Source organism: Thermostichus sp. OS-CIW-30, assembly GCF_054060215.1.
On record NZ_JBSSCZ010000011.1, the window covers coordinates 1 to 90,628 of the forward strand.

Here is a 90,628-nt window from a genome sequence, read left to right on the forward strand (position 1 = left end):
TGGACTCCGTCCCGCTGACGCGAACAGAGATAGGCAGGATGCGATCGCTTCTTTCCTGAACCATGTTCAGGAGAGTTCAGCGTGAATGTATCAGTGTCCTAATCTAGCTTGAAATGACCGTGTTTTAGGTGGGGCTACTGTGTTTGAGTCGATCCAGCTCAAACAAAGCGGTGGGTAAATTCCTGCACCAAGTCCACACGTCCTTTGCGCAAAACCGCTCCCACGAGAGCAAGACCATGGCGGCCCAGCACTGTGGCCTCAGAAAGAGGGTAGGGCATGTATGTTAGCTTGCGTCCCTGGCCCAGAGACAATAGCCCCACCATTTTCTGGCGCCGGCCTCGAGGCCGCAAGATCCTGCTAGGAAAGCGTATCCAAGTTAAGTAGAGGGGGCTTCCAAATCGTTGCTGCCAGCTGCAGAGCTGGAATTGCCTTCCAGGGCTGCTTGGGCGTTGCGGCGCAGGCGGTGGGCCTTGAGCCGGCGCAAGGCAGAGGCGGGAAACTTCTGGTCGAATTCCCCATCTTCCATCTGGGCCAGTTCTTGGAGATCGGGGGCAACGTTCCAAGGGTAAGGCTGAAAATCCGGGATCCGGCTGGGTTGGGCAAAGCGTTGGTTCCAAGGGCAGACCTCCTGGCAGATGTCACAGCCGGCCACCCAGTTGTGCAGGTTCTGGGCAATCTTGGCAGGGATCCGCTCAGCGTGGCTTTCTAGGGTGTGATAGGCGATGCAGCGGCGGGAATCGACCACCCCCGGACTGACGATGGCCTGCGTGGGGCAAGCCTCTAGGCAGCGGGTACAGGTGCCGCAGTGAGCGGTGTGGGGCTGGTCAGGGAGCAACGGCAGGGTGGTCAGGATCACTCCCAGAAACACCCAGGAGCCGTACTCGCGGGTGAGCAACAGGCTGTTTTTGCCGATCCAACCCAAGCCCGCCTGCATGGCCCAGGGCTTTTCCGCCACCGGGCCGGTATCGACATAGCATCGACCGCGGTAGTTCGGAAATTGCGCTTGCATCCAGAGGTGGAGCTGCTTCAGCCGCCGTCCCAACACGCGGTGATAATCTCGACCCCAAGCGTAGCGGGAGATCTTGCCTTTGCCGGGATCCTGGCTGTGGCGGATGGGGGTGTAGTAATTCAAAGCCACACAGACCAACGACTGCACCCCCGGCAGCACCTGCTTTGGATCCATTCGCCTAGGATCCGCCATCCAGGCCATGTCGGCGGCCATGCCCGCAGCCAGCCAAGCTTGCAGGCCCCGCAAGTCGGGGGGATCCTCTATGCTGGCAATGCCGACTTTGTCAAAACCCAGGGCCAGGGCCTGTCGTTTCACCTGCTCTGTGATGCTGGCCCGGTCTGCTTCTTCTGGCCACACAGGGACATCCAACGCTACTTTGGCAAGCCCATCACCCGACGATAACGAGCTTCCAGATGCTCTGCCTGCTGGGATCGGCGGAAGGGATCCCAGGAGCTACAAGCAAACAACTCCTGTCGCAGATTAGCCACATCCACCGTCGTTACGGCTCCGCCGGACACCACCTGTTTTCCTCGCACCCAAACGCTATGCACTGCCTGGGTGGGCCGACCCAACACCAGCAGCCCAATGGGATCGGTACGGGGCAACAGCGACAGTTGGGTGAGATCGTACAGCACCAGATCCGCTTGCTTGCCCACTTCCAGGGATCCCAGCTCCTCCCCTAGCCCCAGGCCAATGGCCCCACCGCGGGAGGCCATCTCCACACTCTCGCGGGGCGAGATCCAGTGGCGGTAGTCGGGATCGGTGATGTTGTGCAGGATGGTGCCGATTTTGATGGCCTCCAGGAGATCCTGGGAATCGTTGCTGGCAGCCCCATCGCAGCCAAAGGCCACGTTCACCCCTGCCCGGCGGTATTTCAAGATGGGGGCAATGCCGCTGCCTAGGCGCAGGTTGCTCAGGGGGTTGTGAACAACCGTAGAGCCGGTACGGGCCAGGATTTCAATATCGGCATCGCTGAGCCAGACGCAGTGGGCCAAGGAAGTTTTCCGGTCTAGGTAGCCCAAGCGCTCCAGATGCTCCACAGCACTACAGCCGTACTTTTCCTGGGCCAACATCTGCTGGGCGCGGGTTTCCAACAGGTGGGCGTGGCGGGGTAGGTCATACTTCTGGCTCAACTCCGCACAGCCCTTGAACAGCTCGTCTGAGCACAGTTGGATCCCTGTGGGAGCCACCATGAGGGTAATGCCCTCTTCTGGCCGGTGAAAGCGCTGCACCGCCTCTTCCACAATGGCCAGCACCTCTGCTGTGGAGAGGGGATAGGTTTCCGGCTCCCGATCCCAAGAGGAGCTGCTGGGCAACCCCCGAGAGAGAGCCTGATCCTGGATCAAGGGGCCCACGAAGGCGCGGATCCCGACTTCTCGGTAGGCCCGTACCGCCGCCTCAATGGTGGCCAACTCTTGGCCTGGGATCAACACCAGATGATCCACCACCGAGGTGCCCCCCGTCAGCAGGGTTTCCACCGCCGTCCCCAGCGCGCTGAGATAGATTTTTTCCGGATCCGGCGGCGCATACTCGTGCAGTTGTGCCAGCCACAGCTCCAGCGGATAGGGCGGTATGATCCCTCGTTGCCACATTTCGGAAGAATGGGTGTGGGCATTGACAAAGCCCGGCAGCAAGAGTTGGTTACTGGCATCCAGTTCCAGGCTGTCTGCGCCCGTTGCGGGTAACCCTCTGCCTATGGCAGCAATCCGTTCCCCCTCGATTCGCACATCTGCGGTTTCGTAGCCGGTGGCGGTGGGAATTAACGCATTGCGCAAGATAAAACTCATGCCCGGGATCCAAAAAGGCCGTCTGCTACCCTAGCGTGCTGGAGTTAACCCTGCCAAGGCGGGAGGATCAAAACATTTGCATGCATAACCTAGCCTTTCCCCCAAGGGATACCCAAGCGTAGTGGTTATAGAACTGCCGACATAGAGGTGCCCACACTCTCCATAACGCAGTTTCAACGCCTCTGCACCGCCGACATGGCCCTACAGCTCAGCCTTGACCGGCTATTTCTTTTTCTTGGCGGAGCCTTTTTTGGCCGGCTTGCTCTCGGCAGCAGGGGCCGGTTCTGGGGCAGGTTCTTCAGGAGGAGCGGGTGGAGTCTCTTCCACTTTGGGGGCCTCTGCCGGCTTGAGACCGGCTTGAGCGGCAACCTCAGCAGCAAAATCCACTTCTTCTTTCTCGATCCCCTCTCCCAGGACAAAGCGCACAAACCGCCGCACCCGAATGTTTTCCCCCAGTTTGGCAATGTGCTGCTTGACCAATTCCTCCACCGTGATCGAGGAATCTTTAATAAAGGGTTGATCCAACAGGGATAACTCTTTCAGGCGCTTTTCGATGCGACCTTGCACGATCTTCTCGCGTATGTTCTCCGGCTTATTGGCCAGATCTTCTTTGCCCATTTCAATGGCTTTTTCCCGCTCCACCACTTCAGCAGGGATCTGGTCAACGCTGACGTATTCTACGTTTTGGCAGGCGGCAATCTGCTTGGCGATGTCTTGCACCAATTTCTTGAAATCTTCGTTGCGGGCCACGAAGTCCGTCTCGCAGTTCACTTCCACCAACACCCCAATTCGATTGCCGAAGTGGATGTAGCTGTCAACTGCCCCCTCTGCCGCGACGCGACTGGCCTTTTTGGCTGCCCCTGCCAACCCTTTCTGTCGCAGCCAGGTGATGGCTTTCTCCATATCGCCACCGGAATCTTCCAGGGCTTTTTTGCAGTCCATCATGCCTGCGCCCGTCTTTTCGCGCAGCTCTTTGACCAGTTTGGCATCAATGCTCATGAGGGCTCCTCGAATGAAAGAACGGGAAGAATGTGGCGGGATATGAGTGAGAATGAGCGGGCTTCGGTAGAATTGTAAACCTAGATTTCAAGAATACACGCCTCTGGATAGGGAACAGGCAGGGAAGTGCCCGGATTGCACGGGATCCCTGCCCTCGGTCTAGCCTTCCTCGGCTTCTCCTTCTTCTTCGTCCTCCATGTCTTCCAGAATGTCGTCGTCCAGATCCATGGCCCCTTCGTAGTCGTACTCATCCTCCTCAACGGTGTCGAGCTGCCCATGCCGCCCTTCGTAGATGGCATCCGCCAACTTGCCTACAATCAGCTTAATCGCTCGGATGGCATCGTCGTTAGAGGGAATGAAGATATCGCTGAGATCGGGGTCGCAGTTGGTGTCCAGCAGTGAGATGATCGGGATGTTCAGCTTGATACATTCCTGAACGGCGTTGGCCTCCCGCCGCTGATCGACGATGATCACCGCATCGGGGAGCTTGCGCATGGTTTTAATGCCGCCCAAGTACTTTTCCAACCTGGCCAACTCTCGCCGCAGACGGCTGGCCTCTTGTTTGGGCAGGCGATCCAGAAGACCACTGCTCTCCATCTCCTCAATTTCTTTGAGGCGGTCGATGCGGGTTTTGATGGTGGCCCAGTTGGTGAGCATACCCCCCAACCAGCGCTGGTTGACGTAGTAGCTGCCACAGCGACGAGCCTCTTGAGCGATGATCCCGGCAGCTTGCCGTTTGGTGCCCACAAACAGGAAGCGCCAACCCCTGTCAGCAGCATCCCGCACATACTCGTAGGCTTCGTTCAGATAGCGGGCCGTCTGCACCAAATCAATGATGTGGATGCCGTTCCGCTCGGTAAAGATGTAGGGCCGCATTTTCGGGTTCCAGCGGCTGGCCTTGTGGCCGAAGTGAACCCCCGCCTCCAACAGTTGAGGCAAACTGACTACGCTCATGAGTTTTTCCTCTCCTACGGGTTAGCCTCCGCCCGAACGGATCCCAGTTACGGCCTTCCCGCCGGTTACCTGCACAGAGCGCTCTACCCCCATTGGCAAGGAACTCAGGAGCTGTTGCAGCAAACCGCGAAAGGGCTGTAAGGACACCCGGTGGTTCAGGCGTGCGATTTCTTAACGGCTTAACTAAGCTAGCATGTTTTCCACGGGATCCCGCAGCTTGGGGTTAACTCTGGCCGCGATCCGATGCTAGACTAGCTAGGCACTTCATGGGCTTCTACCCGTAAGTGCGTCGGGGCGTAGCGCAGCTTGGTAGCGCACCACTTTGGGGTAGTGGGGGTCGTGGGTTCAAATCCCGCCGCTCCGATACTGAGTAATCAGGGGAGGGCTTGAGCCGGACAAAGCCCACTATGCCGGAAACTTTGAGGTACTTTGGCTCCGCTGTCAATCCCTTGCCATTGGCTCCGTTGATCGGCAGCCTTAAGAATCAGGTCACAAGCTTGGCCGGACAATATGGGATCCCGGTTTTACGGTGCTGGATCCCGATGCGGAGCCGACCTTGAACAACATGGGGTTTCGACGGATCTGGAGCGCTTAATCACGGCCCAGGATCCAGGCAATAAGGGGGGGATCCCTGTGGTCAAGATAATACCGAACGGCTTGGGTCAGGTCGATTTCCAGGTCGCGGTTTTGGATGTCGGTGATCATTCTGTACATCAGCTCCAGGTGAATGCGATCCTCTTTGGTGAGCAGCTCATACTTGCCATTAGGGCTGTTGTTGAGGGCAGCCAAGGCCGCTTGGGTGGCAGTAGCTGTTGGAGAAGGAGGCTTGAGGCGGGCGTCCCGCAGCAAGAGAAACTGAAGCCCAGGGTGAGCAATCACCAATTGGTTGAAGTTATTGACCTGCCAATACATGCTGCCAGCAGCCACTTGGATAAAGGCAATCACCCGCTTTTGGCTGGGGAAATAGAGGTGATCTGGAAGCTTGCGTTTGCCCAGCTTCAGGGCACTCATGGGGACAGGATGGATCCCTTGCAGGGCATTGACGATGGTGCGCAATTTGCCGATATCGGCTGTGCTGTCCATAATCGCCTCTTGGGGATAGCTGGCACGAAGCTGGGCCTCGGTATCACGGAGGTAGGGTTCCAAGACTTCGGCAAGATCCTCAGAGAGGCTGGGTGGCTGGAGAGGCGGAGCTACAGCAACAAGACTCTGGGCAGGAAGAAGGGGGATGAGCAGTTGTTTGAGGGTTTGCAGCTCAGTTTCGAGCCGCTGGACACGGGCGGCTAGATTGCTGGCAGTGGGTACAACTTGCACCTGGGGAGGGAGAGGGATCCCGTTGATGTAGTGGCGATAGTAGGCTGAGGCCCGGTTGAGAATGGCGCGGATGGAGGGTTGGCTGAGGATATCGCTGAGGTCATCGGCGGTAAAGAGAGCTTGGAGGTGGATCCCTGAAGGCAGGCGGCTCTGGAGAAGGGCTTGAAGCTGGGGAAGAGAGGGGAGATCTAGGGAGAGGACGGTTTGGGAGAGGCGATCGACGGTAGCCCGGTCAAATTGGGTTTGGAAATGTTGCCAACGGTCGGGGAACAGATTGAGGATAAACAGACTGTTGGGGATACGGGTAAAAAGCTCTTTCAGGGCATCGCCCAAGTTGAGGAGGATATCTCGATTTTCTTCTCGGCCCAGAGCCTCCAATTGGTCGAAGACAATGATCAGGGGCTGGTCGAGCAGCGAAAGCCTGCCGATGACTTTTATCCCTTCTAGGGCAAAGGTGTTGCGATCCAGATCTGCACTCCAAGGGGGCAACCCAATCAAGTTGGTTTCTTCAGGATCCAGGTCGGTACCGCTGAGCCAGCGGATGATCTGGTGACGGCGGTTGGGATCCCTGTAGCTGCAGTATTTGATGATGCCCTTGAGAATGTTTTCGGTGGAACCGGTAAGGAAGTTTTGCTCTGCCCACCAGCGCAGAACCAGTTTTTCAATGGCTTGCCATTGCTGACGACGACGCTCGGTGCCTTCTGCTCCCAGGCGATGAAAGAGGTTGAGGGGATCCGCCGTGAGAAGGGAGAGAAGCTCTTCAGTTTTTGAGGTTTGGGGGAAGGTTTTCAAGATTTCCACAAAGCTCTTGGCAATCAAGTAGTCGAGCTGGGTGTGGTGATGGGCATCTACCCGTTCGCGCAGGGATTCCAGGGTGTGGCTGTAGATGTGGTGGTAGATGTTGTCGGGATGGGTGGGCTGAGGGATAAACAGGAGACGGTTGTGGCGCAGGAGGTTTTGGGCCACCCGCATGATCAGGTGGGTCTTGCCGGATCCAGGTTCTCCCAGTAAGACAACCCCTCGGCTCTGGTGGTTGGGATCCCGTTGGATGTCCTGTAGGGTGGCAGTGAGCTGCTGGTACTGAGGCTGATAGATGGTGGTCTCGTCGGGATAATGCTGAAAGGGATTGTCAACTCTGCTGTTGGCGAAAGGATTGGGAACATTCTGGGCTTTGAGCTGAGCGTGGGTGAGGTGGCGGTAAAGGTGATAGGTAAAAAGGGCATCGTAGCTGGCGTCGTGGGCCAACTTGGAGTTGAAGTAACCGCTCTCCAGTTGGATCCCAAGATGTTTGCTCAGGTACTCGAGTCCGTAACCGGCGAGGTTGGGAAAACATTGCTTGGCGGCTGACCAAGTACAGAAGATGGGGTTAGGAAGCCAATCTTGGTTAACTTGGTCAAAGGCTTGTTTAAGAATTTTTAGGTCGTGATCTGCTTGGTGGAAAACAAGAGTCTTGCCTTGTGCCAAGCGCCGCAGGTCAGCAACGATTTGGGCCAAAGGTTTGGGCTGGGGGTGGTGGGGCGAGTATTCTTGGGTGTAGGCATGGTAAATAAGCTTGCCGCTGCTGTCGATAAGGGCGATTTCTTTGAGGTTGGGGTTGCCCTCGGTGTCGATAACCAAGTAGCTCATGGAGGGGCGGGATCCCGTGATGCTAATGTGCTCAATATCTCAGTGTAATTCTGGGTAGGCGGGTTCACCCGACACCAAGGGAACTAGAGATGAGTGAGCAGTGGTATTTTGCATACGGAAGTAACCTAGATGCCCAGCAGATGGGACACCGTGCTGTTGATTTCAAGGAAGCTAGGCGTGCTCGTTTGCAGGGATACCGCCTGACGTTCAACAAGCGCGGCAACGATGGAACCGGCAAGGCCAACATTGTCCGGGATCCCTCTGGGGTTGTGTGGGGAGTTGCCTATCTGTGCAGCTCGGACAGGCTGGAGAGGATGGATCGGTATGAAGGAATTCCGGGAGGTCATTACCGTCGCCAGCAGGTTCAGGTTCGAAGCGATGAGGGTGAAGTGATCGAAGCAATGACTTACGTGGCGGGAGATTCATTCATTGATGATTCATTGATCCCAAGCGAGGGATATCTTCAAGGAATCTTGAAGGGGGCACGAGAGCATGGGCTTCCCCCCGACTACATTCATCAAATTGAAGCGATGGGGTTGGGTGGCTGAGAGCACTCTGTCCAAGGGGATTGAGGCTGTTGGCAAACAGGTTCCTGCCCCTGACCTCAAGATGGAGCCTCAAACCAGGTGGGTTGATCCCGAACGGTTTTGGCAGCGTCCAGATCCAAGAGAGTGCGGCCTATCCGATAAAAGTGACGGCACATCCGTTGGCAATCCGAAAGGTCGGCGACTGTTATCTCAATCACCTACAACCATGCCAAACAGGCCACAGTAAAAGGCTGGCCATCGCAATGGTACTCCTCTTGCGTCTACAGATGCGGTGGGGCTAGTGTTGCCAGACTCTCATCTAACTCAGTAACTGTTCTTGCAACACGGAGTTTCTCAATAAAACGATGTAGTCTTGAATCTCTTGCGGAAGCATTTTAATGTCGCTATCCATTTGTCGATGAACAGAGAGAACCTCAACTCCAACCAGTTGATTTTCCTTGTCGAAATCCAAAACAACCCCAGGGGCAATCTCCTCTGAGCTTTGGACTTGAGCTGTTGTCAAACGAATATATCCAGCATCCACATCAGGATCAAACTCGATGAAAGGTCTCATGGCAGCTTTTTCCCCATTGTTCGATCAAAAAAGATAGTCACCACTGTCCAAGGATCCGTTGATTCATCGTAAACAATCTTCAGGAGGCGATTGCCGTACTCCGGAATTCGACCATAGGCTTGCTTGAGCTGAGGATCTTTGGGATCCACTTGTACGTAGTCAGGGCAGCTCAGAACTCTCTCGATCCACTGGCTTGCGATCTCTTGTCGCTGCTGCAGCCGTCTCAACGCATGCTCAGATAGCCGAAAGTGCTCAGACTCTAACACGAGCTACCCAAATGAGATAAGGAGCCGCTGGCGGGAGCTGACAACTCTTTTTTTCCTGCGGTTAAAGAGTAAACCTTGCCATATCATCTTCTCCACCGGATCTCGACCGTCAAACGGGGGGATCCCTGAGCAAGCTAGCTCTGAGATAGGCGCTTCACCTCAGCTCCAGAGAGCAGGCGATGGGCTTCTTGCAACAAAGCCGGGATCCGGTCGCGGTGGGGGCTGTGGATAAGATAAGGTCGCAGGGCTTCGGCATCCACTTTGTCTGCCCGCTGGCCGGGGAGCCAACTGCCGGCATTGCCCAACAGGTTGTAACGGCTCTTGGCATAGTCCACCAAGTCATAGGCCAAGACCAAATTGCGCAGCAGCAGAATGAACGGGATATTCACTTGTCCGGGGGTTTGGTCGTAGCGAGGCAGGCCCTGGTGCCAAGTTTTGGCGTAGTGTTCCCCCACCTTCTCGATCAAAGCTTGCTCTAGGCGGGCCAGGATCGGCGGCAACAGCTCATCAGCCCGATCCAACAGCTCCACCGCCCGCAGGTGCTCATCAAAATCGCTGGGTCGAGCTGCCCCAATGCTGAGGGTGTGAACCTGGGGATGGGACAGACAGAACAGGTCGTTGAAGACCATTGGGCTGAGAGGTTGGCACAGCTGCACCAGCTTGGCGGGCGGATCGTAAAGCTTGCCCCCCTTATCCGAGGGACTGATGATGAATACCCCCATATCCTGCTGAGCGGCGGCCTCAATGGCAGGCCAGTTGGTCTGGTTGACAAAATACCAGTGCAGGTTGACGTAATCGAAGCCCCCTGACCGTATGGCTTCCACGATCAACTCCGTCGGCCCATGGGTGGAGAAGCCGACAAAACGCACCCGCCCCTGCCGTACCAGGCGCTGACACACCTCCAGACACCCCCCTGGACGCAGGCTGTGTTCCAAGTCTTCCCAGGTGTTCAACCCGTGGATGGCCAGCAGATCCACATAATCGAGGTTCAAGTAGCTCATCGATTGCTCGAACTTGGCCAGGAACTGCTGCGGGTCGGCGCTGGGGCCAATTTTCGTCTGCACAATCAGATCTTGCCGGGGAAAGAGCGGCAAAATGCGGCCCAACTGCATTTCAGAAGTGCCATAGCCGCGGGCAGTTTCGATGTGGTTGATGCCCACCTCCAAGGCCCGGCGAATCGTCGCCTCCAGGTTCTGCTGGCTTGCCGCTGGGATCCCTGACCAAGGAGTATCTTGCCAACTGTGTTGATAGCGCATGCCACCACAGCTCAGCACAGGCATAGGCAGCTCGGTACGCCCAAATCTGCGATACTGCATGGTTTTTCCCCTGGACTAAGCCCCATTTTAGAGTGGCCCCACCGCCGAAGCTTAAACCCCAGGCCGACCGCGTTGCGCAGCAGTCTCCATCAGAAATCAGATCAGTCTGGAGATATGAGGCTGCAGGAGAGCGACTAAGCTAGAGTGTTCTCAAGAGTACGGGGCTGACGGGGCTCGAACCCGCAACTTCCGCCGTGACAGGGCGGTGCTCTAACCAATTGAACTACAGCCCCAATCGCTGCGAATATCTATTCTGGATGTGAATGAGGATTGTTGTCAATCATGGTGGTTAGTTTGGCAGCACAGGCCGCAACCCTTGTGGATACTGCTCCCCAAAATGGGATCCCGACGGCGGCAATGCAACAGGTGGCGGATGTGCTCACTCAGGTGGCTCAACACCTGGATCACCTGCAATACACCACCTTGCGCTACCCCGATGGCGGCTGGCTGACGGTGCGGGTGGTCGAGGATCCTGCTGCTGGCGACTCATCCTCAGAGGGATCCCAGCCGACGACCCATCTGTGGATCCCGGCCTTCGGCCACCTGGAAGATGCCCACACCACGCTGGCAGAGCTTAAGGATCGAGCGCCGGAGCTGGAGACCGCTTCTTTTGGGGTCTTGGAGCTGTTGTTCTTGGCGTTGGGCCTTTCTCGGGCCGATGGTATTGTCTTTTACGACCAAGCTGGGGATCGGCAACAGGGCAAAACCGTAGCCTGCCGAGCTCTGACGGAACAGGTCAACCGGTCTCTTCGCAGATGGGCTTCCCCACCCCCTTCAATGGCTTGAGCTCTTGAACTTTTCTCTTTTATTTTATGGTTTTGTGGTCATTTCGATTCAAACTAGGACAAAGCGTTGAATGCGGAGGGCCAGAAGGCTTTTCTAAGGACTCCGTCCCGCCGGCGCGATCAGTAGCCCAGACGTCTCATCCTAACCTGAAACAACTATAAAACTATTAAAGATCTATAAAGTTTAAAGATCGCAACGCAAAATTCCAGATCCGCCAGATCCGCAATCCGCCCTGCGTCAACTCAAGATGGCCCCCTGTCGGCGGGCAAACTTCCGTAGCTTCTCGTCCATCCGCGCCCCCCGTAGATCCGCTTTGCAAAAGTTGGTAAAGCGCTTGCTCTTTTCTTCTGGGTATCGAGCCAAACGAACCCCACCGCCCATCGACCAGATCACCGAGCTGGCCACCACCAAGGCGATCCCAGCCGCTCCTAACGCATAAACCAAATTGCCCGTGGTCAGGCGGACAAGCAAAAAGGCCAGGATCCCTGAGCCCAGCAGCCCCCCCAAGCCTGTCAGGATCCCTCCCAATGTTTTGGCCGATCCAGACAGTTGGCTCAAAACCCGTAGCCAATGGGGTTGAGGGGTGTTGAAGAGGATCCCGCGCAGATCCGCCCCCTGCAAGTTGGCCCCTGAGAAATCGGCCCCCCGCAGATCGGCCTGGCGCAAATCATAGCCGGCTAGGTTTTGGTTGGCAAAGGACTTGCCCCGTAGATCGGCCCCCGCCATGGAAGGGATCCGCGGTGGGGTGGCCGGCTTGATCCGTCCGCCGCCTGTGATGCTACTGGCTCGGCCCAGTTGGGTAAAACCGGTGGTGCTCCCCCACTCAGAGGGGATGGATAGCGGGCTGCTGGCTGTCATTCCCCCTGCGGTGAACTGAGGTAGGGGTGTGGGCGAGAAACCGCCTGAGCGGCGCTTGGCCCAGTAGCCGGAGATCACCGATGTGCTGGGATTGGCAGACAGGGGAGAGCTGGGCAACACAATCGGCTGAGAGATCGGGCCGCCTGCCTCTTCCACCGGGATCCCTTGCAACGCCCGCAAGACCTCGGTGGCGGTGGCAAAGCGCTGATTGATGGCCGGCTGCAACATGCGGTGCAAAATGGCGTCGAATTCAGGGCTAAGCTGCAGTTCATCCGACCAATCCCACTGCCCCGTTTCATGGTTATAAAACTTGGCCGGAGATTCCAACGTCATCAAGTTGATGCAGGTAGCCGCCAAAGCATAGAGATCGCTAGAGGGACCGACCGCCTGGCCGGCTACTTGCTCCGGGGGAGAAAAGCCCAGCGAGCGAATGGCCGTCGCCTCTTCTGCCGAATCCTGGCCCGGGCCGAGCTGCTTGACGGCCCCAAAGTCGATCAGCACCAATCGGCCATCTTCTTTGCGACGAATCAGGTTGGCGGGTTTAATGTCTCGGTGAACCGTGTTGTGGCTGTGGACATAGCTGAGGATCAGCAGCACCTCCTGCATCACCTGCCGGGTTTGTTCTTCGGAAAAGGGCCCATTGCGACGCATTTCTTGGGAGAGGGTGGTGCCCTGGATAAATTCCTGCACCAAGTAGAACTTGCCGCCTTCCTGAAAGTGGGCGTAGAGCTTGGGGATCTGCGAATGTTCCCCCAGGCGCTCCAACACTTGGGCCTCGCGATTGAAGAGCTCCTCCGCCAGCTTGGCCAGTTGCGGGGATCCCTCGACCGGGCGCAACTGCTTGATCACCCGCCAAGGTTTGGAGGGCATGTCCTCATCCCGCGCCAAAAAGGTAGAGCCAAATCCCCCCTGGCCGATGCGCTTGAAGGCCCGGTAGCGATTGCGCAGCAGGAGGGGATGGCCACAAGAGGCACAGGTAGAGGCATCCGCCGGGTTTTCCGGGTGCAAACAGGCAGGGTTAAGGCAGTAGCAAGTGGGCATACCAGTTTGGGGTTACCGGCTGGCGATCCGGACAACCGAGACGGAGCCAAGAAGTCGGCAGGCAAGTTGTGAGAGATACATACAGGTTAGACCAAGAAGAAACAAATCTTGCACAACTGCCTCAGATAGGCTGATCTTAGCGTCTGCCCGCCCTGAGGTTAATCGGACAAATCGCTTAGGTTTTCGGCGGATGGGGTTTGGTGGAACAGAGGAGAACAACAAGGGCTGGACTGCCCTGCAGAGGGAAAACTTAGAATTGATGAATACAGCCATCTTCGCCTGTCATGTTTCCAGCTCTTTCCGGTGCCGCCATTCGGCAAACTTTTCTGGACTTCTACGCCCAGCGGGGCCACCAGGTGTTGCCCAGCGCCTCCTTGGTGCCAGAAGATCCAACGGTGCTGCTGACCATTGCTGGCATGTTGCCCTTTAAGCCCATTTTCCTGGGGCAACGGGATCCGGAGTACCCACGGGTTACAACGGCCCAGAAATGTGTGCGCACCAACGACATCGAGAACGTGGGCCGAACGGCGCGCCACCACACCTTCTTCGAGATGCTGGGCAACTTCAGCTTTGGCGACTACTTCAAAAAAGAGGCCATTGCCTGGGCCTGGGAGCTGGTGACGGAGGTTTTCGGCCTGCCCCCGGAACGGCTGGTGGTGAGCGTCTTTCGCGAAGATGAGGAGGCTTTTGCCCTCTGGCGAGATGAGATAGGGATCCCGGCCCACCGCATCCAGCGCATGGGAGAGGCGGATAATTTCTGGGCTGCCGGCCCCACCGGCCCCTGTGGCCCTTGTTCTGAGATTTACTACGACTTCAAGCCGGAGCTGGGGGATGAGCGGATCGATTTGGAGGATGACTCCCGCTTTCTGGAGATCTACAACCTGGTGTTCATGGAGCTGAACCGGGATAGCGAAGGTCACCTGATGCCGCTGGCCAAGCAAAACATCGACACCGGCCTGGGGTTGGAGCGGTTGGCCCAAGTGTTGCAGGGGGTGCCCAACAACTACGAGACGGACTTGATCTTTCCCATCATTCAAACGGCGGCTGGGATCGCCGGGCTGAACTACTCCAAGGCCAACCCGGAGCAGCAGATCTCTCTGAAGGTGATCGGGGATCACGCGCGGGCAGTGATGCACTTGATTGCCGATGGGGTGCTTCCTTCCAATGTGGATCGGGGCTATGTGCTGCGGCGGCTGATCCGGCGGATGGTGCGCCACGGTCGGTTGCTGGGGATCGGCGAGCCTTTCACCATCCCGGTGATCGAGACCGCGATTCAGTTGGCCGAGGCTGCCTATCCTCAGGTGCGGGAGCGAGAAACCCTGATCAAGACCGAGCTGCAACGGGAGGAAGAGCAGTTTCTCAAAACCCTGGAGCGGGGGGAACGGCTACTGCTGGATTTGTTTACTGCTGTCGAATCTTCCCGCCGTGACAGCAGCTCGCCAAAGCAGATCTCCGGCGCCGACGCCTTCAAGCTCTTCGATACCTACGGTTTTCCGCTGGAGCTAACCCAAGAAATTGCCCAGGAACACGGCTTCAGCGTGGATCTGGAGGGCTTTGAACAAGAAATGGAGAAACAGCGGCAGCGGGCCCGCGCCGCCCACCAAACCATCGACCTCACAGCCCAGGGATCCCTGGACGAGTTGGCGGATTTCCTCAGCCAAACGGAGTTTTTGGGATACAGCCAATCTTCCGCCCGCGGCGTGGTCGAGGCCCTGTTGGTCGAGGGAAAATCGGTGCCCCAAGTGGAGGCAGGGCAGGCAGTGCAGGTCGTTTTGGATCGCACGCCCTTCTACGCCGAAGCCGGTGGACAAATTGGCGACCGGGGCTACCTTTCTGGGGACGGCCTGCTGGTGCGGATTGAAGATGTGCAAAAGCAAGGGGATCTGTTCGTTCACTTTGGCCGTGTGGAACGCGGGATCCTGCGGGTGGGGGATCCCGTCCAAGCCCAAATCGACCTGGCCTGTCGGCGGCGCGCCCAAGCCCACCACACCGCCACCCACCTGCTGCAGGCAGCCCTGAAAAGAATTGTCGATCCCTCGATTGGTCAGGCGGGATCCCTGGTGGCTTTTGACCGGCTGCGCTTTGATTTCACCCTATCCCGGCCAGTCACCCCTGAGGAGCTGGAACAGATCGAGAACTTGGTGAACACCTGGATTGCCGAGGCCCATGCTGCTCAAGTGGCGATCATGCCCCTGGCCGAAGCCAAAGCCAGAGGTGCCGTGGCCATGTTCGGGGAAAAATACGGCGCTGAGGTGCGGGTGATCGACTTTCCGGGGGTGTCGATGGAGCTGTGTGGCGGCACCCATGTCAACAACACCGCCGAGATCGGCCTGTTCAAGATCATCGCCGAGACGGGAGTGGCTGCTGGGATCCGCCGCATCGAGGCCGTGGCCGGGCCGGCTGTGCTGGAATACCTGAACGAACGGGACAGGGTGGTGCGGGAGCTGAGCGCTCAATTTAAAGCCAAGCCCCAGGAACTGCCGGAGCGGGTTGCCGCCCTACAGGCGGAGCTGAAAGCTGCCCAGAAGGAACTGGAAGAGGTGCGCAGCCAGTTGGCCTTGCTACAGGCCGAAGGTCTGCTGGCCCAGGCGGTTGCCGTCGCAGATCTCAAGGTGCTGGTGGCCGAGCTGGGATCCACCACCCCTGAGGCCCTCAAAACCGCTGCCGAGCATCTGCTCCACAAGCTGGGGGAAGGGGCAGTGGTGCTGGGATCGGTGCCGGAAGCCGGCAAGGTCAGCCTGGTGGCTGCCTTTAGCCCTGCTGTGCAGCAACTTGGCCTGAAGGCGGGATCCTTCATCGGCGAGATTGCCAAACTCACCGGAGGGGGCGGCGGCGGACGGCCCAACTTGGCCCAAGCTGGGGGCAAACAGCCGGAGAAATTGGCAGAGGCTTTGCAGGTGGCCCGGGAGCGGTTGCAAGCGGAGCTGATCTCGCGCTAGGGGAGCGAAGCCCTTTTGAGCACCAACAGGCCGTCCATCAGCCACTACAGTCTGTTCAGTTTAGGGTGAGACACTCGGGCTATAGAGAGAAGCCTTCTGGCCGCGTATGGGGTTATGGGTTTAGTGTCCTAGTTTGAATCGAAATGACTATAAATCTTCGGCCAGTGGGGTTTCCGACATGTCTTCCAGGCTCAGTTGCACCTGCCGCTGCAGCGCCTGAATCGCTTGGTATTCCTGCTGGATGCTGGCCTGGTACTGGGCGGCCAGGGCAGTGTTGCCTTCGGAAAAGGCTTGATCCCACAGTTGGGTCCAATAGCGGTAGCGCTTCTGGCGAATTTCCAGCTCCATGTTGGCAATGGCGGCCCGCACCACCATCCGTGGACGCATCAGGGCTACGCGGGTATTTTCGTCCAGCCAAAGCAGATGGCTGAGGCGCTCGTTGAGCTGCTCATCTTGGGCACAGAGGGTGCGCAAAGCCGTCAGCAACGTCTCTTCTTGCTCTTCCAGCTCCGGCTGAGCCGAGATCAGTTCCAAGATCCGCTGCCACAGCTCCCGGTGGGGGCGAAAACTAAATTGCAGCTCCCGCTCCAGCAAAGTTTGGCGAATTTCGTGGCGATACTCGCCAAAATGCAGAAAGATCTGCAAAAGATGGGACTCAGATTGCAAGAGTTTGGATCCCTTATTGAGGGAAGGTTGCTGGGGTTTGGCCCAGCGGTACTGCCGCACGGCTCGGCGCAGGTCTTCTTCCAAGTCTCGACTGAGGCGACCGTTGCCGCGGCTGAGCAATTCTGCCACTTTGTGCAAATACAAAGAGCGCCATTGTCCACCCAAACCGGCCAGCAGTTGCACAAGGGCTTGACGGGCCTGCTGAAAATCGGTGGCCCGGCTCAGATCCCGACCGGCCAACACCTGTTCAATTCGCCAATCCAGCCACAGGGGAGCTTGCTCGATCAGGGTTTGCAGTTCAGCAACCGCTCGCGTCGGCGGGGCCGAGCTCTTGTACTCCCGCAAAAACTCGTCGGCATCTTTGCCCTCAGGAAGGGTGAGAATGCGCAGCTCAATTTCTCCGCGCCGCGCTTGTTCTTCAATGGCTTCAATGGCCCGGCTGGCGGCGTTCAAACCGGCCCGATCCGCATCAAAATTGAGGATCAGCCGCTTCGACTGGGTGTAGCGCAGCAGGGTCTTCACCTGGTGGGGTGTCAAAGCAGTGCCCATGGCCGCTACAGCATAGGCAACTCCCGCCTGATGCAGGGCGATGACATCGAAGTAGCCTTCCACCACCAGGACTTGATCGGCTTTGGCAATGGCATCGCGGGCAAAGTTGAGGCCATAGACCACCTGGCTTTTGTTGAAAAGCTCTGTTTCTGGAGAGTTGAGGTACTTGGGCTGTCCTGACTCCCCCAAGGCTCTGCCGGCAAACCCGATCACCCGCCCCTGCACATCGAAAATGGGCAGCATGATCCGGTTGCGAAAGCGGTCGTAGTGGCCGGATCCCTGCTGGCGGGGAACCAGCAATCCAGCCTCTTCTAAAAGTTTGACCGGTTGGCGCTTGTGGTTGACCAAGTATTCGTAGAGAGATTGCCAGCCGGGGGGAGCAAAGCCGATTTGAAATTTTTGCAAAGTTTCTTCGCTCAGGTGGCGGCTGTGCAGGTACTGGCGGGCGGCGGATCCTAGCTGGGATCGGAGGGCATGCCGATAAAAATCGGCAGCCATGGCCAAAATCTCCAGCAGCTTTTCCCGGTGGGAGAGCTCCCGCTCATCAAGGGATCCCAAGGGCTGCGCCTCGGGATTGCGGGTGGGCAGAGGTATGTGGTATCGCCGCGCCAAGTGGCGCACGGCCTCAGCAAAGGAGAGATGCTCGGTCTGCATGACAAAGCGCAGCACATCTCCCCCTGCCCCGCAGGAGAAGCACTTGTAGATCTGCTTGCTGGGGCTGACCTGAAAACTGGGTTTGTGGTCGTTGTGGAAAGGGCAAAGCCCAACGAAGTTCTTTCCCTGCTTGCGCAGCACCACTTTTTCGGCCACCACTTCCACGAGGTCGGCCTTTTGGCGCACCAACTGAATGAAATCGGGGGGCAGACCGCTCATGGCTTCGGGGGATCCTGACCTTATGGTAGCCGGGGGAAGCTCGACAGGCCGTCTTTTGACCTGGCCCAACGGGCTTGGGATAATGGGCGGGCCTTAAAGGCTAGTTTTCGGTCAGTCCCTGAGATGAAAATGCGAATGATCAACCTTTTTATCGGGCTTTTGGTGGCAGTATTTGCCCTCTTTTTAGGCCCGCAAATGGCTTCTGCTGAGCCTGATTTGGCCTTGGGAGCCAAGGTCTTTCAGGCCAAATGTGTGGGTTGTCACTTGAACGGGCGCAACACTTTGGTGGCAGCGAAAAACCTTTCTCTGGCGGCTCTTCATGAGTACCACGTAGACACCCCTGAGCTGATCCAGGCCCAAGTGAGAAACGGCAAAGGGGCCATGCCGGCTTTTGCCAAGATTCTCAAGCCGGAGGAGATCGAGGCGGTGGCGGCCTACGTTTTGGATCGCGCTGAGCACAACTGGAGTAGAGGCTAGTGTCCAAAGAGAGGACTCAAGATCCAGCCCTGCTCCAGGGGAGACCAGTGGAGCGGCTGCCTCACGAGCAGGGATGTGAAGGACAGGGATCCCGCCGCCAGCTTCTCTCAGTGGGCATAGGGGCCCATGGGCTAGTGGCGGTGGGCATTTCTGCCCATGGGGTGGTAGCCATCGGCGTGGTCACCCACGGCATCCTCTCCATTGGCCTAGTAGCCATGGGCGCTCTCTCCTTTGGGCTGGTGTCCATGGGCTTGGCCAGCGCCGGCCTGGTGTCCATGGGTCTCTCCAGTTGGGGCCAGCACAGCATGAGCCTGATGGAATCCCACGGATCCCATCACCATCCCTAGGTTTTGACCAACAAACACTGCATTTTTCTCTTTCCCTACAGGTTTATAAGGAGCATCTGCGAATGTTCAGTCTGCAAAGTTACTTGACCCTGGCCAAGAAATCTCTGCTGGCCCTGGGAATGAGTTTTTTACCCCTTTCCTCTGCCTGGGCCCATGTTACCGTCCATCCCAAAGAGGCCCCGGCGGGCAGCTTTGCCAAGCTCACCTTTCGGGTGCCCCATGGCTGCGATGGATCCCCGACCGTGCGCCTGCGGGTGCAGATCCCGGAGGGATTCGTCTCTGTGAAGCCGATGGTGCATCCCCTGTGGAAAATCGAGACGGTCAAAAAGCCGCTGGAGACCCCCTATGAGTCGCATGGGAAGATGATTACCGAAACGGTTGCCGAGGTGATCTGGAGCGGCGGCTCGCTGCCCGATGAGTTCATGGATGAGTTCAGCATCCGCGCCAAGCTGCCGGATCGGCCCGGCGAGGTCATCCCCATCCCGGTGATCCAGGAGTGCGAAAAAGGCATGCACCGCTGGATTCAGGTGGCTCAGCCTGGCGAGGATCCCAACAGTTTGCCGGAGCCGGCTCCGCTGCTGAAGCTGACAGGTGGAGACAGTGGACATGGGCACGGCCACGGGCATGGACATGGGCATGGTCACGGTACCCGCTAAGCGGTCTGCTTAGGAGCATGTTTCATCCCAAAAGGGGTTTTGCTTGGATTTGGTCTGGGATCCTCTGCCTCTTGCTGTGGGTGGCCGGGATCCCGCCCGCTTTTGCCCATGCCAGCTTGCTCTCCACCTTCCCGGAGGATGGGGCAGTGTTGCAGGAAGCTCCGGCCCAGGTGCGGCTTGTTTTCAATGAGCCGGTGCAGATCACACAGCTCCAGGTTTTAGACAGCAACGGACGAGCTCTGCCCTTGGAAAATCGGGTGACCAGGGGTGAGGCACCGCAGGGGGATCTGCCCCAGGAGATCCCAGAGGGGGTTTACATCGTCAGTTGGCGGGCCATTTCTGCCGATTCCCATCCGGTGAGTGGATCGTTTGCCTTCCAGGTGGGGGCAGCCGATCCTGGGCAATTGCAGGCGGCGAGGACAGCTCACGCCCAAGGAAGGGATCCCTTGTACTGGCCGCTGGTGGGGGTGCGCTGGGGGATCTACTTGGGCAGCCTTTTTGTGGTGGGGGTGCTGGGCTGGTGGCGACTGTTGCGGGGGCAGCGGAGCAGTTTCGCCGATTCTGATCGCGTCAGCGGGGCGGAGCCCTTATCTTGGGCTTTTGCGACAGCTTGGATCACCCTCAGCTTGACCGTGGTGGCCTTCAGTCTGCATTTGGCCCAGCTATACCCTTACTTTAATGGGCGAGAGCTGCTGCGTGTGATGCTTTCTCCCTACGGTTGGGGTACAGGGCTGCGGCTGGTGGGGCTAGGGATCCTGATCTGGGCCTGTGAGGGAGGTGCCGTCTGGGCCAGCGGTATGGGGTCGGTGTTGGTGCTCGGCTCCTTTTTGCCCATCGGCCATGCCCTCACCAGCGAGTATCCCGCGGGGACGATGGCGCTGTTGGGGCTGCACCTGGCCGGCTCGGCTTTTTGGTTAGGGGGGCTGTGGGGGTTAGAGCGCCTGTTGAGCAGGGAATCTGCCCCCTACCCCTCTGTGGGCATCATCCAACGGTTTTCTGACGTGGCCACCTGGGCGGTACCGGGGCTTATCCTGGCGGGGGTGGGGATGGGTGGGATCCACCGCGGCTGGGACTGGGATCATCCGTATGGGCAGTATCTCTGGGCCAAGCTGCTGCTGGTGCTGATGATGGTGGGGTTGGGCGCCCACAACAAGTTTCGGCTGGTGCCGGCATTGCAACAGGGTGGGCAGACGGTGGGCCGGTCGCTGCGCCGGATCGTCCGCCTGGAGTTGGTGGGGCTGATGCTGGTGCTGGGCTTGACCAGCTTCCTGGTGGCCCAGGCTCCTCCCAGTAATGGAAGGCACGGCATGGGAGCCCCACTGGAGTCGGGCTTGCAGACCAGTTGTGAAGAGCGCTTGAACTGGCCGGAAGGCAGCCTGCACCTGAGGATTCTGCCCTGTCGTCCTGGGGAAAATCAAATTCGGGCTGAGGTGAAGGGAGTCCCGGCTCAGGAATTGACCCTTGGGTTTTCCCTGCCAGAACAGGGGATCCCCCCTCTACGCCGCACTGTAGCGCCGGATGGGCCTGGCCAATTTGTGGTGGAAAATGTGCCCCTAGCCCTGGCGGGGGAATGGCAGATCGAGGTGAGACTGCTGATCAGCGATTTTGAAGAGCGGCGAGGTCAGATCGCGGTTTCTCTCTGACTGAATTGTTACAGACATTGAAGATCGCGAAAAGAAAAAGCAGAAAAAGACCCTGGATAGGAGCTGTGGATTGCTCCGCCCAAGGGCGTCGGCCTGTGGCAGAATCGAGCCAGCTCGTAGTGGCAAAAGGCTGCTCCGCTCAGGCGACTGGCTTGGCTATGGAAGACAAGATCAGAGCGGGAAGTGTGCTCAGGGGACGCTATCGCATTCTCCATCCCCTCGGGGAAGGGGGATTTGGCATAACCTACAAGGCGGTGGATCAAGACACCTTCGATAGCCCTTGCGTCGTCAAGCGCCTTCGCCCCCTCTCCACGGATCCTTATACACTGGCCACGGCTCGCAAGCTCTTTGAACGGGAAGCCAAGGTTCTCAGCCGGCTCAACCACTTCGACCAGGTGCCCCGCCTTTTGGCCCACTTCGAGCAGGATCAGGATTTTTACTTGGTGCAAGAGTTTGTTGCCGGGCATGATCTCAGCCAGGAGCTGATCCCGGGCAAGCCGCTGAGCGAGGCCGAGGTTTTGAAACTGTTGTGGGATATTTTGGAGATCCTGCGCCATGTACACGCCCACCAGATCGTCCATCGGGATATCAAGCCGGCCAACCTGATGCGCCGCGATGCCGATGGCAAGTTGGTGTTGATCGACTTTGGGGCAGTCAAGGAAGTGGGGCGGTTGGTCAGCCATGCCCCCGGCCAAACTCAGTTGGCGACGGTGATTGGCTCGGTTGGCTACATGGCGCCCGAACAGCTCAACGGCAAGCCCCAGCCCTGCAGCGACCTGTACTCCGTAGGGGTGCTGGCCATCCAAGCCCTCACCGGTCGTCCTCCCCATAAGATCCGGGATGATCCCCGCACCGGCCAACTGCTCTGGCGGGATTTGGTTCAGGTCAGCGAGGAGCTGGCCGAGATTTTGGATCGCCTGATCTGCCCCCACTGGCAAGAGCGCTTCCAGTCCGCTGCTGAAGTGTTGGAGGCGCTGCGGCCCCTGTTGCCTTTTCCCCAAGAGGCGACGCTCGGCGATGTTTCGGTGGATCAGGTTTTGGTGACGCGCCTGTTGGCCCGCGGACAGGAGAAAGCCCGCCAAGGGGATTTCCAGGGGGCGATTGCCGACTGTACGTTGGCCATTCAATTGGATCCCCAAAATAGCCGCGCCTACAGCCAGCGGGGCAGCGCCCGCTACAAAAGTGGGGACTTGGCAGGGGCCATCGCAGATTACACCCAAGTCATTCAACTGGCAGGGGACGCCCGCGCCTATTTCAACCGCGGCATTGCCCGCTACCGGCTGGAGGACTACGAGGGAGCTGTTGCTGACTACACCCAGGCTCTCGGCCTCAACCCACAATGGGCGGTGGCCTACTACAACCGTGGCAATGCTTACCGGCAACTCAATCAGCAGCAGCAGGCCATCGAAGACTATTCGCGGGCCATTGAGCTCAACCCGGAAGATGTGCGGGCCTATTTCAACCGCGGCGTGGTGCGCGGCCATCTGGGAGATGCGCAGGGGGCAGCAGCCGATTTTTCCGAGGTGATCAAGCGGGACCCTCAGGACGGGGAAGCCTACTTCAACCGGGGAGTGGCGCGGGTCCAGTTGTCAGATTTGCAAGGGGCCGTCGAGGACTACACCCAAGCGCTGCAGTTGGATCCTCGCCACGGCAAAGCCTATTACCACCGGGGCCTGGCCCGGCAAGCGTTGGGGGATCCCCAAGGGGCCGTTGAAGATTTTTCTCAGGCCCTATCCCTACGGTCTGCTGAGGCCACTGAGCTACCTGAGGCAGAGGCGGCAGCCCAGGCGGATCTCTACTTGCAGCGGGCCATGGCCTACCTGAGCAGCAACACCCTGGAGCCGGCGCTGGCCGATTGTGAACAGGCTCTCCGTCTGGATCCCAACCTGTCGCGGGCCTATCTCTGCCGGGGCTTGGCTCGCCAGGGGCTGGGGGATCCCGGCGGCGCTCTGGCAGACTTCAACCGCGCCCTGGAGCTGGATCCCCAAATGGCCAAAGCCTACCTCAACCGAGGCATTGCCCACCTGGACTTGGGCAACATCGAAGCGGCTTTGTCCGACTTGAACCAGGCCATTGCTTTGGATCCCCAAGATGCCAGTGCCTACAGCAGCCGCGGGCGAATCCATTGGCTGTTGGGGGATCCCCTGGCGGCTCTGCGGGATTATACAGCTGCCCTGGAGCGGGATCCGCAGAACCCTCAGCTCTACTTCAACCGCGGCCAACTCCATGCTGAGCGGGAAGATTGGCCGGCAGCCTGTGAGGACTTCTCGCAGGTGTTGCAGTGGGCGGCGAGGCCTGGGATCCCACGCGGGCCGGAGCTGCTGTTGAATGCCCATCTGCGCCGCGGTATGGCACGGCAACGGTTGGGGGATTGGCAGGGAGCGCTGGCCGATTTCGACCAAGCTCTGCAAGGGGATCCTCAGTCGGGCTTGGCTTATTTCCATCGCGGCCAAGTGCGGGCTGCTCTGGGAGATGGGCTGGGGGCCATCCAGGATTACCACCAGGCTTTGGCGCTGGGGGTGGCAGTGGCCGAGGCGGATATCCGCCGAGATCTGGCGCGGGCCCAAATCCAGACGGGAGATCTGCAGGCGGCCTTGGAGCAGTTGAACGAGGCGGTGCGCTTGCAGCCGGAACGGCGGGATCTGCGCCAAGAGCGAGCTGAGTTGTGCCGACAGCTGGGCCGGTGGCCAGAGGCCATTGCCGACTACGACGAGGTGTTGCGGCAGGATCCTCAGGACTGGACGGCTTGGCTGGGACGGGGCATGGCCCATGGACAGGTGGGCAACTGGGATTCCGCCATTCAGGATCTCAGCCGGGTTTTGCAGCAGGATCCTGACCACAGGGAAGCGCTGTGGCACCGAGGACAAGCCCTGCAGCAGTTGGGTCAGACCGAAGCGGCCTTGCAAGATCTCAACCGCTTGCTGCAGCGGGATCCCCAACACAGGATGGCCCGCTTGGCCCGCGGCTCTCTGTTGTTGACGTTGGCAGTGCGCGGCACCGATGGCCCTACCAACCGTGCGGAGCAGGATCGCGTCAGCGGGACGGAGTCCTTGGAGCTGGGGTACTACGCGCAGGCTGAATCCGACTTCGACCAAGTCATCCAGGAAGAGGCCCAAGACGGGGAACAGTCCCGGCAGCTCTATCTGGAGGCCCACCTGAAGCGGGCCCAAGTCCGCCGCCTGCGCCACAACCTGGAGGGGGCAATAGCCGATTGGGATCGGGTCTTGGAGCTGGCCAGCCCAGGGGATCCAGAAGTGCTGGTCACCGAAGCCCTGTTGTATCGGGGCTTGTGTCGCCAAGAGAGGGGGGATCTGGCTGGGGCGTTGGCCGATTTCACGGCGCTGATCCAGCAGCAACCGCAGGCTTCTCAGGCTTTTGCTTTGCGGGCAACGGTGCATCTGGCTTTGGGGGATCAAGAGATGGCACTGGCGGATCTCGACCAAGCCCTGAGTCTTGACCGAGACTGGGGGGTGGCCAATGCTGCCCTGGCCTACCGTCAACGGGGGGATCTACACCGGCAGGCCAATTGCCCTGAGCTGGCCATTGCCGACTACACGCAGGCCCTGGCCTTGAACCCCCAGGAGCACTCTGCTTTGCTCCACCGAGCTCTCCTGTGGGATGGCGAGGGACAGACGGACAAAGCGATAGAAGACTACACCCGACTGCTGCAACTGGAGCTGGATCCCCAGGAGCGGGTCTGGGTTTTGAACAACCGCGGCTGGGCCTACGCCCAACAGGGGGATTTTTCGGCGGCCATCCGCGACTACGACCAAGCCATAACACTCTGCACTGCTGACGCGAGCGATAGGGATCCCTGCCACCTCAAAGCCCACTTCAACCGCGCCCTGGCCCGGACTGCCCTTGGGGATTGGCAGAGAGCCTGCCAGGATTTCCAGGCTGCCCTCCAGATGCAAGGGTACGAAGGTCGGCTTTTGGAAGACGTTATCGCTAGTTATTTCAAAATAGGTTGAGACACTTCCCAAAGGCTCCGCGCCGTCGCCGCGGCCACCTCCAACCTCTCTTAGAAATCGATGGGATTTGAATGGACAGTTAGAGGGATCGGCTCAAGCCTCCTCCGCCACTTCTCCCGTCTCGGGCCGCAGCAGCGGAAAGGCAATGACATCGCGAATGCTGGGAGCGTCGCACAGCAGCATCACCAAGCGGTCGATCCCCACGCCCAGGCCACCTGTGGGGGGCAGGCCATATTCCAAGGCGGTGAGAAAGTCTTCATCCAGAAAATGGGCCTCTTCATCGCCGGCTGCCTTCAGGGCTGCCTGGGCCTCCAGCCGCTGCCGCTGATCCACCGGATCGGTGAGCTCGGAGTAGGCGTTGGCCGTCTCCCGCCCAACGATGAACAGCTCGAAGCGCTCGGCCAACCCCGGTTTGCTGCGGTGGGGCTTGGTGAGGGGACACACCTCCAGGGGATAGTCCAGAACAAAGGTGGGCTGGCGCAGGCGGCTCTCGCAGCAGTGCTCAAAGGCTTTGACCAGCAACTGGCCGGGGGAGTCCTGGGGGGAGAGATCGGGGATCCCTTGGGCGGCCAAGGCCGGCAAGAGCTCTTCAGGGCATCCCTTTTCCACATCGATGAAAATGCCAGTGGCCTCCTCCACCAGCTCCTGCATCGTCACCCGTCGCCAGGGAGGGGTGAGGTCGATGGCTTCCCCTTGGTAGGTGAGCTGCAGGGATCCCCGCACCGCCAGGGCGGCGTTGCAGACCAGGGTTTCCGTCAGCTCCATCATGGTGTGGTAGTCGGCGAAGGCTTGATAGGCCTCTAGAGAGGTGAACTCCGGGTTGTGGCGGGTGGAGATGCCTTCGTTGCGAAAGACCCGCCCAATTTCATAGACTCGCTCGATCCCGCCCACCACCAGCCGCTTCAGGTGCAGCTCGGTGGCAATGCGCAAGTAGAGATCCAGATCCAGGGCGTTGTGGTGGGTAACAAAAGGCCGCGCCTCCGCCCCGCCGGGGATCACCTGCAACACTGGCGTCTCAATTTCCACAAAACCTCGCTCTTCCAGAGTCTGCCGCAGGGAGCGGATGATCTGGGCGCGGTCGAGCAAGGTCTGCTTGACCTCAGGGTTGACGATGAGATCGACGTAGCGCTGGCGGTAGCGTTTCTCCACATCCCGCAGGCCGTGCCACTTGTCCGGCAGCGGCAGCAGGGCCTTGGTCAGCACTTGGTATTCATCCACCCGCACCGACAATTCCCCTTTTTCGGTACGCTTCAGGCAGCCCTTGGCCCCCAGCCAATCGCCAACGTCGATGAGCTTGTCCAGGTTCTTGAAGGCCAGCTCCCCCATCTGCTCCGTCAGCCGTTTCTTGTCTAGATAAAGCTGAATGGTGCCGGAGCGATCCTGAAGGGTAAAGAAAGCCAGCTTGCCCATGACCCGCCGCGCCCGGATCCGCCCGGCCACCGCCACCTGCACATCCTCCCGCTCGCCGCCGGGCTCTAGGTCGGCAAATTGCTCCTGCAGCTCGGCAGCCAGATGGGTAACAGGAAAAGAATAGGCATAGGGCGGGATCCCTTGTTCCCGCAGGTGTTGGGCTTTTTCCAGGCGGGCGGCCCGTTGGGCGGCTTCGCTGCTGCTGGGGAGAGTGGACATGGCGGTGGATAGGCAATGGACAATGGAAGCCCCGTTAGGGACGGGATTTTTCAGGCTGCCGGCGGTGCGATCGCGTTAGCGGGACGGAGTCCTTTCGCGTTAGCGGGACGGAGTCCTTTGCCGTGGGAACGCAGCAGCTCCAAAAGGGCTTCGGCCCGTTGGCGTTCTGCCTCAGCGCGCTGTTGTTCCAGAGCAGCCTTTTCTTCGCCGGTGGGCAAAACCTGCCCCTCCCGATCACACCAGCGTAGCCATTCGGTATTCACGACCTCAAAGGATCGCTGCCAGAGGGTTAAGCCCAGCCCGATCGCGTTAGCGGGACGGAGTCTTTTCGCGTTAGCGGGACGGAGTCCTTTGTCCTCCAGCCAGGTGGACGCGAAGGGGACAAACTCACCCCCCCGCCGCTGAAAAAGGGCCAGAGGGGATCCCTGCAGTTCCCTTAGTTGCCGCAAGGGAGAGGCTACGCCCGCTGTGCGATCGTAGACCGCGTAGTAGCTGACGCCGGCGCGGGCATAGTCTTTGCGTTTGCGGCCCAGCTCTTCCCCTTTGCGCTTGGAGACAATCTCAATGACCACATCCGGCGGCTTACCCATCTCCCAGACCAGGTAGGTGCGATCTTCCTTGCGCTCAAAGCTGGCGGGGGGAGCCACCTCCAGGCTGAGCGTCACATCGGGCATCAGGGGGGGCAGTTTGAGGGCAGAGAACAGGCCAATATTGGCTGTGGCCAAAAAGGGGATCAGCTCCCCCGTGTCTTCGGCCTTGGGCTGGAAGGAGGCGTAGAGAGCGCTGGTGAGCAGGCGCTGCAGCTTTTTGGAGAGAATGCTGTCCGCGGGCTCATCATCCTCGATGACCAGGTCGCTGTTCGCGCAGCGGGTGTAGCCTTTATCCGGTGGCGGAGGAAATGCCGTCTCTGGCATCGAGGGCTGGACTGGGCTGGAGGGTGCGGAAACCATGCTCACCGGGATCCCTTGCTGGTGTTGCTAACTACGGACTAGGGCTCAGCTAAGGCTGCTGAGCTGTTTGCCCAGCAGGCGTAGCCTTTTTCGAGGGTAACAAAAGTTTTCGGGAACATGATGGACATGCCACCGAAGCAGCGGATGCCGATCGCGTTAGCGGGACGGAGTCCAATCGCGTTAGCGGGACGGAGTCCTTGCTTGGCCTTTGGAGATAGGCGCAGCAGAGCCCAGCAGCCGGCGACGGGTGGAAGGCAAGGGGATGTTCACTCTGCGCTCTGGGAACCGGGCACAGCCACCAGCAGGGCTTCCAACACCCGCTGCACCCGACTCAGGCGCAGGCCGTGATCCGACAACACAGGGCTGTTGGGGATGATGGCGTGGCGAAACCCCAGTTTGCTGGCTTCTTTCAAGCGCTGCTCCAACTGGGCCACCGGGCGCACCTGCCCCCCCAGTCCCACCTCGCCAATCAGGACTGTAAAAGGATCCACTTGGCGATCCCGGAAGCTGGCGGCCACGGCCACTGCTACCCCCAAGTCGGCAGCTGGCTCGGCTACCTGAATGCCGCCGGCAGAGGCGATGTAAGCATCGTATTTGGAAAGCGGGATCCCCACCCGTTTTTCCAGCACGGCCAAGATCTGCAAAAAGCGGTTGATTTCAATGCCGGTTGAGGTGCGGCGGGGGGAACTGTAGCTGGTGGGGCTGACTAGGGCCTGCACTTCCACCACCAAGGGGCGGGTGCCCTCGCAGGCAACGATGGTGGCTGTTCCGGGCATGGCCTGATCCCGGCTACTCAAAAAAAGCTGCGAGGGGTTCTCCACCTCCACCAAGCCAGAGGCGGTCATCTCAAAAACACCCATTTCCTGGGCTGCCCCAAAGCGGTTTTTGACGGCGCGCAATAGGCGGTGGCTTTGGAAGCGATCCCCCTCAAAGTACAAGACCGTGTCCACCAAATGCTCCAGCACCTTCGGCCCGGCCAGGGATCCGTCTTTGGTAACATGGCCTACAATCAGCAGAGCCACCCCCAGTTTTTTGGCCAGCCGCATTAACAGGCCGGTGCATTCCCGCACCTGGGAAACGGATCCCGGCGCCGAGGTGAGTTGCCCCCAGAAGATGGCTTGAATGCTGTCGATCACCGCCACCTGCGGTTGCAGAGCCTGGATCTCCGCCACGATGGCCTCCAGGTCGGTCTCGGCCAAGAGGTAGAGCTGCTCGCTTTCCACCCCCAGCCGCTCGGCGCGTAGCTTGATCTGCTGGGCTGATTCTTCCCCCGACACGTATAAGATGGGCCCGCTCTTGGCCAGGTGGGCAGCGCTCTGCAGCAGCAGGGTGCTCTTGCCAATGCCCGGATCCCCGCCAATCAACACCAGGGATCCCGGCACAATGCCACCTCCCAACACCCGGTCAAACTCGCCATAGCCGGAGGAGAGGCGAGGGTGGCGATCTGAGGAGACCTGGGAGAGGGGGAGGGCCGACCGGGGGATCCCATTGGCGCGGTTGGACCTAGGAGCGAGGGCTTGGGCCCGTGGGGACTTGGCCGCTGGGGCGACGACCACTTCCGTCAGGGTGTTCCAGGCGCCGCAATGGTCGCAGCGGCCCAAAAACTTGGCATAGCGCTCGCCGCACTGGCTGCACTCCCAGACGGTTTTGGCCTTGGCCATAGCCGGGGACTCCTAGGCCTGGGGAGCAGCGGCGACAGGGAGGGGCACCTCCGACAAGACCAGGGATCCGCACTGGGCGTGGTGGCGCAGCAGATGGTCGCAGAGGACCAGGGCCACCATCGCCTCCACCATCGGCACTGCCCGCGGCAAGACACAGGGATCGTGGCGTCCCCGCGCCGCCAAAACCGTCTCTTGCCCATTGAGGGTGACGGTGTTTTGAGGCTGGCGAATGGTGGCAGTGGGCTTAAAGGCTACCCGCAGGACGATGTCTTCGCCGTTGCTGATGCCCCCCTGGATGCCGCCGGAGCGGTTGCTGCGGGTGCGCCAGCCGCCGGGGGTCATGTAAAACTCGTCGTTGTGCTGCTTGCCCGTCAGGTAGGTGCCGGCAAACCCCGAGCCAATCTCAAACCCCTTGCTGGCTGGCAGGGACATCACCGCCTTGGCCAAGTCGGCCTCCAGCTTGTCAAACACCGGGGATCCCAGCCCGCGCGGCACCCGGCGGGCTACACACTCCACCACTCCCCCCAGCGAATCCCCTTCCCGCGCCGCCTCCTCAATTTTTTGGATCATGGCCGCCGCCGCTTGGGGATCGGGGCAGCGGACGATGTTGGCCTCCACCTGCTCTGCAGTTACCGAGCTGGGATCCACCTGGGCTTCCACGTCTTTTACCCGCTGCACGTAGGCCAGGATCTCCACCCCTGCCGCTAGGCGCAGGATCTTCTTGGCAATGGCCCCGGCAGCCACCCGGCCAATGGTTTCTCGCGCTGAGGCCCGTCCGCCCCCCTGCCAGTTGCGGATGCCGTACTTGGCCTGGTAGGTGGCATCGGCATGGGAAGGGCGGAAGGTGGTGGCCATCTCCTGGTAGTCCTGGGGGCGGGCATCTTGGTTGCGCACCAGGATGTGGATGGGGGTGCCCAGCGTAAAGCCCTGAAAAACCCCGGAGAGGATCTGGCAGCGATCCGCTTCCTGGCGGGGCGTCGTGATGGGGCTCTGGCCAGGACGCCGCCGATCCAGCTCTGCCTGAATGTCGGCCTCGCTCAAGGGCAGCCGCGGCGGGCAGCCATCCACCACCACCCCCACCGCCCCCCCGTGGGACTCGCCATAGGTGGTCACGCAAAACAGGACACCGAAGGAGTTGCCGTTGGCCATGGGATCCCCAAGCAAGAAGCCGTTACTCGCAGGCGGCTGGGAGAGACTGTTTTCTATTCTGCACTAGGGGAGTGGCGGGCAGTGCGGTGCAGCTGGCGGCAGCCGGCAATTCCCCGCAACACCAGGTGGGGATCCCAGCGCAGCTCTGGGTCAAGCGGGCCCAAGTGAGGGTGGAGCCACTTCCCATCCCCGCCGGTCAGCAGCAGGGGGCCTTGGGGAAAGCGGCGACGCCAGTCGGCAATGAACTCGCGCAAGCCAGCCAAGAGGGTGTGGAGGATGCCGCTGCGGATGGCAGCCACGGTGTCGTTGGCCCAGCGAGGGGGCAAGGGATCCTGCGGATCCCACTGCACTTTGGGCAGCAGGGCTGTGTGATCAGCCAACGCCTGCGCCTGCAACCCCAGGCCGGGCAAGATGGCCCCTCCCACCAGGGATCCTTCAGAGTCAGCTCCTGTGAGGGTCAGGGCAGTACCCGCGTCGATGACCAAACAGGGCCAGCCGTAGTGGATCCCGGCAGCCCACAGGGCCAAGGCCCGATCCAGCCCCAACCCCGGGTAGGGATCCCGCAGCGGCACCTGCGACAGCTCCAACTGATGCACCCAGGGCGATGCTGGCGGCAGGGGGGCAGAGCCCACAGGAGCCAGCCACAGCTCTGTCTGCTGCGGCCAGGACAAGGGCTGGTGAGCAGGAAACCGCTCCACCTTCACCAGGGTCTCCTCCACAAACCAACCCCAGCGCACGTGAGTGTTGCCCAGCACGGCTGCCAGCCACTCACGACAACAGTGCGAAGCGTTGAGATCTGCCCCCTCCTCAAAACTCATGCAACAGCTCTGCCTCCACGCGAAACAGCTCCACCGGCTGGTCGGCAGGGATCCCGGCCAACCTCTTAGCGGTAGCAAGCTGCCATTCTGTCGTCAAAGCCTCTCCCGGCAGCAACACCGCTCCCCGGGTTCCAGAGCGGACAAATAGGCCCATGCGGGTGGGATCCACCTGCTCCACAGCGGCAAAAGGACTCCGTCCCGCCGACGCAATGGGCACCACCCGCCGCACAATGGCTACCTGAATGGAGGCCGACTCCAGCTCCCCGGGTTGCAGAGGTACGTAGCGCCAATCGCGGGTGACTGCCCCCACCGCCGCCCGGATGGTGGCCCTGACCAGGTCCTCGCCGCTGGGATCCAAGCTGCCCCAGCAGCCACGGGGCCGACCCTCTGTACTCACCGTTACAAAAACCCCCGCAGAGCGCCGCCAGTGGGGCGGGATCTCCTCTGGAGGTGGCAGCACCTGGCCGGTGGCGAAGTAGTAGGCAATGGCCTGACGCGCCAGTGCCGGCAGGGTGTCAGGGAGAGGTTGTCGCCGGCTGGGAGAGGGGATCCCTTCTGAACCGGACTCCGTCCCGCCAGTGCGATCCCGTAAGCGGTGCGAGGCACCCATGGACTCCGGCGGAGGAACAGGGGCAGTTGTCTCAGAAGGCTGCGGCAGGGATCCCGTCCACAAGCCCAGCCCCGCAGCCAGGAGCAGGCCGATCGCGTTAGCGGGACGGAGTCCTTGAAGACCCAGCAATCGAACCGTGAAGTGAACTCGGCAGGTGAACACCCAAGAGAATCCCGTTGGTGGTCACAACAACCGTACTCTAAAAGCTACGCCCTCTCTGCTGCAAATACTTGAAAACGGTGTTCAAATCCTTGTCGCCGCGCCCAGAACAGTTGACCACCACCCGCTGCTGAGGGCCGATCGCGTTAGCGGGACGGAGTCCTTGCTGCGGGGCCAGGGTTTTCAGATAGGCCAGAGCGTGGGCTGTCTCCAGGGCGGGGATGATCCCCTCCAGGCGCGACAGCAGCAGCAGCGCTTCCACCGCTTCGTCGTCAGTAACCGCGTAGTACTCGGCCCGCCCGATTTCTTTTAGGTAGCTGTGCTCGGGCCCTACACCGGGGTAATCCAAGCCGGCGCTGATGGAGTGGGCCTCCTGCACCTGCCCTTCTTCATCCTGCAGTAGGTAGCTCATGGCTCCATGCAGGACTCCAATCCGACCGCGGTTGAGGGTGGCAGCGTGGCGGGGCGTGTGCAGCCCTTCTCCGGCGGCTTCGATGCCGATCAGTCGCACCTGGGGATCCCGGACAAACTCGTTAAACAGGCCCAGGGCGTTGGATCCACCCCCCACACAGGCCAGCAACACATCCGGCAGCCCTCCCCATTTTTCCTGGCACTGCTGCCGCGTCTCCTGGCCAATGACATCGTGAAAGGCCCGCACCAGCTTCGGGTAAGGGTGGGGCCCCGCCACCGTGCCGATGACGTAGTGGGTGGTCTCCACGTTGGTTACCCAGTCGCGGATGGCCTCGGAGAGGGCGTCTTTGAGGGTGCGCGTGCCCGATTCCACTCCCCGCACCTCAGCGCCCAAAAGGCGCATCCGCTGCACATTGGGGGCCTGCCGCTCCATATCCAGCGCCCCCATGTAGATGACGCATTCTAGGCCAAAGCGGGCGCACACGGTTGCCGTGGCCACCCCATGTTGGCCGGCGCCAGTCTCGGCAATGATCCGCCGCTTGCCCATGCGCACCGCCAGCAGCACTTGGCCAAGGGCGTTGTTGATCTTGTGGGCGCCGGTGTGGTTGAGATCTTCCCGTTTGAGGTAGATCTGCGGGCCGCCGTAGTATTCGGTTAGCCGCTGGGCAAAGTAGAGGGGGCTGGGCCGCCCAACAAAATCCCGCAGCAGGCTGTGAAACTCGGCGCGAAAATCGGGATCCCGCCAGTGATGCTCAAAGGCTTCCTCCAGCTCCGTTAGGGCGCTCATCAGGGTTTCCGGCACAAACCGACCCCCAAACGGCCCAAACCGCCCCTGGGGATCCGGACGCACTTGAGGGTCAAGGGGATCCAAAACACGAGGGGAAAAAGCAAAAGAAGCTGAGGTCATGGCAGAGTCCGTCCGGGCCTTGTAGCCTGCAACTAGAGAGAGGCTTTCCCATTCTACAGAAGGAAGGGGCGATGACCAGTCTCGCCTCTCTTCTTCTGCCGTGGGATCCCGAAAAGTTGTTTTGAACAAGGGTCTTCCCAGGATTTTTAAGATAAGGCCGTCCGATTTTGAGGCGGCCTTATGGACAAGCATCTGCAAGAGTTGCTCCAGCAAGAAGATCAAAAGCGCAGAGATGAAGAGGTGCGGCGCACCTATGCCCTTTCTCAAAAGTCCGAGGGGATGGTGATCCTTCTGTCTATTCTGCTTGCCTTCGGAGCCTACCTCTACACGCGGCGGTGGAAAGCTTTGATGGTTTTTCTGGGCTGGTGTTTCTTCCTTGGCGTGTTGTTTAGCGACGACGAGGGAGAGGTTTCCCTACCCGGACTGTTTCTGGCCTCCACCTGGGCAGCAGTAGACAACTGCGGCGCTATCCAGCGGGCAAGAGAAGAAATTGAACGGCTGCGCTCCGGCCAAAACCCTGATGTTGATCGGCAAACTTAAACTTGGTCGACAAAACAAAATAGTGGCCCAAAAATCGGTATTTTATTTCAAACTCTCGAAAAAGATGCTATACCTACTATTTCAAGTGGCACCCAGATACAAGCGGCGCAACCGACCCATTCTCAACGGCAGTGAAACTTGGATTCCTATTCCCTTTGTCTTTTGGGAAAGAGCTTGGACAAACCAAATTCTGTCCCCCTAGGAGAGGGGCTGGAGGTGAGAGAGCTTAGGATAGCTACAGATTAGAGCAATCAAAACCATGAAGTCTGCTGCTCGCCTAGCTTGTCTGCTTGCCGGACTGATCCTAGGAGCGGGGATCCCCGTCATTGCTCCCGCCCCCGCCCTTCCCGTTGCCCAAGCCGGTTTCCGGCCCTATCTCAATGCCCGCTTTGGCTACCGCATCGACTACCCGGCAGACTTCATTCCGCAAGGGGAATCGGACAACGGCGATGGCCAAGTGTTTCTCGGTCAAGACGGGGCTGAGCTGCGGGTTTGGGGTGGGTACAACATTTTTCAAGCAACGCCCGCCAGCGCCCTGCAGGAAGAACTTCGCCGCAGCCGGGAAAACCAGCGCCAGGTTACTTACCAAACCGTTGGCCGGGATTTCTTCGTGGTCTCCGGCTACGAGGACTTTGGCCAGCGGATTTTCTATCTCAAAAAAATCGTCCGTCCTTCCCTGCAGGCTGGCTTTGAATTCGTGTATCCGGCCAACCGGCGTGACCGTTATGACCGGGATGTGGAAGCCATAAGCCGTTCCCTGCGCCTTGCGGATCCCTGAGCTAGACCCAAGTTGGGGCATGATCGTAGGGATCCCTGGCAAAACCCAATGGCCGAGAGACCGCTGGATAGTTGGCTGCAGGAACGCATGCGGGTTGTTGGCCTGTCTTCTTGGCGGGCTTTACAGGCCCAGGCCGGGATCAGCCGCCGCGCCCTTGATCAGGTGCGCCAGGGGAAGTGGGGATCCCTGCGCCTGGAGCAACTGCAAAAGTTGGCTGCCGCCCTGCAGTGGGATTTGGGATCCCTGCTGCGCCTCAACGGGAATGACAAAATGGGAGCCACCGATTCCTCAGAAGTCCTCTTCTCTCTGCTGCAGCCGTTGCTCACCAGCTACCCCACCGTCCGCCAGATTGCCCAGCGCAAGCCCGATTGGCCGGCCCAAAACGTGACAGCTCTGTTTCGCTCCTTAGACGCTCTGCTGCAGCGCTGGGGGTATGAGCCCATCGGCAACCCCCTTGAATCCGTCCCCTTCGATCCGCAACGGCATCAACCGGATCAGCTGGATATTCAAAAGGGGGATCCCGTTTACATCCGCTTTGTCGGCTACCGCCGCGGTGACCACATCCTTTGCCCAGCCAAAGTCAGCCGTTCCCTGCCTGGAGGATTGAGCTGATGGCACCTGCCCCCAAAGCGACCCTAGCCATTGATTTTGGCACCAGCAACACGGTGGTGGCAGTTTGGGATCCCGCCCAAGCAGTGCCCCGTCTCCTCACTCTTCCCGGCCTCTCTCGCCCAGACCACTCGGCTATTCCCAGCTTGGTCTACGTGAAGGGAAAAGGCCAGCTCCTGGTGGGGGAAACCGTGCGCGCCGGTCGGTGGGGGGCAGTGGATCCGCAACGGCTGTTTCAGGGGTTTAAGCGGGACTTGGTGGCGGAGTTTGTCCCTCCGCCGCGAGTTCTAGATGGAGAGCGCTACGACGCCGAGAGGGTGGCCCAAGCTTTTTTGCAGACGGTGATGGAAGCTGTCCCGAAAGAACACCTGCAGCCGCAACAGCTGGTGTTCACCGCCCCTGTCGGCTCTTTTGAGCGCTACCTCAATTGGCTGCGGGGAGTGGCCAGTGCCTGTGGCTGGGATCCCGTTCAAATTGTCGATGAAGCCACGGCAGCAGCCCTGGGCTATGCGGTTGGCCAGCCGGGATCCCTAGTGCTGGTGGTGGATTTCGGCGGCGGTACCTTGGATCTCAGCTTGGTGCGCACCCTCGCTCCCCAAGCGGGTAGCCCTGTCCTCAAAGCGGAGGTGATCGCCAAGGCCGATGCCTATGTGGGCGGGGTGGACATCGACATTTGGATTGCCGACTACCTACTGCAGCAACTGGGGCTAAGCCGACAGCAAATTGGAGCTCTGGGCTGGCTCAACCTCCTGGAGCAGGCGGAACAGCTCAAGATCGCCCTTTCCACTCAGATGGAAGCGGTGGGCAGTTGGTTTGACGACGAAGCCCTCACTGCCCATGAGTTGAAGTTAAGCCGGCAGGAGCTGGAAGAGATCCTAGAAGCTCGTCAGCTTTTGGATCAAATCCGCCAGTGCCTAGACGACGTTCTCCTCACCGCCCAGGCGAGGGGATTGGGCAAGAACCAAATTGAGCAGGTGCTCTTGGTAGGAGGCAGCTCCCAACTGCCAGCAGTTCAAGAGCTGCTGCGCTCCTACTTCGGCAAAAAGAAAGTGCGCTGCGAACGCCCCTTCGATGCTGTGGCCCTGGGCGCCCTGCAGGTGGGCCGCCAGGTGAAGCTGGAGGATCGCCTGCACCACAGCTATGCCCTCCGCCTCTGGGATCCCTTGCAGAAAAGCTACATCTACTACCCCCTCTTCGAACAGGGCAGCCCCTATCCCTGCCGACGGGCTGAGCCCTTGATCCTGCAAGTGGCCAACGACGGACAAACGGAGATTCGCCTAGAGGTGGGAGAAGTGGCCCAGGTAGTCCAGTCGGAAGTGGTTTACGACGAGCTGGGGCGGATGAGCAGCCGGCAGCTCACCCGGCAAACCGATTTCCGGTTCCTGGCCCCTCTCGGATCCCCAACCGTTCGCGCTACTTCGACGGAGTCATCACCAATTTGTCTGGCCCGTTTGCAGCCCCCTGGCCGCGTGGGAGAGGATCGCCTTCGCGTCGAATTTGCCATTGATAGCTCGCGGCGCTTGTTGGTCACCATCACCGACCTGCAAACTCAGGCGCTCTTGGCAGAGGCCCAGCCTGTAGCCACCTTGAGTTAAGAGACGAAAGTAGAGAGAAGAGAGCGTCTTCACTGCAACGGAAGACAAAGAAAGCAATGTAAAGGGCACGACATGGCCACGATTCCCAACTCTCATCTCCCCTTGTGAGAGAGGGGTCGGGGGCTTGAGGAGAGTAGAGAGCGGTTGCGCCGACGGCGTGGGGTCTCAGGGGAAGGATCTCAATCATTGTATTGATTATTGATTGAGAATGGCTGCATATCCAGTGATCTCTGTAGCGACTTGATGAATAATCTGAGCGATGGGATATGAATCTGATTTGCGTTTAACTACACTTCTTCTCTTGAGCTACCTTGGGAACAAATCTTGCTCTTGTCACCACCGCCCCATTTTGCCCGTCCTCCCCTCGACTTTATTCCGCCCGCCTATAGCGCCTGGGTGCTACGGCTCGTCCACGGGATCCTGCCCCTGCTCTTGCGGGTGAGGGTGCGGCGCTGGCTTCCTTCCGGCATTGCCAAAATCGAGGCCACAGGGGCGGAGATCTTGGCGCGGCTCTACCACCAGTTCCAGGAGGGTCAAATTCGCCTAGTCCTGGCTTTCCGACATGTGGAGGTGGATGACCCGCTGGTGGGCCTGTACGTTCTATCTCGCCTGGTGCCCGAAGCCGCCCGTCGACAAGGGATCCGCCTTCGAGAACCCCTTCACGCCCATTTTCTCTACGACCGGGGCATGCCCCTCTGGGGAGGGGAATGGCTGGGGTGGCTGTTGTCTCGCCTGGGCGGGATCCCTATACGCCGCGGTCGGAGGGTGGATCGGGTGGCGCTAAAGGCGGCCCGGCAACTGCTCCTGGATGGGCAATTTCCCTTTGCAATCGCCCCAGAAGGAGCCACCAACGGCCACAGCGAACGGATCAATCCCCTGGAACCGGGAATGGCTCAGCTGTGCTTTTGGTGCGCCGAGGACCTGGCCAAAGCTGGTCGCTCAGAGACCGTCATTTTGCTGCCCATTGGCATTCGGTACTACTACACGGATCCCTCCTGGACGAAGCTGGAGCGCCTGCTGGCGCGCCTTGAGCACTTGAGTGGGTTGACGCCTCCGAAGCCAGAGCCAAGATCCTCCAGGAGCCCCAACCTTCGCTACACCCAGCGGATCTGCCGCCTAGCCCAGCATCTCCTGGGACAACTGGAAGCCTTCTACGACCTACCTCCTTTTGTCTCCGAAAGAGATGATAAAGAGCCACCGCTAGAGCAGAGGCTAGCCCCTGGCCACTTCAACGCTCGCCTGGGGCGGCTGCTCCACAAAGCTCTGGAAACTGCGGAGACCTACTTCGGCCTATCTCCCCAGGGGGATTGGAACAGCCGTTGCCGCCGCATTGAAGAAGTCGCCTGGATCCAGATTTACCGAGAAGAATTGCGGCATCCTGGATCCCTGTCTCCCCTGCAGCGGGGGTTGCTCGACTGGAAAGCCCACCAGGCAACGCTCTACCTGCAGCACATGCGCTTGGTGGAAAGCTGTGTAGCCGTCCAGGAAGAGTATTTGCTGAGCAAACCCTCTTTTGAGCGGCTGGCAGAAACTGCCCTCATTCTATTTGATGTGCTGGCCCGCCTTCGAGGGGAATCCTACCCAGCCCGCCCTCGCCTAGGCTGGCGGGGGGTTCACGTGACCGTCGGGGATCCCATCTCCGTTAGCGAGCGGTTAGAGCGGTATTGCCGAGGCCGCCAGGAAGCCAAACAGGCGGTGACCGAGCTAACTCAGGATGTTTTTTCTTTCCAATTTCTTTCTTTTTCCTTTCCAATTTCTAGGGATCCCCCAAGGGGGGAACCAGCTTAGGTGAGAAGCCTGGCACTACTGCCGAGAGACTGCTGAAAGATAAACCACCTTCCCATCATAGAACAGAGCTGAGCCTTGGTCGCCCCGCTGGGACTCTGCTCGGTACTCCCAGCAGCAATAGGAACTCACTGTGGTTTTCCACAACCAGGTGAGGTACTGCTCCGGCCTCGCTCACCTCGGTGATGGTTGCTTCCTGGGTTTGCAGATCTGGAAGGCGATAGGCAACTTCCTGCTCCCCCTGAGAAAAGAGAGGGAAAACCTGGAAACTGCCCTCTTGAATGGGATCGCCTATACGCAGGGTTGGAAAGTTAAGGCTGGCCATCGACTCCTCCTTCTTAAAACTTAAAAGGGTGTTGCAGAAGCTGCCCTTCCCCTTGTTGGCTTGGGATCAGCTCGCCGGATCCTGCTCCAATCTAAAGTCCTTTGGAAATGCTCCCTTCCTAAAAAAAAGAGGTGAGGGGACAGCCTTCGCCTTTCGGGACTCTGGTAGCGCGGATGGAAATCATCCTGACCAAAAGAGAGGGATCCCAAAAAAGGGATCCCTGCCTCAATATCTGGGGTTGATCTCTAGCCTGAAATAATTGAAATTAATCAGCACTAGTGAGTATCAAAGCACTCCGGGACTAGTCCCGCTCAATGTACAAAAAAAGCACTGCCATGCCCACTGCAGGAAGCAGCCAACCAACAATGGGGATAAAAATCCAAGGAAGATAAGCAGCAGCGTAAGAACCGGTCATGATTTTGCTCCTCTCAAGTGACTTGACAAACTTGACAACTAATTCACCAGCCCTCGAAAGATGGCGTCGATCCCGGCAAAGTTCTCCAGCAGGAAATAGGCAGCGAACACGCCACCCATACCTCCCAAGAAAAATCCTGCCGTCAGATCCCCCCAACCCCGAGCTGTAGCCAGAGGAGCGGCCCCCGGTGTTTCTGGCTTGTTTCCGAAGGTAACGCTGCCATAGGCCGACATGCAGGCGGTTCCCAGCAGCACAATCGCCATCGCCGTAACCAGCCCGCCTAAGTTAGCTGCCTCAGGGTAATCCCGCAGCGGCCCCAGCACAATTTCTGGCCCTACCAAGAAATAGCCATGGGCCAGCCCAATTTCTAGACCCCGCAACAGCGGCGATAAGCCAGGACGGTTGATGGGGAGATTGTTGATGAACAGACGGGTGACAGGAGAATCGCTGATGGGCGTCGAAAGATGCCCCTCGCAGGGATCGTCGTTAAAGGTGCGAATGTAATCCATGTCCGAATGTCCTGCCTGGAATTTTGCGATTCATTCTACGGGGCCTAAGTTACCCTCTCGGCAACCACCACCCGGATCGTTAAAAAAGTTCATGCTCGCTTAACACAGAGATAGCTCTTCTAAATAAGTTTGAGACATAAGTTTGAGACATTCCCTCGCAGAACCTGTCCTCAGCAATTCGCGCTCTTGCCCATGATCCCTGACCTGCTAAAGCGAACTTCACCCTCTCCAGGGGGAGAAGAGAGAAGTCCAGATTCACCGCCTGGTTGTAACCAGTGGTGAGGAATAGCGGCAGCTTTTTCGGACTGTGTATTGAGTATTAAGTTGAGTATTTAAGGTCTGCAATGAAGTGGGATCCCTGCTGGGCAAGGGATCGATATTGCGCTGTGGTAGGTAGCCCCGAAAAAAGTGGTAGATACACTGGCCATGGGTCAACAAAGCCTAACTGAATTCGGCTAGGTCGTAAAAACCATGGGACCCTTTACCCCTACCTATTGGGGGCTACTACCAGACCGAAAACCTCAAACCTACAGACTAGAGCCTAGGCCCACATAGGAGCCATAGAAAAAGAGCCCAACTACCGTGATCACACCCAAACCGGCAACCACAGCCACTATCCACAAAGGGATCCTTGCTTGACTGGTCATAGCAACTGGTCTCCAAAAAAGACAGAACTAGCAGCAATTACATCCTCAGTAAACTTAGCAAAGGGGAGCAAGGGCTAGCCAAAAGCCAGCATTGTCCCCTGCGCTCTTTCCCAACTCCAAGAGCAGAGTGTGATCCTGGCCTCAGTTGAGAAAATAGCTGGAGAACAACAGCCCAACCACAAACACCAGCAGCAAACCCAAGTAAAGGGAAGTGCGGTTTAGCTCGACAGGTTGGGAGTTGGGATTCCTTTCGGGTTGATCAGCCATTGGGTTCACCGTTGAATAAACTGCATTGCAGCAATAGCTCCCAAGAAGAAAACAGTTGGGATCGCCAAGGTATGTACCGCCAGCCAACGGACGGTAAAAACAGGGTAAAAAACGGGTTCATCAGATTTAGTGGCCATAGATATCACCCTACGCAAAAAGCTCAATCAACTTACAAATTGCAACAACGAATAGTCCACTTACCCACGGGCACTCCTAGCGAGTCAGCCTCTCCAGCTCCTCCAGAGCATTGAAGCGATCGCTAACGATCGGCAACTCCTGGCGCTCTGCCGTGAAATACTCATTGGGGCGCGGGGTGCCAAAAATATCATAGGCCAGGCCAGTGCTCACAAAAAGCCAGCCTGCCAAAAACAAAGCGGGAATGGTCAGGGCGTGAATAACCCAGTAGCGGACACTGGTAATGATATCGACAAAAGGTCGCTCTCCGGTGCTGCCAGCCATGAAACTCCTCCCTAGGGTAGGGGCAAAAGTGCTTTCTGAACTTTCTGAGTCTATAACACAATGATAAGGATTTGGATGCACAACTACAAGTTACGAGACCCTTGCTTAGGCCCTTTGCTGTCAAGCCGGATCCCGTCTTGCATAGGTAAAATCTCCTAAGGGATCCCTGCGGCGAACCTTCTTACCCGAGTTTTCAGAATCTCACTGCCAAAGGGCGCAATCCCAAGGGGCATCGAGGGCTTGAGGATGGGGCGGAAGTTTGAGATAAGCTGGCCCTGAGGGGATGTTGTTGGAACAGGAGTGACAGCTATGCGGTGCTCGTGGCCCCTGGCTCTGAGCTTGTGTTGGACGCTGGGCTGGTCGGGTGTCAGCTTGCCGGCTTGGTCCCAAGGGGTGGAGCAGCAAGCCTCGCTGGCCTGGACCGACCCCTACGTGGCGGCTCTGGAACGTCAGACAGATGTGGTGATCACCCAAGAACCCCTGTCAGCCACCCTGACCCGTCTGGAATTGGCCCAGTGGCTGACGGAGTTTTTCGGCTACATTCCCAATCCCAACCAGGTGCAGGAGATTCGCGACCTGGAGCCCAACACCCCCGACTATTGGACTGCCCAAGCCGTGCTGCAGGCGGGGGCCATGCGCCTATACGAGGGCAACGAGTTTCGCCCGCAAGGGGATATCACCCACCTGGAAGCCCTGGCCATTTTGGTGCGGGCTCTGCAATTGCCTGCTCCCACCCAGGCCGACATTGAGCGCTGGATGGCTCTGTACACCGATGCGGCTGATGTGCCGGAGGTAGGGCGGGCTTTTGTGGCCATGGCAGGCGAGGCGGGGCTGCTGGTGAATGTGCCGGATCCGGCCCGTCTTCAGCCCAATCGGGTGCTGAGGCGAGCAGAAGGGGCAGTGTTGTTGCATCAGGCCCTGGTATATCGCGGTCAGCTTCCGCCCTTGCCACCCCCTGTGGCCCAGTTGCGTCCCTCCCCAGCCCGGGTGGCCGAGACTGTCCAACCCGAAATCTTCCAAACGCGGATCACTCCCGAGGGAGGAAGTGTTCCTGCAGGGGGAACCTTGACCATTGAAGCGCAGGCCACTCCCAACGGCAGGGCTACGGTTGATATCGGCGGCGTGGTTCAGGGTCTGCCGATGCAGGAGGTGCAGCCCGGCTACTACCGCGCAGTTTATAGCCTTGGTCCTCAGGATGCCGTCTTTGGCCCCGACATCAGTATTCAGTTGACCCTCAATGGCGTCAGTACCCGCGTTCAACGGCGGCTACCTCAACTGGCCTTGGGCAATGTTGCTCCTCCGCCAGTGGAATCAGTATTTCCGCCCCCAGCTCCTCTGCCGCAGCCAGCCCCTCTGACTGCAGCCAGCAATCGCTATCCGCGCATTGAGGCCATTCGCTTGGATCCCCAGCGCGACTTGGTGGAAGGGGACATTCTCACCATTGCCATTTGGGGGGAATCTGGAGGGATCGCCCAGTTTGATCTGGGGAATCTGGCCCTGAACCAGCCGATGCGGGAGGTACGACCCAACCACTACGAAGGCACCTACGTGGTAGCCCCCACCCACCAGGCCAACAATCCCACCTTGAGGATTGTGCTCACCAAGGACGGCCTCAGCCAGGAACATCGGGAGATTTTTCCTTTTTCCATCGATGGCTCCAGAGGAACCCGCTCCACCATTCAGCCGGTTTCCGCACCCGTCGCCACGGGACTGCCCCAGATTTTCAGTGTCACCACCAACAGCACCAATCTGCGCATGGGAGAAATTCTCAAAGTCACCATGCGAGGGGATCCGGGGGGGCGGGCTGCTTTTCGGATTATTGGGATAACGCCCGAAGTTGAAATGCGGGAGGTGGCGCCGGGCCTATACGAAACCCAGCAGCAGTTGCCCTTCAACATGCAGCCGGTCAACAACGGCATCATCGAGGTGATTTTGCAAAGAGGGGGCCAAAAGACCACCCAAACCAGCCCCTCGCCCATTACCATCGCCCCTTAGCTAGGATCCCCGAGAAGGCTAAACTGCTGCCTCAAAGGGATCGGCGCTGCGCTGGATCTGCGTAGAGAGCTTGGGGATTACCTGCAGGTTGAACTGTTGCTCGAAGACTTTTTTCTTCTCGTTTAAGCTCCACAACTCTAGGGCACAGTCGTCCTTGGGATGCCTGGGATCCAAAATCAACTCCATGCGGCGGGGGCCTTCTCCCAGGAGCTGAAAACGGCAGTGCAGGGCTTGAATGGCCTGCAGGCGGCGGCGATCCAAAGCACAGGCTATGCGCAGCAGGGGGCTCAGTTCCAGCACCACTTGGCGATCCCGCTCGTCGCTGAGGCGCTGGAAGTTCTCGTGCTTCTTCTTGGGGGGCGACTTGCGGTGGTAGCGGGCCAAGTTGGCGATCACCTCCACCTCTTCTTCGTTGAAGCCCAAGAGTTCTCCATGGCGGATCAGGTAGTAGGAGTGCTTGTGGTGGGCGGCATGGCTGATGAAGTGGCCGCAGTTGTGCAGCATGGCCGCCGCCCAGAGAAGAGCCCGCTCCCGGGATCCCCAGCCATGCAGGATGCCGCGGGTTTGATCGAAAAGGCTGAGGGCAAACTCGGCCACCCGCTCGGCATAGGGGATCTCCACCTGGTATTTTTCCGCCAGCTTGAGCACACTGCGCCGCCGCACCGAGCTGTGGTAGCGCAGCCGATCCTCAATCAGCCCTTGGCCGATCATCCAGTCCACGATCAGCCCTTCCCGCAGAGCCCGTTCGCAAAACTGGATCCGCTCCACCCCCAGCAGGGTCATCACTTCTTCCAAGATGACCGCCCCGGCTAGGATGATCTCCCCCCGCCTTTCCCCCAGGCCGGGCAGCTTTTGCCGTTCGGCCACCGTGAGGGAGCGCAGCTCTTTGATGTAGCCGCGCAGGGCTTCCAGGCTGAACTCATACCCCTGCAGGCGATGGGGGAGAGCGCCCAACCGACGGCGGGCATCCAACTGGGCCAGGCACTCGACGGTGCCAGAGGTGCCCACCAAAGGCAGGGATCCCTGTTGTTGTGAAGAGGCAAGGATCCGCTTCATCTGCTCGATGGGGGATTCCAGCATGCCGCGGATGTGCTGGCGCAGGGCTTGCAGTTCGGCAGAAGTGGGCGGGTCGTGGTGCAAAAAAGCCTGGGTCAGACGCACTGCCCCTACCTTGACGCTGCGCAGAAACTCCGGCTCTTGGCCATTGCCCAAAATCAGCTCGGTGGAGCCGCCACCAATATCCACCACCGCGTGCAGCCGGTTGTGGAACTCCATCGCCGAGAGCACCCCCAGGTAGATGCGGCGGGCCTCTTCCTGCCCCGAGATTAACTCCACCCGCAGGCCCAGCTCCCGTTCAATCCGCTTCAAAAACTCCAGCCCATTGGGGGCCTCGCGCACAGCACTGGTAGCCACGGCAACAATATCCTGCACCTGAAAGCTCTCAGCAATGCGGCAAAACCGCTCCAGGGCCACTCGGGCCCGCTCCATGGCTGCAGGGGTCAGGGCACCCGTCTGGTTGCAGTATTCCCCCAGCCGCACGGTGGCTTTTTCGCGGGAGATGATGGTAAAGCTGGGGATACGGGGATTGATGCGCACCACCACCATGTGGAGAGAGTTGCTGCCCACATCGATGGCGGCCAGAACGGGGGCCGCCCAAGATTCAGGACGAGAAGCCGGGCTGGTTTCGGAAACTGGGGGAGCAGAGGCGACAGGGCATTCCGTGAAGTCGGTGGGCGAAGAGATCATGGCTCGGGTAAGGGGGTCAACCCCTTTAGGATACTGTGTACTTTCCCCCCTTGTTCCGGGCCGAGTCGTGAGGTGAGGTTCGCGGTTGACTCGGCAAACAGGGGAATTGATTAGCTGGGGATCCCTGCCGTTCTCGCCCCAGCCTAAGATAGGGACACGGATATCCATTTCTTCACTGTTCTTTCTTTGTTGTCGAAGCAGGTTCCGATGTCTCAGCCAGCCGAATCACCTCAGAAGGCCAACAGCACCCTCAAACTGCTGCGCACTCACGAGTCTCCCAAACTGGAGCGCATCCGCCACACCACTTCCCATGTCCTGGCTATGGCGGTGCAAAAGCTGTTTCCCAAGGCCCAGGTGACCATCGGCCCCACAACCGACTACGGCTTCTACTACGATTTTGACCATCCCGAGCCCTTCACGCCGGAAGATCTGGATCGCATCAAAAAAGAGATGCAGGCAATCATCAAAAAGGGCCTGCCGGTGATCCGCGAGGAGGTGAGCCGTGAAGAGGCCAGGCGCCGCATCGAAGCCCTCGGAGAACCCTACAAGCTGGAGATCTTAGACAGCATTCCCGAAGGGGAGGTCATCAGCATTTACCACTTGGGGAATGAATGGTGGGATCTCTGTGCCGGTCCCCACGTGGAAAACACCCAAGAGCTCAACCCCAAAGCTTTCGATCTGCTCAGCGTGGCCGGCGCCTATTGGCGGGGGGACGAGACCAAGCCGCAGCTCCAACGCATCTACGGTACCGCCTGGGAGACCCCAGAGGAGCTGAAAGAATACAAGCGGCGGCTGGAGGAGGCCAAACGGCGGGATCACCGCAAGCTAGGCAAAGAACTGGGTCTCTTCCTGTTTTCCGATGAAGTGGGTCCGGGCTTGCCCCTTTGGACTCCGAAAGGAACTACCCTACGCTGGGTGCTGGAGGATTTTCTCAAGCAGGAGCAGCTCAAGCGGGGCTACCTGCCGGTGGTTACCCCTCATATTGCCCGTGTGGACTTGTTCAAGATCTCCGGCCACTGGCAAAAGTACCGGGAAGATATGTTCCCCATGATGGCGGAGAATGAGCAGGATCGCGCAGCCGAACAGGGCTTTGTCATGAAGCCGATGAACTGTCCTTTTCACATCCAAATCTACAAATCCGAGCTGCGATCCTACCGCGATTTGCCCCTACGATATGCCGAATTCGGCACCGTCTATCGCTATGAGCAATCGGGGGAATTGGGAGGTCTGACGCGAGTGCGTGGCTTTACGGTGGACGATGCCCACCTGTTTGTCCGGCCCGATCAGCTGGAGGAGGAGTTTCTTAAGGTTGTCGATCTCATTTTGGTGGTCTTCGACAAGCTTAAACTCAGAGATTTTCGCGCCCGCCTCAGCTTCCGCGATCCCAAGTCGGACAAATATCTGGGATCCCCTGAGGACTGGGACAGGGCCGAGAATGCCATCCGTCGCGCTGTAGAGAAGCTCTCGATGCCCCATTTTGAAGGGATCGGAGAGGCAGCCTTCTATGGGCCGAAGCTGGATTTTATTTTCCGCGACGCCCTGGATCGGGAGTGGCAACTGGGCACGGTGCAGGTGGATTACCAAAACCCACAGCGCTTTGATCTGCAATACGTAGCTGAGGACGGATCCCGGCAGCGTCCGGTGATGATCCACCGCGCTCCCTTTGGCTCGCTGGAGCGGCTGATTGGGATCCTCATCGAAGAATACGCTGGGGATTTTCCCTTCTGGCTGGCCCCGGAACAGGTGCGCATTTTGCCCGTTTCCGATCAGTATCTGGGCTACGCCACCCAAGTGCGGGATCAGCTGCGAGAGCAGGGGATCCGCGTCCACATCGATGCCGACAGCGATCGTTTGCCCAAAAAAATCCGCAATGCCGAGAAGGCCCGGATCCCCTTCATGCTGATCGTGGGGGAACAGGAACAAGCGGCAGGAACGGTGAGCGTGCGCCAGCGCCATGGACAGGAGCTGGGATCCCTGACGGTGGCAGACTTCCTGGATCAGGTGCAGGCGCTCAACTAGCCGGTTGCGGCAATGGAGGGCAGTGGAGTTTTCAGAACTTGAGGATCCCAGATGCCGGGGAGCTCAAGAAAGGGCCTGAATGTCCCTTTCTAAAGAAAAGCCAGCCGACGGCCGTGTTGACGGCCCGCCGCTATTCTGGCGGCAATGCCCAGAAGATCGTTGTGGGGCGGGAGCATGACTCTAGTCAATAATAAGCTCAACTATACTGAAAATAATGTATAATATGTTCAGTACGGATTACTACCAGTTGATCTTTCTGTTTACTTTCGAGTCTGCCAACATGGTAGCCAAAGCAAAGCAGAAAATTGGTAGTAAGACGACACGGAAACTGCGCTTTGGGTATTCTACTCAAAGCTTTGCGGGATACCGCCATTCTGTTTGGACTCCGTCCCGCTAACGCGAATGGAAACAAACAGAATGCTATCGCTGCATAGTTGAACAGTGATGTTCAGCAGTGTTCAGCGTAAATGTATCAGCTTTCCTGTGGATCCAAGGTGCTGGTGGCTGCCCAGCCGACGCGGGGGGTGGATGTGGGGGCCATCGAGGCCATTCATCGCCGCATCCTGCAGGCACGGGATCAGGGCATGGGGGTGCTGCTGGTATCGGCGGATTTGAATGAGGTGATCAGCTTGTCGGATCGCATTTTGGTGATCCATGAGGGCCGCCTGGTAGGAGAACTCAGGCCTGAAGAGGCCACCGAAGAGCGGATCGGGCTGCTGATGGGCGGGATCCAGCATTAGACGAGGCTGGGGGCAGCTTGAGAAGACCCTGCCGCCCGTTCTTGGGCTAGGGCTGCTCGCCGTTGCTCCAACTCTTGAGGAGAGATGCGCCCATAGGTCACGCTCATCTCGGCCAGCCGCTGGATCATGTCCTGCCGCAGCATGTCCTCGCGGTAGCGCCAGGCCCAGTTGTTCTCGGTGGTGCCGGGGAAGTTCATGCGCGCCTCTGCCCCCAGCCCCATCACATCCTGCAGGGGAATGATGGCCAGGTCGGCTACGGAAGAAAGGGCCAAGCGGATCAGATCCCAATGGATGCCCCCGGATCCCTGGCAGCCCAAATAGCGCAGCAGGTTTTGTTTTTCCCACTCCGAGCGATCCGGGTCATGAAACCAGCCCACCACCGTGTTGTTGTCGTGGGTGCCGGTGTAAACGACAAAGTTGCGCTCATAGGCATGGGGCAAATAGGGGTTATCGGGCCCAGAGCCGAAGGCAAAGAGCAACACCTTCATGCCGGGCAAGCCAAATTGATCCCGCAGTTGCAACACCTCCGGCGTAATGTTTCCCAGATCTTCGGCAATCACCGGGATTTCCCCCAACTTGTCGGCCAGGGCCTGAAAGAAATCTGCTCCCGGCCCTTTTTGCCACTCCCCTTCCACAGCCGTTTCCGCATCGCCCGGAATGGCCCAGTAGCTCTCGAAGCCGCGAAAGTGGTCGATGCGCACACAATCCACTTGCTTGAGAATGGCCTGCATGCGTTTGATCCACCAGTCGTAGCCACGGGCCTTGAGCACTTCCCAGTTGTAGAGGGGGTTGCCCCAGCGCTGCCCGGTGGGGCTGAAATAGTCCGGCGGCACACCGGCTACTTGTAAAGGCCGTCCCTGTTCATCCAGGTGAAACAGCTCCCGGTTGGCCCACACGTCGGCACTGTTGGGGGCAACGTAGATGGGCACATCCCCGATGAGCTGCACTTGATGCCGATGAGCATACTCCCTTAGGGATCCCCACTGCTGGGCAAACAGATACTGCCAAAACATCTGCTCGGTAATGGCATCGGCATAGCGATCGCGAGCCTCTTGCAAAGCCGGCGGATCCCGTCGCACCAAGGCCGGATCCCATTGGTTCCACTCTTGCTCGCCGTACACATCCTTGAGGGCCATGAACAGGGCATAGTCGGGCAACCAATCGGCTTCGGCAGCACAATAGGCTTGGAAAGCTTCCCAATCGGGGCCGGAAGCTTTTTCTTTGAAGGTTGCCCAGGCGCGGTGCAGCAGGCCCAGCTTGAAGGGGATCACGGTTTCGTAGTCCACCCGCTCGGCAGACCCGGCTTGGATCGTTGGCCATTGGGGCAGGTCCTGCCAACTGTCGGGCTCTAGCCAGCCGGCTTTTACCAACAGCTCCGGGCTGATGAGCAGCGGGTTGCCGGCAATGGAGGAAAAGCTCATGTAGGGGGAGTTGCCCCAGCCGGTCGGCCCAAGAGGAAGAACCTGCCAGAGGCGTTGGCCGCTCTCCACCAGAAAGTCCACAAAGCGATAAGCCGATGGCCCCAGATCGCCGATACCAAATGGCCCCGGTAGCGAGGTGGGGTGCAGGAGGATCCCACTGAGTCTGCCCATGCGCATGGCCAAGCCCTTTTGCCCTAGGTGGTTTCACCGCCTATGCTGTCACTTCTGGAGCCACGGTGGACAGCTCCAGACAAGACAAAATTAGAACAAAGTTAAAAAATGAGCAGGATCCAAGGCCAAGACGCGCTTTTCCCTCTGGCCAGGGGATCCCGTCAGGCCACCTCGGGGGCAGGGCAGGCTTGGGCGTACCAGTTGTAGAGACCATCGCCGGTGGTGAGCCAAGTATGAGGGCGAGATTGGATGTGCTGCAAGGCTTTTTTCAGGGATCCCATCCGCAGAGGCTGCCCGACAATAAAGGGGTGCAGGCCGATGGCCATGATGCGAGGGGAGCGTTCCCCATCTTGCCAGAGTTGATCAAACTGGTCGATGAGGGCCTGGGCAAAGGCTTCTGCCGACAGGCGGGCGCTCAGACAGAGGCTGATGTCGTTGGCCTCCAGGGTGTAGGGGATCCCCAAGAGGGGGCCGGCGGCAGTTGGGAACCAGTAGGGTTGGTCGTCGTTTACCCAGTCGGTGGTGTAGCGGATCCCGGCAGCCTTGAGCAGGTCAAAGGTGTTCTCGCTAACGGAAAACCCCGGCGTCAGCCAGCCCCAAGGGCGGGATCCCGACACCTTCTCCAAAAGGGACAAACTGCGCTCAATGAGCTCCTGTTCGACGTCACGGGCCAGGCCGCTGTGGCCGGTGGAGTTGTTCCAGCCGTGGGCCAGCACCGACCAGCCGTATTGGCGGATCCCTTCGATGATGGGGGGGTAAAGCTGCACCATTTCTGCATTCAAGGCGGCAGTCACCGGGATCCCCAGCTCGGCAAACAGCTCAAACAGGCGCCAAATGCCCACCCGATTGCCGTAGTCCCGCCAGCCATAGTTGGCGATCTCAGGGGAGCTGGTGAGATGGGGTTGAATGGCCGTGCCCAGCTTGCCAAAGGTGAAGTGCTCGATGTTCATCACCACGTACACAGCCACCCGCGCCTGATCCGGTAGGCTCGGCAGCTTTCGGTTGGGCAGAGCTGAGTAGGCAGGGGGCAGCATGTCCGCTCTCCAAAGCTTTGATGCTCACCAAGGGGGCAGGCTAGTCCTTATGATTTTCCTGAGGTCAAGGCCCGATGGCAAGCCTGCACTTCTGGAAGGGTGAATAGGCGACGAAAGGCGATCCCTGCTTCTCGGTAGCGGTCTTCTGCCCCTTCCAGCCGATCCACCAAAGCCAGGATCCCTTCCGCCCGGTAGCCGGCTGCCCGCACCCGTTCGACAGCCTTCAAAGCAGAACTGCCGGTGGTCACCACATCTTCCAGGATCCACACCCGACTGCCTGCCGGCAACTCCGGCCCCTCGATCCAGGCTTGCGTGCCGTGCCCCTTGGGCTCTTTGCGCACGATTAGGGCGGCTAGGTTGGCAGGCTCAGCCCTCAGGGAGGCCAAACTCACCGCCGTCACCAGGGGATCTGCCCCCAGCGTCATTCCGGCCACTGCTTCGGTTTCGAGCGGCAACAGCCGGTGCAGCAGGGATCCCACCCAATAAGCTCCTTGGGGGTGAAGGGTAACCGGTTTGCAGTTGATGTAGTAGGGGCTCTTCTGTCCAGAAGTGAGGGTAAAGGAGCCTTCTCGATAGGCCAGTTGGGCGAGGAGATACAACAGTTTCTCCCGCGCTTCCTCTGGGGAAAGGGTCAGGGGAGAGCAATCGAGAAGCAACACAGCAGGGATCCCCTTGGTTCAATGGCTGGCAAGAAAGATCACTCAGGACATTTCATTATGCGGCAAATCTCCACCGAATCCAATCTCCCGTTTTTCGGCTTCACGGGAGGGATCCCTGTCCCACAAAAGATACGCCTGTGTTGGCTGGGGTCGATGTTGCTAAAAAAAGCTGTAGCCTGCTGGATACCTGAAAATCTGTTCAAACAACCACCTGGGGCATCATTTGCTCAACCAACAGAAGCAGCGTGTTGGCAACAGAAGATGGCTCTTGAGCATTCAAAGTGGTGTGGGGAATCGCGCCATCTTGATTCCCCAAAATTAACAAAATGTCTTCTGGATCCCACGCATTGGGTTGATCGACGTGGGTGATCCCAATCACGCAGGGGGCACTTGTTCTCACCTTCATAAAAGATTGAATGGCTTGGGCATTGCGAAATTGACCCGGCAGGTGCGCGGGCACCAGGAGGACATAACCGTGAGCGCGCTTAATCAAAATATCCCACATAAAGTTAAAGCGAGACTGGCCGGGAGTACCGTAGAGATGCAGCCACATCTCTTCTTCCTCCTCTCCAATCCTCAAACGGCCAAAATCCATGCTTACCGTTGTGGTTTTCTTCAGTTCTGCCACCTCGTCTGTTGCTTTGCAATCGGTGTCTACTACCTCAATCTCGCTAATCGTGCGAATAAAGGTAGACTTTCCAGCTCCCACCGGCCCTGTTACAACAATTCGCAAGATATTTCCCATAAACTGGCCTCAGACTAAGCTCTAGCGACAAAGCTGAATAAAACTCGGGGGAGTGCACCGATGTGCCGCACGGGAGGTAAAGCTATCTCCAGGTTGCTTCTAAGATAATCTAAAAAAGATACCAACGCCAGCTCTGCTCCAGAGGGATCCCAGAAACTCAAGCACCTCAGCCCAAGAAGGTAGAGAAATTAAGCAAGTAGAGTAAGCAAGAGCCCACTCTAACTCAAACAACTCAAATTAAACTGTTGGCACCATTGGCAATTAACCGTTTGAATAAAGCCTCGCTCATGCCTGTTTCCTGTTGCATGGCGTTATAGGCCACCTCAAGGTAGGCTTGCTCAATAAAGGAGAGGTCAATCATACAGACCTTGCTCAAGCTGGTGCGCAACTGCTCAGGCTTGCCTTCTTTCACCAACCGCCGACTGACCTCCTGCACAACTGTGGCCATAGAAGGTACAACATGTTGGGGGCCGATGCCAACGCGCACATGAACTATGCCGATTTTCCAGCGGCGATCCGCATACTGGGGGCCCCAATTGTCCATGCCCGTAAACATTTCCTTGAACCAGTCGGCAAAGGTTTGGCCCAGCCGCTGCCGGTTGTGCTTGGCTATCACTGCCGCCATTTCGGCATCGCGATCCAGATAGCCGTAAAAGGCGTCTGACATTTCCGCCGCGATACTGCCGCCCCAGTCAGCACTTTGCTGCAAAACTTTCTTGTCATCATCTGTGAATTGCGTGCGCGAGATCAGGACTTGGAGCAGCTCAGAAGGTTTAATGGCCATACTTCCCTCAACGTCAGGACAGAATCAAAAACTTAGCCTCCACATTTGATTTTCTTACTTCATTGCCTCTGCAATGCTTGCCGCGACTCGCTTAATTTCCAAAAAAAGCAAGCCCTGCTTGACTTCATGGCTGGCAATTGTCAGCAAGACAGCATCGGGGCCACAACTGGTTAAAACCCCGTATCCTTTTTCCCCCTGTACAAAAACTCTCTCTATGGCTCCGCGCCCTAGCTCTCTCCCAATCCGTTCGCCCAAAGAAAGCATGGCAGCCGACATAGCAGAGGTTCTCTCTTCATCCATACCCACAGGCAATGTGGAAGCCAAAGGTAACCCGTCAGGGGTGACCACTGCTGCTCCCTGGACTTCTGGCGTATTGGCAACATAGCTCTGGAGGATCGCCTGCAAAGAGGACAGATTAGCCATCCTACATCTCCCTAATGTCCTTATGCTTTTACTTTTCGCGAATGCCCTTGAGGAGGGTGGCTAATCGACTGACCAGAGAAGGCTTGACGGGGCCGCCCTCATCCTGGAGACCAGGCACCCTTGCCCCCAGCCTCTCCCTCACCGGCTCGGGATTCACCTCCTCAGCAATCGACGGCAGTTCGGTGCTGGTACGCCAAAAGCAACTATCGGGTTCGGGCAGGTCTTTTTCGGGGCGTTGCTCCAGCTTGAGCTGCTGCAGGGCTTCCAGGACAGCAGCGGTGGCGCTTTTGCTGAGGCCAGTCATTTCTAGGTAGGGCATGGGCACGTTGGGCAGGAAGCTGAACTGGCCGGATTCGAGGGCGAAGAGGCTGTAGAGGCCGGTTTGCAGTTGATGGCGGAACAGCTTGGCCAGGGCTGCTGGGGTAATCAACCCTTGCCGCTGCAAGCAACGCCCCAGAGGCTCTTCCGAGCCGCAAAAGGAAGCCAGCTTCTCGACCACCCGATCGCTCACCAAGCAGGAATGGGCCAGCAAGCTCTCCAGGCGGTGTTCTTCTTGGGGGGGTAGGGCAGCAATGACCCGACCTTGGTAAAACCAGATCCTGTAGATGCCGCCGGGCGCCCAGATAGAGAGCTGTCCTGTTTTGCTGCCTCTCTCGATCAGTTGCAGCAGATCGGGCAAGGAAAATTCTTGGAGGTCTCCAACTATGGCCATAAGAACTCTCTATGAACCTCGCTTCGATGGAATGGGTGAAAAGCAATACTCAAACAACCCTGCAGACCCCCCCATTTTCGTACATGGCTTCTCAGGCAACAACCGTGTATCAACGACTACACTTATTGTAACTAGATACTTCGACCGTCCGCAATTGCACTTACGGTTTCAGAAAATCTGTCAAGGAATACAATTACTCAGCGATCCCAAGCCCCTTCTAGAAGGCTTGCAACCGCTTTTATTTTAGCTTTATGCCGCAATCATGTTGCTTCGTAAACATGGAGTTCCTGAATTTATTGTTCTTTGAAGGGAAAGAGAGAGAAAAGTTGCAGATTCTTCAATTTCTTTACGAAGCCAGAAAAGCCTAAATTATGTCTTAGGTTTGCTTCACTTTTCGCGAATGCCCTTGAGGAGGGTGGCTAATCGACTGACCAGAGAAGGCTTGACGGGGCCGCCCTCATCCTGGAGACCAGGCACCCTTGCCCCCAGCCTCTCCCTCACCGGCTCGGGATTCACCTCCTCAGCAATCGACTTGGACAGCTCCCAGTGACCAGACCGAGCCAGAACCGTTGGCCCCTCACAAGGGCTGATCAACCCCAGCTTGGCCAGACGGGCGCAGGCATAGCGCACCTCCAACAAGTCGGCCCCCAGGGCTTGAGCCAAAGCCGTCAGCTTGCGGGAAGGCGACACCTGCTCCAGGATCCCCCACTCCAGCGCAGAAAGTTTGAACAGAGGCAGTTCGGTGCTGGTACGCCAAAAGCAACTATCGGGTTCGGGCAGGTCTTTTTCGGGGCGTTGCTCCAGCTTGAGCTGCTGCAGGGCTTCCAGGACGGCAGCGGTGGCGCCTTTGCTCAGGCCGGTCATTTCTCGGTAGGGCATGGGCACGTTGGGCAGGAAGCTGAACTGGCCGGATTCGAGGGCGAAGAGGCTGTAGAGGCCGGTTTGCAGTTGATGGCAGAAGAGCTTGGCCAGGGCTGCTGGGGTAATCAACCCCTGTCGCTGCAAATAACGCCCCAGAGGCTCGTTTAGGGGGTGAGGGCAAGCTGAGCGAGTTGAGGCGGCAACTTCCTGCTCGCACGCCAATCTGGGGTCAGCCAGCAAATTCTCGAGTTGAGGCGGCAACTTCCTGCTCGCACGCCAATCTGGGGTCAGCCAGCAAATTCTCAAGACTATGCTCTGGTTGGGGCGGTATGGCCGTAACCACTCGACCTTGATAAAACCAGATCCGGTAAATACCATTGGGAGCCCAAATGGACAGTTGGCCTGTTTTCCTGCCCCTTTCTATGAGATGTAACAAATCGCATAGGGAAAACTCCTGAAGGTCACCCACCATGGCCATAGTTCTGTCCTCTCCTGTGCTTTCTTCGACGACCAACTTTCTCAGTAATTGTACGGTTTTCCTTTTGCTAAGGAAGTAACTGAGTGCGAGAGCCTTTGAGTTAAATTGGCTCAATTCTACACTCGGGGTTACAAAAATTCAAGGATAGTTAACATTGTCAGGCAAACTCGATCGAAATGGACGAAGCTCCCCTTAAGATTTGGCAAAGATATGTAGGGGATTCAGTGAAACTTCTGAAATAGCAATGAACTGTGACAGAAGATTTGCAGGTTTTGATGATTCTTAGCGCGAGTTGTAAGGGGATCCACTGAATACAAGAGTTCGCCTCAAAAGGAGTGAATTGAGGATTACACTGAGGGAACTCAAGGCCATGAGACCCCCAGCGATTGCCGGGCTAAGCCCAATGCCAAAGGGGGGTAGGAGCACGCCTGCTGCCACCGGGATCCCTACCAGGTTGTAGCCGACAGCCCAGAGGAGATTTTGCTGGATCTTGCGGAAGGTGGCGCGGCTGAGGCGGATAGCTTCCACCACATCCCAGAGGCGGTTGCGCATGAGGATGATATCGGCGGTTTCTAAGGCCGCATCAGTGGCTGAGTGCAGGGCGATGCCCACATCGGCTTGGGCCAAAGCCGGAGCGTCGTTAATGCCATCTCCCACCATGGCAACTCTCTGGCCTTGGGTCTGCAGGTCGCGGATGACTTGAGCTTTGTCTGCCGGGTGAACCTCGGCGATAACGCGGATCCCGGGCACTTGCAGAGCTTCGGCTACCTGCTTGGCCACCTCAGCCCGATCGCCAGTAAGCAGCATCACCTGCAAGCCCATCTTTTGCAGTTGTCGCAGTGTTGCCTGCGCATCAGGCCGCAAGGGATCCTGTGCTGCCAGCAGCCCCACCAGGGATCCCTCTACAGCCACGCCCACCACCGTTTTGCCGGCTGCCAGTAGCGCCTCGGCCTGGGCCTGGGTCTCCTGGGACAGCGGGATCCCCAAAGCAGCCAGACCATCCAGGGATCCCAACACCACTTCCTGCCCTTCCACTTGGGCGGCGACTCCTATCCCCGGTTGGGTTTGAAACTCGCCGGCGGAGAGCAACGGCAAACCCTGGGTGCGGGCGGCTTGCAAAATGGCTTGCGCCAGCGGATGGCGAGTGCCGCTTTCCACTGTGGCCGCCAGTTGGAGCAGGCGATTGGAATCTAGGGAGGGGTCAAGGCTGAGACAGTCCGTCAGGTGGGGATCCCCTTGGGTGAGGGTGCCGGTTTTGTCGAAGACCACCGTTTGCAAGCGATGGGCTTTCTCCAGAACATCTCCCCCTCGGATGAGCAAGCCCCGCTCGGCTCCCAAGCCAGTACCCACCAGGATGGCCATCGGCGTAGCCAACCCCAAAGCACAGGGGCAGGCCACCACCAAAACGGCAATGGCCATCTTGAGGCTGCTGAGCAGAGGTGTGGGGTGAGGGGGATGGTCGCTCAGATGCAGATGGGAGTGCAGGCTGAACCCCTCCAGGACAAAGTGCTCCGCACCGTCGCTCCCCCAGAGTGGGATCCCAACCCAGTACCAGAACCCAAAGGTGAGAATGGCCAGCGTGACCACCCCATAGGTGAAGTAGCCCGCCACCTGGTCGGCTATCCCTTGGATGGGGGCCTTGCGAGCTTGGGCCTCTTCCACCAGGCGAATGACCTGGGCCAAGGTGGTGTCTTTCCCGGTGCGCGTCGCTCGGCACAGCAGCAACCCCGATTGGTTCAGCGTTCCCGCCACCACGGGATCCCCCGCTTGTTTCAGCACCGGCAAGGGTTCCCCTGTCAGCATCCCCTCGTTGACCGTGGCCTGGCCGGCAATGACTTCTCCATCCACCGGGATCTGTTCGCCGGCCCGCACTTGGAGCCAATCCCCCACTCGCACCTGTTCGACAGGGCACCATTCTCCGGTTTGGGATCCCAGATCCAGGTTCCCCTCTGGGCTGGAAGCCAGAGATCCCGCCTTCTCTGCAGGCTGAACCCGCCGAGCCAAACTGGGACACAAGCTCACCAGCGATTGCAGGCTGCTGGCCGCCCGCAGGCGGCTGTGCTGTTCCAAGGCCCGTCCCAACAGGATGAAGCTGAGCATCATGACGGGCTCGTCGAAAAAGCACTCCCAGCCCACCTGAGGGGCCAACAACCCCGCCAGACTGGCCAGGTAGGCCGATCCGGATCCCAAGGTAACCAAGGTGTTCATGTTGGGGGCCAGCCGCCGCGCCCCTCTCCAACCATCCAGGACAATGCCGCGAGCTGGGCCGACAAAAGTCAAGGTCGCCAAGCCCCAGTGCAGCCAGACATCATTAAGGAGGGGCAAGCCCAGACGGGCGAAGAGATCCAAGTGTCCGGCGGCAGAAATCAGCAGCAAAAAAGCGGCGGTGAGCGCTTGGCGAATGTGGTGTCGGGTCTGCTGTCGCTGCCGAGAGAGGGGATCCGCAGGCACATCCAAGGCTTCTTCCCACCCACCGGGAGGGGAAGAGGGATCTTGAGAGTGCTCCGCACCGCTGACGGGAACCGAACTCCCGCCGGAGAGGGCCTCACCCTCTGGACTGTGACGGCTGGGGAACCCTGCCTCTGTCAAAATCTGGGCCAGGTGCTCTGGGTCGGGCCGGAGTCCAGGGGCAAATTCCACAAGGGCCGACTCGGTAACCAGGTTAACGCTGGCCTTGACCACCCCCGGCTGTCTCAGTAGAGCCTGCTCGACAGTGCGGACGCAGCCGGCACAACTCATGCCCCCCACGTGGAGAATCAGGGATCCCGCCTGAGAAGGCGCTGTGGGCCCATTCTGGTCAGCCGGATCCCTTGGCCTGTCTGCTTTATGGGTCAAAGTGCTCCGCACTGCTGACGCGAATGCATCTGGGATGGCCATCTTTGTTCTCCCGTGGTTAACAGACTCCTGGCCCTACTGGCTGCGGTAGGACAGAGCTCTAAATCTCATTTTTTGCCAAACTCAGTTCCAGGATCCCGGCAATCTGGGCAAGGGTACGGGTTAGGCAGCGCGAGCAGCTGGGGACATAAAGCTGGGGGGAATGGACTCGGGAACATACCTTTGCAAAATATCCTCGATGGTCTGCATCGCTTCCGCATCCAACGACCAGCCCCAAAGGCCGGATATCGCTTCCAGATGATGGGGTTTGCGCGCCCCCCACAGTGCCACACTCACGCCTGGTTGATCCAGCAGCCAGCGCACCGCCAACTGAGCCAAGGTCTTGCCATAGCGATCCTGAGCAAACTGGCTCAATGCCTCTGCCGCCTTTAGGTACTGGGAGTAGCGCGGTTCAACAAACTTGGGGTCGATCCCGGCGCGCATGTCCCCTGGGGGGAAGGTGGTTTGCGGCGTCATCCGTCCGCTCAGCAGACCTCGGCAGAGGGGACTGTACACCAAAGTGTGAATGCCGTGCTCTCGACAGTAGGGCAAGACCTCTGCTTCAATCTGCCGCTCGAACAGGTTGTAGGGGGGCTGGGCGGTGTGCAGAGGAGCCACCTGGCGAAACCGATCCATCTGTTCGGGGGAAAAGTTGCTGACCCCAATGGCGCGGATCTTGCCCTGCTGCAGCAACTGCCCCAGAAACGCCGCCGTTTCTTCGATCGGTTCCAAGGGATCCGGCCAATGAATTTGGTAGAGATCGATCACATCTGTTTGCAAGCGGCGCAGAGAATCCTCCAGTTCTTGGGCCAAGCGAGGCAGGCTGGAGTTGCGCACCACTTTGTTGTTTGTCCACTCCAGTCCCGCTTTGGTGGCGAGAACCACCCGATCGCGGCAACCTGAGTCTTTGATCGCTTGCCCCAGCACTTCCTCCGAAACACCCAGTCCGTAGATGGGAGCGGTGTCGAAGGTGGTTATGCCCAAATCAATGGCTTTGCGAATCGTGGTGTAAGATTCCTGGCGGTCGGAAGGGCCCCACCAGCCGCCGCCCATCGCCCAAGTGCCCAGGCCCACCCGGCTCAACCTTAGCCCTGCATCTGCGAGGGTGACGAACTCCATGGCTGCTCCTGCTGAACCCCGATCCTCCCACTGTGGCCAGGGATCCTCTCCAAAAATCTAGCAGACATTGCTGACAGCAGCCGAGGTTGCGTGAACGACCCAAGCCTGTGACCGGGGTTGGAAGGAGAGGAGAGGCTTTTGACTCTGCTGTTGTAAGGAACTGAATCGATAGGATCCCATTCAAGAGCTGCAGCGTCTCTCAACCCAGAACTTTTGCGAGGAATGGCTCCATGAAGCCCACTTTTCTTGTCTCTACTGTCAGCTCCGTCGGTATGGCTCTCCTGTGGGGATCCCTTCTGGCTGGAAGGGCTGCCCAAGCGCAGGTGATCACCCCTCTTTTCCCCTCTGGAACTCCCATCCCCGTCGAACCCTTGCCCCCCAGTCCCGATATTCCCACCCTGCCCATTGTGCCGGATCCCCGGCCTGTGCCGGCAACCCCCGCTCCCCAGCGACCGCTGCCCAGGGGGAGTTTTGAGGAGATCAGCCGCTACTTCCGCGATCTCAACCGCGCCAAAAACCTGGCCCGCCAAGCTGCCGAGATTGCCAATGGGGGCCTACAACGCTATCGCGCCGAAGCTTCCATGCACGGGGCAGCCATTGACTCGCCGTTTGAAGAGTTTGAAGACGCCTGGATCTTCACCTTCCGGGGGGGAGAGCCCGGCTTCGTCCAGCCCAGCATTGAAACCCAGGTGCGGGTGGACAGGCGCACCTTTCAAACCACCATCCTCTACAACGGCCCCATCCGCTCTCTGCGCTAAGGGATCCCTGGCATAATCAAAAGGCAAAAGGGAAGGGATCCAGGCCATGACCAAGTTTGTCTTCGTCACCGGTGGAGTGGTCTCCAGCATCGGCAAAGGCATTGTAGCGGCCAGCTTGGGTCGCCTCCTCAAATCCCGCAACTACACGGTGTCGATTTTGAAGCTGGATCCCTATATCAATGTGGATCCCGGCACCATGAGTCCCTACCAGCATGGAGAAGTGTTCGTCACCGACGACGGCGCCGAGACCGACCTGGACTTGGGCCACTACGAGCGCTTCACCGACACCAACATGTCTAAGCTCAACAACGTCACCACCGGCTCCATCTACCAGGCCGTGATCCACAAAGAGCGGCGCGGCGATTACCAGGGCAGCACGGTGCAGGTGATCCCCCACGTTACCCAAGAGATCAAAGAGCGGATCCGGCGGGTGGCCCGCGAGACCAACCCCGACGTGGTGCTGGTGGAGGTGGGGGGCACGGTGGGGGATATCGAGTCTTTGCCCTTTTTGGAGGCCATCCGCCAATTTCGCAAGGATGTGGGCCGGGCCAACGTGGCCTATGTGCATGTTACCCTGGTGCCTTTGATCAAGGCGGCAGGGGAGATGAAAACCAAGCCTACCCAGCACTCGGTGAAGGAGCTGCGCTCCATTGGCATCCAGCCAGATGTGTTGGTGTGCCGCTGCGAACAGCCATTGCCCCGCAGCATCAAAGAGAAGATCTCCGAGTTTTGTGACGTGCCGGTAGAATGCGTCATCCAGGCGCAGGATGCCCCCAGCATCTACGACGTGCCTCTGGTGCTGGAGCAGGAGGGGTTGGCGCAGCGGGTTTTGGAGATCCTCAACTTGGATCCGCAGCAGCCAGATCTACGGGAGTGGGAGCTCCTGGTGCAGCGGCTGCACCACCCCCAAGAGCAGGTGGAGATTGCCATTGTCGGCAAATACGTGCGCCTTACGGATGCCTATCTTTCGGTGGCCGAGGCCCTGCGCCATGCCGGGTTGGCCCTCAATGCCGGCGTTACCTTGCGCTGGATCTCTTCTGAGGAAGTCGAGGAGCGGGGGCCGGAAGCCCTACTGGCTGGTGTGGATGGGGTAGTGGTGCCGGGGGGGTTTGGCAATCGCGGCATCGAGGGCAAGGTGGCTACCATCCGCTACGTGCGCGAGCAAGGCATTCCCTTCCTAGGGCTGTGTCTGGGCATGCAGTGCGTGGTGATCGACTGGGGATGTCACATTGCCCATCTGGAGCGGGCCAACAGCTACGAGTTTGACCCCGATACCCCCCACCCGGTGATCAGCCTCTTGCCGGAGCAGAAAGATGTGGAAGATCTGGGAGGAACCCTGCGGCTGGGCCTCTATCCCTGTCGCATCATGCCCAATACCCTAGCGGCCAAGCTCTACGGTGAGGCCATCATCTACGAGCGGCACCGCCATCGCTATGAGTTTAACAATGCCTACCGCAGCCTTTTTCTGGACTCTGGTTATATCATCAGCGGAGTCTCGCCGGATAACCGCTTGGTGGAGATTATCGAGCTGCCCAGCCACCCCTTTTTCATCGCCACCCAGTTCCATCCGGAGTTTCGCTCCCGCCCCAACCGCCCCCACCCCCTCTTTTTGGGGTTGATCGAAGCTGCCCTGCGCAGCCGCCCTCAGCCTCACCCCCTGCAGTTGCAGAAGATGGGCTAGTTGACAGATCCCTTGTCCAAAAGTGGGGGCACGCCTCTGGTCCTGGTTCTGCAGAGCTTTGCTGAACATAAACTGCTGCGGAATCCTGGGTTTCGCCTGTGGAGCAGCCGTGGCCTACTGCCTAAAACGAGGTCATCCAGTCCGCCAAAATTTCCTGTCGGCGTGGATGGCGCAGTTTGCGCATAGCTCGTGCTTGAATTTGTCGGACGCGCTCTCGAGACAGGCCGAAGAGCTGACCAATTTCGGAGAGAGTGTGTAGGTGGCCATCTTTCAGCCCATAGCGGAGCTTGAGGATTTCTTGCTCTCGGGGGCTGAGCTGCTCCAGCATTTCTTCCAGTTGGGCAGACAGCAGGTGCAAGTCCATTTGGGATTCGGGAGTGAGGCTGTTGGCGTCCTCGATAAGCTGCATCAGCTCCCTATCCTCCTCTTTGCCAACTGGAGTATGTAGCGAAAGGGTTTGGCGACCGGCTTCCAAGAGGGTTAAGAGAGCGTCCAGCTTGTCGGGGGAAATCTCCAGAGCTTCGGCAATTTCCGCTTGGGTGGGGCGACGGTTTAGGGTCTCGGTCAGCTCCCGCCGGATCCGCTTCACCTGGTTGAGCTTTTCTACCATATGCACCGGGATCCGCACCAGGCGCCCCTGATTGGCAACGGCGCGGGTGATCCCTTGGCGAATCCACCAGTAGGCGTAGGTGGAAAACTTGTAGCCGCGTTCGTACTCAAATTTTTCTGCGGCTCGGATCAGGCCAATGGTGCCTTCTTGAATCAGATCCAGAAACGGCACACCGCGATTTAAGTACTTTTTGGCAATCGAGACCACCAGGCGCAGGTTGGCCCTAACCAATTCCCGTTTCGCCCGTTCCCCGGCGGCTCCCCCCTCTGCAATCAGCCGTCCCAATTTCACTTCCTGCTCGGCATTGAGGAGTGGGTAGCGAGCCATTTCCCGCAAAAATACGCCCACTGAGTCTTCCGAAAGCGAGGCTTGGGTCGCTCGGTTGCCGGGTTTGCTGAGCCGTACCTCAACCCGCTTCAGTGGAGGAGGAGAGTTCTGAACAGCTACATTCGTCCCATTTGGTTGAGATTTCATACAAACTCAAGCTCAAGTTCACAAGCGAGTGTTAAGAACTTTACTCAGTACAGGATGGAGGCGGCTAACCTTTCAGCAAACCCAACTTCCTTCAGGGATCCCTGCAGACACAGGGCAGAGATCTCGCCGGATTTCAAGAGGCTACTCGGTTTCTCTTCTCAGAAGGTTCAGAATTTAGCTTTTGCTAAGGTGGGGCGCAGGCCAAGCACCCCCGTGATGGTAACGGTCAGCATCCGGTAGGATTGTTAAACTGACTACAGAGTTGACCTTGTTTTGCAGTGCACCATGCCACGCCAACGGAAGAAATCGGATTTGCCCAGCAAAATTTGTCTCACCTGTCAGCGACCCTTCACCTGGCGCAAAAAGTGGGCCGACTGTTGGTCGGAGGTGAAATACTGTTCTGAGCGGTGTCGCAATCATCGCCCCAAGGGATCCCTGCCTGCTTCCCGGCAAGACGGTTGGGACGGATAATGTTGTCTCAGGATCAGGACATAAGGGTTTGGATCTGTCGGGGTTGGCGATGCGGTTTCTCAAGTGGCTGTTGCACAATCCCCACGAGACAGAAGAGGAGGATCCCTTTTTGCGGGCCATCACCCGCCTGGAAAGCCTGATCTCGAAGCTGCTTTCAATTTTGATGATCGGGCTAATCGTAGTAGCAGTGGTGGACTTGGCCCGGTTCTTGGTGGCAGATTTGTTGATGGAGCCAACTGGGTTTTTCTCCACCACTTTGATCGAGATCTTCGGCCTCTTTTTAAATATTCTGATTGCGCTGGAAATTCTGGAGAACATTACCGCCTACTTGCAAAAGCAGGTGGTGCAGGTGGAGCTGGTGATCGTCACCTCTTTGATTGCGGTGGCCCGCAAGATCATCATTTTTGATTTCGAGAAGCTGGGGGGGTTGGAGCTCATTGGCTTGGGGGCAGCGACGTTGGCCCTCTCGGTGAGTTATTGGCTGGTGCGGCGAGCCAAGCCTCCATCCAAGTCCGGGGAAAATTAGGCTAGGACAGAATCCTGGTACGATGGGGATGGAGCTTTCCTGCAAGAATTGTGCGTGCGCGATCTAAGTTGGCCAGCCTGGTGAAGTTAGCTGTGCTGATGGTGGTGCTTTGGGTGGGGCTGAGTGCTCTCCCTGTCTTGGCCCGCCCGCATTCTTCTCGCGATTTGCTCCTGGCACAACACTTGGGCAAACCCGTGAAAACCTACAACAATCCCCCCCCGATGGTGATCGACCCGGCCAAGTCCTACACGGCCACGATGGAGACCACCGCCGGCACAATGGTTCTGGAGCTGTTCCCGCAAGAAGCTCCCCTCGCCGTCAACAATTTCGTCTTTTTGGCCAACGACCACTTCTACGATGGTGTCATCTTTCACCGCGTGATTCGGGGCTTCATGATCCAAGGTGGGGATCCCACGGGTACAGGGCGGGGTGGGCCGGGGTACCGCTTTCCCGATGAGCCGGTGCAACGTCCCTACAGCCGTGGCACTTTGGCGATGGCCAACGCCGGCCCCAACACCAACGGCAGCCAGTTCTTCATCATGCATGCCGACTACCCGCTGCCGCCCAACTACACGATCTTCGGGCAATTGATCGAGGGAGAGGATGTGTTGGATAAAATTGCAACGGCTCCCACGGGCCCCCAGGATCGCCCGCTGAATCCAGTGGAGATCCAGTCCGTTCGTATCTCGGAATCCAATTAGGTTGGGCCACTCCGGTGGAACAGTTTGGTTAAATTAACTTGGCCTCTGGCCCCATTTTTGCAACTTGCCCTCAGGGGGACTCAGGTATGGAGTTCGCTAGGCCCCGGCGAATGTCCCCCCGCATTCTGGTTCTGGATTTTGATGGTGTGCTCTGCGATGGGCGGGCGGAGTATTTTGCCTCTTCCTGCCGCGTTTGTGCTCAGGTGTGGGGCTTGGCTCCTGCTCAGCTAGAGCCGCTGCGTCCTGCTTTTGACCGTCTGCGCCCGCTGATTGAGACCGGCTGGGAGATGCCTCTGTTGTTGTGGGGGCTACAGGAAGGGATCCGGGAGGAAGACTTGCGCCAAGACTGGCCCAGCTGGCGGCAGCGGTTGTTGCAGCAGTCAGGGATCCCTGCCCTCTCTCTAATCCAAGCGTTGGATCGGGTGCGGGATCGCTGGATTGCAGAGGATCTGCAGGGGTGGCTGGGGCTGCACCGGTTTTATCCGGGGGTGGCGGCCTGGATGCGCCAGCTTCAGGCTGCCGGGGAGCCGCGCTTGGCCATCCTCAGCACCAAAGAGGGACGGTTCATCCAGCAGCTCTTGGGCCGAGCAGGGATCCAACTGCCGCGCCACCGCATTCTGGGCAAGGAAGTGCGCGCCCCCAAGGCCACCACTTTACAGCGGCTACTGGCTGCCGCCCAACTGCCGGCTGAGGAGCTGTGGTTTGTGGAGGATCGCCTGCAAACGCTGCGCCAGGTGCAGAGGGTGCCGGAGCTGGAGCAGGTTCTCTTGTTTTTGGCCGACTGGGGCTACAACCTACCAGAGGAAAGGGAAGAGGCCGCTCGGGATCCCCGTCTCCATTTGCTCAGCCTGGAACAGCTTTGTCAGCCCTTTGACCGTTGGATTGCTTCTCCTCCCCCGCCGCGCTTTTCTATCAGTCCCGCCAGCTGGGAAGACTTGAGCCAGACTCGGCCCACCCCTGGCCGGAAACGCCCGGAAGCTGGTTTGGCCTCTCTGGTGCTGACCTTGGTGGAGCTGTTGCGGCAGTTGATGGAGGCGCAGGTGGTGCGGCAAATGGAGGCTGAGCGCCTTTCTGCAGAGCAGATTGAGCGGGCCGGCAGCAGCCTACAAGCCTTGCGGGAGCAAATTCGACAAATCTGCAGCCTGTTGGAGATCGACCCAGCGGATTTGAACCTGGAGCTCGGAGATCTGGGCACCCTCCTGCCCCGCCAGGGGGACTACTACCCCGGACAACCCCACCGCGAGGGATCCGTGCTGGAACTGTTGGATCGGCTGATCCACACCGGCATCGTCATCGATGGGGAGATCGACCTGGGGCTGGCGGACTTGGATCTGATCCACGCCCGCCTGAAGTTGGTGCTTACCTCCAGCGCCAAGCTCTACTGAGCCTGTAGATTGAGAGCGCTGATGGAGACGATTGGGAGAAGAGATGCCTGAAGCGGGGAGAGAGACCAGAAATCGCGGTATGCTGGCTGTGGATCCCCTTAATCTCTCTTCATAGTCTTCTCCTATGGATGTCTTTGCCCCAACCGGAAACCTGTATGCCGGTGCCATTTGGCCAGAAGTGGTGGTTACCCTCACCCTCTTGCTCGTCTTGGTGGTGGATTTGGTCGGTGGTTCGGCGGCGCGCAAAAGTCTTCCAGCCCTCTCCATCTTTGGCTTGATCGGGGCCTTGGTGACCTTGGTGTTGCAGTGGCAGCAGCCCCAGTTGGAGAGCTTCTTGGGCAGCTTTGCGGCGGATCCCGTCAGCATTCTCTTCCGTGGCCTGGTGGTGGGGACGGCGGTGCTGACGGTGATGATGGCAGAACGCTACATCGCCCAGTCGGGAGCCCCCACAGGCGAGTTTTATGTGTTGCTGCTCACGGCCACCTTGGGGGGCATGTTCCTCTCCGGGGCGACGGACTTGATCCTAGTGTTTGTATCTCTGGAAACCCTGGGCATCGCCAGCTACCTGATGGCCGGCTATACCAAGCGGGATCCGCGTTCTTCGGAGGCAGCCCTGAAATATCTCTTGATCGGGGCCAGCAGCACGGCCATTTTTCTCTACGGTATGTCGCTGCTCTACGGCCTTTCGGGTGGGCAAACGAAGCTGGAAGCCATTGCCTCCTCTATGGGGGATGCCGGCTTAGCAGGGATCATCGCTTTGGTCCTCTGCATTGGTGGTATCGGGTTTAAGTTGGCGGCAGTGCCCTTTCACCAGTGGACTCCTGATGTCTACGAGGGATCCCCAACGCCGGTGGTGGCCTTTTTGTCGGTGGGATCCAAAGCGGCAGGCTTTGCCTTGGCGGTGCGCTTTCTGGCCACCGTGTTTCCGGCCATGACGGAAGAGTGGCGGGCGGTGCTCTCGGTGCTGGCCATTTTGACCATGGTGCTGGGGAATGTGGTGGCCATTGCCCAAACCCGCCTCAAACGGCTACTGGCCTATTCCTCGATTGGGCAAGCGGGCTTCGTCATGATTGGTCTGGTGGTGGGCACAGAAGCAGGCTACGCCAGCTTGATCTTCTATCTGCTGGTCTACCTGGTCATGAACCTGGGGGCCTTCTTGTGCATTACCCTGTTCAGCCTGAAAACCGGTACCGACGAAATTAACGAGTACAGCGGCCTTTACCAGAAGGATCCCTTCCTCACCCTGTGCTTGAGCATTTGTTTGCTTTCGTTGGGTGGGTTGCCGCCTCTGGCGGGCTTCTTCGGCAAGTTGTACCTGTTCTGGGCCGGTTGGCAGGCGGGGGCCTATACCCTGGTGTTGGTGGGGTTGGTCACCAGTGTTATCTCCATTTACTACTACGTGCGGGTGGTGAAAACGATTGTGGTGAAAGAGCCGCAAGAGATGTCGGTTTCGGTGCAAAATTACCCCGAGACCAACTGGCAGGCAGAAGGTATGCCTGCTCTGCGGGTCGGTATGGTGTTGACTCTGGTGGCCACCATCTTTGCCGGGATTCTCTCCAACCCCTTGTTTACCTTGTCCATCCAGGCGGTGGAGCAAAGCCCGTTCTTAGGGTTCCCGACAGCACAAGCGCCCATTCCAGAGTCGGCGAGTCTTCAGGTGGCAGTCGATGGATCTTTGGGTTCATTGACTCAGCCCAGCCAAGGGTAGTCTGTAGTTTTTCAGGGATCCACCAAGCTGACCACAATGCGTCGGTTTTGCTTGCCTTTGCTTTCGATCTTGCTCACCACCAACTTGCCAATTTCTCCTGTCGCCCGTACATGAGTGCCGCCGCAGGGTTGCAAGTCCACATTCTCAATTTCCAGCAAGCGCACTTGCCCCTGTCCGGTGGGGGGCTTGACCGACATGGTGCGCACCAGGCTGGGATTGGCTTTTAGTTCTTCATCGCTAACCCAGCGGGGGTTCACGGCGTGGTTACCTTGTACCAAAGCATTGAGACGCACCCGTCAGGGTTTCTTTGTCGGGTTTTTCTCCAGGGATGTTAAAGTCCAATCGGCTTTTGCTTTCACCCACCTGACCCCCCGTAACGCCACCTTCTACCACTGCACAGAGCAGGTGTAGAGCCGTATGCATGCGCATGTGCCGATAGCGACGTTCCCAGTCGATGCTGGCGCTGACTGACTCCCCCAGACTGAGGGGTGGGGATCCCTCTGCCGGGATGTGGAGGATGCCCGTTTCCCCCTTTTGGGTATCGACAATCGGGATGACACGACCGTCCGATGTAATCAGGAATCCCGTATCGCCGGGTTGTCCACCGCCGGTGGGATAGAATACCGTCCGATCCAACTGGATCCCGTTATCCACAAGGGCAATTACCCGAGCCTGGCAGGTGGTGAGATAGGCCTCCGCCCGAAACAGTTCTTCCGTCATGAGTCATACAGTTGTGCTGTTGCAAACTGCCCTTCACCGTAGCCTATCCGGATCCCTGGGCTAAGTCAGGGCTTGCCGGGCCTTGGCGGAGATCCACTCGCTGATGAACACAGAAACGAAGATCACAAGCAGGATCATGCTCACCTGATTCCAGCGCAGGGTGTTGATGGAAGCATCTAGCTGTAGGCCAATTCCACCGGCACCGACCAATCCAACCACCGTAGACTCTCGCAAATTGATATCCCAACGGTAAATTGTTACCCCGAGGATGTTGGTGATCACCTGCGGCCAAATGGCATAGCTCAGTACCTGGGCACCGCTAGCCCCCGTGGAACGGATCGCTTCTACTGGTTCTTCGTTAATCTCTTCGATGCCTTCATAGATCAGCTTGCCCATAAATCCGACAGAGCGTAGGGCAATGGCTAAGGTTCCGGACAAGACCCCTGGCCCAAGAACAACCACCAGGATCAAAGCCCAAATCAGGGAGTTAACCGAACGGGTGCCGACGATGATGAACAGGGCGATGTAGCGCACCAGCAAATTGGGAGTGGTGTTGCGGGCTGCCAAAAAGGCCACCGGCACCGAAATCACAAAGGAAAGGGCCGTACCCAATGTGGCAATGGTGAGGGTATCCCAAAGGGGGCGCCAAAGCTGTGACATGTAGTCCCAACGGGGCGGTACCCCCCGCGAGAGCATTTCTCTTCCCTGGCGCGGTGCATCCAGCACAAAGCCCCAGGTGGTACGGTCTGCAATGAACTTAGCGCAGGCAAACATCAGTAACAGCAGAGCCAACCAGAAGGCATACTCAAGCAAAGTTTGCTTTTGATTGCGCCACTGCCAGGTCTTGATCCCACTGCTTTCCAGAACAGGCATTATTGCACCCTCTTGCGAATCCAACCAGAACTCAATTCCACCACCATCACCAGAGCGATAATCACAAGGATGATGGCAGAGGCCGTGTCATAGTCGTAGCGACGTAAGGAGGTGTTCAGGGTAGAGCCAATCCCACCGGCACCGACAATCCCCAGAATGGCCGCCTCCCGAATGTTGATGTCGAAACGATACAGAGTCAAGCCGATCATGCGGGGCAACACCTGCGGCACCACCGCGTAGCTGACCATTTGGAGCCAAGAAGCCCCCGTGGAGCGAATCGCCTCCACCTGTACTGCATCAATTTCTTCGATGTCTTCTGCCAAAAGCTTGCTGAAAAAACCCAAACTCCCAAAGGTGAGGGTGAGCACTCCAGCAAAAGGCCCAAAGCCAAACATGACCACAAACAAAATGGCGATGATCACCTCTTGGAAGGTGCGCGACAGGGCAATCAGGCCACGACAAACCAGGTAGACCGGCATTGGCACCAAGTTGCGTGCGGCCCCAAACCCCACCGGAACCGCGACAATAAATCCTGCCACGGTGGAAATGGCGGCCATGGTCACACTTTCCAGCATCCCGGTGACAATCAAGTTGCCGCGGGTGGTGAAATCGGGATGCAAAAAGGCCAACAAGAGACGGCCACTACGCTGCATACCGCGGGCTACCCGGGCTGGATCGAAATTGAGAGTAGAAAGCGCAAAGATCAGGTAAATGACCGCCCCAAGAATCAGTCCCCAGCGAACCCAAGGATTTTTAATCAAAGGTGGTGGCGACCATTGGCGCCCGCTCAGTGTCGTTGCCTGTGCCATGGGTGTGCTCCGCACTACTGACTTCTATTGACTTCTACTGACTTCTGCAAGGGATCCCTTAGTGGGTGGCTACTCCAGCCGAGACGGCTTCGTTTTCTTCGGAGTCTTGGGCTGGGCCAGAAGCATTCCAATCTTCTTCGCCGTAGATTTCGTTTAAGACGCTGGGGGTGAGGCGATTGGGGGGGCCATCATACACCACTTCCCCAAACCGCAAACCGACGATCCGCTGGGCAAACATTTGCGCTAGAGGCACATCGTGAATGTTGATGATCACCGATAGGCCCCGCTCTGAAGCCAGCTCGTTGATCAGGCGCATAATTTGGCGGGAGGTTTTCGGGTCCAAACTGGCGGTCGGTTCATCCACCAATAGCAGCTCTGGGTTTTGCAGGAGAGCCCGGGCGATTCCCACCCGTTGCCGTTGCCCCCCAGACAAAGCATCTGCCCGCTTATCGGGAAAGTCCGACAATCCCACTCGATCCAGTAAGCGGAAGGCTTCGTCGATGGTGGCTTGGGGAAACTTGCGGAACCAGCTTTGCCAAAAATTGACGTAGCCCAACTGACCCGAAAGAACATTTTCCATCACGGTCAGGCGCTCCACGAGGGCATATTCCTGAAAGATCATGCCGATTTTGCGTCGTGCTTGCCGCAACTCCCGGGTGTTCAAGCGAGTGAGGTCGATTCCATTGAGCCAAATGCTGCCACTGGTCGGCTCCACCAAGCGGTTGATGCAACGGAGCAGCGTACTTTTCCCAGCACCCGAAGGACCAATCAAGGCCATCACCTGCCCATCGGGAACTTCTAAGGTCACCCCTTTCAGGGCCATATCGCCTGTGGGGTAACGTTTGCTGAGGGAGTCGATACGTAGCATCTTGATAACCTACTTGAAGTGGACATTTGCAATTGCGGGCCTTCTAGAACCAGATGTTTGCAATCTTGAGAGAATTTTGAAATCAGAAGGGATCCCCTATGGCTTGCCCTGAACAAGGGATCCCGATTCTGTTCAGCCCACCTATTGGGGAGGGGCATTTTCTTGAATCAGCCGGATCACTTCCCAATCTTTCTTGTAGGTGATGGGAGCAAAGGAAGCTCGGTCAAAGGCTTTTGCCAACTTAGTGCCTGCAAAGTCAAAGGTATAGAAGGCCTCGCGGATTTTCTCCTGCAGCTGTGGATCCAAATTGTGAGCATAGCCAAATGGGCCGCTGGGGAAAGTAGCCGATTTGTAGAGGGTACGAAACTGATCGCACTGCACTTGTCCGGCGATGCACATGCGGTTGAGCACATCGTTGGCAATGGGGGCCGCATCGTAGTCTCCGTTGAACACACCCAAAATGGAGTTTTCGTGCCCCCCAGAGAAAGTGGCTTCGTAGTCCACACCGTCCTTAAAGCCAGTTTCCGCCTCGATCAAAATACGGGCGCTGATGTAGCCGGAATTGGAGGAGGGCTGGGTGAAAGCAATGCGGCGGCCTTTGATGTCTTCTAGTTTTTCCAAGCCACTATCGATGCGAGTGATCACTTCCATTTCGTAGCCAAAGCTACCATCTTCCTTGGCAAAAACGGCGAAAGGCACAAAGCCTGCTTGGTTCACAGCGCGGGGGGTACAGCCGGTGCAGGTGCCCATGATGTGTAAACGTCCGGCCCGCATTGCCTCGGTTTGGGCGGCCTCGGAATCAACTGGCACAAATTGCACATCTTTACCGGTCACTTGCTTGAGGTAGTCGGTAAATTCCTGCCAGGTTTCTGAATAAACGGCGGGATCCTCGGAAGAAGTGTAGGAGATGAGCAAAGTGTCAGGATTGACAATTTGAGCGGGATCCGTCGGAGTATCCGCCACCAGATCCCCATCGGCATCACAATAGCGCTCATCCATGCCTGCCGGACGAGGGCAAGATTGAGCTTGAGCAGATTGATAACCCACTAGCACAGCAACCAAACCAGCCAGGGCAAGGCTTTTGGATAACAGACGAGCCACAGAGCAAAACGCCAACATTGCAAAAACCCCCGAATGCAAGATGAAGCAAACCGTTATCAGCTAAAAAACACAAAAGTGGGCGAGAAGATCCAGCTAATCAAGAGACTTGATGTGAATTCATAAGCTACAGAACCCAAAGAAGATCTGCAAAACTCACGTCGCCTAACGAAACTCAATAATATAGTAGCGCTGTTTGACCCCTGTAGAGTTAAGACAGGTTTAATAGGAAGTTAAGAGTGGGTTATCACATACTCGTCGAGATGGGGTATGGACGGAACCAGCCAGTGCGATTTCTCTAGATTCAGCTCTAGATTCAGAACTATGTAAATCAGGGATCCTCTCTGGGCAGGGGATCCCTGAGGACTGCCTAAAGCGTATATTCCACGCCCTCTTCTTCCTGAATGCGACGGATGATCTCCCAGTTTTCTTGATAAGTAATCGGTGCAAAAGCTACCCGGTCAAAAGCTTGTCGCATGGCTGTGCCCTCAAACTCAAAAGTAAAGAAGGCTTCTCGGATCCTTTCTGCCAGCTCAGGGTGGAGATTGTGGGCATGGCCGAAAGAGCCGCTGGGGAAGGTCTCCGATTTGTAGAGGCTGCGGAACTGGCTACAATCCACTTGCTCGTTGAGGCACATGCGATTAAGCACATCGTTGGCAATGGGGGCGGCATCGTAGTCTTCGTTGAACACACCCAAAATGGAGTTTTGGTGGCTGCCAGAAAACTCGGCGATGTAGTCTCCTGCCTCATCATCCAAGCCTGTCTCTTGTTTGATCAAAATGCGAGCACTGATATAACCGGAGTTGGAGGAAGGATGGGTAAAAGCTACACGACGACCGGCAATATCATCGAGGGCTTGAATATCGCTATTCACATGAGTGATCACTTCCATCTCGTAGCCGATGGATCCATCTTCTTGTTGGAAAATGGCAAAGGGCACAAAGCCGGCAACATTCACGGCTACAGGAGTACAGCCTGTGCAGGTACCCATAATGTGTAGACGTCCAGCGCGCATTGCCTCGTACTGAGCAGCCTGAGAATCGGCAGGGACAAATTGCACCCGTCTACCGGTGACTTCCTCTAAGTGAGCGGTGAATTCAGCCCAGGTATTGGCATAGACAGCTGGCTCTTCTGAGGAGGTATAAGACACCAACAGCACTTCCGGATCTACCCACTCCGAGGGATCCTCCGGCAAATCGGCAACCAGATCCCCCACCCGATCACAGTAGCGGGCATCCATTTGAGGAGGGCGGGGACAGTCTAGACGAGCCTGAGAAAGGCTGCTGCCCAACCCCAAGGTGACAGCTCCCGCCAATCCAGCTCCCATCACCAGCTTTCCCAACGGGATCCGAGTTCCAAAAGAAGATAGTGTCATCATGAATAAAAGCTCCCAACTATGGCAATCAACAAGAGCATCTGACGAACCCAGAAGAGGTAAAAATTCCTCCTCTAGGCCCTAGAAGTCTTGCCTGAAAAGCAAAAACCATCTCAAATTCATTGAGATGGTTCATTCATTTGTATTTATGTCATATTACAGTTAATAAATTTTTAAGAAGAGTCTAGGATCTCGTTAAGGTTGCTCCATTAGCGCCCGCCAATCACAGCGATGTAGTTGGTCACCCATTCGTAGTAGGGCACACAATCCATCCGGCCATCCCCACAATCGGCCACCGGCGTCTTCCAGAAGGAGATGCGCTCAAAATTGTCGATGCCATTGGTTTGGCAACCTTCCGGCCCCAGCAGCTCACTGGCCTGACAAGCGGCTGGCACCACCGGCACCGACCCAAACCAAGCCGCCAGATCCCCTTGCACCTTCGGGTTCAAGGAATGTTCCATCCACAGGTAGGCACAGTTGGGGTGTTTGGCGGTAGCGCTGAGCATGGTGGTATCAGACCAGCCGGTGGCTCCCTCTTCCGGTACCACGCTGGCGATGGGCTGTTCCTCGTACTGCAACAGGTTCACCTGGAAGGGCCAAGAGCTGGAGGCCACTACCCCTTCGTTGACAAAGTCATCCACCTGCACCGCCGCATCGTGCCAGTAGCGTCCAACCAGTTGCCGCTGCTGTCGCAATAGAGCTAGAGCAGCATTGAACTGTTCGCGGGTCAGCTCGTAGGGATCCGTGATGCCCAATTCTGGGCGGTGGGCCTTCAGGTAGAGGGCGGCATCGGCAATGTAGATGGAGCCATCGTAGGCTTGGATGCGGCCCTTGTTGGATTTGCCGTCTGGCAGGATTTTTTCTTCAAACACCACATCCCAACTGGTGGGGGGTTCCGGGAAAACCTTTGTGTTGTACATCAACACGTTGGATCCCCATTGATAGGGCACGCCGTAATGCTTGCCATCCACGGTATGCCAGGGAGCATCCCGCAGGCGCGGGTCGATGGTCTCCCAACTGGGGATCAGGCGGGGGTTAATCTGCTGTACCCGTTCCCCTTTGATCAGGCGTAGGGTGGCATCGCCGGAGGCCGTCACCAGATCAAAGCCGCCCTCATTCATCAGGGCTACCATCTCATCGGAGGTTGCCGCCACCTCAACGCTGACTTGGCAGCCGGTTTCTTTCTCAAAGCCGGTCACCCAGTCATAGGCGGGATCCGTTTCCCCCCGTTCGATATAGCCTGCCCAAGCCACAATCGAGACCGCCCCTTCTGGACGACCCAAGCGATACAGGGGCCCACGGGCAGCATGAGCGGAATGGGGGGTCAGCAGCAACGTGAGCAAGGCCAAGCCCAATAAGAGCAGAAGAGTTAGCCAGAGGCGAAACAGAATAGACCCCAGCTTCTTGGCCTGTAGGGGAATGAAGGGGTTCAGGTTGGCCATCACAGGCTTCTCCCAGGCAACAACTGCGCTGGCATCAAGGGTAGATCATTCCTCGAAGAGATCCCGCTACATTGAAAACAATCTCGACAACTCTCTATTCGACTCCACAGTTCTGGATCCCCCTCAATGGTTTCACTGTTGCCCAAGGATGGGATTCCGTCTCGCTCAAGCGACCAGCAGGGCGGGGTCAAAGCAATGGCACCGCAGGGAATCAAATGCCCTCTAGGCTGACGTTGAGAAAGCGGGCGATCTCGGCTGCCTGGTTTTCGATCTCCGTCAGGGGGGGAGGCTGGCCCACTCCGGTGAGGGGGATGTCGCCACGTCCTTTCACCCGCAAGTAGATGGCTCGGCGGGGGTTAAGCCCCTCTCTCAGCTCCACCCGTAAGCTTTGCACATCGGCAAAGTCATACTCCAGGCGGACTTCACGGTTTTTGCCCGGAAAGCCCTGGCGCACCAGCGTTATCTTTTGCGTGCGCCGGTCGAACTCGTTGTAGCCGCCTCCCAAGTTCCAATACAAACTCAGCCACTGGTATAGCCCCGCCAGGGATCCGAGCACCCCGTAAAAGAGCATGGCAATGCCCTGGGGAATAAACACCAGGCTGGCGGGATCGGAAAAGGGGAGCAAATTGCGGTGGAGATAGCTGGAAAGGCCGGCCAAGGTAAAGCCCAGCCCTCCCCCCGTCAGCGCCACCGCCCAAAAGTACACGCTGGGCCGCCGCGACCCAATCACGGTGTAGCGCAGCAGATCCGCAGAACGGATTTCAGGAACAATGGCGGACACAGTTGGGATCCCTGCAGGTTTTCCAAGGCTGGCTTCCCCCATTCTATAGGCTATGGGCGGCAAGGGTTTTCCCCAGCAGAGGGGCGCTCAGGGGACTGGCAAGAGCTAGAGCCGCCTGGGGAATGGGGGCGGAAGTCCTCTGCGCTGTACAGCCCCTCTCCTGAAGGGAGTTAGGGATAGTTTTTATTGTTATGGCTCCTTTTGCTCCTTGTAAGAGCCGTAGCAGGGATCCCTGCTGGGGTTCTGAGGCGTTCTATCTGCTGACAGAGCCCAACAGCATACGCCAATGGGATCCCTCTCACCTCAGGGTTGGGTTTGGCGTGGGGTAACGATCCTGCCCTCCCCTGGGGCAACTTCCGAGGAACGGGGGCGGGCCGGCGCAGAGGGCTCATCAACGGCATTCGAGGGAGAGGCAGGGTTGGGATCCGGCTCAGGAGAGGCCGTTTGTTGCGGTTCTGCGGCAGGGGGAGAAGGCTGAGGCTCAGGGATTGGGTCTGGCAGGGCTGGCGGCTGGGGTAGGGCGTCTTGGGCCGTTCGTTCCCCAAAAGCCGATAAGGCAATGGCAGCTTCCCCGCGGCTGACCGGCTCGAAGGGGTTGAAGGTGCGGATGGGGCCAAAGGTGCGCAGCACGGTGGAGGCATTCTCTAGGCTGCGATCGGCTACTAGAGCAGGAATGGCTTCAGGAGGAATTTGCGCCGCATCGGTGAACCCCCAGCGCTCCTCCAGCTCCGCTCGGGATCCCTTGATCTGGCCGGGAGGTAAGTCCAGAGGCACCTTCATGCGGATCAACTCTGCCCGCGACAGCAGGCTGTTGGGGCGAAACTCTCGATTGGCATCTCCGGCAATTATGCCGGCAGCTCCCAGGGCTTGAATGTAGCGAAAGTTGGGATCCTCTTCCGGCACATCCAAAAAGAGGGGGCGTTCCGAGGGGGATCCCAGGCGGATTTGCCGGCTGGGCTCATCGGCGTGGATGGCGTTGTTGGCCAACACCAGCCAACGGGCAAATTCTCCGCGACGAACGCTGCGCTGCGGCTGAAATTCGCTGCTGGAGATATCGGCAAAAACTCCCAACCGATCCAGGTATCCCACCGAACGAGCCACCAGAGATCCGGGCTCCAAGTCTGTAAAGCGGCTGCTGTCCTGGCTGGGCAGAGGTGAAGAGGGGGCGGGAGCAGTGGGGATCGAGATAGAGGGTGGGATGGATCCCGGCGAAGGTTGAGGCGAGGGAGGTGCCAGCGGCTCAGGTTGGGCTGTGGGCAGACCTACTGGGCGTACAGCGCGCTCCAGCCGTTCTCCCCACTCGGTTCCCTGACAGGCCGACAACAGCCAGAGCAGCGGAATAAGGCTGCCGAGCTTGAGCCAGGGGCCAGGCCGCATAGGTTTAGACTGATGATGCACCGCTCTACCTTTCTCTATTGGTCTCTATTGGGCCCATTTGCGGCTGAACTCCTCCAGCACGTCCAGCAGGTTAAGCAGGCTTTGCATCGGCAGGAGATCGGCCAGGGGCAATTCTTTGCGCCCACCCCCCACTTTCACCGGGATCCCTTGCAAGATCTCTGTGACGGCGTCCTCATCCACCTTGCCTGCCATCACCTGGGGTGCCAGTCGCTCCGCCAAAAGAGTATGCAGATGGGCGTCGCGCAGGTAAAGATGCCAGCGGGCCACATCGATGTAAACTTCTTTACCAATGGCAGCAGCTAATTGCTCAATGTCTGGGTTGCTGGGCACTTTGGCCATCCCTCAGCTCCGTTGGGGGTTGCGTCTGCCCCTCCCTCAGATCATAACCCGAACCCAAGGACTCCTCAGGGAGGGCTGGCAGCAGAGCGATTGGGTAGAGGTAGGGCGAAGTTCTCTTGCAGCTGCCGCAGCATCAACAGGTGTTCCAGAGCTAGGCGATCCCGTTCTGTCCGCAACTGGCTCAGTTGGGCCTGAATTTGGCGGATATCGGCCTCGTCGGAGTCCCAGGTTTGCAAAAGGCGGTAGAGGCGCTCTTGTTGGTTGGCAATTTGCCGGTTTAGGCGGGCTAGACGGCGGCTGAACTCCACATCCATTTCCTCTGCCAGCTCGGGATCCGGCAGCAGGGCCAAGCGATCCCAATGGATGCCCAGGTCGGCCAAGCTTGGCGGGGGCGGATCCAACTCCTTGAGAAGGGGGAAGTCCGGAAAAAGCAATGGATCTGTTTGATCGGGGGCGGGGGGTTGAGGGCGAGCCACCGGAGGGGTGAGACGGGATCCGGGTGAAGGCAGGTTTGTGGGCTGGGGGGCAGGCTCCTGTCCACTGGGAGAGGAGTGCAACTGCTTCGGACTCCGTCCCGCCGGCGCGGACGGCGTTGCCAGATGGCTACTGCTGGGATCTGCCTGGGCCGACAGGGATCCCAGACTGCATAGCCAAAGGCAGACTCCTAGCCCACAAGCCCAGCGAACTGCTTTTTCCACCCTGCGCTCCTCAGTCTTTCTCAAGCCTGCTCAGGTCATTCCCAGCCCACCTCGGCCCTGGTCGCGTTGGCGGGGCGAGATCCACGGTTGGGGATTGTCTCAAACAAAATCGAGTAGGCATCTTGCTTTTGCCCCGGCTCGAAAAGATAGCGTTGGGCAACACGAGCAGAGGCAGGCACGATGGCCACGCGCACCGGCGGATCTTCCAGCGATACCAAAGGCTGGGGATGAGACCAACGCCATCCCACCCAGCCCGCCCCTGCCAAGGCCACTACAGCCGCTGCCACCCGTCCCCAAGGGGTGCCCTTACGTTGCCGCCAGCCCAGGTCGAGCATTGGCCGCCGATCCAGCTCAGCGAACACACGGCTGATCAACAGCTCCGTCTGGGTGGAGTTCAAGGTTGGGGCCTTGAGATTGGCCAAACCGGCCTGCAGAGCTGCCAGTTGGCTGTACAGTTGCCGCGCCTGAGGATCGCTGGCCAGCCAATCTTCCACCTGCCGCGCCTCTTGAGACGACAATTCCCCATCCAAGTAGGCGCTCAACTGTTCAAAGCGCTCATCCACCACCGGCAGCTCTTGCTGGGGATCCCTGGGGTCGGGGTTGGGGTTGCCGCGAACCATGGTCATTCACCATTAAGGTAGGGTTTTAGGGTGGATTGTAGGCGGGCGCGGGCGCGCGCAATGCGAGACTTAACAGTGCCCAAAGACACCCCTGTGATCTCGGCAATTTCCTCATAAGCCATTCCCTGAATTTCCCGCAGCAGGATTGTCTGGCGAAAGGCCTGCGGCAAGTCGCGGACGGCTTGGTGCAATCGCTCGTAGAACTCGCAGGTGGCGAGGTGCTCATGGGGACTGGGGCTCTCGCTGGGCAGCTCCCATTCCATCTCGCTATCCCGCATCTGAATCGGCGCATCCAGAGAAAGGGGCTGCTGCTGTCGTTTGCGCTTGCGCAGCTCGTCGTAAAACAGGTTGGTGGCGATCCGCCCCAGCCAGCTGCGAAATTTTGCCGGCTCCTGTAGGCGTTTCAGGTGGCGGTAGGCCCGGATCCAAACTTCCTGGGCCAAGTCATGCCGGTCCTGCCAGTCCGGGGCAAGATGATAGAGCACCTTGTCCACATGGGCCTGATGGCGACGCATCAACTCGGCAAAAGCCTCCCGATGGGGCTGGGATCCCTGCTGACAGAGCAGCACCAGATCCACATCAGCGAGCTTTTCGGGCCGCACAGGCACGTTCTTCACCAAGACCGACCAGCGCTGGCCACTGATGTCGCTGAGGGCAGCATCCATAGGCATCCATAAGTTCTAACAACAACAGCGGAGGGATCCCCTCCCAGACAGAACCTTTGTTGCCCAGACGAAATGGCAGAGTTTGGGTTCCCCCCACCCTCAAACCGAGGGTAGCTCCAGAGGCTCTGAGGGCCATACCGGCAAGACCACCTCCTCATTGGATCTTGGCGCACATGGCAGGACGGTGGACACAGGAGCACTTTTGCAGGATAGCTCTTGAGTTGATAACTGGGCTACAGTGGGCTTGCGGTATGGTAAAACCCCGACCCGGCATGACTTCCGATGCTCCTGTTGCCGTCCTCTCCGAGCTCAAGGCGGTACCCATGTTGGCCGAACTTTCGGCAACGTCCTTGCAATGGCTGGGATCCCAGGTCAAGCTGCGGGATATCCCGGCGGGACAGGCGCTCTTTATGCAAGAGGCCTGGGGCAGCGTAGTTTATCTGATCCTCGCCGGCTGGGCTAAGGTGCGGCGGGCTTTGCGGGCGCAAGACAGCACCAAAACCCTTGCCTTGCTGGGGCCGGGCGCTTGGGTGGGGGAAATGGCGGTACTGGACGAAGCTCCCCGCTCGCGAGATGTGCTGGCCCTAACCCCGCTGCGGGTGGCCGGGATCCCGGCGGCAACCTTCAAAGCGCTGATGTTGCGGGAGCCGCAACTGTGTTACCAGCTGGCCTGCAGCCTCTCCCGTCGCCTGCGCCTGGCCAACTTGCAGGCGGATCTTGACCAGCAGAGCCCCCCGCTGCGAGTGGTGCATACGCTGGTGCAACTGGCGGAAGCTTTTGGCGAGAAGACCCCCCAGGGGATGCGCATTGTCTACCCTCCCCCCCAGGATTTGGCCGATATCAGCCAAGTTAGCCGGGAGACAGCCCTGGCGGTACTGAGCCGTCTGCAGCAGCAGGGGGTTATTCAGCCGCTGCCGGAGCAACAGTCTTTGCTGCTGATCCAGTACGCCAAACTGCTGGAGGCCACCCGTCTGCTTTAGATATTGAAGATATTGACCCATGTCTCCCCAACCGATTTCTCCCCATCCAGGACAAGAATCTGTCTGGGACTATCCGCGCCCACCTCGTCTGGAGCCCACCACAGAACTGGTGGAAGTTCTCTTCAATGGCGAGCTCATTGCCCAAAGCCGCCGTTGCTACCGCGTCCTGGAAACCAGCCACCCGCCCACCTACTACATTCCCCCCACCGACGTTCGACTGCAGTATCTCCGCCCCAGCTCTCGCACCTCTTTCTGTGAGTTCAAAGGGGCTGCCTGCTACTGGACAGTTCAGGTCGGATCCCAAACAGCCGTAGATGCCGCCTGGAGCTATCCGGATCCCAGCCCGGCGTTTTTGCCCATCCGCGACTACCTTGCCTTTTATCCAGGCCGTGTGCAGGAGTGCCGGGTAGGTGGAGAACGAGTCCGGCCTCAACCCGGAGATTTCTACGGCGGTTGGATCACCTCAAAGGTCGTAGGCCCTTTCAAAGGAGAGCCGGGTAGCTGGAACTGGTAGGGGCGGAGCAGCGATTCCCGAGGGGGGATCCCTTTTACCCACGAAAAGGACTACAGTTAAGTCGATGCGGGTAAGTTGTCCAAGGACTCCGTCCCGCTGGCACGAACAGGAGAGCGCGGACAAAAACCATGACGGTGCGGGTGCCCCTCGACTATTATCGGGTTTTGATGCTGTCGGCACGGGCAGATGAGTATCAGATTGAGCAGGCATACCGGGAGCGAATCGATCTCAAGCCGGGCGAGCGCTCCTGGCTGTCGGGGTTCTCGCCACAGGCTGTGGAAGCTCGCGCCCAGATGATCCAAGAGGCGGCTTCTGTGCTGCTGAACCCTGAGGCACGACGAAACTACGACGAACACCTCATGCCAACGGATCCCACCTTGACGGTGGAGGAGGCGCACCTACCGGGAGTGCTGTGCTTGTATTGCGAAGCCGGAGAATACCAAGCTGCCTTGGACTTGGCTCAACATATGCTGGAGCAGGGCCACCCTGCTCGTTCCGATGCCATCTTGGCGCGGGCCATCGCTCGTCTGGAACTGGGTCGAGAAGCCTGGCAACAGGGATCCTATGAAGAGGCGGCGCGTTCCCTACAGGCGGGCTTGGCGGAGCTGGAGGAGTATCAGGCCTTTCCGCAGATGCAAGCGGAGATCCGTATCGATTTGGGCAAGCTGCGTCCCTATCGCATTTTGCAACTCCTCAGCCACGAGGCCCATGCTCCCGCCCCAGCCGGAAGAGAGACTCTTGTGCTCCGCACCGCTGATGCGAATGGGGAGCGGCAGCAGGGACTGGCTCTCCTCAAAGCCATGCTGGACGAACGGGGCGGCATCGAGGGGATGGGGCAAGATGGCTCTGGCCTCAGCACCGAAGATTTCCTGCGCTTTATCCAACGGGTACGTCGCCACCTCACCCTCAAAGAACAGCAAGAGCTGTTCGAGCGGGAGGCTGAGCGTCCCTCGATGGTGGCCGCCTACTTGGCCGTGCAGGTGTTGCTGGCGGCAGGTTATCTGGAAAACCGCCCGGCTCTGGTGCGGCGTGCTCGCGGCTACCTGGCTCGTCTGGCGCAGCGGCAGGATGTGCATCTGGAGCAGGCCATCTGTAGTCTGTTGCTGGGGCAGACCGAAGACGCGCTCGCCCATCTGCGCTCCACCCAAGAAGTAGAGGCCTTGCAGTTTATCGAAGAACACTCCGCCGGTTCTCCCGACCATCTGCCGGGTCTGTGCCGCTTCACAGAAAAATGGTTTCAGGAGGAGGTGTTCCCGGAGTTCCGCGGTCTGGAAGCCGCCCAAGTGACGTTGCAAGCCTACTTCGACAACCCCCAAGTACAAGCTTACCTGGACGAAATGCCCAGCCGCGAAGACCCGCCGGCAGGGATGCTCTCTCCCAGTGCTCCGCACCGCTGTCGCGAACAAGTCCCCCATCCCCCACCTCATTTGCCTGCCGTGGTGGGTCCTGAGCCAACCCAGGAATTGTATCGCCCACCCGCCCCTTGGCAACAGGGGGTGCCAGAACCCCCGCGCCTCTCGGATTTGCCCTCTTACCGCAGCACCCCCAAAGCAGGCGTCTCTTCTCTTGCCGATGAGAGTTCTAGTGCTCCGCACCGCTGGCGCGAACGCGCCCAAGACCGTTCCCCTCAGCGGGAGGGAGCTGGCGTGAGCGGAATGCAGGAAGTGGAACGTTACCGCCGCAGCCGCTTGGGATCCCGTAAGCGTCCTGCCCTTCCCGCCGTGGGCTTCGCACCGCTGACGCGAGTGGCCGGGGTAGTTGGTGTGGGCATTCTCTCCCTGCTGGTCATCTGGCAAATGTTGCGGGGCCTCTTCACGCCGCCGCCGGCACCACCGCTGGAGCAACCCCAGGTGCAAATTGAGCAGCCGCCGGTTGACATATCGCTACGCGACGCCTCCGCGAACGACAATCCCGGCCAGACGGAACTCACTCCCCCGCCTGAGCTAACCGGCCCTCTGGCGGAGTGGCAAGGAGTACAACAGGTGCGGGTGGTCTCCAACGATGGCATCAACATTCGCCAGCAACCCAGCCTGACGGGAGCCATTGTCGGGACAGCCCCACGCCAAGCCCTGCTGCGGGTGGTGGAGGTGCAGGCTGGGGAGGGACAAGTGCCCGTCTGGCTGCGCATCGAGCGAGATGGGGCTCCGGGGGGATGGGTCGCCGCCCAGTCGGGCTCCACCCGTCTGGTGGAACGGCTCTAGCTCTCCCTTGCTGCCAGCTGTTATTGCTCCGCAACGCTGCTGCGACCGCGCTACGGGGACGGAGTTCTCGGTCCCGCCCTTTTAAGGGGTATAGTCTGCTTCCTTCTCAACTGTTGTGGATATTCTGCGCAATGCCCCGCTGGGGATTTATCTGGAAGAGCCTCGCACCTGGCTACATTGCCTGGATCCGCGGGTTAAGCTGGCCTGGCTGCTCAGCTTTCTCCTCAGCCCCATTTTGGCCGGCAATGGTTGGCGCTTGGCCGTGGTGGTGGCTCTTCTGCTGCTAACTGTGGCGGCCCGTCTGCCGCGCCGGGTTTGGTCGGGCCAACTCTCCCTGGTGCTGGCCCTGAGCCTGCTCACCTTTGGGATCACCAGCTTGGCGCCGGATGGATTGGGGGTTTTTCCCCAACCGCAACGGCAGGATATGCAGGTGGTGGGCTATGGGCTGACCGGGATCCCCGCTGTTCCCGTTAGCGGTGCAGGGCACTTCGACTTGGCCGTAGAACAGGGATCCCCAGACCGTGCCTGGCGGGCGCAAACCCGTGCCTGGCAAACTCCTTATCGCTACCGCCTGGTTCAGTTTTCCCTATTGGGACGAACCTTTCAGGTCTCCCGCCGTTCTCTATCGGTGGCGCTGCGGCTGGGCACCCTCATTTTTACGTTGCTCTACGCTACCCATTTGTTTTTGTTGACCACGGCCCCCGAAGAAATTGCCGAGGGGATCGGCCAATGGTTGCAGCCTCTCAAGCGTTGGAGATGGCCGATTGCCGAAGTAATTCTCACCCTCACCTTGGCGCTGCGCTTTCTGCCTTTGGTGATGGAAGAGGTGCAAAACTTGGCGCGGGCGGTGCGAACTCGGGATGTGCGCTGGGGATCCCTGAGTTTCCGGGGCGGGATGCAAACCCTGCTGGCTTTGGTGGAGCGCTTTTTTGAAAACTTGCTCCTGCGTGCGGAACAGACGGCCATGGCGATGCAAGCCCGTGGGCTGATCGGCCCAGACCATCCCCTGCGCTGGCACCGCCTACAACTGCGGCGGCTGGATCGCGGCCTACTGGCTCTACTGCCCCTGTTTTGGCTGCTCAGAACCTTGTCCCCCTAAGGTGACCGGCAACACAGCTTTTTCCTACCCAGGGGGATGGGGCTCGTCGCTGCCCATCGGCAGGAGCAGCCGAGAGACACAACGCCCATCGGAAGAGAGGTAAAAGGAGAGCTGACCCCCCATCCGCTGCACCACCCGTTGACACAGGCTGAGTTCCAGACCAGGACTTACCGATAGAGGCGACTTGAGCAGAGGATCCGCGTAGATCACCTGGTTCGGATCCAACTGAAGGGCGGCCATCAGGTGAGGGTCGAAGCTGCCCTGATCCACCACCAGCAGCTCTGCATAGCCAAAGGGCTCCGCATCGCTATCGCGAACGCTGGCTTGGCTCCACAGATCCAGCCGCCCCCCTTCCGGGCTGCGCAAACCAGCGGCTGTCAACACCTCCCAGAGCACCATCTCCAGTCGTTCGGGATCCCCCTGGACGGCAATGCTCATGTCCCCATGGGCCCGCGGCCATAACTTGCGTTTTTGGGTCAGGGCCTCCACTCGGCGTAGGCTTTTGCGCACCAAGGTTGCCAAGGGCACCGACCGCGACTGCGGCTGCACCTGCCAAGTTTCCGACTGCAACAACGGCCCTGTGGAGACGGTCAGATCCCGCAGCCCTCTGCCGATCTCCACCACCTTTTGCCAGCGGGTGGCTTCGTCTCCGGGGATCTCCGGCACCTGACCCAGGCGGTGCAGGCTGTTCAGAAGGGCATTCTGCATATCCAGCAGGCGGCGGTGCTTGTACCAGTTCAACTCCCTGAGCACCTCCTGCCGCTCTTGCAAAGTTTGCATCCAGAGCAAGCGCCGCAGCGTCCAGCCGCAGGTCTGGGCGATCAGCATCACAGCCGCCCGCTCGTCGGGATCCCAAACCTTGCCCGCTTCTGCCCCCAAGATCAAAACTCCCAAAGCTCCCGCCTGCGAGGAGTTTGTCTCCCCCAGCGCCACCAGCAGCCAGGATCCCAGGCCGGCAGCAAAGTGCTCCGCACCGCTGACGCGACTGAGCCAAGTGCGGCTGGCAGGGGGGATCTGCTCCTGGGTGAGCGGCAGAGGTTCTGCCGACTGCAGCGCGTAGGCCAGTAGGGGATCTTGCAGGTCGATCTCGGTGGAGCCGGTCTCCGTCCCGGCAGCGGTAGTAAAAGGCCCCTGGAGCTGAGCCCGGCTTTCCCCCGGCTGCCAACTGACCACCAGCGCCAGAGGGATCCCCAGCAATTGGGCCGTCTGTCGGACGGTGGTGGTGTACAGATCTGACAAGGTGGCCGAGTTTTGCAAGGTTAAACAAGTGGTGATCAGGCCCTTGAGCAATTGCTCTTGTCGTTGCCGGCGTTGTTCTGACCGAATTTGCCGCAGGATCACCCCCACCTGTTGGGCAATCCCCCGCAGCAGTTGCCGCTCTTCCCGGCTCCAGGTCCGTAGCTGGGGATGCAACACCAAGAGCAGCCCTTCCACAGGTGTGGTGGCGGTACCGCCGACCCCGGTGTGGGTCAGCATCAAGGAACGAACCCCTGCCAGTTCCTGCCGCCAAGAGAGCAGGCGCAGATCTTGGTCGTAGTTTTCTGCCACGACCACCTCGCTGCGCATGAGATCCTGCCAGTCCTGGTCGCTCAGAGGGCTGAGCTGCTGTGGCAAAGTCTGCTTGCCTTCCCTGCGGTACTCGTAGAAGAGGCGGGGGATGGGGCTGTCGGGATCCACCGTCAACACGGCCACTGCACCGACTTTCAGGCGCTGGGCCAGGCCGACAACGGCTTGCTGGAGAGCCTGTTGCAGCTCCGCCGGGTTGTAAAGCGAGCGGCCCACCTGTTGCACAAACTCTTGGTCATCGGCCAACTGGCGAATGCGGCGATCCAGATTTTCTAGGGGGGCAGCCAAGGCCAACCCATTGGCGGCAGCGGCCACCAACTGTCGCTCAGCGGCTTGCCAGGTACGGGGCACATCGGATTGCACCCAGATAAACCCCAGCAGATCCTTCTCCAGCAAAATCGGGGCTGCCAAAACAGCCTGGGCTCGCAACTGCTGCATCAGCTTGGGGGGAACCTCAGAGCGAGTCGTCCCTGTGCCGCCCACCACCACCTGGCCATCGGCGAGGGTGTAGTACATGTCCCCCAATTCCCGCAGCGAAAGGCTGACCTCCCCTGTTGGCCCTGCTCCGACTTTCTCCGCCCCGCTGTCGCGAACAGCTTTGGGGACGCTCCCGTGGGGAACGAACTGACCCTGGCCGCGCTCGTGCCAATACACCTGAATGTGGACGGCGCCCAGGAAAGACTGTAGCTCTTGCTTCACCCAGCTGACCCGTTCCTGCAGGGATCCCGCCTGGCGCATCGCCGTTCCCAACCTCAGGAGTGGATCCTCAAGGCGCTTTTCGGTCTGCTGCTGCCAAGCGTTTTCCAACTCCTGCAGAGAGGCTGCCAACTGCCCCAGCAAAATTCCCAAGAGAGCCTTTTCGTCCTCATGGGTGGTAACCCCCCACATTTGGGATCCCAACATCAGGATCCCCAAGCAGCGCCGCCGTCCCACTGCCGTTCGCGACAGCGGGCCGTAGGCCGAGAAGGGATAAATGAAACAGCCCTGGATCCCGCCCAGTCGCCTGGCCTCCCGCTGCCAAATGCCCATGCGCGGTTCCTGAGAGAGGTCGGGCAGGCTGATCGGTCGCTGCTCGATCACCACCTGCTCCAGGATCTCCCCCGGCTGTAGAGGATGCACCGCCCGCAGTAGGGTTTGATCCTCAAGAAGGGTCACTCCCCCCTGACCCACCAACTGGTGATTTGGATAGTCGTAAAAGGCCAGCCAGATCAGCGGCGCCCCAAACACCGCCTTGACATACTCCAGCGTGAGCTGAACGAGGGTGTTGGCATCGCTCTGCTCCCGCATCTGCTGCAAGGTTGCTTGCAGGGCCACCAGGGGAGATATTGGCCCAGCTCTATCGGAATGAGGGGGAACAGACTGAACCATACCTGTGTGGAGCTATTCTGCGGGTTCCTCTGCAAGTCAATGCCCTCTCAGCCAGATCTCCGTCGGATCTGAGCCTTATTTGTTGCTGGGCAACGCTGAGCAACAGGTGAGAAGAAGAGAGCCCGGACTTGTTGCTGTTTGGAACAACTTTGGCATACTCTCCGCCCCAAGGGGCAGGGATTCTCGACGTCGGGCGTTCGCCCCATCCTCGACGCAGTGAAAGATTTGGTTTTCATCTCTCACCCAGCCCCAGTGTAGTCTGTCTGCAGCCGTCCTTCATGGCTTCCTAACTTCCCTGGGGTTGGTCGCGGAACGCTTGGAGAGTGTCTCAATCTAGTTTGGAATGACTGTAATTTCAGGAAGGCTTCACCACTGGGATCCCTCGCAGCTTGTGAGTGTGGGTCACCAAGCTCTGGACAAAGTGTTGAAAGCGCTGTTTTAGCTTCTCATCTTTGAGATTGCCTTGCTCGTCAAAAGCGCTCCAAGCCCGACCGATGGCGATCTGCTCGGGGATTACCCAGCCATGCACCCAACGCACAATCAAGCGCATCTGGTTCAGGGTATTGCTGTTGCTCTCGCCGCCCAAAACGCTGATCAACCCGAAGACCTTGCCCTCCAGTTGCTCAAAGCTCAACAGATCCAGGGCATTTTTCAGGCTGCCGCTGATGCCGCCGTGGTATTCCGGGCTGGCTAGGATGATCCCATCCGCCCGCTTCATGGTTGCTTGTAAGACCGCCACATCGGGATAATCTGCATAGGATTCCGAGCCATCCACAAAGGGCAACTTCATCTGCCGCAGATCGAGGATGTGCAACGGGATCCCCAACTTCTCAAACTCGCGCCGCGCCACCTCCAGCGCCTGGTACGTCAGGGAATTGGGCCGCAAGCTGCCCCCGATTGCCACGAAACGAGCCGCAGAGGTTTCAGCCATGGTGGTTTGAGGATTGCCAGTGAGGGCTTGTAGAGGAGACATGGGCCGGACTCCCGAGCAGACATCAGTTACGTTGCAAACAATCATAACTCATACCAACTTCGAGTTGTAAAGATTTCCTTAACTTTTCTGCTCCGCAACGCTAACACGTTTGCCGAAGGGTCGCGTAGCGATAGCAGCCGGATTCCTATCCAGAACTGGGGATCTGGATACCCTTTAGCAAAGGGATCCGGGGCCAGCGGATCACCTGCAGCAGGTTGGAAAAGTCATCCCGCCAGACGGGATCCCCGGCCTGGGGCAAAAGGGGCTGCCAGGGATCCAGTTCCTGCAGGACTCCAGAGTTTTGGGCCAAAGGGCTCCGCCCTGCTGAGGCGGTCGTCGAAGCGTCGCGCGGCGATAACAGCACCCAGTGGGAAGGGGCCAGCCCCGCCTGGCGTTGCTCAGGGGAGAGATCCCGGTGGTCTTGGTGCCAAGCGTGAAGCTGCAGGGATCCGGCCAGGCCAGCCAACAGCGGGGCCAGGTCGAGGTGGCGGTTGGTGATGTTGAAGAGCAGCCAGCCGTGGGGCTTGAGCTTGCTGAGGTAGAGGGCCAAAGCCTCTTGCGTGAGCAAATGCACCGGCACTGCGTCAGAGCTGAAGGCGTCCATCACCATCAGGTCATAGCTGCCCTCTGGGATCCCCTTGAGGCTGAGCCGGGCATCACCGAGGATGACCTGCACCCGCGCCCGCGTCTGGGCCCACCGGAGATAGGAAAAATAGCGGCTCGCCCAATCGACCACGGTGGGATCCAACTCGAAAAACGTCCACTCATCCCCTGGCTCGGCATAGGCGGCCAACGTGCCGATCCCCAGCCCCAACACCGCAATGGCGGGCGTGGGATCCACAGTCTGGGCTCTGAACGCCGCAAACACCTGCCCAACCGGCCCAGGCCGAGCGAAATAGGTCAGCGGCTCCAGCGCTTTTTCCGGGTCCAAGTTTTGGCTGCCGTGTAGGGTGGTGCCGTGCAGAAGGCCACGAAAGGATCCCTGCTCAGTCCGGTACTCCACGATCCGGTTGAGGCCGAAGGCGCTGCGCTCGCTGTGGATCACCTGCAGTCCCGGCTGCAGCCAGGGTTGCCCCAGCAGCACAACCAACCCCGCCATTGCTCCCACCCAACCGACCTTGGCCTGCCAGCCAGGGGCTCCGCTCTGCTGCTGTGAACGGCTCTCCCCTGACACCAACAGCGCCAGCACCGCCCAGCCCAACGCCAAACCCACCCCAGCGCCCACCTGCAGCAACGCCTGCGGTTGAAAGTGCAACAGCAGCAAAGGCAGGAGCAGCCCCAGCCCCAGCCACAGGCCCACCCGCCCCCCCTGAGCCCCCAGCACTGCCAGCGACATCCCCAGCAACAGGGGATATTCCAGCACTGTCTCAAACACCTGCGGTGCCAAGAGAGCAGAGAACATTCCCCCTAAGCTCCCCCCCAAAGCCAGCCACAGGTAAAACTGCGTCAACTGCTCCACCGGCGGGCGACGGCAAGCCAACCGGCTGTGGCAGCCCCAGCTCACCAGCCCAAAGGTGGTCAGATGCAGCGGCAAAAGCAAAAAACCCGGCCTCACCCAGCCCAAGACCTGTGTCCCCACCGCCCCGCAGGCCAGAAGAGCTGTCGTTCCCAAAACCCCCTTATTGGGGTGGATCCCCCCGAAAGCCAGCATGAATGTCAGCAGATAGATCCCCAGGGGGATGGCCCACAACAGGGGCACCGCCGCCACGTCGGTGGTCAACAGAGTGGTGACCGCCACCAACAGGCCCGCCGGCAAAAAAGCCAGCCCCGCCCAGCGCCAACGCTCTCGCCAGGAAACAGCCCAATTCCCCAGAGCAGCGCTGGATCCCTGGGAATCCGCCCCACGTTCTTGTGGCTCGGCAACGCCGTTGCAACTGAGCAGCAGACCCACCCCGCTCAGCAGCACCAGGGCTGCCACCAGCGCGTAGGATCCCGTCCACAGGAGAGTTTGCCAAGCCAAAGACAGACGAGGCTCCAACACCAGCGGGTACCCCAGCAGCCCGCCCAAGCTGCCGGCATTGCTGGCCACATAGAGAAAATAGGGATCCAAAGCCTCCCGTTGCCCCGCGACCCCTCTTGCCGCCAACCCCCGTTGCAGCAACGGCGTCGTCGCCGACAGGAGAAACAGCGGCACCCCAGCTCCCAAAGTCAAGTTTGCCAACAGAGCGAGAGGGGGCCACCATCCTTCCGGTTGGCCGGGGATCCCCAGCTGAAAGGGCAGAAGCCTCAGCCCGACCAGCAGCAAGATCCCGTGGATCAGCACCCCCATCCTGGGATTGAGCCCGCGCCCCAGCCGGTCTGCCCACAGGTAGCCCAGCAGCAGGGTGGCCTGAAAAAAGGCCAGGCAGGTATTCCACACCAGGGGGGATCCCCCCCACAGCGGCAACAGCAACTTGCCCAGCAGCAACTGTCCCCAAAAGAGGCAAAAAGCGCTACCAAACAAGCTGAGGCCAACTAGCCAAACCAAAGCCGACCCACCGCAAAACCCTCAACTGCCAGTATTCCCCACTTTCTCCCGGAAGCTTGAGATGGGATGTTGTAGCCGCTTGGTGGTGCCCCTTGGGATCACCCAACTCAGAGGAAGGCCGATCCTTGTTCCTCGATTCAAGTGCGCCAACGGGTGGAAGGGGGCCACCCTCCGCCAGTACTCTCAGCTAGAAATCGCAGGAGCCCCGCACTGTACCCGTAGGGTCAGTGCCGGGAGGAATGCGAGGTTACAATAGAACCATGACCCAAGTCCTGACC

Annotated in this window: 78 protein-coding genes, 2 tRNA genes and 2 pseudogenes; 28 read left to right on the forward strand and 54 right to left on the reverse strand. The window is 58.9% G+C overall.

Translation table 11 applies throughout. The features are described from left to right. Positions 1-376: 376 nt before the first annotated feature. The 4 genes from queG to rpsB form a co-directional block, all read right to left on the reverse strand. Complete coding sequence (gene queG, locus ACVWZF_RS06130) at positions 377-1,366, reverse strand: tRNA epoxyqueuosine(34) reductase QueG (protein WP_457411092.1); 990 nt, start codon at positions 1,364-1,366, stop codon at positions 377-379. A gap of 14 nt (positions 1,367-1,380) precedes the next feature. Beyond that, the gene (locus tag ACVWZF_RS06135) at positions 1,381-2,796 is read right to left on the reverse strand and encodes an amidohydrolase (protein ID WP_457411093.1); all 1,416 of its coding nucleotides are present in this window, start codon (positions 2,794-2,796) and stop codon (positions 1,381-1,383) included. Positions 2,797-3,018: 222 nt separating this feature from the next. Continuing rightward, complete coding sequence (gene tsf, locus ACVWZF_RS06140) at positions 3,019-3,810, reverse strand: translation elongation factor Ts (RefSeq protein WP_457387299.1); 792 nt, start codon at positions 3,808-3,810, stop codon at positions 3,019-3,021. 144 nt (positions 3,811-3,954) lie between these two features. Continuing rightward, positions 3,955-4,749, reverse strand: a complete 795-nt coding sequence (rpsB, locus tag ACVWZF_RS06145; RefSeq protein WP_011433146.1) for a 30S ribosomal protein S2 — start codon at positions 4,747-4,749, stop codon at positions 3,955-3,957. A gap of 290 nt (positions 4,750-5,039) precedes the next feature. On the opposite strand from rpsB, the gene ACVWZF_RS06150 reads away from it, so the two are divergent. Next, positions 5,040-5,113, forward strand: a tRNA-Pro gene (locus ACVWZF_RS06150). 227 nt (positions 5,114-5,340) lie between these two features. On the opposite strand, the gene ACVWZF_RS06155 is transcribed toward ACVWZF_RS06150, so the two are convergent. After that, positions 5,341-7,689, reverse strand: a complete 2,349-nt coding sequence (locus ACVWZF_RS06155) for an AAA family ATPase (RefSeq protein ID WP_457411095.1) — start codon at positions 7,687-7,689, stop codon at positions 5,341-5,343. Positions 7,690-7,778: 89 nt separating this feature from the next. On the opposite strand from ACVWZF_RS06155, the gene ACVWZF_RS06160 reads away from it, so the two are divergent. Next, positions 7,779-8,237, forward strand: a complete 459-nt coding sequence (locus tag ACVWZF_RS06160; protein ID WP_414342279.1) for a gamma-glutamylcyclotransferase family protein — start codon at positions 7,779-7,781, stop codon at positions 8,235-8,237. Between the two features lie 298 nt (positions 8,238-8,535). Here the strand turns inward: ACVWZF_RS06160 and ACVWZF_RS06165 are convergent, their stop codons facing one another. The 4 genes from ACVWZF_RS06165 to ACVWZF_RS06180 form a co-directional block, all read right to left on the reverse strand. Continuing rightward, positions 8,536-8,790, reverse strand: coding sequence for a DUF2283 domain-containing protein (locus ACVWZF_RS06165; protein ID WP_011433140.1), 255 nt, complete (start codon positions 8,788-8,790; stop codon positions 8,536-8,538). Further along, a complete protein-coding gene (locus ACVWZF_RS06170) occupies positions 8,787-9,056 on the reverse strand; it encodes a DUF4258 domain-containing protein (protein ID WP_011433139.1) in 270 nt (89 codons plus the stop codon). Before ACVWZF_RS06170 ends, ACVWZF_RS06165 begins: the two co-directional genes overlap by 4 nt. A 134-nt stretch (positions 9,057-9,190) precedes the next feature. Continuing rightward, the gene (locus ACVWZF_RS06175) at positions 9,191-10,372 is read right to left on the reverse strand and encodes an aldo/keto reductase (RefSeq protein ID WP_457411097.1); all 1,182 of its coding nucleotides are present in this window, start codon (positions 10,370-10,372) and stop codon (positions 9,191-9,193) included. A 159-nt stretch (positions 10,373-10,531) separates the two neighbouring features. Beyond that, a tRNA-Asp gene (locus tag ACVWZF_RS06180) sits at positions 10,532-10,605 on the reverse strand. A gap of 49 nt (positions 10,606-10,654) precedes the next feature. On the opposite strand from ACVWZF_RS06180, the gene ACVWZF_RS06185 reads away from it, so the two are divergent. Continuing rightward, positions 10,655-11,158, forward strand: a complete 504-nt coding sequence (locus tag ACVWZF_RS06185) for a hypothetical protein (RefSeq protein ID WP_011433137.1) — start codon at positions 10,655-10,657, stop codon at positions 11,156-11,158. A gap of 237 nt (positions 11,159-11,395) precedes the next feature. Here the strand turns inward: ACVWZF_RS06185 and ACVWZF_RS06190 are convergent, their stop codons facing one another. Further along, positions 11,396-13,057 (reverse strand): protein kinase domain-containing protein, encoded by a 1,662-nt coding sequence (locus ACVWZF_RS06190; protein WP_011433136.1) that lies wholly within the window; start codon positions 13,055-13,057, stop codon positions 11,396-11,398. Between the two features lie 284 nt (positions 13,058-13,341). Here ACVWZF_RS06190 and alaS point away from each other — a divergent pair, with 284 nt between their 5' ends. Next, a complete protein-coding gene (gene alaS / locus ACVWZF_RS06195; protein WP_011433135.1) occupies positions 13,342-15,996 on the forward strand; it encodes an alanine--tRNA ligase in 2,655 nt (884 codons plus the stop codon). A 147-nt stretch (positions 15,997-16,143) separates the two neighbouring features. Here alaS and dnaG read toward each other — a convergent pair whose 3' ends face one another. Further along, positions 16,144-18,084: a DNA primase gene (gene dnaG, locus ACVWZF_RS06200; RefSeq protein ID WP_011433134.1), complete on the reverse strand. Its 1,941-nt coding sequence runs from the start codon at positions 18,082-18,084 to the stop codon at positions 16,144-16,146. 135 nt (positions 18,085-18,219) lie between these two features. On the opposite strand from dnaG, the gene ACVWZF_RS06205 reads away from it, so the two are divergent. From ACVWZF_RS06205 to ACVWZF_RS06225, 5 genes are all read left to right on the forward strand, one after another. Further along, positions 18,220-18,561 carry a c-type cytochrome gene (locus tag ACVWZF_RS06205; RefSeq protein WP_011433133.1) on the forward strand — a complete coding sequence of 114 codons (342 nt, stop codon included), beginning with the start codon at positions 18,220-18,222 and terminating at the stop codon, positions 18,559-18,561. Positions 18,562-18,608: 47 nt separating this feature from the next. Beyond that, positions 18,609-18,908, forward strand: coding sequence for a hypothetical protein (locus ACVWZF_RS06210; protein WP_011433132.1), 300 nt, complete (start codon positions 18,609-18,611; stop codon positions 18,906-18,908). A gap of 62 nt (positions 18,909-18,970) precedes the next feature. Further along, entirely contained in the window at positions 18,971-19,564 is a 594-nt protein-coding gene (locus ACVWZF_RS06215; protein ID WP_457411099.1) for a YcnI family protein, read from the forward strand. 17 nt (positions 19,565-19,581) lie between these two features. Continuing rightward, positions 19,582-21,207, forward strand: coding sequence for a copper resistance CopC/CopD family protein (locus ACVWZF_RS06220; RefSeq protein WP_457411100.1), 1,626 nt, complete (start codon positions 19,582-19,584; stop codon positions 21,205-21,207). Positions 21,208-21,365: 158 nt separating this feature from the next. Continuing rightward, positions 21,366-25,178, forward strand: coding sequence for a tetratricopeptide repeat protein (locus tag ACVWZF_RS06225; protein WP_457411101.1), 3,813 nt, complete (start codon positions 21,366-21,368; stop codon positions 25,176-25,178). A 93-nt stretch (positions 25,179-25,271) separates the two neighbouring features. On the opposite strand, the gene lysS is transcribed toward ACVWZF_RS06225, so the two are convergent. From lysS to trpB, 7 genes are all read right to left on the reverse strand, one after another. Continuing rightward, a complete protein-coding gene (lysS, locus tag ACVWZF_RS06230) occupies positions 25,272-26,807 on the reverse strand; it encodes a lysine--tRNA ligase (protein ID WP_011433128.1) in 1,536 nt (511 codons plus the stop codon). Between the two features lie 50 nt (positions 26,808-26,857). Next, on the reverse strand, positions 26,858-27,757 hold the full coding sequence (locus tag ACVWZF_RS06235) for a Uma2 family endonuclease (RefSeq protein WP_148202723.1): 900 nt from the start codon (positions 27,755-27,757) through the stop codon (positions 26,858-26,860). 266 nt (positions 27,758-28,023) lie between these two features. Next, positions 28,024-29,418, reverse strand: a complete 1,395-nt coding sequence (radA, locus tag ACVWZF_RS06240; RefSeq protein WP_011433126.1) for a DNA repair protein RadA — start codon at positions 29,416-29,418, stop codon at positions 28,024-28,026. A 12-nt stretch (positions 29,419-29,430) separates the two neighbouring features. After that, entirely contained in the window at positions 29,431-30,567 is a 1,137-nt protein-coding gene (aroC, locus tag ACVWZF_RS06245) for a chorismate synthase (RefSeq protein ID WP_011433125.1), read from the reverse strand. 53 nt (positions 30,568-30,620) lie between these two features. Further along, complete coding sequence (locus tag ACVWZF_RS06250) at positions 30,621-31,385, reverse strand: pantothenate kinase (RefSeq protein ID WP_011433124.1); 765 nt, start codon at positions 31,383-31,385, stop codon at positions 30,621-30,623. Next, positions 31,375-32,157 (reverse strand): AMMECR1 domain-containing protein, encoded by a 783-nt coding sequence (locus tag ACVWZF_RS06255; protein WP_457411102.1) that lies wholly within the window; start codon positions 32,155-32,157, stop codon positions 31,375-31,377. Before ACVWZF_RS06255 ends, ACVWZF_RS06250 begins: the two co-directional genes overlap by 11 nt. A gap of 37 nt (positions 32,158-32,194) precedes the next feature. Then, positions 32,195-33,472 carry a tryptophan synthase subunit beta gene (gene trpB, locus ACVWZF_RS06260; protein WP_457411131.1) on the reverse strand — a complete coding sequence of 426 codons (1,278 nt, stop codon included), beginning with the start codon at positions 33,470-33,472 and terminating at the stop codon, positions 32,195-32,197. 180 nt (positions 33,473-33,652) lie between these two features. On the opposite strand from trpB, the gene ACVWZF_RS06265 reads away from it, so the two are divergent. From ACVWZF_RS06265 to ACVWZF_RS06285, 5 genes are all read left to right on the forward strand, one after another. After that, on the forward strand, positions 33,653-34,012 hold the full coding sequence (locus ACVWZF_RS06265) for a hypothetical protein (protein WP_414375464.1): 360 nt from the start codon (positions 33,653-33,655) through the stop codon (positions 34,010-34,012). Between the two features lie 259 nt (positions 34,013-34,271). Further along, positions 34,272-34,790 (forward strand): hypothetical protein, encoded by a 519-nt coding sequence (locus ACVWZF_RS06270; RefSeq protein ID WP_457411104.1) that lies wholly within the window; start codon positions 34,272-34,274, stop codon positions 34,788-34,790. A 48-nt stretch (positions 34,791-34,838) separates the two neighbouring features. Next, positions 34,839-35,402, forward strand: a complete 564-nt coding sequence (locus tag ACVWZF_RS06275) for a helix-turn-helix domain-containing protein (protein ID WP_457411106.1) — start codon at positions 34,839-34,841, stop codon at positions 35,400-35,402. Next, positions 35,402-36,994, forward strand: a complete 1,593-nt coding sequence (locus ACVWZF_RS06280; RefSeq protein WP_457411108.1) for an Hsp70 family protein — start codon at positions 35,402-35,404, stop codon at positions 36,992-36,994. The genes ACVWZF_RS06275 and ACVWZF_RS06280 overlap by 1 nt, the downstream gene beginning before the upstream one ends. Before the next feature lie 324 nt (positions 36,995-37,318). Continuing rightward, positions 37,319-38,782 carry a 1-acyl-sn-glycerol-3-phosphate acyltransferase gene (locus ACVWZF_RS06285; protein ID WP_238376717.1) on the forward strand — a complete coding sequence of 488 codons (1,464 nt, stop codon included), beginning with the start codon at positions 37,319-37,321 and terminating at the stop codon, positions 38,780-38,782. A 55-nt stretch (positions 38,783-38,837) separates the two neighbouring features. On the opposite strand, the gene ACVWZF_RS06290 is transcribed toward ACVWZF_RS06285, so the two are convergent. From ACVWZF_RS06290 to psbE, 7 genes are all read right to left on the reverse strand, one after another. Then, positions 38,838-39,104 carry an ARPP-1 family domain-containing protein gene (locus tag ACVWZF_RS06290; protein ID WP_011433115.1) on the reverse strand — a complete coding sequence of 89 codons (267 nt, stop codon included), beginning with the start codon at positions 39,102-39,104 and terminating at the stop codon, positions 38,838-38,840. A gap of 301 nt (positions 39,105-39,405) precedes the next feature. Next, positions 39,406-39,519, reverse strand: a complete 114-nt coding sequence (locus tag ACVWZF_RS06295; RefSeq protein WP_011433114.1) for a photosystem I reaction center subunit VIII — start codon at positions 39,517-39,519, stop codon at positions 39,406-39,408. 38 nt (positions 39,520-39,557) lie between these two features. Further along, positions 39,558-40,028 (reverse strand): photosystem I reaction center protein subunit XI, encoded by a 471-nt coding sequence (locus tag ACVWZF_RS06300; RefSeq protein WP_011433113.1) that lies wholly within the window; start codon positions 40,026-40,028, stop codon positions 39,558-39,560. Positions 40,029-40,555: 527 nt separating this feature from the next. Beyond that, the gene (locus tag ACVWZF_RS06305; protein ID WP_011433112.1) at positions 40,556-40,675 is read right to left on the reverse strand and encodes a photosystem II reaction center protein J; all 120 of its coding nucleotides are present in this window, start codon (positions 40,673-40,675) and stop codon (positions 40,556-40,558) included. Between the two features lie 141 nt (positions 40,676-40,816). Then, a complete protein-coding gene (locus tag ACVWZF_RS06310; RefSeq protein ID WP_011433111.1) occupies positions 40,817-40,942 on the reverse strand; it encodes a photosystem II reaction center protein L in 126 nt (41 codons plus the stop codon). Positions 40,943-40,947: 5 nt separating this feature from the next. Then, the gene (gene psbF, locus ACVWZF_RS06315; protein ID WP_011433110.1) at positions 40,948-41,079 is read right to left on the reverse strand and encodes a cytochrome b559 subunit beta; all 132 of its coding nucleotides are present in this window, start codon (positions 41,077-41,079) and stop codon (positions 40,948-40,950) included. 76 nt (positions 41,080-41,155) lie between these two features. Continuing rightward, entirely contained in the window at positions 41,156-41,401 is a 246-nt protein-coding gene (psbE, locus tag ACVWZF_RS06320; protein WP_011433109.1) for a cytochrome b559 subunit alpha, read from the reverse strand. Positions 41,402-41,710: 309 nt separating this feature from the next. Between psbE and ACVWZF_RS06325 the strand changes: the two genes are divergently transcribed. Further along, positions 41,711-43,396: an S-layer homology domain-containing protein gene (locus ACVWZF_RS06325; protein ID WP_011433108.1), complete on the forward strand. Its 1,686-nt coding sequence runs from the start codon at positions 41,711-41,713 to the stop codon at positions 43,394-43,396. A gap of 18 nt (positions 43,397-43,414) precedes the next feature. On the opposite strand, the gene ACVWZF_RS06330 is transcribed toward ACVWZF_RS06325, so the two are convergent. Then, a complete protein-coding gene (locus ACVWZF_RS06330) occupies positions 43,415-45,142 on the reverse strand; it encodes a Ppx/GppA phosphatase family protein (RefSeq protein WP_457411109.1) in 1,728 nt (575 codons plus the stop codon). A gap of 207 nt (positions 45,143-45,349) precedes the next feature. Between ACVWZF_RS06330 and thrS the strand changes: the two genes are divergently transcribed. Next, entirely contained in the window at positions 45,350-47,161 is a 1,812-nt protein-coding gene (thrS, locus tag ACVWZF_RS06335) for a threonine--tRNA ligase (RefSeq protein ID WP_457411111.1), read from the forward strand. 491 nt (positions 47,162-47,652) lie between these two features. Beyond that, a pseudogene (locus ACVWZF_RS06340) lies at positions 47,653-47,901 on the forward strand (sugar ABC transporter ATP-binding protein); the annotation flags it as partial. On the opposite strand, the gene malQ reads toward ACVWZF_RS06340, so the two are convergent. The 10 genes and pseudogenes from malQ to ACVWZF_RS06390 form a co-directional block, all read right to left on the reverse strand. Next, a complete protein-coding gene (gene malQ, locus ACVWZF_RS06345; RefSeq protein ID WP_041436456.1) occupies positions 47,898-49,499 on the reverse strand; it encodes a 4-alpha-glucanotransferase in 1,602 nt (533 codons plus the stop codon). The pseudogene ACVWZF_RS06340 and the gene malQ sit on opposite strands and share 4 nt — an antisense overlap. 155 nt (positions 49,500-49,654) lie before the next feature. After that, positions 49,655-50,527 carry a polysaccharide deacetylase family protein gene (locus ACVWZF_RS06350; protein WP_457411112.1) on the reverse strand — a complete coding sequence of 291 codons (873 nt, stop codon included), beginning with the start codon at positions 50,525-50,527 and terminating at the stop codon, positions 49,655-49,657. Between the two features lie 47 nt (positions 50,528-50,574). Beyond that, positions 50,575-51,186, reverse strand: a complete 612-nt coding sequence (gene pyrE, locus ACVWZF_RS06355) for an orotate phosphoribosyltransferase (RefSeq protein WP_457411113.1) — start codon at positions 51,184-51,186, stop codon at positions 50,575-50,577. Positions 51,187-51,385: 199 nt separating this feature from the next. Continuing rightward, complete coding sequence (locus ACVWZF_RS06360) at positions 51,386-51,931, reverse strand: GTP-binding protein (protein ID WP_457411114.1); 546 nt, start codon at positions 51,929-51,931, stop codon at positions 51,386-51,388. A 232-nt stretch (positions 51,932-52,163) separates the two neighbouring features. Beyond that, entirely contained in the window at positions 52,164-52,715 is a 552-nt protein-coding gene (locus tag ACVWZF_RS06365) for a protoglobin domain-containing protein (protein WP_457384339.1), read from the reverse strand. Positions 52,716-52,769: 54 nt separating this feature from the next. After that, a complete protein-coding gene (locus tag ACVWZF_RS06370; protein ID WP_011433098.1) occupies positions 52,770-53,138 on the reverse strand; it encodes a roadblock/LC7 domain-containing protein in 369 nt (122 codons plus the stop codon). A gap of 28 nt (positions 53,139-53,166) precedes the next feature. Then, positions 53,167-53,850 carry a DUF4388 domain-containing protein gene (locus ACVWZF_RS06375; protein WP_457384340.1) on the reverse strand — a complete coding sequence of 228 codons (684 nt, stop codon included), beginning with the start codon at positions 53,848-53,850 and terminating at the stop codon, positions 53,167-53,169. A 387-nt stretch (positions 53,851-54,237) separates the two neighbouring features. Then, positions 54,238-55,189, reverse strand: a pseudogene (locus ACVWZF_RS06380) (DUF4388 domain-containing protein). Between the two features lie 282 nt (positions 55,190-55,471). Then, positions 55,472-58,066, reverse strand: coding sequence for a heavy metal translocating P-type ATPase (locus tag ACVWZF_RS06385; RefSeq protein WP_457411116.1), 2,595 nt, complete (start codon positions 58,064-58,066; stop codon positions 55,472-55,474). Between the two features lie 120 nt (positions 58,067-58,186). After that, positions 58,187-59,182 (reverse strand): aldo/keto reductase, encoded by a 996-nt coding sequence (locus ACVWZF_RS06390; protein WP_457411117.1) that lies wholly within the window; start codon positions 59,180-59,182, stop codon positions 58,187-58,189. A 230-nt stretch (positions 59,183-59,412) separates the two neighbouring features. On the opposite strand from ACVWZF_RS06390, the gene ACVWZF_RS06395 reads away from it, so the two are divergent. Together ACVWZF_RS06395 and ACVWZF_RS06400 are read left to right on the forward strand one after the other, a co-directional pair. Further along, positions 59,413-59,940, forward strand: a complete 528-nt coding sequence (locus ACVWZF_RS06395) for a hypothetical protein (RefSeq protein ID WP_414329187.1) — start codon at positions 59,413-59,415, stop codon at positions 59,938-59,940. Positions 59,941-59,986: 46 nt separating this feature from the next. Beyond that, positions 59,987-61,621: a CTP synthase gene (locus ACVWZF_RS06400; RefSeq protein ID WP_457411119.1), complete on the forward strand. Its 1,635-nt coding sequence runs from the start codon at positions 59,987-59,989 to the stop codon at positions 61,619-61,621. Positions 61,622-61,742: 121 nt separating this feature from the next. Here ACVWZF_RS06400 and ACVWZF_RS06405 read toward each other — a convergent pair whose 3' ends face one another. Then, positions 61,743-62,705 carry a sigma-70 family RNA polymerase sigma factor gene (locus tag ACVWZF_RS06405; protein WP_011433091.1) on the reverse strand — a complete coding sequence of 321 codons (963 nt, stop codon included), beginning with the start codon at positions 62,703-62,705 and terminating at the stop codon, positions 61,743-61,745. A 285-nt stretch (positions 62,706-62,990) separates the two neighbouring features. On the opposite strand from ACVWZF_RS06405, the gene ACVWZF_RS06410 reads away from it, so the two are divergent. The 5 genes from ACVWZF_RS06410 to ACVWZF_RS06430 all read left to right on the forward strand — a co-directional run bounded on the left by ACVWZF_RS06410 (position 62,991) and on the right by ACVWZF_RS06430 (position 67,496). Beyond that, positions 62,991-63,176 (forward strand): DUF2256 domain-containing protein, encoded by a 186-nt coding sequence (locus ACVWZF_RS06410; protein WP_041437321.1) that lies wholly within the window; start codon positions 62,991-62,993, stop codon positions 63,174-63,176. A 49-nt stretch (positions 63,177-63,225) separates the two neighbouring features. After that, complete coding sequence (locus ACVWZF_RS06415) at positions 63,226-63,702, forward strand: phosphate-starvation-inducible PsiE family protein (protein ID WP_011433088.1); 477 nt, start codon at positions 63,226-63,228, stop codon at positions 63,700-63,702. 221 nt (positions 63,703-63,923) lie between these two features. Then, on the forward strand, positions 63,924-64,403 hold the full coding sequence (locus ACVWZF_RS06420; RefSeq protein ID WP_011433087.1) for a peptidylprolyl isomerase: 480 nt from the start codon (positions 63,924-63,926) through the stop codon (positions 64,401-64,403). 110 nt (positions 64,404-64,513) lie between these two features. Next, a complete protein-coding gene (gvpJ, locus tag ACVWZF_RS06425; RefSeq protein WP_238376715.1) occupies positions 64,514-65,788 on the forward strand; it encodes a gas vesicle protein GvpJ in 1,275 nt (424 codons plus the stop codon). Between the two features lie 124 nt (positions 65,789-65,912). Continuing rightward, positions 65,913-67,496, forward strand: a complete 1,584-nt coding sequence (locus ACVWZF_RS06430) for an NAD(P)H-quinone oxidoreductase subunit N (protein WP_011433085.1) — start codon at positions 65,913-65,915, stop codon at positions 67,494-67,496. 11 nt (positions 67,497-67,507) lie between these two features. Here ACVWZF_RS06430 and ACVWZF_RS06435 read toward each other — a convergent pair whose 3' ends face one another. From ACVWZF_RS06435 to ACVWZF_RS06500, 14 genes are all read right to left on the reverse strand, one after another. Then, positions 67,508-67,753: an alanyl-tRNA editing protein gene (locus ACVWZF_RS06435; protein WP_202943694.1), complete on the reverse strand. Its 246-nt coding sequence runs from the start codon at positions 67,751-67,753 to the stop codon at positions 67,508-67,510. Positions 67,754-67,760: 7 nt separating this feature from the next. After that, the gene (locus tag ACVWZF_RS06440; RefSeq protein WP_202943693.1) at positions 67,761-68,216 is read right to left on the reverse strand and encodes an alanyl-tRNA editing protein; all 456 of its coding nucleotides are present in this window, start codon (positions 68,214-68,216) and stop codon (positions 67,761-67,763) included. A 60-nt stretch (positions 68,217-68,276) separates the two neighbouring features. After that, positions 68,277-69,089, reverse strand: coding sequence for a phosphonate ABC transporter, permease protein PhnE (phnE, locus tag ACVWZF_RS06445; RefSeq protein ID WP_011433084.1), 813 nt, complete (start codon positions 69,087-69,089; stop codon positions 68,277-68,279). Beyond that, positions 69,089-69,898, reverse strand: coding sequence for a phosphonate ABC transporter, permease protein PhnE (gene phnE / locus ACVWZF_RS06450; protein ID WP_011433083.1), 810 nt, complete (start codon positions 69,896-69,898; stop codon positions 69,089-69,091). Before phnE (ACVWZF_RS06450) ends, phnE (ACVWZF_RS06445) begins: the two co-directional genes overlap by 1 nt. Before the next feature lie 58 nt (positions 69,899-69,956). Beyond that, positions 69,957-70,766, reverse strand: coding sequence for a phosphonate ABC transporter ATP-binding protein (phnC, locus tag ACVWZF_RS06455; protein WP_011433082.1), 810 nt, complete (start codon positions 70,764-70,766; stop codon positions 69,957-69,959). 141 nt (positions 70,767-70,907) lie between these two features. Further along, a complete protein-coding gene (gene phnD / locus ACVWZF_RS06460) occupies positions 70,908-71,885 on the reverse strand; it encodes a phosphate/phosphite/phosphonate ABC transporter substrate-binding protein (RefSeq protein ID WP_011433081.1) in 978 nt (325 codons plus the stop codon). 349 nt (positions 71,886-72,234) lie between these two features. Continuing rightward, positions 72,235-73,191, reverse strand: coding sequence for a phosphate/phosphite/phosphonate ABC transporter substrate-binding protein (gene phnD / locus ACVWZF_RS06465; protein ID WP_049749639.1), 957 nt, complete (start codon positions 73,189-73,191; stop codon positions 72,235-72,237). Positions 73,192-73,448: 257 nt separating this feature from the next. Further along, a complete protein-coding gene (locus ACVWZF_RS06470) occupies positions 73,449-74,594 on the reverse strand; it encodes an ABC transporter substrate-binding protein (RefSeq protein ID WP_457411132.1) in 1,146 nt (381 codons plus the stop codon). 298 nt (positions 74,595-74,892) lie between these two features. Then, entirely contained in the window at positions 74,893-75,462 is a 570-nt protein-coding gene (locus ACVWZF_RS06475) for a photosystem I assembly protein Ycf4 (RefSeq protein ID WP_011433078.1), read from the reverse strand. 303 nt (positions 75,463-75,765) lie between these two features. Then, positions 75,766-76,839 carry an S-layer homology domain-containing protein gene (locus ACVWZF_RS06480; protein WP_457411121.1) on the reverse strand — a complete coding sequence of 358 codons (1,074 nt, stop codon included), beginning with the start codon at positions 76,837-76,839 and terminating at the stop codon, positions 75,766-75,768. A gap of 45 nt (positions 76,840-76,884) precedes the next feature. Then, entirely contained in the window at positions 76,885-77,199 is a 315-nt protein-coding gene (locus ACVWZF_RS06485; RefSeq protein ID WP_011433076.1) for a DUF3181 family protein, read from the reverse strand. A 65-nt stretch (positions 77,200-77,264) separates the two neighbouring features. Continuing rightward, complete coding sequence (locus tag ACVWZF_RS06490; protein WP_457411123.1) at positions 77,265-77,897, reverse strand: hypothetical protein; 633 nt, start codon at positions 77,895-77,897, stop codon at positions 77,265-77,267. Positions 77,898-77,932: 35 nt separating this feature from the next. Continuing rightward, complete coding sequence (locus ACVWZF_RS06495; protein ID WP_414380437.1) at positions 77,933-78,517, reverse strand: anti-sigma factor family protein; 585 nt, start codon at positions 78,515-78,517, stop codon at positions 77,933-77,935. A 2-nt stretch (positions 78,518-78,519) separates the two neighbouring features. After that, positions 78,520-79,182 (reverse strand): sigma-70 family RNA polymerase sigma factor, encoded by a 663-nt coding sequence (locus ACVWZF_RS06500; RefSeq protein WP_414349700.1) that lies wholly within the window; start codon positions 79,180-79,182, stop codon positions 78,520-78,522. Between the two features lie 251 nt (positions 79,183-79,433). Here ACVWZF_RS06500 and ACVWZF_RS06505 point away from each other — a divergent pair, with 251 nt between their 5' ends. From ACVWZF_RS06505 to ACVWZF_RS06520, 4 genes are all read left to right on the forward strand, one after another. Then, positions 79,434-80,162: a Crp/Fnr family transcriptional regulator gene (locus ACVWZF_RS06505; protein ID WP_457411124.1), complete on the forward strand. Its 729-nt coding sequence runs from the start codon at positions 79,434-79,436 to the stop codon at positions 80,160-80,162. 19 nt (positions 80,163-80,181) lie between these two features. Continuing rightward, positions 80,182-80,676, forward strand: a complete 495-nt coding sequence (locus ACVWZF_RS06510; protein ID WP_011433071.1) for a DUF427 domain-containing protein — start codon at positions 80,182-80,184, stop codon at positions 80,674-80,676. Between the two features lie 128 nt (positions 80,677-80,804). Continuing rightward, positions 80,805-82,877 carry an SH3 domain-containing protein gene (locus tag ACVWZF_RS06515; protein WP_457411125.1) on the forward strand — a complete coding sequence of 691 codons (2,073 nt, stop codon included), beginning with the start codon at positions 80,805-80,807 and terminating at the stop codon, positions 82,875-82,877. Between the two features lie 115 nt (positions 82,878-82,992). After that, positions 82,993-83,976 carry an energy-coupling factor transporter transmembrane component T family protein gene (locus ACVWZF_RS06520; protein ID WP_457411127.1) on the forward strand — a complete coding sequence of 328 codons (984 nt, stop codon included), beginning with the start codon at positions 82,993-82,995 and terminating at the stop codon, positions 83,974-83,976. A gap of 24 nt (positions 83,977-84,000) precedes the next feature. Here ACVWZF_RS06520 and ACVWZF_RS06525 read toward each other — a convergent pair whose 3' ends face one another. The 3 genes from ACVWZF_RS06525 to ACVWZF_RS06535 form a co-directional block, all read right to left on the reverse strand. Then, positions 84,001-86,910: a GAF domain-containing protein gene (locus ACVWZF_RS06525; RefSeq protein ID WP_457411128.1), complete on the reverse strand. Its 2,910-nt coding sequence runs from the start codon at positions 86,908-86,910 to the stop codon at positions 84,001-84,003. Positions 86,911-87,265: 355 nt separating this feature from the next. Beyond that, positions 87,266-87,841: an NADPH-dependent FMN reductase gene (locus ACVWZF_RS06530; RefSeq protein ID WP_457406220.1), complete on the reverse strand. Its 576-nt coding sequence runs from the start codon at positions 87,839-87,841 to the stop codon at positions 87,266-87,268. 187 nt (positions 87,842-88,028) lie between these two features. Then, positions 88,029-90,350 (reverse strand): spermidine synthase, encoded by a 2,322-nt coding sequence (locus ACVWZF_RS06535; protein ID WP_457411129.1) that lies wholly within the window; start codon positions 90,348-90,350, stop codon positions 88,029-88,031. Between the last annotated feature and the right edge of the window lie 278 nt (positions 90,351-90,628).

Coding starts and splice junctions, on each gene's coding strand:
- phnE (WP_011433083.1), bottom strand. CDS start 69,898: ATGGCACAGGCAACGACACTGAGCGGGCGCCAATGGTCGCCACCACCT.
- ACVWZF_RS06510 (WP_011433071.1), top strand. CDS start 80,182: ATGTCTCCCCAACCGATTTCTCCCCATCCAGGACAAGAATCTGTCTGG.
- ACVWZF_RS06275 (WP_457411106.1), top strand. CDS start 34,839: ATGGCCGAGAGACCGCTGGATAGTTGGCTGCAGGAACGCATGCGGGTT.
- ACVWZF_RS06295 (WP_011433114.1), bottom strand. CDS start 39,519: ATGACCGGTTCTTACGCTGCTGCTTATCTTCCTTGGATTTTTATCCCC.
- ACVWZF_RS06215 (WP_457411099.1), top strand. CDS start 18,971: ATGTTCAGTCTGCAAAGTTACTTGACCCTGGCCAAGAAATCTCTGCTG.
- ACVWZF_RS06305 (WP_011433112.1), bottom strand. CDS start 40,675: ATGACCAGTCAAGCAAGGATCCCTTTGTGGATAGTGGCTGTGGTTGCC.
- ACVWZF_RS06220 (WP_457411100.1), top strand. CDS start 19,582: ATGTTTCATCCCAAAAGGGGTTTTGCTTGGATTTGGTCTGGGATCCTC.
- ACVWZF_RS06365 (WP_457384339.1), bottom strand. CDS start 52,715: ATGGCCATTAAACCTTCTGAGCTGCTCCAAGTCCTGATCTCGCGCACG.
- phnD (WP_011433081.1), bottom strand. CDS start 71,885: ATGTTGGCGTTTTGCTCTGTGGCTCGTCTGTTATCCAAAAGCCTTGCC.
- ACVWZF_RS06480 (WP_457411121.1), bottom strand. CDS start 76,839: ATGCGGCCTGGCCCCTGGCTCAAGCTCGGCAGCCTTATTCCGCTGCTC.
- ACVWZF_RS06290 (WP_011433115.1), bottom strand. CDS start 39,104: ATGGCCAGCCTTAACTTTCCAACCCTGCGTATAGGCGATCCCATTCAA.
- ACVWZF_RS06205 (WP_011433133.1), top strand. CDS start 18,220: ATGATCAACCTTTTTATCGGGCTTTTGGTGGCAGTATTTGCCCTCTTT.
- radA (WP_011433126.1), bottom strand. CDS start 29,418: ATGGCCAAGGCCAAAACCGTCTGGGAGTGCAGCCAGTGCGGCGAGCGC.
- ACVWZF_RS06300 (WP_011433113.1), bottom strand. CDS start 40,028: ATGGATTACATTCGCACCTTTAACGACGATCCCTGCGAGGGGCATCTT.
- ACVWZF_RS06280 (WP_457411108.1), top strand. CDS start 35,402: ATGGCACCTGCCCCCAAAGCGACCCTAGCCATTGATTTTGGCACCAGC.
- aroC (WP_011433125.1), bottom strand. CDS start 30,567: ATGGCCAACGGCAACTCCTTCGGTGTCCTGTTTTGCGTGACCACCTAT.
- ACVWZF_RS06190 (WP_011433136.1), bottom strand. CDS start 13,057: ATGCCCACTTGCTACTGCCTTAACCCTGCCTGTTTGCACCCGGAAAAC.
- ACVWZF_RS06165 (WP_011433140.1), bottom strand. CDS start 8,790: ATGAGACCTTTCATCGAGTTTGATCCTGATGTGGATGCTGGATATATT.
- rpsB (WP_011433146.1), bottom strand. CDS start 4,749: ATGAGCGTAGTCAGTTTGCCTCAACTGTTGGAGGCGGGGGTTCACTTC.
- ACVWZF_RS06525 (WP_457411128.1), bottom strand. CDS start 86,910: ATGGTTCAGTCTGTTCCCCCTCATTCCGATAGAGCTGGGCCAATATCT.
- malQ (WP_041436456.1), bottom strand. CDS start 49,499: ATGCGCATGGGCAGACTCAGTGGGATCCTCCTGCACCCCACCTCGCTA.
- ACVWZF_RS06495 (WP_414380437.1), bottom strand. CDS start 78,517: ATGGTTCGCGGCAACCCCAACCCCGACCCCAGGGATCCCCAGCAAGAG.
- ACVWZF_RS06370 (WP_011433098.1), bottom strand. CDS start 53,138: ATGGCTAATCTGTCCTCTTTGCAGGCGATCCTCCAGAGCTATGTTGCC.
- ACVWZF_RS06360 (WP_457411114.1), bottom strand. CDS start 51,931: ATGGGAAATATCTTGCGAATTGTTGTAACAGGGCCGGTGGGAGCTGGA.
- ACVWZF_RS06135 (WP_457411093.1), bottom strand. CDS start 2,796: ATGAGTTTTATCTTGCGCAATGCGTTAATTCCCACCGCCACCGGCTAC.
- ACVWZF_RS06430 (WP_011433085.1), top strand. CDS start 65,913: ATGGATGTCTTTGCCCCAACCGGAAACCTGTATGCCGGTGCCATTTGG.
- psbF (WP_011433110.1), bottom strand. CDS start 41,079: ATGGCCACTAAATCTGATGAACCCGTTTTTTACCCTGTTTTTACCGTC.
- ACVWZF_RS06440 (WP_202943693.1), bottom strand. CDS start 68,216: ATGACGGAAGAACTGTTTCGGGCGGAGGCCTATCTCACCACCTGCCAG.
- ACVWZF_RS06325 (WP_011433108.1), top strand. CDS start 41,711: ATGCGGTGCTCGTGGCCCCTGGCTCTGAGCTTGTGTTGGACGCTGGGC.
- ACVWZF_RS06160 (WP_414342279.1), top strand. CDS start 7,779: ATGAGTGAGCAGTGGTATTTTGCATACGGAAGTAACCTAGATGCCCAG.
- ACVWZF_RS06415 (WP_011433088.1), top strand. CDS start 63,226: ATGCGGTTTCTCAAGTGGCTGTTGCACAATCCCCACGAGACAGAAGAG.
- dnaG (WP_011433134.1), bottom strand. CDS start 18,084: ATGAGCGGTCTGCCCCCCGATTTCATTCAGTTGGTGCGCCAAAAGGCC.
- ACVWZF_RS06500 (WP_414349700.1), bottom strand. CDS start 79,182: ATGGATGCTGCCCTCAGCGACATCAGTGGCCAGCGCTGGTCGGTCTTG.
- ACVWZF_RS06265 (WP_414375464.1), top strand. CDS start 33,653: ATGGACAAGCATCTGCAAGAGTTGCTCCAGCAAGAAGATCAAAAGCGC.
- ACVWZF_RS06390 (WP_457411117.1), bottom strand. CDS start 59,182: ATGGAGTTCGTCACCCTCGCAGATGCAGGGCTAAGGTTGAGCCGGGTG.
- psbE (WP_011433109.1), bottom strand. CDS start 41,401: ATGGCTGGCAGCACCGGAGAGCGACCTTTTGTCGATATCATTACCAGT.
- alaS (WP_011433135.1), top strand. CDS start 13,342: ATGTTTCCAGCTCTTTCCGGTGCCGCCATTCGGCAAACTTTTCTGGAC.
- ACVWZF_RS06530 (WP_457406220.1), bottom strand. CDS start 87,841: ATGGCTGAAACCTCTGCGGCTCGTTTCGTGGCAATCGGGGGCAGCTTG.
- ACVWZF_RS06225 (WP_457411101.1), top strand. CDS start 21,366: ATGGAAGACAAGATCAGAGCGGGAAGTGTGCTCAGGGGACGCTATCGC.
- ACVWZF_RS06410 (WP_041437321.1), top strand. CDS start 62,991: ATGCCACGCCAACGGAAGAAATCGGATTTGCCCAGCAAAATTTGTCTC.
- trpB (WP_457411131.1), bottom strand. CDS start 33,472: ATGACCTCAGCTTCTTTTGCTTTTTCCCCTCGTGTTTTGGATCCCCTT.
- ACVWZF_RS06350 (WP_457411112.1), bottom strand. CDS start 50,527: ATGCTGCCCCCTGCCTACTCAGCTCTGCCCAACCGAAAGCTGCCGAGC.
- phnE (WP_011433084.1), bottom strand. CDS start 69,089: ATGCCTGTTCTGGAAAGCAGTGGGATCAAGACCTGGCAGTGGCGCAAT.
- lysS (WP_011433128.1), bottom strand. CDS start 26,807: ATGTCCACTCTCCCCAGCAGCAGCGAAGCCGCCCAACGGGCCGCCCGC.
- ACVWZF_RS06385 (WP_457411116.1), bottom strand. CDS start 58,066: ATGGCCATCCCAGATGCATTCGCGTCAGCAGTGCGGAGCACTTTGACC.
- ACVWZF_RS06270 (WP_457411104.1), top strand. CDS start 34,272: ATGAAGTCTGCTGCTCGCCTAGCTTGTCTGCTTGCCGGACTGATCCTA.
- ACVWZF_RS06515 (WP_457411125.1), top strand. CDS start 80,805: ATGACGGTGCGGGTGCCCCTCGACTATTATCGGGTTTTGATGCTGTCG.
- ACVWZF_RS06330 (WP_457411109.1), bottom strand. CDS start 45,142: ATGATCTCTTCGCCCACCGACTTCACGGAATGCCCTGTCGCCTCTGCT.
- ACVWZF_RS06250 (WP_011433124.1), bottom strand. CDS start 31,385: ATGAGTTTTGAGGAGGGGGCAGATCTCAACGCTTCGCACTGTTGTCGT.
- ACVWZF_RS06400 (WP_457411119.1), top strand. CDS start 59,987: ATGACCAAGTTTGTCTTCGTCACCGGTGGAGTGGTCTCCAGCATCGGC.
- ACVWZF_RS06235 (WP_148202723.1), bottom strand. CDS start 27,757: ATGGTTTCCGCACCCTCCAGCCCAGTCCAGCCCTCGATGCCAGAGACG.
- ACVWZF_RS06310 (WP_011433111.1), bottom strand. CDS start 40,942: ATGGCTGATCAACCCGAAAGGAATCCCAACTCCCAACCTGTCGAGCTA.
- phnD (WP_049749639.1), bottom strand. CDS start 73,191: ATGGGAGCTGGATTGGCGGGAGCTGTCACCTTGGGGTTGGGCAGCAGC.
- phnC (WP_011433082.1), bottom strand. CDS start 70,766: ATGCTACGTATCGACTCCCTCAGCAAACGTTACCCCACAGGCGATATG.
- ACVWZF_RS06155 (WP_457411095.1), bottom strand. CDS start 7,689: ATGAGCTACTTGGTTATCGACACCGAGGGCAACCCCAACCTCAAAGAA.
- ACVWZF_RS06405 (WP_011433091.1), bottom strand. CDS start 62,705: ATGAAATCTCAACCAAATGGGACGAATGTAGCTGTTCAGAACTCTCCT.
- ACVWZF_RS06185 (WP_011433137.1), top strand. CDS start 10,655: ATGGTGGTTAGTTTGGCAGCACAGGCCGCAACCCTTGTGGATACTGCT.
- gvpJ (WP_238376715.1), top strand. CDS start 64,514: ATGTCCCCCCGCATTCTGGTTCTGGATTTTGATGGTGTGCTCTGCGAT.
- ACVWZF_RS06420 (WP_011433087.1), top strand. CDS start 63,924: ATGGTGATCGACCCGGCCAAGTCCTACACGGCCACGATGGAGACCACC.
- thrS (WP_457411111.1), top strand. CDS start 45,350: ATGTCTCAGCCAGCCGAATCACCTCAGAAGGCCAACAGCACCCTCAAA.
- ACVWZF_RS06375 (WP_457384340.1), bottom strand. CDS start 53,850: ATGGCCATAGTTGGAGACCTCCAAGAATTTTCCTTGCCCGATCTGCTG.
- ACVWZF_RS06175 (WP_457411097.1), bottom strand. CDS start 10,372: ATGCAGTATCGCAGATTTGGGCGTACCGAGCTGCCTATGCCTGTGCTG.
- ACVWZF_RS06505 (WP_457411124.1), top strand. CDS start 79,434: ATGGTAAAACCCCGACCCGGCATGACTTCCGATGCTCCTGTTGCCGTC.
- ACVWZF_RS06485 (WP_011433076.1), bottom strand. CDS start 77,199: ATGGCCAAAGTGCCCAGCAACCCAGACATTGAGCAATTAGCTGCTGCC.
- ACVWZF_RS06395 (WP_414329187.1), top strand. CDS start 59,413: ATGAAGCCCACTTTTCTTGTCTCTACTGTCAGCTCCGTCGGTATGGCT.